This is a genomic window from Falsiroseomonas algicola (assembly GCF_011040385.1).
In the GTDB taxonomy this organism is placed as follows: domain Bacteria; phylum Pseudomonadota; class Alphaproteobacteria; order Acetobacterales; family Acetobacteraceae; genus Falsiroseomonas; species Falsiroseomonas algicola.
In genome coordinates, this window is record NZ_JAAIKB010000014.1 from 56,116 (window position 1) to 145,628 (window position 89,513).

Below are 89,513 nucleotides of genomic sequence, written 5' to 3' on the forward strand. Positions count from 1 at the left end.
CGCGGTGGACAGGCCCTTCACCGTCTCATCGGTGGCGCGGGCGCGGGCCACCGCGTCCTCGGCGGCCGAGGCCGCTTCCGAGATACGGCGCGCGATCTCGCTGGCGGTCGCGGTCAGTTCCTCCGTTGCGGCGGCGACGGCGTTGAGGTTGGTGGAACTGCGCGTGGCCTGGGTCACGGTCTCCGCCGCGCCGTCGCGGGTGCGCGTCGCGGCATCCGCCACCTGGCCCGCGACCGCCTGCATGTCGCTGGCGGCGGAGGAGAGGGAGTGCAGCACGGCGGAGATGGTGCCGCCGAAATCCTGCGTATGGCGTTCGATCGCCTGCGCGCGACGATCCCGCGCCTGCTGTTCCGCAAGCGCGGCCTTCTGCAGGTTGCGGTTCTCCAGCCCCTGGGCCCGGAAGGCGTCGAGCGCCCGGGCGAGGTCGCCGACCTCGTCCCGCCGCTCCGCACCCGGCGCGGCGACGGCCAGGTTGCCATCCGCCATGGCGATGGTCGCCTCCGTCACGGCGCGCAGCGGGCGCACGATGCCGCGCGCCACCAGCGTGGCGAGCAGCATGAGGATGATGGCGGCGGTGCCTTCCTCCATCGCCATCTGCAGCATGGCGGCCCGCGTCTCCGCTGCCAGGTCATCGACATAGACGCCGGAGCCGATCACCCAGCCCCAGGGCGCGAAGCCCGCGACGAAGGAGAATTTCTCGACCGCCGGATCACCATCCGCGGCCCCCGGCCGGGGCCAGTGGTAGCGCACCATGCCCGATCCCTGGCGCCGCACCGTATCGACGAAGGCGGTGAAGAGCGCGAGGCCCGTCGGGTCGCGGAAGCCAGAGAGGTCCTGCCCCTCCAGCGCCGGGCGGAAGGGGTGCATGACCATGCGGGGGGTCATGTCGTTGATCCAGACATACTCCTCGCCGCGGTAGCGGATGGCGCGCATCGCCTCCATGGCGCGGCCCTGGGCCGTGGCGCGGTCCATGCGCCCGGCCCGTTCCTCCGCCTCGAACCGCCGGGCGATGGAAAGCGCGCTGTCCACCACGGATTGCAGCAGCGCGATGCGGTCGCGTTCCAGCACATCGGCAACGAGGCGCGTGCCGGAGATGCCGACCAGCAGCAGCGCCACCAGGGCCAGGGCGGTGATGATGTGGATGCGCAGGGCGATGCGAAGGCGTGTCATGGAACCCCTGGGGAGCGGTTTCGAGCACTGGAAAACAAAGTATCGAACGTGCTGTTAACCACCGTCGCGATGCGTCGTGGATCTGACCCGCGCGCGGCAGGAGGCTCCCGATAAGAATTCGGCAATTCCGCTGAGGCAGAGTTTGCCGGGTCTGCTGCCCTACCGGCTCCGCCCACGCCTGCCGCGCCCTACGGAGTCCCGATGCCGCCCGCACCCTTGCCGCCCGATGAGGCGAAGCGCCTCCTGGCGCTCCGATCCTACGAGATCCTGGACACGGAGGCCGAGGAGGCCTTCGACCGGATCGTCACGCTGGCTGCCGACCTGACGGGCAATCCCATCGCGCTGGTCTCGCTGGTGGATGAGGCGCGGCAGTGGTTCAAGGCCGGTGTGGGCCTGCCGGTGCGGGAGACGCATCGCGACCACGCCTTCTGCGCCCATGCCATCCTGTCGCCGCGCGAGGCGATGGTCGTCACGGATGCCGTGCAGGACCCTCGTCTGTGCGACAATCCGCTCGTCACGGGCGAACCCGGGCTGCGGTCCTATCTCGGCGTGCCGCTGGTGGATTCGGATGGCTTCGCGCTGGGCACGCTCTGCGTCCTCGACACGGTGGCGAAGGCGCCGGGTGACGGGGCGGTGGCGTTGCTGCGCACCCTGGCGCAGGCGGTGGTCGCCAACCTCGAACTGCACCGCGCGCTGCGCCGGTCCGAAGCCATGGCCCTGACCGATGAGGTGACGGGCCTGCCCAACCGGCGCGGCATCGCCGCCACGCTCGGCCGCGCGATGCAGGAACGGCAGGCCGTGACCGTGATCGTCATCGACCTCGACCACTTCAAGGAGGCGAATGACTCCGCCGGCCACGCCGCCGGCGATGCCGTGCTGCGGGAAGTGGCGCAGCGGCTGCGGCAGGGCGTGCGGGGCGGCGATGTGGTGGGCCGCATCGGCGGCGACGAATTCGCCGTGCTGCTGATGGGCCTTGCGGATCGTGCCGCGGCGACGGAGGCCGTGCGGCGGCTGAGCGCCGTGCTGCACAAGCCCGTGGCGCATGCCGGCATGAGCCTGCGGCTCGGCGCCACCATCGGCGCGGCGATGGCCCCCGCCGATGCGGATGGCGCGGAGGCTGCGCTGCGCCTGGCCGATGAGGCGATGGTCCAGGCCAAGCGGCTGGGCCGCGGCGGCATCGGCTGGGCATGCCGCGCGGATGCGGAACGGGTCCATCGGGTCACCGCCATCATCCGCGCCTTCGATGCCGATCTCGGCGGCGCCACGGTGCTGTCCGGCGCCACCGTGCACCTGCAACCGATCCTGCGGCTGGATGGCACGCAGGCCACGGTGGCGGTGGAAGCGCTGGCCCGCTGGGCCGATCCGGAACTCGGCGCCGTGCCGCCGGCGCAACTCTTCCCCGCCATCGGCCCGGCCCGCGCCGCGCGGCTGGGGGAGGTGGTGCGCGACCAGGCGCTGGCGGCGATGGCGGTGCTGCGCGGCAGCGGCCTCACCGGCGCACGCCTCGCCATCAACCTTTCCGCGGCCGAGGTCGCGCGCGCCGACATCGTCGAGCACATCGTGGCGCAGGTGGAGCGCGGAGGCCTCGGCCTCGATGCGATCGAGGTCGAGATCACGGAGGAAGTGCTGCTGGATCGCGTCAGCAACCGCACGCTGGACCAGCTGGCGGCGCTGCGCGGCCGGGGGGCGAAGCTGGCGCTGGATGATTTCGGCACCGGCCATTCGGGCCTGGCGCAGCTGCTGCGCCTGCCGCTGGATGCGGTGAAGCTGGACAAGCGCTTCGTGCAGAAGCTCGGCACCGATCGCCGGGCGGAGGAGATCATCCGCGCCACCGTCTCCCTCGCCCATGGCCTCGGCATGGTGGTGGTGGCGGAGGGGGTGGAGACGGCGCAGCAGGCCGCCATGGCGACCGCCCTGGGCTGCGACCGCGCGCAGGGATACTTCTTCGCGGCTCCGATGGACCGCCAGGCGCTGTCCGCCTGGCTGATGGACCGCCAGCCCGATGCGCCCGGGGCGCCCGTGCCGCTGCGGCCGCGGGGACAGCGGGCGGCGGGGTGATCGCCCGCCGCCCCTGACGGATCAGCCCTTCGCGGCCAGCTTGTCCTGCGTCCTGGTGTCGAAGTCGCTGGCGTCGTGGCGTTCATGCAGCTGGCTGGAGGGTTCGCCCTGCACCCGGTTCACCATGCGGCCGCGCCGCACCGCCGGGCGTTCCAGCAGCTGGTCCGCCCAGCGCTGCACATGCTTGTAGCTGGCCACGTCCAGGAACTCCGCCGCGCCATAGAGCCACCCCTTCGCCAGCCCGCCATACCAGGGGAAGATGGCCATGTCGGCGATGGTGTAGTCAGGGCCTGCGATGTACTCGGATTCCGCCAGGCGGCGGTCCAGCACATCCAGCTGCCGCTTCGTCTCCATGGAGAAGCGGTCGATCGGATACTGCATCTTGCTCGGCGCATAGGCGTAGAAATGGCCGAAGCCGCCGCCGAGATAGGGCGCGCTGCCCATCTGCCAGAACAGCCAGGACAGGGTCTCGGCGCGCGCCGCACCGCCCGGTGGCAGGAAGGCGCCGAACTTCTCCGCGAGGTAGGTCAGGATCGCGCCTGATTCGAAGACGCGCACCGGCGTCGGACCGCTGCGGTCCATCAGCGCGGGAATCTTGGAGTTCGGGTTCACGGCCACGAAGCCGCTGCCGAACTGGTCACCCTCCCCGATCTTGATCAGCCAGGCATCGTATTCGGCGCCGCCATGGCCCGCGGCCAGCAGCTCCTCCAGCATGATCGTCACCTTCACGCCGTTCGGCGTGCCGAGCGAATAGAGCTGCAGCGGGTGCTTTCCGACCGGCAGTTCCTTGTCATGCGTCGGTCCGGCGATCGGCCGGTTGATGTTGGCGAAGCGGCCGCCATTGGCCTTGTCCCAGGTCCAGACCTTGGGGGGCGTGTACTCGTCGCTCATGCAGGAAACTCCCTATCCTTGCCCCCCATGTGAGGCCTTGCCGCGCCCAGCGGAAGGGGCATGTCAGCCATCGCTTCGCGTGGTCGCGCCGTGCCGTTATGCAGCATCATCGCCTCCCGCCCTCGCCTCAAGGATCACGCGTCATGCGATCCGTCCTCCCCTTCTTCTCCAGCGGCACGCGCCGCTTCGACAGCCTCTCGCCGCGGGAGATCCTCTCCCTCGCCATCGGGGCGGAGGAGGAGGACAGCGCCATCTACGCGCTCTATGCCAGCCGGCTGCGGGACGAATATCCGGCCTCGGCCGCGGTGTTCGAGGCGATGGCGGCGGAGGAGAACGAGCATCGCCGCCTTCTGATCGACCTCTACCGCGCGCGTTTCGGCGACCTGATCCTGCCCATCCGGCGGGAACACATCGCCGATTTCTACGTCCGCAAGCCGGTCTGGCTGGTCGAGAATCTCGGCCTGGACCGGATCCGGGAGGAGGTGCGCGCGATGGAGCAGCAGGCGCTCGCCTTCTATCGCGCCGCCGCCGCCCGCACGACGGATGCCGAGGTCCGCAAGCTGCTGGGCGACCTGGCGGCGGCGGAGGCGGTGCATGACGAGGACGCGGCCAGGCTCTCCGCCGATCTGCTGGGCGGCGACGCGGCGGAGAAGGAAGACGCGACTGCCAAGCGGCAATTCGTGCTGACCTGGGTGCAGCCGGGCCTGGCGGGGCTGATGGATGGCTCCGTCTCCACCCTGGCGCCGATCTTCGCCACCGCCTTCGCCACGCAGAACCCCTGGACCACCTTCCTGGTCGGCCTCTCCGCCTCGCTCGGCGCCGGCATCTCCATGGGCTTCACCGAAGCGGCGCATGACGATGGCAAGCTGTCCGGCCGCGGCGCGCCCTGGAAGCGGGGCATCGCCTCCGGCGTCATGACGGCGATCGGCGGGCTCGGCCATGCGTTGCCCTACCTGATCCCGCATTTCTGGACCGCGACGGCCATCGCGCTCGCCGTGGTGTTCCTCGAACTCTGGGCCATCGTCTGGATCCAGCACCGCTACATGGAGACGCCGATCGGACGCGCCATGTTCCAGATCCTGCTGGGCGGCGGCCTGGTGCTGGCGGCGGGTATCCTGATCGGGGGCGCGTGACCGTCATGCTTGGCGCCAACCGGGGCCTCTGCTAACTCGAAGTCCTGCCGTCACCGGCCTTGCGGGCGTGGCGAAATGGTAGACGCGACGGACTCAAAATCCGTTTCTGGCGACAGAGTGTCGGTTCGAGCCCGACCGCCCGCACCACCCCCTTTGTTCCTGCAGCCTGGACGCCGGCGCCGATCAAGGCGCCATGCGCTCGCGGTTTCGTGTGGACGGGGTCAAGTTTTCGTGTATTGTAGGCAAAGAGCGGTGCAGCTGAGGGCGCCGCCCCCCCTGAAACCGGCTTCGAGATCGGGCCTCCGTCCCATGAAGAACGCCTTTGCCACCCGCATCCGCCCCGCGAGCGCGGCCCTCGCCATTGCCATCATCTGGCTGTTGATCGTTCAGTTCGTCGCTGTTCTGGCCTGGGATGCGGAGTTGCTGACGCGCAAGGCCGCACTGCTGCACTGGCTGTTCGTGGGCGTGCTGCCGCCGGCGCTCGCCCTGTGGCAGACAAAGCTTCCCGAAGCCGCCTGAGGCGCTGCCGCCACCTCCTCACAACGCCGTGGGGGGTAGCAAACCGGATAGGTTCTGCGGGGTTGCCCCACCGCAATGGACCTTCCCCCGACCGCGCCCGAACCCATGGCGCTCTTCCTCGATTTCGATGGCACGCTGGTGGATATCGCCGAGCGACCCGAAGCCATCGATGTGCCGCCGGGTCTGCCGGCGCTTCTCATGCGGCTTTCAGCGCGGCTGGATGGCGCGCTGGCCGTCGTCTCCGGCCGGCCGATCCCACAGCTGGATGAGCATCTGCCGGTGCCGATCGCCAAGGTAGGCGACCATGGCGGGTCGCTCCGCGTCGATCCCGCAGGGCCGGTGGAGGGCCCACCGCTGGCCAGCCCCCCGGCCTCCTGGCTCGCCCGTGCCCGGCTGCTGGCGGATACCTTTCCCGGTGCCTTCATCGAGGTGAAGGACCACGGCTTCGTCCTCCACTACCGCCAGGCGCCGGAGGCAGCGGGCATGGCCCAGGGCCTTCTGGAAGCGATGGTCGCGGAGGCGCCCGACCATTTCACCCTGATGCCCGCCCGCATGGCATGGGAGGTGACGCCGCGCGCCGTATCGAAGGGCACGGCCGTGGCCGCGCTGCTGGCGCGCGCGCCCTTCGCGGGCCGGGTGCCGGTGTTCATCGGCGACGACGTGACGGATGAGGCCGGGATGGCCGCGGCGCGCGCCGCGGGCGGGCTCGGGCTGCGGTTGCAGGACAGTTTCGGCACGCCATCGGCCCTTCGCGCCTGGCTCGCCGCCTTGGCGGAGCCGAGTGACACCCCATGAGTCGTCTCGTCATCGTTGCCAACCGGGTGCCCGACCCGAAGGAGCAGGGCGCCGTCGCGGGCGGCCTCGCCGTGGCGCTGAAGGATGCGCTGGCGAAGCGGGACGCCATGTGGTTCGGCTGGTCCGGCAAGACGGCGCCGGAGACGGCCACCACGCCGGTGGAAGCGCGCGTCGGCCAGACCGCCTATGCGCGGCTCGATCTCGGCCAGGACGACTACCGCCACTACTACCAGGGTTTCTCGAATGCCGCCTTGTGGCCGGTGCTGCATTACCGGCTGGGCGTGGCGCGGTTCGACCGGCTCGACTGGATCGGCTACCAGCGCGTCAATGCCGCCTTCGCCGCGGCGCTGGCGCCGCTGCTGCGGCCGGACGACACCATCTGGATCCACGACTTCCACCTGTTCCTGATGGCGAAGGAGTTGCGCGCGCTGGGCTGCAAGCAGCGCATCGGCTTCTTCCTGCACGTGCCCTTCCCGCCGCGTGCCGTCTTCACCGGCCTGCCGCATGCGCATGACGTGCTGGCGGCGATGGATGCGATCGATGCGATCGGCATGCAGACGGAAGACGATGCCGAGAACCTGCGCGGCGCGCTGATCTCCCACGGCCATGCGGGGGCCGCGATGCGCGTCGGCGCCTTCCCCATCGGCATCGATGCCACGGGCTTCGCCAACCTCGCCTCGCGCCAGGCGACGCAGAAGGAGGTGACGCGCCTGCGTGATTCGCTGGCGGGACGGTCGCTCGCCATCGGCGTCGATCGCCTGGACTACACCAAGGGCCTGCCACAGCGCATCGCGGGCTTCGGCGCGCTGCTCAGCCGCTTCCCGAAGCACCGCGGCAAGATCACCTTCCTCCAGGTGGCGCCGGTCAGCCGCGGCGACGTGGCGCAATACCGCGCGCTGCGACGCGAACTCGATGAGAGCGTGGGCCGCATCAACGGCCAGATGGCGGAGCCCGACTGGGCGCCGATCCGCTACATCACCCGCGCGGTGGCGCGGCCGACGCTGGCGGGCTTCATGCGCATGGCGCGGATCGGCATCGTGACGCCGCTGCGCGACGGCATGAACCTGGTCGCCAAGGAATTCGTGGCGGCGCAGGATGCGGATGATCCCGGTGTCCTCGTCCTCTCCCGCTTCGCCGGCGCGGCGCAGGAGATGGAAGGCGCGCTGCTGGTCAACCCGCTCGATCCCGATGACATCGCGGAGGCGCTGGACGTCGCGATGGACATGCCGGCGGATGAGCGGCTGGATCGCTGGGCGCGCATGGCCGCGATCGTGCGCGCCAATACCGCCGCTGTCTGGTGCCGCCGCTTCCTCGCGGCGCTGGAAGGTGTCGAAGACGTGGCGGAAGCGGGGCGCGCCGGTGGCGCGCGCGTGAAGCGTCCGCGCAAGGCCAAGGCGGGGTGAGGGGCGGCGGGGGCGAAAGCCCCGCCGCCGCCCTGTCAGAACACGAAGCGCGCGCCGACCAGCAGGCTGCGGCCCGGTGTGGCAAAGCCGTTCGCCGGCTCGTAGCGGCTGTTGGTGAGGTTGCGGCCCTCCGCGAAGGCCGTGATCCCCTCCATCACCCGGTAGCTGCCGGTCAGGTTCGCGACCGTGCCAGCCTTGTTGTAGGTCAGCCCGCCGATGAAGGCGCCGCTGTTGCTGTAGGCCGCCGTCTCGGGCGAGGGGCCGGTGAACAGCACCTCCGGCGCGATGGTCAGGCGATCCGTCGGCGAGACACGGGCGCTGACGGCGACGACGTTCTTCGGCCGACGCGCGAGCGGCGCGCCCGTCACCTCGTCCCGCGTCTCCGTCGCCGTCCAGGCCACGCGGCCATCCAGCCAGGGCGCCGGGCGCATCGTCACGCCCACTTCCACGCCGCGCGACATGGCGCGCTCCACATTCGCCAGGCTGGTGAAGGTGGCGTTGAAGTTGATGAGGTTGCGGTACTGCGTGTCGAAATAGGTGACGTTGACCGTCGCCCCATCCTCCCGCCCGAAGAGGCCGAGATCCGTCTCCACCCCCGCTTCCCAGGAGAAGGAGGTTTCGGGCCGCAGGTCCGGATTGCCCTGGAAGGTCGTGCCGATGCGCCCGAAGCGCTGGTAGAGGGAGGGGGCCTTGAAGGCCGTGCCCGCCGCCAGGATCAGGCGCGAATTCGCCTCCGGCACCTGCAGCACCGCGCCGGTGCGCCAGGACAGGAAGCCGTCATAGTCATCCGCCAGGTCCTGCCGCAGCCCGGCGGAGAGGTCGAGCCTGCCGCCCACCTGGCCCTGGACGCCCGCATGCAGCGCGGTGGAGCGTGCGGTCGCGTTGGTGGTGGTGCGGAAACTCGGCGATCCCGATTGCTGGTCCACCGCCTCCCGCTCATGCGTCACGCCGAAGGCCAGCGCCGATTGCGCGAAGGGCCCGACATCGCCGAGGCGGACGCGGTTGCCCCAGTCGAAGACCTGGCGTTCGCCGCGATAGAGGTCGTCCGTGCTGGCGCTGCTGCGGGCATCGGGCAGGTTGAGGTAGCGGCGGCGATCCTCCGTCAGCGCCAGGCGGAGCCCGGTGGTCCAGGCGCCGTCGAGCAGCGCCGTCTCGCCGCGCAGCTGCCCGTACCAGCGGCGGTCATTGCCGGTGTAGTTCGGGTCGTCATTCGGGATGTTGTCGAGTTCGCTGCGGTTCTCGCGCCAGCGCACCAGGCCTTCCAGGCGGGTGCCTGCGGCGGGGTTCCAGCCGAAGCGCGCGGTGCCGGCAGCACCGCGGAAATCCTCGGTCTCCCGCGTGTCGCGATTGAACCGGCGGGCGGTGGCGTCGCTGCCCTGGGTGGTCAGGCCCTGGCCGGCCACCATGTAGTCCCAGGCCGGCATGCTGCCCATGACGCCGAGCGTGCCGCGCGCCGTGCCCTGGCTGCCGCCGGCGATCTCCCCGAAGGCCTGCATCGGCGTATTGGCCGGCGCCCGGCGGCTGATGAGGTTGATGACGCCGCTGATGGCGCCGGATCCGTAGAGGGAGGAGCCGGGGCCGCGCACCACCTCGATCCGCTCGATGTCACCCAGCAGCTCGTTGCCGAAGTTGAAGGCACCGTTGGGCTCCGACGGGTCGTTCACCGGCACGCCGTCCAGCAGCACCAGCACGTGGCGGGAGGCGCCGCCGCGGATGAAGGCGCTGGCCTGCTGGCCGATGCCGCCGATCTGCACCAGGCGCAGGCCCGGCACCGTCGCCAGCGCCTCCGCCAGGGTCTGGTAGCCGCGTTCCTCGATATCCGCCCGCGTGATGACGGTGACGGCGGCGGGCACGCGTTCCGCGGGCGTCGGGATGCGGGTCGCCGTGACGATCGTCTCCGGCAGCACGGTGGTGGCGGGGGATGGTGTCTGCGCGAGCGCAGGCAGGGTGAGGCCGAGCACCAGCGGTGCGGCCAGGTGGTTCAGATAGCTTCGCATCGGGTCCCTCCGAGCGACTGGACGACATGCCCGCACGCCCCTGCCGGGGCGCGCTGGCGGTTGGCGTCGTCGCCGCAGGCGGAAACGAGCGGCGGCGGGCCGAAGCGGGCCCGTTGCCTGTCGTTCCGTTGCGCCGGTGCACCCCGCCCGGCACGCGCGTGACGTCTCTGCGCCGGCCGGTCTCCTGGCTCACGGAGTGCCGGGGGAATGAAATCCCCGGTGCCCCCGCCGCCTTCTCAGGCCCGATGGACCCAATGGCGTCTGGCAGGGGCGCTCCGCCTACAGTTGCGGGGGCAGCCGCGGACTGGGCCGGCACCCCGCTTGCGCCGGGGCCGGCCTTCGCGCGTTCCCGTTTCAGCCCTTGCGGGCCACCGGCGCATGGGCGGAGGCTAGCACCGCCCGCGAAGCCGGGACAATCGGGCGGGCTTCAGAAGATCCAGCCTGCTGCCTTGATGGCGAACCACACCATGGCGCCGAGCACCACGGTCGCAAAGACGCAGCCCGCGATGGTCAGCACCATGCCCCAGCCCGTGACCTTGCTGTCATGCTCGATCAGGCCGAGCGCCATGACGATGTTGCCGAAGGCCGGCGGTCCGTTGGTGCCGGGCCCCGGCAGGATCAGCATGATGGCGACATAGGCCGTCAGCCAGCCGATGATGCGTTCGCCGAGCGGGCTGGTGAAGAAGCCGGGGCGTGGCCTGACATAGCGCTCGATCCGCCCGAGCCCCTTGGAGGAGGCGGAAGCCAGGCGGAGCAGGTCCGACCGCTTGATGGTCTGCCGCGCCAGGATGCCCGGCAGCTTAGGCACCCGCAGCCCGAGCCCCATCTGCACGCCCAGGATCAGCAGCGGCGTGCCGAAGACGCTGGCCATGCCGGGCAGCAGCCCCGGCAGCAGCAGCAGCAGCAGCAGCATGCCAAAGGCGCGGTCGCCGAAGGCGGTCGCCATCTCGCCGAGGCTGATCCGCTCCCCCGGGAAGGCCGCCGCGACCTCCGCCACGATGCGGGAGATCGGCGCGCTGTCGGCCGTGGAAGGGGCCTCCTCGGTCGTCATGGGGCGGGCATCCGGGCAGGGACGGCGGCGTGGTGGGGACCGCCGGTCGCGATGGGGGTCATGGCGATCCGATCAGGTGGTTGAAGGTAGCCAGCAGGGCCAAGCCGATGCTGGCGAGGATGGTGAGGCTGAGCGCCGCGGCCAGCAGGCCGAGCACCGCGCCGAGCGCAATGGTGACGCTGTCGTTCTCCACCACGCCGATGGCCATGATGAGGCAGGCGAGGGCCGGCGGGGCGTTGGTGAAGGGCGTCGGCAGGATGACGACGAGACCGAGCAGCAGCACCCAGAGCCCCACCACCCGTTCCCCGGTCGCGCTGGTCAGGGCGGAGGGCCGGGGATGCGCCATGCGTTCCACCCTCAGCAGCCAGGGCATGGCGCGCGTCGTCGCCCGGCGCAGCGTGTCCCGCCGCAGGCGTCGTCCCGCGATGAACCGCGGCAATGTGGGCCCCGGCCGGCCCGCGGCCAGTTGCGCCGCCACCAGCATCATCGGCAGCCCCGCCACGGTGCTGAGGCCCGGCAGGTAGAAGGGCAGCAGGTTCGGCAGGGCGAAGAGGACGATCAGCACGCCGAAGCCGCGCTGCCCCAGCGCGGTGGCGAGGTCGCCCAGCGTCAGCGTCGCCGTCGGCCAGTCCCGGGCAAGCCGATCGAGCAGGACGGAAACCGGCGCGCCGGGCGGGGCCCCCGGCGCTGCGCCCTGGTGGTGGTCGATGACGTGGCAACTCCTCTCCGGACCCGAAACCTCAGGCTCTTGCGGCCTTCCCTGTCGAGGCTCCGGTTAGCATGCCGGGCGGGGCGCTGACAGCGCCGGAAAGGCCCCCGCTAGGTGCCCGTGAAGCGCGGCCGGCGTTTCTCCATGAAGGCGCGCCGGCCCTCCCGGTAGTCGGCGCTGTCGAAGCAGGCGGCGAAGGCGGCCTGCACCGCCGCCATGTCCCGCGCGGCCGGGTCCTGCACCGCGGCCGCGACGGAGAGCTTGGCGGAGCGGATGGTGAGCGGCGCGTTGCCGGCGATGGTCGCCGCCAGCTTCGCCACCGTGCTGTCCAGCAATTCCACCGGCACCACGTCATTCACCAGGCCGATCCGCTCCGCCTCCCAGGCATCGATCCGCTCACCGGTGAAGAGCAGCATGCGCGCATGCGCCGGGCCGACCAGGCTGGTCAGCGTCTGCACCGTGGGGAAGCCATAGGCCAGGCCGAGCTTCGCCGCGGGAATCCCGAAGCTCGCATCCTCCGCCGCGATGCGGAGATCGGCGCTCATCGCCAGGCCCAGCCCGCCGCCCAGGCAGAAGCCCCTGATCTTGGCGATGACGGGTTTCGGGAAGCTGGCCAGCGCCGCCCGCCCGGCGGCGGTCAGGCGTTCATAGGCCTGCTGCGCCTCCGCATCGCTGCGCTGGGCCTCGAACTGGCTGATATCGGCGCCGGAGACGAAGGCCTTGTCGCCCGCGCCCTCCAGCACGACGACGCGCACCTCCGGATCGGCCGCGAAGCCCTCCAGCGCCTGGGCCAGCCCCTCCCACATCGGGATGGACATGGCGTTGCGCTTCTCGGGCTGGTTGAACACCACGCGGCCGACACCGCCATGGGTGTCGGCCAGGATCTTCGACCCCGCGAATTCGCGGCGCGTCGGCGCTTCGGCCATCGATGACTCTCCCGGTTCTATGCCGATCACATGACATCGGATCGGCATTCTGTCCCGGGATGTGCAACAAAAGTTTATTCCGGTTGAAAATTCGCGATCCGGAGCAATTCCGCGTTGCGGGCCACATCCGCCGCGATGAAGCGCTCGGCCTCCGCCACCGTTTCCGCCAGCGGTTCGAAGCCGAGGCCGGTCAGGCGTTCCACCACCGCGGGCTCCCGCATCCCCTCGACCAGCGCGGCGTTCATGCGTGCCACCAGCTCCGCCGGCACGGCGCGGGCGGCCCAGACACCGTACCAGGAGAAGAACTCGAAGCCCGGCAGGCCGGCTTCCGACATGGTGGGCAGTTCCGGCGCCAGCGGCGTGCGGCTGGCGGTGGCGATGCCGAGGCCGCGCAACTGCCCGCCGCGGATCATCGGCAGGGTGGCCAGCACCGGGTCGAACATCAGGTGGGCATTGCCCGCCGCCACGTCGGTCAGCGCCGGCGCGGTGCCGCGATAGCCCACGATCTCGATATTCGCGCCGGTGACGCGGTTGAACTCGATGGTGCCGAGATGGCCTGCGGAGCCGAGCGAGGAGGTGGCGAAGGACCATTGCGCAGGGTTGCGCTTCGCGGCCTCCACGATCTCCGGGATCGTCCGCTGCGGACGGGACGGGGACATGACCAGCACCAGCGGCCCACGGGCGGTGCGCGCCACGGGGACGAAATCCGCCACGGGATCGTAGGGCACGTTGCGCATGACATGGCGCGCCATGACGTGGATCGAGGCCGAGCCGAGGATCGTGTAGCCATCCGCCGGGGATTGCAGCATGGCCGTGCTGCCGACCTGGCCGTTGGCGCCGGAGCGGTTCTCCACCACCACGGAAACGCCCAGCTTCTCTCCGATCTTCTGCGCGGCGAGGCGGGACATGGCGTCCGTTGCGCCGCCGGGGGGATAGGGGACGATCATGCGGATGTTGCGGTTGGGCCAGGCGCCCTGGGCGTGGACCGCCGGTGCGGCCATGGGAGCGGCCAAGAGGCCGCTGGTTGCCATCAGGATGCCACGCCTGCCGATCATTGCCCTGTTCCCTGTTCCCGGTGCGGGCGCAGTCTGGCACCCGTGAAGCGGGCGCGCAAACCGGTCGTGGATCAGGCAGGAAGCACCCATGGATAGCGTGGATATCGCCCTCTGCCTGGCCATGGACGTCTCCGCCAGCGTCAGCTTCGAGGAGTTCGCGCTGATGGCCGGCGGCACCGCGGCAGCCTTCCGCGACGCCTCCGTGCTGGCCGCCGCCACCGGCGGGCCCCGCCGCGCGGCGGCCGTGGCGCTGCTGCTGTGGTCCGGCACCGGCCAGCAGGATCTCGCCATCGGCTGGACCCGCATCGCCGATCCCGCGGGGGCGGAGGCGCTGGCCGAGGCGATCGAGAATGCCCCCCGCCTGCCGCGCCCCGGCGCCACCGCGCTGGGGGAAGGGATGGCCGCGGGCCTCGCGACCCTGGCGCGCTGCCCGGCGGAGGCCACGCGCACCGTCATGGACGTGTCCGGCGATGGCCGCCACAACCAGGGGCGGGACCCGGCGCCGGTGCGGGATCTGGCCGTGGCGGCCGGCATCACCATCAACGGCCTGGCGATCCTGAACGAGGAGCCGGATCTGCTGGACCATTACGAGGCCGAGGTCATCGGCGGCCCCGGCGCCTTCGCCATGGAATGCGCCGACTACATCGACTTCGCCGACGCCATCCTGCGGAAGCTGCGCCGGGAACTCGGCGGGGGAAGCCTTGTGGTCTGACCCCCGCCGGGCCTAAGCCCGCGGCACGAAGAACGCCCCACGGACCCGCATCATGCTCCTGCTCATTCCCGGCCCCGTCCAGACCCGCCCCGAGGTCCGCGCCTGCATGGCGGAGGACATCGCCCCCTGGGACGAGGATTTCCGCGATGAATACGCCGCCATGCGGCCGCGCATCGTGGCGATCGCCGGGGGCGATTGGGGCGAGCATGTCTCCCTGCCCCTGCCGGGCTGCGGGCACATGATCATCGAATCCGCGATCCGGACCTTCGTCCCGCCGGGTGGCACGCTGATGGTGGTGCAGAATGGCGGATACGCCGACCGCCTGGTTCGGCTGGCCGGGGAAGCCGGGCGCAAGGTCGTCTCCCTGCACGGCCCCGACAACCGTCCCATGGAGCCCGAGCGCCTGGCCGAGGCTCTGGCCGAGCATCCGGAATGCAGCCATGTCGCGCTGGTGGTGAGCGAAACGGGCACGGGCATCGTGAACGATCCCAACGTGCTCGGCCCCGTCATCGCGGCCGCTGGCCGGCGCATGATCTGCGACGCCGTTTCCGGCTTCGGTGCGCTGCCCTTCCGCATCGCCGACCATCCCGAATGCGACGTGGTCGTCTTCACCTCCAACAAGTGCCTCGAAGGCATGCCGGGCTTCGGCTTCGCCGTGGCGCCGGTGGCGCGGCTGGAGGAATGCCGTGGCAATGCCGGCTCCTGGGTCATGGACCTGGTCGATGTGCATGACCATGCGCTGCGCAACGGCTGGGGCAGCTTCCGCTTCACCCCCGCCGTGCAGGCGCTGCGCGCCTTCGGCAAGGCGATGGAGATCTACGAGGCCGAGGGCGGGCAGGCAGGCCGGCTGGCGCGCTACAGCCGCAACAGCAAGGTGATGCGCGAAGGCCTGCAGGCGCTGGGCTTCACCCCCTATGTCGCGCCGGAACACCAGGGGCCGATCATCGTCAACGTCTTCCAGCCCGTGGACCCGAACTGGAATTTCGCCACCTTCCGGACCGCGATGAAGACCAAGGGCGTCATCCTGTCCGACTTCTACACGACGAAGGTGCCGACCATGCGCTTCGGCTGCATCGGCGCGATCGACGAATCGGATATCCGCGCCGCGCTGGCCAAGGTGGCGGAGGTGCTGGAGGAGATGGGGGTGGGGAAGCGCGCCGCGGCGTAGCCCGCCCGGGGTTGCAGCCCCGTCTTTTGCTGCCGCATAGTCCCGGGGCTTCGATCCAAGGATGGCTCCCATGCGGCGACGTTCGGTACTCGGTGCGGGTCTTGGCGCGGCGGCGCTGCCGCTGGCAGGCGCCAGGGCCCAGCAGCGCTTCGCGGGGCGGGAAGTCGTGGCGACGGCCTTTGGCGGGCCGAGCCAGGACATGCTCCAGCGCATGGTCTTCGACCGCGTGCAGCGGGAGACCGGCGCGCGCGGCACGCAGACGCCACTGCTCTCCGCCAATGCCTTCGCCCGCATGCGGGCGGAGGCGCAGGCGCCGCAGATCGACCTCTTCATGTTCAGCGGCGGCCAGCATGTGCAGGCCAAGGCGGATGGGCTGACGCAGGCCCTGCCGGCGCAGCCCCACTTCGCCAATGTGCCCGCCAACCTGAAGGACCCCGAGGGCCACTGGATCGCCTGGGGCCTGGTGACGGAAGGCATCCTCTACCGCCCCGACAAGGTGCCGAACCCGCCGAAGAGCTACCGCGACTTCTTCCGCCCGGAATTCGCCGGCCACATCGCCTTCCCGCATATCACCAACGGCTACGGCACCGATTTCCTGGTGATGCTGGCCCGCGCGCATGGCGGCGATGAGCGCAACATCAACCCGGGCTTCGATGCGCTGAAGCGCATCGCGCCGCGCGCCAACATCTTCCGCTCGGCGGCGGAGGTGCAGACGCTCTTCGCCTCCGGCGACATCTGGATCATGCCCTATGACGGGGCGTCCGCCATGCGCAGCACCAATATGGGCATCCCCGTCGCCTATGCGGTGCCGGAGGAGGGCGCGCCCTATGTCCTGCTGGTGGGCTGCGTCGCGCGGCGCAGCCGCAACGCCGACATCGCCGCCGCGATCCTGAACGGGCACCTGGAGCCCGAGGTGCAGGCCGCCATCGCCAAGGATGTCGGCTGGGCGCCGGTCAACACCGCGACGCAACTGCCGGCCGATGTCGCGCCCTTCATGGCGCCGACGGACAAGCTGGCGCATCTCGACCGCGACGTGATCAACGCCAGCCGCCCCGCCTGGACCGACCGCTTCAACCGGGAGATCAGCCGGTAGCATCGATGCACGCTTCCGCCCGGCGGGGGCTCGTCGCCGCCGGGCTGCTGGCCCCGGCGGCGCTGGTCTTCGCGCTGCTCTTCATCTGGCCGCAGCTCGGCCTCTTCCTGCAATCCATGCCGCCGGGCGCGCCGCTGGCGCAGTACGAACGCTTCCTCGGCGACAGCTATTATCTCGGCGTGCTGGGCAACAGCCTGCTGCTGGGCCTCTGCGTCACGCTGGTGACGCTGGTGCTGGGCTTTCCGCTCGCCTTCCTGCTGGCGCGGGCGGAGACGCGCTGGGCGGGGCTGCTGCTGCTGCTGACCAGCTTTCCGCTCTGGGTCAGCGCCGTCGTGCGCAGCTTCGCCTGGATGGTGCTGTTCTTCCGCAACGGCGTGGCCAGCCGCCTGCTGCAATCGACGGGGCTGGTCGAATCCAACTTCCAGCTCATCGGCACCTTCGCCGGCGTCGTCATAGCGCTGGCGCAGGTGCTGCTGCCCATCATGATCGTGACGCTCTACGCCGTGATCCGCGGCATCGACCGGGATCTGGAACATGCGGCGATGAGCCTCGGCGCCTCGCCCGTGGTCGCGCTGTGGCTGGTGACGATCAGGCTGGCGCGGGGCGGCATCCTGGCGGGGTCGCTGCTGGTCTTCTCGCTCTCCGTCAGTGCCTTCGCGACGCCGTCGCTGGTGGGCGGCGCGCGGGCGCATTTCATGGCGGTGACGATCTACGAACAGACGCTGGAACTGCTGGACTGGCCCTTCTCTGCCGCCATCGCGGCTATCCTGCTGGCCATCTCCATCAGCGTGGCACTGACCTATGGCAGGCTGCTGGGCGATGCGAAGGAGCAGGCGCGATGATCTCGCTCCGCAGCCCCTTCGGCTGGGTGCTCCGCCTGATGGCGGTGCTGACCTTCATCTATCTGCTCGGGCCGCTCTTCGTCATCGTCGCGGCGTCCTTCAGCGATACGGGCTACCTCGCCTTCCCGCCGCAGGGCTTGTCGCTGCGCTGGTATCGCCAGGCGCTGGGCGATGTGCGCTACCTCAACGGCTTCTTCGTCAGCCTGCGCCTGGCGGGCACGGTCGCCGTGCTGTCGCTGCTGATCGGCACGGCGGCGGCGGTGGCCCTCACTCGCTTCCGCTTCCCCGGCCGCGCGCTGCTGGAGGCGATCTTCCTCTCGCCGCTCGTGCTGCCCGGCCTGGTGCTGGCGGTGGCGCTGACGCTGTTCTACGCGGCACATCCCGTGGCGCCGCCCGGCCTGCCGAGGCTCGTCATCTCCCATCTGCTGGTCGGCGTGCCGCTGGTGCTGCGCGTCATGCTGCCGGTGCTGAAGCGCGTCGACCCCGCGCTGGAGGAGGCGGCGCAGAATCTCGGCGCCTCCCCGCTGCATGCCTTCTTCCTGGTGACGCTGCCGGCGCTGAAGCCGGGGTTGTTCGCCGCCGCGGCGCTCGCCTTCATCTTCTCCTTCGACGAGGTGGAGATGGCGCTCTTCCTCGGCTCCGCCCGCGATGCGCCGCTGACCGTCGTGCTCTACGGCGCCGCGCAGATGCAGATGGACCCGACCGTCGCCGCCGTCTCCGCCATGCTCATCCTGCTCGCCCTGATCCTGATGGTGGCACAACAGGCCTATGCAAACCGATGAGTGAGAGAGTCTTGCCAAGTGCCGTGCTCGCGCACGGCACCCCTCAGACGCCGGGCGACCGCATCCGCGGCCTTGGCTTCGCGGCATGCGCCGCGGGCCGCCTTCGCGGCCTCGGCCGGCTACGCCGGCCGCAGGGTGCATCAGCGTGACAACAGCCTCGCCCGAACTGGTCCTGGAGGGCCTGGCCCGCCGCTACGGCAATACGACCGCCGTGGAGCGCATGGACCTCGCCGTGAAGCCGGGCGAGCTGGTCGCACTGCTCGGGCCCTCTGGCTGCGGGAAGACGACCACGCTGCGCATGGTGGCGGGCTTCGTGGAGCCGAGCGAAGGCCGCATCCTGCTGCGGGGCCGCGACATCACGACGATGCCGCCCCACAGGCGCGACACCGGCATGGTGTTCCAGTCCTACGCGCTGTTCCCGCATCTGACGGTCGCCGAGAACATCGCCTTCGGCCTGCAGCGCCGCGGCGTGCCCAAGCCCGAGGCCGCGGAGCGCGTGGCGCGCATGGTGGCCCTGCTGCAACTCCAGGGGCTGGAGAAGCGCCTGCCGAAGCAACTCTCGGGCGGGCAGCAGCAGCGCGTCGCGGTCGGCCGGGCGCTGGTCATCAACCCCGCCGTCGTCCTGCTGGACGAGCCCTTCAGCAATCTCGACGCCCTGCTGCGGGAGGGCACGCGAATCGAGCTGCGGCGGCTCCAGACCGAGCTCGGCCTGACGACCCTCTTCGTCACGCATGACCAGGCGGAGGCGATGGCGATCTCCGACCGCATCGCGGTCATGAACAAGGGCCGCCTCGAACAGCTCGGCACGCCGCGGGAGGTCTATGACCGCCCCGCCACCCGCTTCGTCGCCAGCTTCATCGGCCGCGCCAATCTTTTCGTCAGTGCCGATGGCCGCACCAGCGAGGACGGCATCGCGCTCGACATCCCCACCCCCGGCACCTGGCTGCTGCGGCCGGAGAAGGTGACGCTGGACCAGGCCCCCGCCACGGGCCCCAACAGCGTGGCCGGGACCGTCGAGGTCGTGAGCTTCCTCGGCACCGGCGCGCAGGCCGTGCTGCGCCTGCCCGGCGGCCGCGCCCTGCTCATCGAAGGCCCCGCATCGCTCGCCGATCTCCGCCCCGGCGCCTCCGCCACGGCGCGCTGGACCCCCCAAGACCTGACCCTGATCCCGGGAGAACATTGATGCGCTTCGGCACCGCGGAGGCCGCGCCCGGCGAACTCGCCACGGGCGTGATCGAGCTCGGCCACGACAATATCCTGCCGCTGGTCTCCCCCGTCATGCTGGCGCGCGGCGCGCTGCCGGGGCCGCGGCTGTTCATCCAATGCCTGATCCATGGCGGCGAGAATGTGGGCCCCATCGCGGCGGCGCGCTTCATCCGCTCGCTTGACCTGAAAACGTTCAAGGGCAGCATCGCCGCTCTGCTGGTGGCGAATCCGCTCGGCCAGCGCGCGCATAGCCGGCTGACGCCGCAGGACGGCACCAACCTCAACCGCATCTTCCCCGGCAGCCCCACGGGCAGCGTCGGCGAACAGATGGTGGACCGGCTGCTGGCCATCGCGGGCGAGCATGGCGGGGATACGATCCTCGACCTGCATAGCGGCGGCGAACTGACCATCACCGCCTTCTACGTCATCTATGACGACAAGTTCGACGGACCGCAGCAGCGCGCCTCCAAGGCGCTCGCGGCGCAGGTGGGCAGCCGCTACCAGTGGGGCGCGTCGGAGGGCTGGATGGATGGCACCTACCTCGCCCATGTCAGCCGCACGCATCGCAAGACCGCGCTGATCATCGAAAGCGGCGGCGGCGCGCGGGTGCGGGAGGAGGACCTCGCGAATTTCTCCACCGCGCTGAACGGCGCCGCCCGCGCGATGGGCATGATCCCGGGCGATCCGCCCGTCGCCACCGATATCCGCCGCGGCGGCAACGCCGTGCATGTGAAGTGCACCAGGGGCGGCTACTGGGAGTGCCTGGTGGAGCCTGGCCAGGACATGGTGGCGGGCCAGGTGATGGGGCGGATGGTGGACCTCTACGGCCAGGTGGTGGAGGAGATAAGCTGCCCCACCGGCCAGGCCTGGGTCGGCTCCATCCGCCGCCCCTGGATGCCCCTCTACAGCGGCGACCAGGTGGTGGAGGTGGTGGAGCGCCTCTGACTCGAAAAGCCCTCTCCCCCAGCGGGGGAGAGGGTTGGGTGAGGGGGGTTACTCCTCCCGCCTGATCTCCAGCATCTTCGCGCCGCGCAGCCGGATGTCGGCGCATTCCTTCGCGAAGGCGGGAAGATCCTCCGCCACCATGCGGCCGAACATCGTCACCGGCGTCCAGCCCAGCGGGCCGAAGACGCGGCCGCCATCGCCGTAGAACATGCCGATCTCCCAGAACTCGTCGGCCAGGCCCTTCATCATGTTCGGCGCCTGGTAGAACCACAGCACGTCGCCCGGCGTCGGGATCACGGTCTGGTTCTCCGGCGGCAGGCTCCTCGGGTCGAAAGTCTGGTTCTCCGGCGGCAGGCCGATCATGATCTCCGGCCCCGCGAACATCGCGTGGAAGCTCAGCTGCCGGACCGGCGTGGCGAGTGCGCCCCAGATGGCATCGACGGTGCGGGCGGCGAGCGTCTCATGCAACTCGACCCGGCCGGAGACCCCGGCATCGACGAAGGTGAAGCGCAGCTGGCGGGGCATCATTCTCTCCTGATTCCGAAGGCGCTCAGGATCGGCCCTGACCTGCCCGCCGGTCAATCGCGGGCTGCGCGAAACCATCCGCGCCGGCTCAGCGAAGCGTGGTCCAGGCCCCACCCCGAGGCAGGACCATGGACCTCCGCGAGATGCGGTATTTCGTCGCCGTCTGCGAGACGCTGAACTTCACCCGCGCCGCGGAGCAATGCGGCGTGACGCAACCCACGCTGACCCGCGGCATCCAGAAGCTGGAGGCGGAGCTCGGCGCGCCGCTCTTCGCGCGCGAACGTGGCCATACGCATCTCACCTCGCTCGGCCGGCTGGTGCAGCCGCGGATCGAGGACATCGTCGCGCGCAGCGCCCATGTGCGGAAGCAGGCCAGCCTGCATCTCCGCCTGCAGGGGGCGGAGCTGCGCCTTGGCGTCATGTGCTCGATCGGCCCCGCGCGCTTCAGCCGCTTCCTGCAGGGCTTCCGCGCCTGCCGTCCTGGCATCGACCTCTCGCTGGTGGATGCGACGCCGCCGCGCCTGTCGGAGATGCTGCTGGATGGCGACCTCGACGCCGCGCTGATGCCGGAGCCCGAGGAGTATGCGGAGCGGCTGAAGGTCGAGCCGCTCTATGCCGAGCGCTACGTCGTCGCCTGCGCGCCGGGCCATCCCTTCGCGGCGCGGGAGACCATCCGCATGCGCGACATGGACGGCCAGCCCTACCTGTCGCGCCTCAATTGCGAGCATCGGGAGGTGCTGGCGGAGCGACTGGTGGAAGCGGGTGCGACGCTGGTGCGCGCCGCGTGCAGCGAGCGGGAGGATTGGATCCAGAGCCTGGTCGCCGCCGGCATGGGCGTCTGCTTCCTGCCGGAATACAGCGCGGTGCAGCCGGGCCTCGTGTTGCGGCTGGTGGAGGATGCGCCCATCGCGCGTCACGTCTCGCTGGCGACGGTCGCCGGCCGGCGCTGGTCGCCCTCGCTCGTGCCCTTCATGGAGGCGCTTCGCCGCAGCGACCTGGTCGCGTGAGGGCGATACGCGCGCTGCATGGAATCGATCCGTGCAACGCATTGGCGGTGCCACGCGGCACTGCCGGATAGTCCACTCGCCGGCGCATCGCAACGTGGTGTGTCGCCATCAACGGAGAAGAATGATGAAGGCTGTTCTGCCAACCCTGCTCGCGGCCGCGGCGATGACCCTGACGGTCTCCGCGGCGTCCGCGCAGAGCTATCCGCGCGTGACCGGCACCGGAGAGAATGTGATGGTCGATTACGGCCCGATGCCGGGCAACATCCTGGGCGGCGGTCGCGTCATCGCAACGCGGATGGGCGCGATGGGCGATGTGGACCTGCTCCACCTCGACGGCATGTTCGCGCTCGCCCCGCGCGAAGGCTTCGTCCCGCTGACGATCGGCAGTGGCGAGGGGGCGGAGACCGTCTGGGTGCCCGCCGCGATGGTCGCGATGATGCGCCAGGCCCGCCAGAGCATGCCAGCGCGTTGACGCGGATGCGCCCGGGGCCTTGCTGCCCCGGGCGCCACGCGATCAGAAGCGGTAGCGGACGCTGGCGCCGACGATCCAGGGATCGAGGTCGGCCTGCCCGCGCACGGCGCCACCATTCACGCGCACATCCGGGCTGAGCCAGAGGCGCTTCACGTCCACATTCGCCATCCAGTTCGGCGCCACCTCGTAGTCCACGCCGACATTCACGGCGTAGCCCCAGGCATTCTCGACATCGACGCGGTTGATGCCGGCGGACCGGCTGCCGCCTTCGCCGTAGAACACCGTGTAGTTCAGGCCGACGCCGAGATAGGGGCTGACGCGGCTCGTCGGCAGCGGATGGTATTGCAGCGTCACCGTCGGCGGCAGCGCCCAGACTCGGCCGAGTTCGATCGTGCCGGCGCCCGGCACGTTGCGCACGCTGACATCATGGCGTGAGGTCGCGGCGATGACGTTCACCGCGAAGTTCGGCGTCAGGAAGTAGGTCAGGTCCAGCTGCGGGGTCGCGGTATCGCTGGCGCGCGGCGTGCCGCCGATGGAGGTGCTGCCGCCATTGCTCGGCAGCACGCCGATCAGCCCCGCACCCAGCACGATGTCGCCCGCCTGCTTGCCGCGCACATCCTGCGCCATCGCAGGGGCCGCGGCGATCGCGCATGCCATCGCGGCCGCGATCATCTTCATGGTCATAGCCTTGCCTCATCATCCGCGGCGCGCCCCAAGCGCGGCCGCCGCGGCTGTTATCGGCGCGGCATGACCTGCCATCCTTGATTCAGATCATGCGGATGTGTCGTTCACTCCGCGCGGATATTCGCGGTGCGCACCACCTGGCGCCAGCGCTCGATCTCCGCCTGTTGGAAGCTTCTGTATTCAGCAGGGGAGTTTCCAATCACGTCGAAGCCGATGGCGTTCAGCCGCTGCACGTTCTCGGGATGCTTCAGCGCCTCCACCGTCGCGGCATGGACCTTGGCCAGCAGCGCCTCCGGCATCGCCGCCGGCGCCATCACCGCCTGCCAGGAAGTGACGACGAAATCGGCGAGCCCGGCCTCCGCCGCCGTCGGCACATCCGGCAGGATCCGGTTGCGCGTCTCGCTCGTCACGCAGATCGCGCGCAGCCGCCCGCCCTGGATATGCGCGGCCACGGTGCCGAGATTCTGGAAGGAGAGCTGGACATTGCCCGCGATCAGGTCGGTCGCCGCCGCGGCGCCGCCCTGGTAGGGGACGTGGACGGGATCGGTGCCCGTGCGCTGCTTGAACAATTCCATCGTCAGATGGTCGGAGGAGCCGACGCCGGAGGTGGAGTAGCTGGTCCGCCCGACATTGGCCTTCAGCCAGGCCACCAGCTCCGGCAGCGTGCGGACCGGCACCTTCTCCGCATTCACCACCAGCACGTTCGGCGTGGTGACGGCCAGCGTCACCGGCGCCAGTTCCCGGATCGGGTCGTAGCCGAGGTTGGGGCGCAGCGCCGTGTTGATGGCGAAGACGCCGATCGAGCCCACGAACAGCGTGTGCCCGTCCGGCGCCGCGCGAACCACCTGGCGCGCCGCGACCTCCCCGTTCGCGCCCGGTCGGTTCTCCGCCACCACGGGCTGGCCGACCAGCTGCCCCATGCGGTTGGCGATGGCGCGGGCGACGATGTCGGAAGGTCCGCCGGCCACGAAGGGCACGATGACGGTCACGGGCCGGGTCGGCCATTCCGGCGCGCCCTGGGCGCGGGCGAGGCCGGGCAGCAAGGGCGTGGCGGCCAGCGAGGCCAGCAGCGAACGACGGCGCATGGATGTCTCTCCCGGTTGGTCTTGGCCGCAGCTTGGCGCGCCGCGGACGCCGCGCAAAGGCCGCCGTGACATGTCGGGGTCGGCTTGCGGAGATGTTCGCATCATGATGCAGTGTTCACGATACGGAAACGCCCCGACCGCGCGGCAGCACCGCCACAGCCAGGGATCTGCCATGACCGACACCCACCGCACCCTTCTCCCCCGCCGCGCCCTGCTTGGCGCTGGCGCCGCCCTGCTGGCGGCGCCCGCGCTGGCCCAGGCGCCGTGGCCGAACCGGCCGATCCGCCTGATCGTGCCCTTCGGCCCGGGCGGCTCCACGGACGTGCTGGCGCGGCTGCTGACGGAGCAGATGGCGCCCCGTCTTGGCCAGCCCTTCGTGCTGGAGAACAGGCCCGGCGCCGGCGCCACGCTCGGCACCGGCGTCGTCGCGGATGCGGCGCCGGATGGCTATACGGTGCTGCTCTCTGCCATCAGCGCCTTCTCCGTCGGCAGCACGCTCTATCGCGGCCGGATCACCTGGGACCCCGTCCGCAGCTTCGCGCATGTCGGCATGATCCAGTCCGGCTACTACGCGCTGATGGCGAACAACAACGCGCCCTACGCCAACCCTGCGGACCTCGCCGCCGCCGCCCGCGCGCGGCCGGGCATCGCCTATGCGACCTCCGGCGTCGGCTCCCTGCCGCATCTCTTCATGCTGCGCTTCTGCCAGGTCGCGAACATCGAGATGCAGCACATCCCCTATCGCGGCGGCGCCCAGGCGGTGAATGACGTGGTGGCCGGCGTGGTGCCGGTGACGCTGGACGGCATCGCCAGCTCCGTCGGCCTGATGCGCAACGGCCAGATCAAGGGCATCGGCATCACCGGCCCGACGCGCCAGCCCCTGTTCCCGGACATGCCGACCTTCGTGGAGCACGGCTTCCCGGGCCTGGTGGCGGAAGGCTGGGCCGGCATGGCCATGCCCGCCGCGACGCCGAAGCCCATCCAGGAACGCTTCGCCGCCGTGCTGAAGGAGGTGCTGGAACTCCCGCAGATCATCGAGCGCTACCGCCAGCTGGCGATCGACCCCGGCAACCGCTTCGGCGATGCCGCCCAGGCCTTCGTGGCGCAGGAAGTCGAGACCTGGCGGCCCCTCGTCATCGCCTCGGGCGCCACGGTGGATTGAGCGCATGCCTGTCGCCGCTGACCGCGTGCCGGCCTTCCAGGAGTTGCTGGGGGGCCGCGCGGACCTCGCCTTCATCCCGCTGAGCACCGACCTCCACTACCTCTTCGGCATCGCCCGCGACATTCCGAAGTATGGCGTGACGCTGCATCCCGGCGACTGGCTGGAAGGCGCCTGGGTCGCCCCGGGCCATCCGCCGGTGCTCGCCCTGCCGCGCATGACGGCGGAGTTCGGCGGCCGCGGCGCGCCGCCCGGCACGGAACTCCGCGTGCTGGGCGACTGGGACGACCCGGCCGCCCTGGTGCGGGAACTGATCGCCCGGTTTAAGCTGCCCGCGCGCCCGCGCATCGCGGTCAGCGACCGCGCCCATGCCGACAGCGTCGTGCATATCCAGCAGCTGCTGCCCGATGCCGTCTTCTGCTCCGCCACCGCCCTCCTCCGCGAACTCCGCCTCATCAAGTCGGATGAGGAGATCGCGCTGATGCGGGAGGCCGGGCGCCGCACGGAAGCGGCCTTCGCCGAGATGCTGCCGAAACTCCGCTTCGGCATGACCGAGCTCGATGTGGTCGCCGAGATCGACTACCAGATGAAGCGGCAGGACAGCCTCGGCCCCACCTTCACGACGACGCTCTACAACAGCGGTCCGAACCACCCGCTGATGCTGGGGCGACGGCTCGATTCCTGGAAGCGGAAGATCGAGAGCCCGGTCTCCGTGCTGTTCGACTTCGGCGCCTCCCATGGCGGGCTCTGCTACGATTACGGCCGCACCGTGCATTTCGGCGAACCCTCCGCCGAGCAGATCAAGGTCCATTCGCTGGTGATCGAGGCGCAGCGCGCCGGCATTGCCGCCCTGAAGGTGGGGGAGGCGACCTGCGAGCAGGTGGATGCCATCGCCCGCAAGGTGATCGAGGATGCGGGCTATGGCCCCAATTTCCGCCATCGCCTGGGCCATGGCATCGGCTGGGACGTGCATGAACCTCCCTTCCTGACCAAGGGCGACACGACGGTGCTGCGGGAGGGCATGATGTTCACGGTGGAGCCCAGCATCCTGCAGCCCACCAGCTTCAGCGCGCGGACGGAGGATGTGGTGGTCGCCCGCCCCGGCGGCGGCGAACGCCTGACAGCCGGCTTCCAGGACCTGCTGGTGGTGGACCGCTAGCCTATTTCCGCTTCTTCCGCGCCGCCTCGCCCACGGGGTTGCCCGCGGCCGCCAGCAGGGAGAGGCGGCCGGGCAGGGCGGCACGGATCTCCGGCCGCCTTTCCTTCTCCCGCTTCCAGTGCTTGCGGTCCTTGCGGGTCATCCCGCAGCCCAGGCAGAAGCCGGTTTCCTCGTCATGGCGGCAGACATCGATGCAGGGGCTGGACATGGCGTCCCAGATGGCCCCGTCCCGTCTTGCCGCCAATCCACACTCGCGTCATGAGGCGCGTGCCGCCAACACCCAGGGGGAATCGCCAGGCCATGGCCACCGACCTCGAGATCGCCCGCAAGGCGACGCTCCGCCCGATCCAGGAGATCGCGGCCCGCGCCGGCATCCCGGATGACGCGCTGGAACCCTATGGCAAGTACAAGGCGAAGATCGGCACGGCCTTCGTCGCCGAAGCCTCGGCCCGCCCGCCCGGCGCCCTCGTCCTCGTCACCGGCATCAGCCCGACGCCGGCCGGGGAGGGCAAGACGACGACGACGGTCGGCCTCGGCGACGCGCTGAACAGTCTCGGCACCCGCACCATGATCTGCCTGCGGGAGCCCTCGCTCGGCCCCTGCTTCGGGGTGAAGGGCGGCGCGACGGGCGGCGGCTATGCGCAGGTGCTGCCGATGGAGGACATCAATCTCCATTTCACCGGCGACTTCCACGCCATCACCAGCGCCAACAACCTGCTTTCCGCCATGGTGGACAACCACCTCTATTGGGGGAACGAGCTCGGCCTCGACCCGCGCCGTGTCACCTGGCGCCGCGCGATGGACATGAACGACCGCAACCTGCGCGATTGCGTCGTCGGCATGGGCGGCGCGAGCCAGGGCGTGGTGCGGGAGGATGGCTTCGACATCACCGTGGCGTCCGAGGTGATGGCCGTCTTCTGCCTGGCGCGGGACCTGCAGGATCTGCAGGAACGCCTGGGCCGCATGATCGTGGGCCGCCGCCGCGACGGGACGGCGGTGACGGCGCGGGACGTGAAGGCGGACGGCGCCATGGCCGCGCTGCTGCGCGATGCGTTGTCACCGAACCTGGTGCAGACGATCGAGGGCTCCCCCGCCCTGGTGCATGGTGGGCCCTTCGCCAACATCGCGCATGGCTGCAACAGCCTGGTCGCGACGCGGCTCGGCCTTGGCCTCTCCGACGTCGTCGTCACGGAAGCCGGCTTCGGCGCCGACCTCGGCGCCGAGAAGTTCTTCGACATCAAGGCGCGCATGGCCGGCCTCAACCCCGCCTGCTGCGTCATCGTCGCCACCGTGCGCGCACTCAAGATGCATGGCGGCGTGGCGAAGTCCGATCTGGGGCGGGAGGATGTCGTGGCGGTGGAGCGCGGGGTCGTGAACCTCGCGCGTCACGTGGAGAACGTCCACAAGTTCGGCGTGCCTGTCGTCGTCGCACTCAACCGTTTCACCAGCGATACGCCGGCGGAGGTGGAGGCGATCCGCGCGGCGATGGCGCGGCTCGACACCCAGGCCATCCTCTGCACGCATTGGGGTGATGGCGCGGCGGGCGCGCAGGATCTGGCGCGGGCGGTGCAGGCGCGCATCGCCTCCGGCGCCGCGCGCTTCCAGCCGCTCTACCCCGACGCGATGCCGCTGGCGGACAAGCTTCGCACCATTGCGAAGGAGGTCTATCGCGCTGCCGACGTCTCCTTCCCGGCCCCCGTAATACAGAAACTTTCTCGGTGGGAGCAGGAAGGCTTCGGTCACCTCCCGGTCTGCGTGGCGAAGACGCAGTATTCCTTCAGCGCCGATCCCACAGCGCTCGGCGCGCCGACGGGCCATGTGCTGCCTGTGCGCGACGTCCGTCTTTCCGCTGGCGCCGGCTTCGTCGTTGCCGTCTGCGGGGAGATCATGACCATGCCCGGCCTGCCGCGCCGCCCGGCCGCGGAGACGATCGGCCTCGACTCCGACGGCAGAATAGACGGTCTCTTCTGACGTTACGCGTTGATTCGATTTGCGGTGACAAAACGTTGTTCAAGCGCACGCATCCGTTGGTCGTCTCCGGGCCGTCATTCGGCGTTCATGCCGCGGACCAACCAGACTGGAACGCCGCGTGGCTGGACAACAGGAGTATCGGAGGGAAGTTGACGCCTTCGCTGCCGCCGTAGCGGCGGAGATCCCGCGGCTGCGCCGTTTTGCCCGCGTCCTCATCCGGCCGGCCGAGGCGGCGGACGATCTGGTGCAGGAAACCGTGCTGCGCGCCATCGGCGCGCGGCAGCAATTCACGCCAGGCACCAACCTGCGCGCCTGGCTCTTCGTCATCCTTCGCAACGCCCGCAATGCGGAGCTGCGCCGCCTTCGCCGCTTCTCGCCGCTGGATGATGAGGCCGGGCAGTCCATTCCGGTTTCGGGGGGGCAGGAGGAGCGGCATGCGATGAACGACGTGGCGGCAGCCTTCCACCGCCTGCCACCGGTGCAGCGAGAGGCGCTGTGGCTCGTGGTGGTGGAGGGCATGGACTACGCCGCGGCAGCGGCCGTTCTGCGCATTCCCGTCGGCACCGTGCGTTCTCGCCTCTCCCGCGCGCGGGACGCGCTGCGGGAGGCTCTCGAATAGGCGGGGCTATTGTTCGCCCTTGTCCTCGAGCAGACGAAGCAACTCCGGCGGGACCGGCTCCGACAGGGCCGAATCATAGAGGCGCGACAATTCCTGCCGCAGCCAGCGGTCGAAAGCCGCATCGGTATCCGCCATGGCGGTCGCCGGCGGCGGAGACGCAACGGAGGAATGGAGATGGGCGCTCATGGTGCTGGAAGCGCCTGGGCCAGCAGCGGGTTCCCCTTCGCGCTTCGGAACGCCCTTAGCCCGCCCAGCCATGACGTCCCCTCGGTGCCGGCCCCTGGGCCAGCCCTGCCGCATCGATCAGATCGTGCACCGTCGCTGGCCGATCCCCGACGCTGCTCGCGGACAGCCCCTCCGCCATCGCAGCGTCATCCGGCGCCCGGCTGCGTGTGGCAGCCCCGGCGTAGCGGCGTAGCGCAGGCGGGTGCAGGGCAGTCGCCATTGACGCGATAGCATATCGTATCGGGTTGATCGCCGCCATGGTCTTTCGACCTAGGGGCGCTCGCCGCCCGCCCTGTCCCGTGCCCCGCGGAGCGTCCCCTGCAGGATGAACTGCGTCAGGGCCCGCGCCAGGCAGTCATGCAACTGGTCCGCCACGGCGGTGCGGCTGGCGCGCGGCGCGCGTTCCAGGTCCAGCCGCTCCGTCTCCGCCCAATGCCTCATGATGGTCCAGCGGCTGAAAAGCTGCGCGCCGGACGCCGCGGCGGCCAGGCGCAGCCGGTCCCGATAGGTCTCCACATCCGCATTGGCGCGGAAGAAGCGGCTGAACTGGGGATCCACCAGCACCACGTCGGTGCGCTCCCCCCGGCTGGCGCGCAGCCTGGCCACGCTGTCCTGCACCGCCTCCACCATCTCATCCGGCGACAGGCCGCGCGCGGCTTCCACGGTGCCGAGCTGCCAGATGATCAGGTGCGGGCGCAGCCGCGGCGCTTCCTCCGCGATGATGCGCGCATGGTCGGCGGCGGTGGTGCCTCGCCCGCCGAAGACGGAGACCTGGACCGTGGCCGGCGCCACATGCGCGCCCAACACCTTGTCGAGCCGTTCGGGCCAGGTGGCGGCGGGGCCGGAGGTGCCGCCCCCATGGGTGGAGGCGCTGCCCACCACCATCACCCGCAGCGCGCCGCGGGACAGGGCGGCCACGGAACCGGGGAGGGGGGCTGCCTCCATCGCTTCGGGCGGCGCCGAACAGCCGGCCGGCTCCGCCCGGGCGAGGCCCGGTGGCAGGAGCAACGCGGCCAGGACGAGTGCCGGCCGCAGCGTGTCTCGCAGGCGGGCCATGGGGCTCAAGGCGTAGCCGCCTGGGGCGTGGCGGGCAAGGCGGGCGCCCTGCGCCGCTTGCCCTCTCCGCCATACCAGGCGGAGACGACCGCGACGGCCACCAGCGCCGCCAGCCCCGCCAGGTTCACCGCGGCCTGCACCCAGCCGCCGGAAGCCAGTTCCAGCGCGATCCGGCCGAGGAAGGACAGGAAGATGCCGGCGCAGAACACGGCCAGCCCCTGCTGCCCCATCAGAACGAAGGGCGCCGCCGGCGGCCCGTTCAGCCAGCGCGCGCCCGCCGGCAGCCAATGCGCCACCAGCCACGCCATGACCAGCACGGAGGCGACGCGCACGGGGTGCAGCCCGGTCTTGTCCACGCCCGCCAGCCAGGAAGCCAGCCATTCCGGCGGCTCCCACCCCCGCGCCGGGCCATGCCAGGTCAGGTTCAGCGTCACCGCGGCGGCCAGCAGCAGCAGCACCGCGAGGGCGGCCAGCCAGCGGCTCCAGGGAAAGCGCCGCGCCAGGGCCTGCGGATCCGTCCGGCCCATGACGACGCCGATGGCGAACAGCAGCTGCCAGGCGAGCGGGTTGAAGAACCAGGCCGACCCTGTCCAGGACGGCGGTTCCCAATCCAGCAGCCGCGCCGCGGCGTAGAGCGCGATGGAACCGCCGAGCAGCCAGCCCGGCCGGTTGATCAGCGGCAGCGCCACCGCGAACATCGCCAGCACGACGATGTAGAGCGGCAGGATGTCGAGGAAGGCCGGCTGGTAGCGCAGCAGCAGCGCCTCCAGCATGGCCCGGTAGGGTTCCTGCCCGAAGGGGTCCAGCTGCAGCTCATCGAGGTAGGCCGCCTGGTCCAGCGCGGCGGCGGAATAGCCGACCTGGGCGGTGAAGACGACGAAGAGGAAGATGTGCGCGACATAGAGCGTGCCGACGCGGCCCGCGACCCGCGCCGCGGCATGCGCCCAGCCCTCCCGCTCCATCAGCCGGCCATAGGCGATGCCGGCGGCATATCCCGCCAGCAGGACGAACCCCTCGGTCGCGTCGCAGAAGGCCACGTTGCGCAATGTCATCTGGCCAAGCAGATTGCCCGGCGTGTGGTCAATGAAGATGAACCAGAGCGCCAGGCCGCGGATGAAATCCACCCGAAGGTCCCGGCCAGGCCGCACGAGCGCGTGGATGGAGTTGAGCATGCCGGCACAGCATCGCGGGGGACGGGGCCTTGGCGCAAGCGTCGGCCGATGACCTGCTGCGCGAGGGCGCCGCGCGCCACGCCCGCGGCGAGATCGCGATGGCGGAGCGGCTGTATCGCCGTGTCCTCAAGCTGCGGCCGCAGGATGCCAACGCCCTGAACCTGCTCGGCGTCGCGGCGCGCCAGCGCGGCGACATCGCCACGGCCCTATCCCTCTCCGCGGAGGCCGTCGCCCGCAACCCGGGCAGCCCCGTCTTCCTGGCCAATCGTGGCGGCACGCTGGCGGAGGCCGGGCGGCTGGAGGAGGCGGCGCAGGCGTTGCGCGCCGCACTCGCCATCCGGCCCGCCGATCCGATGGCGCTGCGCAACCTCGGCCAGGTGCTCTGCGCGCTGGGCGATGCGGCCGCCGCGATCGAGCCGCTGCGCCGTGCCACCACCCTGGCCCCCGCGACGCCGGAACCCTGGATCGCGCTCGCCCATGCGCTGCGCGAGGTCGGGCAGGATGGCGCGGCGGAGGCCGCCCGTCGCGCCCTCGCCATTCCCGGCCTCGATCCTTCGCTGGCCGACCAGGCCCGCTTCCTGCTGGCGGCGCTGGGGGCGGAAGCGGCGCCGGACCGTGCGCCGGCCGCCTATGTGCGGGACCTCTTCGACCTCTATGCGCCGCGCTTCGACGAGGATCTGCAAGGGCGGCTCGGCTACCGCACGCCGGCGCTGCTGGCCGCGCTGGTGGCACGCGCGGGCTTCGCCACGGGCCGGGTGCTCGACCTCGGCTGCGGCACGGGCCTGTCGGGCCTGCCGCTCAAGCCCATGGCGACGCGGCTGGAGGGGCTGGACCTCTCGCCCCGCATGCTGGCGGAAGCCGCGAAGCGCGGCATCTACGATGCGCTGCATGAGGCCGACCTGCTCGCCTGGCTGCCGACGCGCCGCGGCGGGTTCGACCTGGTGGCGGCGGCGGATGTGCTGAACTACCTCGGGGACCTGGCCCCCGCGCTCACCGCGATCGCCGCCGCGCTGCGCCCGGGCGGCCTGGCCGCCTTCAGCATCGAGAAGGGGGCGGACGCGCCCTACGCGCTCGGCAACGGCCTTCGCTACCGCCACGACCCCGCGCATGTCGAGGCCCTGGCCCGCGCCGGGGGGCTGACGCTCCTGGCGCGGGAGGAGACGGCGCTGCGGGAGGAGAAGGGCGTGCCGGTGGCGGGCGTGCTCTTCGTGCTGCGCCGGGTCTAGCAACTTGTTTTCACGCATTTTCCGAGTCGTCGGGCGTTTCCGCCCGACTTGAAAATGCTCTAACCCAGCCCCCGCGCCAGCGCCGCCACGTCCTTCGCCGCCGCGCTGCCGGGATGGCGCGTCAGCAGCGGTGTCTGGTGGCGGATCGAATCCGGCACCTTCGCATCCCGCCGGATGATGCCCGCCAGCGGCAGCGGCCGCCCGAGGAAGCGCCGCGCGGCGGCGTCGAGCGTCGCATGGGTGGCCTGGCCGGAGGCCGCGCTGCCGGCCAGGTTCACCACCAGCCGCGCATCGCCCCCCGGCGCATCCTGCGCATGCAGCTTCAGCACGGCATAGGCATCGGTCAGGCTCGTCGGTTCCTCGGTCGCCACCACCAGCAGCAGGTCGGCCGTGGCGGCCAGGCGGCGCTGCGGCGCCTCCACCCCCGCGCCGATATCCACCACCACCTCCTGCCAGCCTGCCGCCAGGCGGCGCGGCAGGGCGATGGCGGCATCCAGCGCGGCGCCCGCCAGCCCGGCCAGCGCGCCGGTGCCCGACCGGCCGGGCAGCAGGTGCAAGCCGGCGGGCAGCGGGATCGCCGCCTGTTCCGGCGCCGCGCCCGCGACGACGTGACCGAGGTCAGACCCCGCCTTCAGGCCGAGTTGCACGTCCACATTCGCCAGGCCCAGATCGGCATCCATCAGCACCACCCGGCGCCCCGCCTGGGCCAGGGCCTGGGCGAGCGTGATCGCGAGCCAGGTCTTGCCGACGCCACCCTTGCCCGAGGCGATGGCGATGACGCGACCGGGCCCGGCCGCCAGCGCCGCACTCATGGCGCATTCTCCCTGTTGGCCGGCGCCGCCAGGCGCCCGGCAAGTCCTTCTGGCGTCAGCCTCTCCAGCCCGCCCAACGCATCCTGGCCGATGCCGGCTTCCGTCAGCGCCAGCCCCGCCGCCGCCGCGGCCAGCACGCCGCCCAGCCGCCGCGCGGCATCGAGCCGCGTGGGCAGCAGGTAGCGGCAGCCCAACAGCCGGAAGGCATGGGCGGTTTCCGCCGCTTCCTCCGCATCCATCCCGGCGGGCAGCACCAGCACGGGCGTGCCCTGCGCGGCTGCCAGCAGCGCCGCCAGGGCACGGGCGGAGGCCGGGCTGAAGGGATCGCAGCCCGGCATGTCCACCAGCGCCGCCTGGCCCTGCGCCCGCCGCCCCAGCGCCTTGCCCAGCGCCGCCGGGCCACTCGCCACCGCCAGCGGCAGGCCCAGCACCCGCGCATAGGCGGCGATCTGTTCGGTGGCGCCGGCCCGCCTGCCATCCGCCGTCACCAGCAGCGGCGCCGTGCCCGCCATGACCAGCCGCGTCGCCAGCTTGGCCACGCTGAGCGTCTTGCCCGCGCCCGGCGGCCCCACCAGCAGCAGCGGCGTGCCGTCCTGCGGCAGCGGCAGGAAGGACAGCACCTGCCCCAGCGCAGCCGGGAGCCGCCCTTCAGACAGCCGCGCCGCGAGCTCCGCCGGCACGTTGTGGCGCGCCAGCTCCGCCGGAATGGCGCGGGATGGCGCCGCCGCTTCCGGCGGGATCACCAGCGGCTCGTCATCCTGTTCCTGCGCCGCGGTGATCTCCACCCCGCCATTCACCCGCCGGGTGGAGAGCAGGACCGCATCCTCCCCCATCTCCGCGCGCAGCTGCGCCATGGCATCCGACATCCGCGCGGCGCGGATCACGCGCAGCCTCATGCCGCCACCGTGGCCTGCACCGTGCCGACGGTGCGGATGCGCGCGCGGGCATGGATCTCGGTATGCGCCAGCACGCTGGTGGCGGGGCGGAAGCGTTCCACCACCGCGCGGACATGGGCGCGGATGGTGCCGGAGCAGACCAGCACCGCGGGTTCGCCCGCATTGCTCGCCGCATCGAAGGCGCTGCGCAGCGCGCCCATGAAGGCGGAAAGCTTCGACGGCGCCATGGCGAGCTGCTTTTCCTCACCGGGGCCGATCAGCGCCTCCTGGAAAGCCAGCTCCCATTCATTCGCCAGCGCGATGATCGGGATGTAGCCGTTGGGCCCGCGCGCCGCGTCGCTGATCTGGCGCGCGAGCCGCGTGCGCACCATGGCGAGCATGGGGCCGAGGCTGCGCGCCCCGCTTGCCACCGCTTCCTGCATCCCCTCCAGGATCGTCGGCAGGTCGCGGATGGAGACACGCTCCGCCAGCAGCGCCTGCAGCACCCGCTGCACAGTGCCAAGGCTCGCCTGGCCGGGGATCAGGTCGGAGACCAGGCGCTTGTGCTCCACCGCCAGCTCGTCGATCAGCTTCTGCGTCTCGGAGAAGGAGAGCAGCTCCGGCATGTTCTCCCGCGTCACCTCGGTCAGATGCGTGGCCAGCACGCCGGCGGCATCCACCACCGTGCAGCCCATGGCCAGCGCCTCCTCCCGCCGCACTTCCTCGATCCAGGCGGCGGGCAGGCCGAAGGTCGGCTCCTGCACGCGTTCGCCGGGCAGGGCGGGCGGGTTGCCGGAGGGATCGATCGCGAGATGCAGCGGCGGCTTCAGCGCGCCGCGCCCGGCCTCGATCTCCTTCACCCGGATCACATAGGTATCGGGCGGCAGCTGGAGATTGTCCTGGATGCGGACGCTGGGCAGCACGAAGCCGAGTTCCTGCGCCGTGGTCTTGCGGAGCGTGCGGATCTGCTCCGACAGCCGCGGTGCATCCCCGGCCGCCAGCGACAGCAGCCCATAGCCCAGTTCGAGGCGCAGCAAATCCATCTTCAGCGCGTCGCTCGCGGGCGGCTCCCCGGGCGGGGGCGGCGGCGCATTGGCCCGCGCGGCGGCGGCACGCTCGGCCTCCCACTGCGCCCTCGCCCCCCAGGCCGCGGCGCCGGCCAGAGCGAGGAAGGGGATCGCCGGCATGCCCGGCATCAGCGCCATCAGCACCGCCGCGCCAGCCGCCATCGCCATCGGCTTGGCGCCGCCGAGCTGCAGCGCCAGCGCCTGGTCGGCGCGCCCCTGCACGCCACCCTTGGTGACGACGATGCCCGCCGCGATCGAGACGAGCAGCGACGGGATCTGCCCGACCAGCCCATCGCCGACGGTCAGGATGGAGAAGGTGGACACCGCCTCCCCGAAGGCCATGCCCTGGCGCAGCGTGCCGATGGCGATGCCGGCCAGCAGGTTGATCGCCGTCGTGATGAGGCCCGCGATGGCGTCGCCGCGGACGAATTTCGCGGCACCATCCATGGCGCCGTAGAAGCCGCTTTCCTCCTCCAGCTCCCGCCGCCGGAGCCTCGCCTGTTCCTCCGTGATCACGCCGGCGGAGAGGTCGGCATCGATCGCCATCTGCTTGCCCGGCATCGCATCCAGGCTGAAGCGCGCCGCCACTTCCGCGATGCGGCCGGAACCCTTGGTGACGACGACGAAGTTCACCACCAGCAGGATGGCGAAGACGATCAGGCCGACGATGACGTCGCCGCCCATGAGGAAGCCGCCGAAGGCGGAGACGACATGCCCCGCGGCCTGCGGACCCTCATGCCCCTGGGTCAGGATGGCGCGCGTGGTCGCGACGTTCAGCGACAGGCGCAGCAGCGTCGTCAGCAGCAGCACGGTCGGGAAGCTGGTGAAGTCCAGCGGCCGCTGCATGAACAGCGACACCATCAGCACCAGGACGGAGGCGGTGATGGAGATGGCGAGCCCGGAATCCAGCAGCCAGGTCGGCAGCGGCACCACCAGCACCGCCACCAGCATGACGACGCCGAGGCCCAGCGCGACGTCGCCCGAAGGTCGCGCCCGTGCCAGCCAGGATGGCAGTGTGATGCTGGCCAAGGGTCAGACCGCGACCGGCAGCGTGGGCGTCATCTGCCCCGGCGCCGGTGGCGCCATCTGGCCCGGTGCCGGTGGTGCCATCTGCCCCGGTGCCGGCGGCACCGGAAGCCCGGCCGCCCGATAGTCCTGCAGCTTGTTGCGCAGCGTGCGGATGGAGATGCCGAGGATCTCCGCCGCCCGCGTGCGGTTGCCGAGGCAGTGGGACAGCGTCTCCAGGATCAGGTCGCGCTCCACCTCCTCCATCTTCCGCCCGACCAGCGCGGCGACGCGGTTCGCCGGCGCCGTGGCTGGGCCCGACGCAACGGCCGGCGCGGCCTGCAGCGTGGCCACCGCCTCCGTCTCCGTCAGCACGGCGCGCGGCGTCAGCTCCACCGCCTCGGGTCCGATCTCATGCCCCTCCGCCAGCAGCACGGCGCGGTGGATGGTGTTCTCCAGCTCCCGCACATTGCCGGGCCAGGCATGGGAGAGCAGCGCCTGGCGCGCCACCAGCGACAACCCCCGTTCCGGCAGGCCGTTGGCGCGGGCGTAGTGCAGGGCGAAATGCTCGGCGAGCGGCAGGATGTCGGCCGGGCGTTCACGCAGCGGCGGGATGCGCAGCGCGATGACGTTGAGGCGGAAATAGAGGTCCTCCCTGAACCGCCCGCGCGCCACTTCCTGCGCCAGGTCACGATGGGTGGCCGCCAGCAACCGCACGTCGACTTTGATCGGCGCACCGCCGCCCAGGCGATCCACCTCCCTTTCCTGGATGACTCGTAGAATCTTGGCCTGGAGCCGCGGGTCCATCTCCCCGATCTCGTCAAGCAGCAGCGTGCCGCCATCGGCCTGTTCGAACTTGCCCTTGCGCGTCGCGACGGCGCCGCTGAAGGCGCCCTTCTCATGGCCGAACAGCTCGCTCTCCAGCAGCGTCTCCGGCAACGCGGCGCAGTTCAGTGCGACGAAGGGGCCGCGCGCGCGCTTCGAGGTCGCGTGCAGGTGCCGCGCCAGCACCTCCTTCCCCGTGCCGGATTCGCCCGTCAGCAGCACGGAAGCCTCCGCCCGCGCCACCTGCGCCGCACGGGCCAGCAGCATGGTCATGGCGGGGTCGCGCGCGATCGGCCCTTCCCGTGACGGCGCCGCGCCGGCGGCCTGCAGCATGGCGATGATGAGGTCCGCATCCGGCGGCAGCGGCAGGAAGTCCCGCGCGCCGGCCTCGATCGCGCGCACCGCCGCATCGCCATCCTCGGCGCGGCCGCAGGCGACGACGGGGCAGGCGATGCGCTCCGCCGCCATGGCCTGGACAAGCCACGCCACGTCATGCCGCAGATCGACGAGCGCGAGGTCGGCACCCTCGGCCCGCAGCCGCTCCAGCCCGGCCGCGACGCCCTCGGCGTGGCCAAGCTTGGCGCCGCGCGCGATCGCGACGCGGGCGGCGGAACCGAGCTCCCCTTCAAGGGAGCCCACGATCAGCAGGCGCGCCATGGCCTCAGCCGCCCCGGTCGGATTTGACGATTTCGGTCATCGTCACGCCCAGGCGGTTATCCTCCACCATCACCACCTCGCCACGCGCGACCAGGCGGTTGTTGACGTAGATGTCGACGGCCTCGCCCAGCTTGCGGTCCAGCTCCACCACCGCGCCGCGGCCGAGCTTGAGAAGCTGGGAGACCTGCATCGTGGCCCGACCCAGCACGGCGCTGACCTGCACCGGGATGTCGTAGACCGCGTCCAGGTCACGCGGCCCGGTGGGCGCGGAAGCGGTCTGCTGCGCCTCGGTCGCCGGCACGGCCTCGAACCCATCATCGGCGCTCATGCGCTCTCTCCCTCTTCATCGCTCCAGATTCCCGCGGCACGCAGCGCATCCACCACCGCGGCACGACGCTTCGCGAGGTCCAGCTGCAGCGCGCCATCCCGCCAGGCCAGCCGCGCATCGCCCGGCGGCACCGCCGGGTCGCCCACCACCGCCGGACCGCCCTGCGGCATCCGCGCGGCGATCGCCTCCACCAGCGCAGGCGCCACATGCAGCACCGCCTCCGGCCGGTCCGCGATGGCGGGCAGCAGCGGCACCAGCACATGGGCCACGATGTCCGGCCCCGCCCGTTCCACGGCGCCGGGCAGCAGCTGGTCGAGGATGTGCGTCAGCGTGCGGGCCAGCGCCGTCGCCGACTCCTCCGCGACCTGCCGGCCGGCCTCCGCGGCGCCATCCATCGCCCGGGCCATCGCTTCCAGCGCGCGCTGGATCGCGGCTTCCTGCGCCGCGGCCTGCAGGGCGCGGCCTTCCGCCAGCCCCTCCGCATGGCCGATGGCGCGGCCGGCCTCCTCCGCCTCCGCCCGGATTGCCTCCAGCAGCGCGGGATCGGGCGGTGGTGGCGGGGGCGGGGCCGGCGGCGGAGGCGGCGGCTTCGAGAGGTCCGGCAGGCGAAGGGCGAGCATCAGGCCACCATCTCGTCATCGCGCCCATCGGCGATCTGGATCTGGCCCTGCGCCGCCAGGTCCTTCGCCATGGCGACGATCGTCGCCTGCGCCTCGTCCACGTCGCGCAGCTTGACGGGGCCGAGCGCGGCCAGGTCGTCCTTCAGCAGCTTGGAGGCGCGTTCGGACAGGTTGCGGAAGAACAGGTCGCGCAGCGTCTCCGACGCGCCCTTCAGCGCCAGCGTCAGCTTGTCCTTCGGCACGGCGCGCAGCAGCGCCTGCACGCCCTGCGTATCCAGGCGCTGCAGGTCGTCGAAGGTGAACATCAGCGCGCGGATCTTCTCCGCACTCTCGCGCGACCGCTCCTCCAGCGCCGCCAGGATGCGGCCTTCCGCCGCGCGGTCGAGGTTGTTGAAGATCTCGGCCATGACCTCATGCGCATCCCGCCGCGACCCGCGGGCGAGGTTCGACATGAACTCCATGCGCAGCGTGCGCTCGACGCCTTCCAGCGCCTCCTTCTGCACCGTTTCCATGCGCAGCATGCGCATCACCACTTCCATGGCGAAGCCTTCCGGCAGCAGCGCCAGCACGCGCGCCGCATGGTCGGGCCGGACCTTGGACAGCACGACGGAGACGGTCTGCGGGTATTCGTTCTTCAGGTAGTTCGCGAGCACCGCCTCGTTCACGTTGCCCAGCTTGTCCCACATGGTGCGGCCGGCGGGGCCGCGGATCTCCTCCATGATCTGCATGACGCGCTCCTTCGGCAGCGTCTTCAGCAGCAGGCGTTCGGTGCTTTCGTAGGAACCGACGAGGTGCCCGGCCTGGCCGAGCTGGGTGCGGAACTGCCGCACCACCTCCTCCACCATCTCGGCCTCCACATTGCCGAGCGCGGCCATGGCGAGAGAGAGGTCGCGGATCTCATCCTCATGCAGCCGGCCGAAGATCTTGGCGGCCTGCTCCTCCCCCAGCGCCAGCATCAGCGTCGCGGCCTTCTGCGGCCCGGTCATGCCCCCGCTCATGTCGCATCCTCCGGCGCCAGCCAGCGGCGGATCACCTGCACGCTGGCATCAGGGTTCTGTTCGATCAGCTGCGCCAGCGCGGCGAGGGCGGAGGCCTTCATCTGCCCCTCCACGCGCGCGAGGTCGACCATGCCATCCGCATCGGGCTCGCCCGGCGCGGCCGCCTGGCCGGGCAGCAGCGGCGTGCCATCCGGGGCGGTGGCCGCGGCGCCGGCGGGCAGCGCCACGGGGTTGCCATCGGGGCCGATCACCGTCGCCCCCGCCTCTCCCGCCCCGGCGCCCGCCAGCGCGGTCTGCGGCATCAACGCCACCGTCAGCCGCGTCGCCATCGGGCGCCCGACCAGCAGGATCGCGGCCAGCGCCACCAGCGCCAGGATGGCGGTTTCCGTCAGCCTTCCCAGCAGCGCCGGCGGGATGGTCTGGCCGAGGATGGTGAAGCCGTCCGGCCCTGCATCCAGCGGCGGCGGTTCCGCGAAGCGCAGGTTCACCACATCCACGCGGTCGCCGCGCTGTTCGTTGAAGCCGACGGCGGATCGCACCAGGGAGGCGATGCGCTGCAACTCCTCCGCCGAGCGCTCCCGGAACTGCGGCGGGCCATTCGCCTGCGGCTCCCACACCCCATCCACCAGCACGGCGACGGAGAGGCGGCGCAGCGCGGGCTGTTCGCGCAGCGTGTTGCGCGTGGTGCGCCCGATCTCGAAATTCGTCGTCTCCTCGGAGCGCGAGGATTGCGTCTGGCTGCCGCCGGCCTGGGCTTCCGCGCCCGGCAGCTGGTTGGCGACGGAGACGTTGCCCTGTTCGCCGCTGCGGCTGCTCTCGCTGGTGGATTGCGTGCTGCGGGGCACCTGGTTCTCGGGGTCGAAGCGTTCCTCGGTGGTCTGCACGCGGTCGAAATCCATCTCGACCGAGGCTTCCGCCCGCACGCGGCCGGGGCCGAGGGTGCGTTCCAGCAGGTCCTCCACCCCGCGGGCCAGGCGCTGTTCCGCGGCGCGGCGCAACTCCTCCCCAGTCTGCGCGGCGGCGGGGCCGGACAGCGCCTGCCCGCCGCGGGCCATCAATTCGCCCCGGCTGTCCACGATGGAGACGTTCTGCGGCCGCAGGCCCGGCACGGCGGCGGCGACGAGGTGGAGCACCGCCTGGACGCCCTCGCGGTCCAGCCGCTGCGCGCCCTGCATGGCGATGACGACGCTGGCCTGCGCCTCCGGCCTTTCGCGCGAGAAGGGCTCCCGCCGCGGCAGCACCAGGTGCACGCGCGCGGTGCGCACGCCGGACAGGCCGCGGATGGTGCGGGACAATTCGCCTTCCAGGGCGCGGACGCGGTTGATGTCCTGCTGGAAGGGCGTGGTGGTCAGGCTCTCGCCGCGGTCGAAGATCTCGTAGCCGACGGACCCGCCGGCCGGCAGGCCATCGCGCGCCAGCATCAGCCGCACGCGCGGCACATCGGCTTCCGGCACCAGCACCTGCGCGCCGCCGGCTGCCAGGCGATAGGGGATGCGCGCGCGGTCCAGCGCCTGCACCACCTGCCCGGCGTCACGCGGGTCGAGGTCCCCGTAGAGCAGGGACATCGGCGGTTCCGCCGCGCGCAGCGCCAGCCAAGCGACCAGGCCGAGCACCGCGATGCCGACGCCCGCCATGGCGGCCAGGCGCATGGCGCCCAGGCCGCGGAGCTGCTCGATCAGCCCCCCCATGCGCCACGCTCGTCATGCCGGGCCGTGAAGCCTGGCCCGGCGCATCCTGCACCCGAACCCCTGCGAGACATCCTGCCATTCCCCATGCCGACCCAGTCGGCCGGCCCATGCCGACCCAGTCGGCCGGCTCGATCCGACGACATCGGCTGGGCAGGTTCTGCCGGGTAGCGGGTAACGGCGCGGTTAATGCGGCGGGGGTGATCGGCAGAAAGGCGGAAAATCGCGGCGGCGCAAGCGCTTAGGATTTGCGCCCGGAACGGTCAGTCCCCGCTTTCCAGCCGGTCGATATCGTCGTCGGAGAAGCCGAAATGATGCGCGATCTCATGGATCAGCACATTGCGGACCAGGCGGAACAGATCCTCCCCGGTCTCCACCCATTCCAGCAGGATCGGCTCCCGGTAGAGGGTGATGGTGTCGGGCTCCGTCGGCGCGTCGAAGACGCTCTTCTGCGTCATCGGCGTGCCGCGGTAGAGGCCGGTCAGCGCCCAGGGGCTCTCGAAGCCGAGCTCCTGCGCCGTCTCCTCATCCGCCACTTCCTCCACCACGATGGCGGCGCCGCGGACGAGGTCGCGCAGCTCCTTGGGGATGGCGGAAAACGCCTGCTCCGCCATCTCCACGATGTCGTCCAGGGTCGGCGGATGGCTGAATCGGGTCATGCCGCCTTGCAGCCCGCCCGTCGCCCCGCGTCAAGCACCGAACCGGAGAAGCCCCGCCATGGTCCAGCCCCTTGCCCCCGAAGCCCGCGCGACCCTTGCCGCCGACCTCCCCGCCTGGGCCATGGCGGAGGGGCGGGACGCCATCACGCGGCGCTTCCGCTTCCGCGACTTCAGCGAGGCCTGGGGCTTCATGGCCCGGGTCGCCCTGCTGGCGGAGCAGCAGGACCACCACCCCGAATGGAGCAATGTGTGGAACCGCGTGGAGATCCTGCTGACGACGCATGACGCCGGCGGGCTGTCGGACCGGGACGTGCGGCTGGCGCGGGCTATCGATGCGCTGGTGGCGCCTCCGGCCGCTGCGGGATGATGGTGATCATCCCATCCGCCTCCAGCACCGCCCAGCGGATTTCCGCGAGCGTCGTGATGCCCTGGCGCTCACGCGCGGCCTGCAGGATGTCGCCCAGATCCACGCGTGCCCGGGCCAGCCGGTCCTCGATCGGCTTGCCCTCCGCCACCAGGATGGTCGGCACGCCATCCAGCAGCCGTTCCGCCGCCGCGCTGCGCTGCTTCAGCAGGGAGAAGCCGACATCGATGGCGAGCAGCGTCGCGATCACGACCAGCGCATTCACCATGGAGAAATCCTCGCCCAGCAGCGCCTGCTGCGTAGCCTCCCCCACCACCAGCAGCAGGACGAGGTCGAAGGGCGTCGTCTCCCGCAGGCTGCGCCGGCCGGTCACGCGGAACATCAGCAGCAGCACCAGGTAGAGCGCGGCGGCGCGCAGCACGCTTTCCATCAGGGCCAGACCAGCACGGGCAGGTCGAAATCCTGCCCCGCGGCGCGCAGCCGCAGGCGGCGGGGGCCCGGCCAGCCGGTCGCCTCCGCCTCCAGCACCATGATGCTGCCCTGATCCGTGCCGGCGGGCAGCAGGCGGTAGCCGTCGGGCCCGGCCTGCACGCCGAGCGGCGGCGGCGTCATCTCCCGCAGCCGCCATGATTCGAGAAAATCCGGCGAGAGGCGCAGGGCACCATCGCCGGGTGGCAGGGTGACGCGGATCGGCGCCACGGCGCCGAGACGCTGGATGCGCGCCCATTCGACGGTCGCGCCGCCTTCCTGCTGCCGTCCCTGCGCGAGCGGCCCGCCGCCGCCGAAGGCGCCGGCCAGCGCGGCGGCGACCACCACGATCATCCCTGCCCAGGCGAGGCGCTGGACACGCCAGACCCGCCGCTGGAAGGGCATGTCGCCTTCCATGCGCCGCAGGTCGGGCGGCCAGCCCTCGGCATCGCGCATCCCACGCCCCTTCGCCGATACGCGCCCGCAACGCCCCTGCGCCGCCCGGGTTGCCCCCGCTCGCGAAGGATGCTGGCCTTCATCGGCGTGGCTCGCCTAGGTTGTATCATCGCGCCAGGAAAGCCGGCGCCGTGAGGGAGAGATTCGGATGCTGAAGCGCAGGACGATGCTGGGTGGCGCGCTGGCCGCGCCGTCGCTTTTCGCCGGGGCCGGCGGCGCCCTCGCCCAGTCGGGCCCGATCCGCATCGCGACGGCGGGGCCGATGACCGGGCAATACGCGGCCTTCGGCGGCCAGATGCGCGCCGGTGCCGAGCAGGCGGTGGCGGACCTCAATGCCGCCGGCGGCGTGCTCGGCCGGCAGCTGGCGCTGGAAGTCGGCGACGATGCCTGCGACCCGCGCCAGGCCGTCTCCGTCGCCAACCAGCTGGCATCGCGCCGCGTGGCGCTGGTGGCGGGGCATTTCTGCTCCGGCAGTTCCATCCCCGCCAGCAAGGTCTATGCGGAGGAAGGCGTGCTGCAGATCAGCCCCGCCTCCACCAACCCGCGCTACACGGATGAGGGCGGCTGGAACACCTTCCGCGTCTGCGGCCGCGACGACCAGCAGGGCCAGGTGGCGGGCCGCTACATCGCGCAGAACATGCGCAGCCAGCGCATCGCCATCCTGCACGACAACTCCGCCTATGGCCGCGGCCTGGCGGAGGAGACGAAGAAGGCGCTGAACGGCGCCGGCGTCACCGAAGCCCTCTTCAGCGCCTATACGCCCGGGGAGCGCGACTATTCCGCCATCGTCTCCCGCCTGCAGCAGGCGAACGTCCAGGTGGTCTATGTCGGTGGCTACCACACCGAATCCGGCCTGATCCTGCGCCAGGCGAAGGAGCGGGGGCTGAACATCACGCTGATCGGCGGCGATGCGCTGGTGACCAACGAGTTCTGGCAGATCACCGGCGCGGCGGGCGAAGGCACGCTGATGACCTTCAGCAGCGACCCGCGCAAGCGCCCGACGGCGGCCTCCGTCGTCCAGGCCTTCCGGGCCAAGAACATCGATCCGGAGGGCTATGTCCTCTACACCTATGCCGCGCTGCAGATCTGGGCGGCGGCGGCGGCGCGCAGCAACGGCACGGATCCGCGCCGCATCGCCGCGCTCCTGAAGTCGGGCGGCCCGTGGCAGACGGTGCTGGGCGACATCTCCTTCGACGGCAAGGGCGATGTCACGGTGCCGGACTACGTCTTCTACGTCTGGCGCAACGGCAGCTACGCCGAGATGTGAGGCGGCCAGGCGCGGCGCCGCAGGGCGCCGCGCCTATTCCAGCCGCATGCCCGCATCCCGCACCACCCGGCCCCAGCGGGCATGGGTGGCGGCGAGCAGGCCGGGCAGGTCGCCGCCCGGCCAGGGATCGATCCCCCAGCCCGGCAGGCGGGCCCGCGCGGCGTCGCTCGCCATCGCGCCCTGGGCCGCCGCGGCCCATTCCGCCAGCACCGTCTCCGGCGTGCCGCGCGGCGCCAGCAGCAAATTCGCCACGCGCACCTCGAAGCCCGGGAAGCCGCTTTCCGCCACCGTCGGCACCTCCGGCAGCACCGCCGCGCGTTCGGCGCCGGAGACGGCCAGCGCGCGGAGCCGGCCGCTCCGCACCAGGTCGGGCCCGCCGCCGATGGCCAGGAACCCCGCCGGCACGGTGCCGGAGACGATCGCCGTCAGCGCCTCCGGATTGCCGCGCTGGGGCACATGTTCCAGCGCCGCCGCCGGCAGCCCCGCGGATTGGCGCAGATGCTCCATGGCCAGGTGCCCGGGCGATCCGACGCTGCCGGAGGCGTAGAAGGCCGGGCTTCGCCGCGCACCCTCCAGGAAGGATCGCAGGTCGGTCGCGGGGTGCCCGGGATGGACCAGCAGCACCAGCTGGAAGCTGCCGAGATGCGCGACCGGCACCAGGTCCCGCAGCGGGTCGAATCCCATGTCGCGGAAGAGATGCGGGTTGACCGTCAGCGCGGTGTCGAGCGCGGCGAGCAGCGTCCTGCCATCCGGCCTGGCACGCGCCACCGCGGCCGCGCCGATATTGCCGCCGGCGCCGGGGCGGTTCTCCACCACGACGGTCCCGCGCCCCTCCCGCATCGCATGGTCGGCCAGGATGCGCGCGGTGCCATCGAGCGACCCGCCGGGCGTGAAGTTGACGATGATGCGCGTGGGATCCGTTTGCGCCGCCGCATGGCGCGCTGCGAGCAGACCGGCGGCGGTGGCGAGCAGGTCGCGGCGTCCTGGCATGGTGGTGATCCTCCCTCTTGCCCTGCATCAGGCCGTGGCCGGGCCCTCCCGCGCAAGCGGGGAAGGGGGCAGGATGCGCGGCGACGACCGGAGGAAACGCGCCGCATGACCGCCATCCGCAACGTGCTCTTCATCATGGTGGACCAGCTGCGCTGGGACCATCTCGGCTGCGCGGGGCATCCCTTCCTCCGCACGCCGAACCTCGATGCGCTGGCGGCGCGGGGCGTGCGGTTCTCCCAGGCCTATGTGCAGTCCGGTATCTGCGGACCCTCCCGCATGTCCTACTACACCGGCCGCTACGTCTCCTCCCATGGCGCCACGCATAACCGCGTGCCGCTTTCCATCGGAGAGGTGACGCTGGGCTGGCATCTGCGGGAGGCCGGGCGGACCCTGGCGCTGGCGGGCAAGACGCATGTGCTGCCGGATGCGCATGGCATGAAGCGCCTGCAGCTGGATGGCCAGCACGATCTGGCGGCGCTGCTGAAGGAGGGATGGTTCACGCTGGTCGATCGCCATGACGGCCACCATGCCGAGCCCGACAGCGCCTATGCCCATTGGTTGCGATCGAAGGGCTATGACAGCGCCGATCCCTGGACGGACTACGTGATCGCCGTCGAGGATGAGGAAGGAAAGGTCCGCAGCGGCTGGAAGATGCGCAACGCCCGGCTGCCCGCCCGGGTGCGGGAGGAGCATAGCGAGACCGCCTACACCACCGACCAGGCCATCGGCTTCATGGACCGCCAGGGCGATGATCCCTGGGTGCTGCACCTGTCCTATGTGAAGCCGCACTGGCCCTACATCGCGCCCGCGCCCTACCACGCCATGTATTCGCCGAACCAATGCCTCCCCGTCTCCCGCCATCCCGCCGAGCGCGGGGAGGGTGCGCATCCGATGCTGCGGGAATGGCAGAAGGAGGAGGTGAGCGAAAGCTTCCAGATCGATGACTGCATCGCGACGGTGCGGCCCGCCTATCAGGGCCTCATCACGCAGCTCGACGACCATCTCGGGCGGGTGTGGGAGGCGATGGAGCGGCTCGGGCGCTGGCGCGACACGATGGTCGTCTTCTGCTCCGACCATGGTGACTATCTCGGCGACCACTGGCTCGGCGAGAAGGAGCTGTTCCATGACTGCGTGCAGCGCATTCCCTTCCTACTCTACGACCCTTCGCCCGAGGCGAACGCCACGCGCGGCACCGTCGATGACCGCTTCGTGGAGGCGATCGACGTGGTGCCGACCATCCTCGACGCGCTCGGCCTGCCGGCATCCGAACACGTCGTGGAGGGCCGGTCCCTGCTGCCGCTGACGCGCGGCGCTACGCCGCCGTGGCGGGATGCGGTGGTGAGCGAACTGGACTGGACCTTCAGGGGCGCGCGCCGGCGCCTCGGCCACCCGACCGGGCAGCACCATGCCTGGATGCTGCGGGATGCGCGCTGGAAGTATGTGCACTGGACCAGCGGGCACCGGCCACAGCTCTTCGACCTTCAGGCGGATCCGGAGGAGTTCCACGACCTCGGCGCCGATCCGGCGCTTGAGGGGGTGCGGGAGGCGGCGCGGGAGAAGCTGCTCGCCTGGTTCACGCGGCTGAAGCGCCGCACGACGCTGAGCTGGGCGGAGGCCGAGTTGCGCACGGATCGGCACAAGGCGGCAGGCGTGTTCTACGGGGAGTGGTGAACCGGGGAAGGCGCTGCCTTCCCCGGACCCCTACCGCCAGGGGCGAGACGCCCCTGGACCGTCTCAGGCGGCCTTGGCGGCCTGGATCGCCTTCCACACCGTCTCGGGCGTGGCGGGCATGTCCATGTGGGTGATGCCGACCGGCGTGAGCGCATCGACCAGCGCATTCATCGCCGCCGGCGGGGAGCCCACGGCACCGGCCTCGCCCGCGCCCTTCACGCCGAGCGGATTGGTCTCGCAGGTCACCTCGATCAGGTCCACGTCGATGTCCGGCAGATCGTCGGCCCGCGGCAGCGCATAGTCCATGAAGGAGGCCGAGAGCAGCTGGCCGCTGCCATTGTCATAGGCCGTGCGCTCATGCAGCGCCTGGCCCAGGCCCTGCGCCACGCCGCCATGCACCTGGCCGCGCACGATCAGCGGATTCAGCGCATGGCCCACATCGTCCACCACGATGTAGCGGGGGACGGAGACGATGCCCGTCTCGGGGTCCACCTCGACCTCCGCCACGTGGCAGCCATTCGGGAAGGTGTGGGCCTCGATCTTGGCCGTCTCCATGGCGTCGAGCAGCAGGGTGGACTGCCCCGCCGCGACCCGCTTCCGCTGGATGGCGGCGAGTTCCAGGATGCCGACGCCCTTGTCCGTGCCTGCCACGTCGAAGCGGCCGGCGGCCGGCGTGAATTCGATGTCGGCGACGGAGGTTTCCAGATGCTCCGCCGCGGCCTGCTTGCCCTTCTCGATCACGCTCGCGGTGGTGACGAGGATGGCCTGGCCTTCGGAGTAGAGGCTGCGGGCGCCGCCGGTGCCGCCGCCCTCGGGCAGCGTCTCGCTGTCGCCCTGCTTCACCCGGATTTTCTCGAGTGGCACGCCAAGTTCGTGCTGGGTGAGCATGGCATAGGCGGTCTCATGGCCCTGGCCGGTGGATTGCGTGCCGACATAGACATCGACGTAGCCATCCTCCGCGAAGACGACCTTGGCGTTCTCCGTGGGGCCACCGCCGGTGGCTTCCAGGTAATAGGCGAGGCCGATGCCGCGGCGCTTGCCCTGCTTCTCCGCCTCCGCCCGCCGCGCCGGGAAGCCCGCCCAGTCGATCTTGGCGAGCGCGCTGTCCATCAACTGGAGGAAATCGCCGCTGTCGTAGCGCTGGCCCATGGCGGAGACGAAGGGCATCGCGGCCTGCGTCACCATGTTGCGGCGGCGAAGCTCGATGCGGTCGATCTTCAACTCGCGCGCCGCGGCGTCGATCAGGCGCTCGACCAGGTAGTTGCTCTCCGGCCGGCCCGCGCCGCGATAGGCATCGACGGGGACGGTGTTGGTCAGCACGCCGATGACGTTGGCGTAGATCGCCTCGAACCCATAGACGCTGGCCAGCACCTTGGTGCCGGCGCCGGTCGGGATGAAGGGCGCGAAGGTGGAGAGGTAGGCGCCCATATTGGCGTAGTTGCGCGTGCGCAGCGCCAGGAACTTGCCGTCGGCGTCGGTCGCCAGCTCACCCAGCGTGATGTTGTCGCGGCCATGGGTGTCGGACTGGAAGGCCTCCGACCGTTCGCTGGTCCACTTCACGGGGCGGCCGACCTGCTTCGCCGCGAAGGCGACGAGGACGTGCTCGGCATAGAGGTAGAGCTTCATGCCGAAGCCGCCGCCGACATCGGGGGTGATGACGCGGACATTCTCCGGCGGGATCTTGAAGACATTGCCCGCGAGCAGGTTCTTCACCAGCCAGGAGCCCTGGGTGTTGGTGTGCAGCGTCAGCTTGTCGCCTTCCCAGGCAGCGACCGCGGCGCGGGTTTCCATGCTGGCGACGACGACGCGGTTGTTCACGACGGTCAGGCGCGTGACATGCGCCGCCCGGGCGAAGGCCGCTTCCGTCTTGGCCTTGTCGCCGGCTTCCCAGTCGAAGGCGACGTTGCTGGCCGCCCCTTCCCAGACCTGCGGCTGGCCGGCTTCCCAGGCGGTGGCGAGGTCCGTCGCGGCGGGCAGCACCTCGTAATCCACCATCACCGCTTCCGCGCCGTCCCGCGCGGCCTGGGCGGATTCCGCCACGATGAAGGCGACGGGGTCGCCGACATGGCGGACGGTGTCGGTGGCCAGCGCCAGGCGCGGCGTGTTGGCGCGCGGCGTGCCGTCCTTGTTCTTCAGCGGGATCACGCAGGGCACCTCGCCGAGGCCCGCCGCCTGCAGGTCCGCGCCCGTGATCACCGCCAGCACGCCCGGCACGGCCTTGGCCGCGCTGGTGTCGAGGCTGGTGATCTTCGCATGGGCATGGGGGCTGCGGAGCACGACGCCCACGGCTTCCCCTTCCATGGCGATGTCGTCGGTGTAGCGGCCCCGTCCCGTCAGCAGGCGGGGATCCTCCACGCGCCGCACCGATTGGCTCAACCCGAACTTCGCCATGGCTCTCGTTCCCCAGACTCTTATGCCCGCCATCATCTGCGATCTTTGGGGGGATCGAAAAGGGGGGCCGGCAACCCGCCAAGGGGGCGCGGCGTTCGCGACCCGGAAGGAGTGCACCCCATGCACCGATCGATTGCGCTTGCCCTGGCCGTCGCGCTGGGCGCGGCACCCGCTCTGGCCCAAACCCCGGCGCCGCCGGCCAATGGCAATGCTTCCGCCGCCCAGGTCGAGGCCATGCGCACGCTGCGCGAGGCGGAGGAAGGGCTGCGGGACGTGCTGAAGCGGCTGGAGGAGGGGACCATCCCCGCCAGCGGCGCGACATCGCGCCTCCGCCAGGCGTTGAACGAGGTGGAGCGCGCCATGCTGCGCCTGCCCGCCGATTCCCGCCGCGGCGCGCCCTGGCAGACCGCGGTGAAGGAGGTGTCGGAGGCCATGGCGATGGTGCGGGAGGAAGGCGGCGACGTGGCCGCCGCCCGCACCGCGGCCGGGGAGGCGCTGGCGACGCTCCCGGCGCTGGCGGGGGCGGAGACGGGGACGGGCGGATAGTAACCAACTCTTCATCCCTGCTGGCGCAGGCTTCAGGGATGACCGAGACCGACCTTGCACGCGAGGCCCGGCAGAACATCGCCCGGCACCTTGCCGACCTCCACCGCCTGCACATCCAGCTCGCCACCGACAGCCGCGCGCTGAAGGCGCTGACGCTCAGCGGGCGCGCCCAGGCCGAGATCGAGATCGCCGCGGAGATGCTGGAGCAGTACATGGCGGCGACCGGCGCCTTCCTCGAGAACATGCGCGGCCGCTACGAGGCGCGGCTCGGCCTGTTGCGGCGGGGAGAGCCGACGGGGGTGGAAGCGGTGCCGGGGCAGGGGGCGCTGGGGCATGGCGCCTTCTGGTACGCCTTCTCCCGCCTCTGCTCGGTGCTGCGGATGGCGGAGCGGCGATCCGGCTAAGGCGGTTTTAGGGATACTGCGCCTTTAGCCGTTTAGCCGATTTATGCACCTTTAGTCGCGTTTTCGCGTGTTCCAGGGCCGCTGGCCGCTCGGCGGGAACGTCGCGATATCAGCGGCTTGCAACGTCCGCCCGCCGCGTGCCCGGCGCGGTGGGACAGCCTCGGCGCCTGTCTCAAATAAGAAGCGGAGCCCTGGCCGGGTGGCCATGGCTCCGCCCTTGGTGGCAGGAACATAACGCGAATTGCTGGCCGGCGCCAGCGCAAACGGTCAGGAGTAGCCCTTGCCCTCCGGGGTGGCGGCCTGCTCCCGCGCTTCCTCCTGCGCGCCCTGGTCGACCTTCTTCATGCGCCCTTCCGGCAGCTTGCCGTCCTCCATCTCGCCGGTCGGGGTCGCCTCGGTCGCCTCGGCGGCGGGTTCGAAATCGAAATCGCCGTCGGAGGATTGCCAGGACTGCACGGTCAGCACCTTCGCGCCGCCGCGGCTTTCATGCGGGCCATGCACCACGCCGGCGGCCTGGGTGGTGAAGCCGCCGATGGGCAGCGCCTCCCCGCCATCGGTCAGGTCTCCTTCCAGCAGGTAGTGCATTTCCGCCCCGGCGCGGTGGCAATGGGCGGGGATGACGCCGCCGGCGGGGATATGGACGATGCTGGTCACCACGCCGCGGCCGGCATCCTCGTTGAGGATCTGGATGCGGAAGGTGCCGCCGGTCGCGCCCGGTATCATGAAGGGCGCGGGCTCCACGCTCTCCGCCGCCAGCCTCAGGCTGCGCTGGTCCATCGTCATTCTCCCGTTCCTTGGTGGGCGAACGCGGCGTGATGGCGCGGGGTTGCGGGGGGCGGTATGCAGGGGGGATGCCGGATTATGCGCTGGAATCGGAAGAAGGGGGCCTGGTCGCGGGCCTCGACGAGGTCGGGCGCGGGCCGCTGGCCGGGCCGGTCCTGGCCGCGGCCGCCGTCTTCCTGGCCGCGCCTTCCCCCGCGCTCGCGGCGATCCTGGATGACAGCAAGAAATTGACCGCCGCCCGGCGGGACCGCGCCTTCGCCGCGCTGCATGAAGCGCGACGGCGTGGGGAGATCGTCTTCGCCATCGCCGGTGCCTCCGCCGTGGAGATCGGGCGGCTCAACATCCTCCGCGCCAGCCACCTGGCCATGGCGCGCGCCCTGGCGCGGCTGCCGGTGGTGCCGGACCTCGCGCTGGTGGATGGCCACCTGGCGCCGAGGCTGCCCTGCCGGGTCCGCTGCGTGGTGGGGGGCGATGGGGTGAGCCTGTCCATCGCCGCGGCCTCCATCCTGGCCAAGGTCACGCGGGACCGGGCGATGGCGCGGCTCGATGCCCGCCATCCCGGCTGGGGCTTCGCCACCAACCAGGGCTACCCGACGGCGTCGCACCGCGCGCGCCTGGCGGAGGTGGGGCCGACGCGCCACCATCGGCGGGGATTTTCGCCCGTGGACCAGGCATCGCTGCGGCTTGTGGCGCCGATCGGTTGACGGCGCGACTCGGCGCCGCGCATGGTGGGGGCTCGATTCGCAGTGGGGTTGCTGGCGTCACGATGGGTACCGGTCTCGACCTGCCGCTGGACGAGGTGATGGTCGGCGACTGCATCGCGATGCTGCGGCGCCTGCCGCCGGCTTCCGTGCACGCCGTCTTCGCCGACCCGCCCTACAACCTCCAGCTGAAGGGCGAGCTGCGCCGGCCCGATGACAGCATCGTCGATGGCGTGGACGATGCCTGGGACCAGTTCAGCGATTTCGCGGCCTATGACGCCTTCACCCGGGAATGGCTGACGGAATGCCGCCGGGTGCTGCGCAAGGACGGCACGCTGTGGGTGGTGGGCAGCTACCACAACGTCTTCCGGCTCGGCACGGCGATGCAGGACCTCGGCTTCTGGATCCTGAACGACGTGATCTGGCGCAAGGCGAACCCGATGCCGAATTTCCGGGGCCGGCGCTTCACCAATGCGCATGAGACGCTGATCTGGGCCGCCCGCGGCGCCGAAAGCCGCTACCGCTTCAACTACGCCGCCATGAAGTCCCTGAACGACGACGTGCAGATGCGGAGCGACTGGTATTTCCCGCTCTGCACCGGCGCGGAGCGGCTGCGGGGGGAGGACGGCAAGAAGCTGCACCCGACCCAGAAGCCGGAGGCGCTGCTGCACCGCGTGCTGGTGTCCTGCACCCAACCCGGGGAGGTGGTGCTGGACCCTTTCCTCGGCACCGGGACCACGGCCGCCGTCGCCAAGCGGCTGGGGCGCCGCTTCATCGGGATCGAGCGGGACGAGGGCTATGCCGCCGCCGCCAAGGCACGGATCGAGGCGGTGGAGGCGATGCCGGAGAGTGCCGCGCTGGCGCTGCCGAACAAGCGCGAGCAGCCGCGGGTCGCCTTCGGGCTGCTGGTGGAACGCGGGCTGGTGCCGGCGGGGACCACGCTGACGGACCGGCACAAGCGCTGGCGGGCGGTCGTCGGCGCCGATGGCACGCTGCGCTGCGGCCAGGCGACGGGGTCCATCCACAAGGTGGGCGCGGAGCTGCAGCAGGCGCCATCCTGCAATGGCTGGACCTTCTGGCACATCGAGGGGCGAGACGGGCGGCTGCGGCTGATCGACGAGATCCGGACGGAGATCGCCTCGCAGGGGCTGTAGCGAGCCGCGCAGGAAAGTCTCTCACCGTCGCGGAGGCCACGTCCTGAAGGGGGCGGTTAACCCGTGTCCCGCATCCTGGGCGCCGATCCCAGGAGAAGCGACATGTCCGAGAATTGCCTGTCCGTCCCGCGCCGGCTGACCGAGGCGGAGCTGGATGCCGCGGTGGGCGGCTATGGCTGGCTCTCCGACCCCCTGCAGGAGGCGCGCGACAGGATCGCGCGTGAGAATCCGGATGGCGCCTTCCAAGCCGGTGCTTCCGTGTCGGAACAGGCCGCGGATTTCGCGCGGCAGCAGACGGAGGATCGGCTTCGCGCGGCAATGGGAGATGCGCGGGGTTCCGCGTTGATCATGGATATCTGAGACCGCCGAGCACATGGCGTGACCTGCGGCCGACACCGTCGGCCGAGGCCGCGACGGGTGCCCATGCGCGTTGCTGCGCAACGTGCATGGGGTCCCGGAACGCGGCCCGCCGCTTGTGCGTCACGCCGAAGGCGTGCCTGCGGCACGGTCACGGCACTGCCGTGACGCCAAGCGCGCGGAGCGCGCGCCCGGCGCCTGAGGGCAAAAAAAAGATACCAACGAGTCGCTGAAAGCGGCCGGTGGTATCACTCCCCGATGAAGCCGCCCGATTGCCGTTTCCACAGCTTCGCGTAGACCCCGTCGCGGGCCAGCAGTTCCGCATGGGTGCCGGCCTCCGCCACGCGGCCCTGCGACAGCACCACCAGGCGGTCCATGCGCGCCAGGGTGGAGAGGCGGTGCGCCACGGCGATCACCGTCTTGCCGGCCATCAGCCGTTCCAGGCTTTCCTGGATCGCGGCCTCCACCTCCGAATCGAGGGCACTGGTCGCCTCGTCCAGCACCAGGATCGGCGCGTCCTTCAGCAGCACGCGGGCGATGGCGATGCGCTGGCGCTGGCCGCCGGAGAGCTTCACGCCGCGCTCCCCCACATGCGCGTCATAGCCCGTGCGGCCGCGCCAATCCGCGAGGTCCATGATGAAGTCATGCGCTTCCGCGCGGCGGGCGGCTTCCTCGACCTCGGCGAGCGTCGCGTCGGGGCGGCCGTAGCGGATGTTCTCCAGGATCGATCGGTGCAGCAGCGCGGTGTCCTGGGTGACGACGCCGATCGCGCCGCGGAGGCTCTCCTGGGTGACGGCCCCGATGTCCTGGCCGTCCACCAGGATGCGGCCGGCTTCCGGCGTGAAGAAGCGCAGCAGCAGGTTGATGGCGGTGGTCTTGCCCGCGCCGGAATGGCCGACCAGGCCGACGCGCTCGCCGGGCTTCACCTCCAGGTCGAAGCCATCCAGCACGCCCGCTTCCCGCCCATAGCCGAAGCGCACGCCCTCGAAGCGGATCGCGCCCTGCGGCACCGCGAGGGGCCTGGCGCCGGGCGGGTCGGGCGCGGTGGGGGGCACGGCGATGCTGCCCATCGCTTCCTGCACCGTGCCGATATTCTCGAAGATGCCGGCGACGTTGAAGGCGACCCAGCCGGAGATGTTGGCGATCTGCCAGGCCATGGGCAGCGCCGCCGCCACCATCGCGAGCGGAATGTCGCCGCGTGACCAGAGCCAGATGGCGAGGCCCGCCGTCGCCGTGAGCATGGAGGCGTTGAGCGTGGAGAGCAGCAGCCCGTTCAGTGTCACGAGCCGCGTCTGCGCGGCGAAGCGCTCATTCAGCCCCTGCACGGCTTCCCGCACCCAGGCATCCTCCTGCGCCGCGCGGGCGAAGAGCTTCACGGTGACGATGTTGGTGTAGCTGTCCACCACGCGGCCCGTCAGCAGGGACCGTGCCTCGCTGGCCTTGCGGGCGCGGTCGCGCATGCGGGGCACGATGAGGCGCAGCAGCGTGGCATAGAGCACGAACCACACCAGGATGGGGATGGCGAGCCGCCAGTCGGTGGAGGCCAGGACCAGCACGGCGCCGGTGCCATAGACCAGGATGTACCAGACCGCGTTGACGGACTGGACGACGCTCTCCCGCAGCGCCGGTCCCGCCTGCATCACGCGGTTGGCGATGCGGCCGGCGAAATCCTCCTGGAAGAAGGACCAGCCCTGGCGGATGACCTGCCAGTGGGACTGCCAGCGGATCATGCCCGTCACGGCGGGGATGATGGCCTGCTGCGTCACCAGGTTCTGCGACAGGATGGCCAGCGGCCGGCAGACCAGCAGCACCGCCGCCATGCCGGCCAGCGTCCAGCCGGCATCGGCCCAGATCCGGTCCGGCCCGTGCTGTTCCAGCAGGCCCACGACGCGGCCGACGAAGACCGGGATCAGCAGGTCCAGCAGCGCGACGGTGAGGCCCGCGCCGAAGAGCAGCAGGAAGAGGGCCCGGGCCTGGCGGGCGAAGTACCAGTAGAAGCCGAGGAGCGACCGGGGCGGCGGCTCCTCCGGCACCTTGACGCCGAGCCAGCGCGCGGCGCGGCTGCCAGGCGGCGTGACGGGGTCGATCGCGGTCTCGAACAGCCGGAAGGGGAGCATGAAGGCAGAACGCGCCGATGCGGCGCGGGCGTCAACTCACGGGCCTCGTCCAGTCGCGCATCCGCGGGTCGTCGCGCATGTCATGCGTCAGCCAGACCATGCGGTCCAGGAACCACATCTTGGCGCCGAGGGCGGTGGCGAGGCCCGACAGGGCCAGCACCCCGTCCAGCCGGATGAGCCCCCAGGCCAGCGCCACCCCGCCCAGCGCCGCCAGCGCGTTGAGCAGGTGGGGCAGGAGGCGGTGGTGCGGCGGCACCGGATGGTCCGGCCGCGAGAGCCACAGCCTTTCGCCGATCACGGCGCGCGATGCCCAGTTGTCGGTGCTGGCGGGCGGGGCGAAGGCGCGGGGATTCGCCCAGGTCCAGCCCAGCAGCATCGCCGCGGGCAGCAGGGCCCAGGCACCGATCCACTCCCGGCTCCAGGCCGTGAGCGCCAGGGCGGGCAGGATGGGAATCCGGGTCCAGACGCTCCAGGGATTCGCATGGCGCGCCCAGGCGCGTTCATCCATGCGGTGGGCGCGGGCGATGAGCGCTTCCAGGGTCATGGCCTGGATGTATGGCGCGGAAGGGATGATGCCGGGGGGCGGCGGGGACGGGTCTGGCGTGCAGAAGGCGCCGATGCACCCCTGGCGTCGATGATCCCCTCAGCGACATTGCTGGCGCCGAGTTGAGGGGCGTCTAACTTATTGTTTTTCAATGACAAGAATCGTTATCGGCATCGCGCGGGGCCGATTGCGGTGGTCATGGATGAAAAAATTGTCATAACGCCGCAAACACTGCCGGAGGCTTTCCATGAACGCGCCACAGCCGCTCCGCCCGGAGCGTCCGACGTCCCTTTTCCGCCGCTTCCTCGATAGCGAAGCCTCGGGCGGCCTCGTGCTGATGGCGGCGGCGGCGCTGGCGTTGATCGTGGCCAATTCGGGGCTCGGGCCGGTCTATGTCTCTGCCCTCTCGGCCTATCTCGGCCCGCTCTCCGTCCTGCACTGGATCAATGACGGGCTGATGGCGGTGTTCTTCCTGTTCGTCGGGCTCGAGATCAAGCGGGAGATGCTGGATGGGCAGCTGGCGACCTGGTCCCGCCGCGCGCTGCCGGGCCTGGCCGCGGTGGGTGGCATGCTGGTGCCCGCGCTGATCTACCTGGCCTTCACCTGGCCGGACCCGGTGCTGCGGCAGGGATGGGCCATCCCGGCGGCGACCGACATCGCCTTCGCGCTCGGCGTGCTGTCGCTGCTCGGGCCGCGCGTGCCGGCCTCGCTGAAGGTGTTCCTGGCGGCGCTTGCCATCCTGGACGACCTCGGCGCCGTGACGATCATCGCGCTGTTCTACACCGCCTCGCTGTCGCTGATGGATCTCGGCCTGGCGGCGGTGGTGCTGGCGGGGCTGGTGGTGCTGAACCGGATGGGGGTGATGCGGCTGCTGCCCTACATCATCCTGGGCGCGGTGCTGTGGTTCTTCGTCCTGCGGTCCGGCGTGCATGCGACGATCGCGGGCGTGCTGCTGGCGCTGACCATCCCGCTGCGCATGAAGCCGGGCGGCACGGACGACCTGGTGCAATCGCCACTGCACCGGATGGAGCATGGGCTGCACCATGCCGTCGCCTTCGTCATCGTGCCGATCTTCGGCTTCGCCAATGCGGGCGTGGCGCTGACGGGGCTGGGCTGGGGCGTGCTGACGGACCCGCTGACGCTCGGCGTCTCGCTCGGCCTCGTCGTCGGCAAGCTGGTCGGCGTGATGGTGGCGTCCTTCATCGCCGTGCGGCTGGGCCTGGCGGCGCTGCCGATGGGCGCCAACTGGGCCCAGATGGCGGGCATCTCGCTGCTCTGCGGCATCGGCTTCACGATGAGCCTGTTCATCGGGATGCTGGCCTTCCCGGGCAACGCCCTGCTGCAGGATGGCGTGAAGATCGGCATCCTGGCGGGATCGCTGGTGGCGGGGCTGCTCGGCTGGCTGGTGCTGCGGTTCGCGCCCAGCCGCGCGCGGGGGGCCTAAGCGCCCAGCCGGGCGCGGAGAGCCTAAGCGCCCCGCCGGGCGCGGGGGGCCTGACGCTCACGCCGCCTGGCGGATTTCCGCCAGGAAGCCGTCGACCTTCGCGCGCAGCACGTCGGCCTGGCGCGACAGGCCGGCGGAGGCGTCGCGGAGGCCGGCGCTGGCGGCCAGCGTCGTCTCCGCGCCCTCCCGCGCCTGCGCCGTCTGCGCCGTCAGTTCCTGGGTGCTGGCGGCGGTCTCGGCGATGGCGCGGCCGATCTCCTGCGTCGCGGCGGATTGCTCCTCCGCCGCCGCGGCGACCTGCGTCGCGATGGCGGAGAGTTCCTCGATCGTCTGGCCGATGCCGCGGATGGCGGTGACGGCGCGGCCGGTTTCCGCCTGCATGGCGGCGATCTGGCTGGTGATCTGCTCGGTCGCCGTCGCGGTCTGCGCGGCCAGCGCCTTCACCTCCCCGGCGACGACGGCGAAGCCCTTGCCGGCATCGCCGGCGCGCGCGGCCTCGATCGTGGCATTGAGCGCCAGCAGGTTGGTCTGGCCGGCGATGGAGTTGATCAGGCCGATGACGTCGCCGATGCGATTGGCGACATCGGCGAGGCCGGCGACGGCCTGGTTGCTGACCTGCGCATCGCGGGAGGCCTGCTGCGCGAGCTTCGCGGATTGCGTCACCTGATGGGCGACCTCCGCGATGCTGGCGGCGAGCTGCTCCGCCGACATGGCGACGGTCTCGGTGTGGTTGGCGGTGGTGTCCACCGCGCGGGTCATGGCATCGGCCTGGGCGCGGGCGCCTGCGGCGGCATCGCCCATGCGGCCTGCGGTTTCATCGAGCGGCGCGGCGGCGCCGGCGACGGCGCCGAGCACATCGGCCACCTCCGCCTCGAACCGCCGGACCAGGGCCTGGGTGGCGTCGGCGCGGGCGGCCTTGGCCTGCTGCTCGGCGGCTGCCTCGGCGGCGACGCGGACGGCCTCCAGCGCGTTGCGGCGCAGCACCTCCACCGCCTGGGCCATGCCGCCGATCTCATCCGCCCGGGCCTGGTCGGGGACGGCGATGTCGTTCTCCCCCTGCGCCAGACGCTGCACCACGCCGGTCAGGCGCTCCACCGGCGCCACGACGCGGCGGACCAGCAGCCAGCCGAGGCCGGCCAGCACCAGGCCGACGGCGAGCGCGGCGGAGAGCACGATGGCCAGCATCGCATCGGCGCGGGCTTCCGCGGCGGCGGCCTGCGCGGCGGCTTCCGCCAGCGCGGCGTCGCGCACCTGCAGCAGCACCTGCAGCCCCGGCGTCGCGAAGGCGGTGAAGGCGGCGCTGGTCATGGGGTAGGTGGCGCCGGCGCGCCCGGCCTCGATCAGCGCCAGGGTCTGGCGCGTGATGTCGCCGAAATAGCGGGCCTCGACCTCCTGGATCGCGGCGGAAAGGCGGGGCGTGCCGTCGATCAGCCCGGCCACCATCTTCACCCGCGCCCAGGTCGCCTCCACCAGGCGGGAGGCGCCATTGGCGGTGTCGAGCTCCGCCGGCGTCATGGCACGGTTGCTGTTCAGCGCGGTGGCGAGGGCGACGATGCGGCGGCTGGCCTGGTCGCGCAGGTCCCAGGTGAGGCGCGCGACGAGCATGAGGTCGCCGAGCGAGCCATCCGTGCGGGTCAGCAGGCGGTGGCTGTCGTTCAGCGCGGCGGTGACCTGGCCGAGGATCTGGTCATAGACCGCCTGCGGCCGGGCGCGGATGGCGGGATCGCGCTGGGCGAGCGGCAGCACTGCCGCGGGGTCCATGGCGCGGCGCAGCTCCGCCAGCACGGGGATGGCGGCCTGAAGCCGCTCGGCATGGGCGGCGCCGGTGGCGGAGGCGCGGAGGCTGGCGATGGCGGGTGCCAGGGCCGCATCGGTATCGGCCTTGATGGCGGTCAGGCGCCCGACCGTATCGGCCTCCGCGGCGCCGGAGGCGTTCATGCGGATCACGTAGTTGCCGCGCTCGATCACCAGCCTCTCGGTCAGCTTCATCAGCGTGGTGGCGGCGTCCGTGGTCCGGGCGGCATCGGCCGCGGCGCGGCTGGCCTGCCACTGCTCCACCCCCGCGATCGTCGCCACGGCGCCGCCGATGCCGGCGATGCCGAGCATCACGAGGGAGAAGAGCATCTTGATGCGCATGGGAAATCCGCCGGTCGTCTCACGGAGACGTTATCCCGTCGGCGTTGCCAGATTGATAACCCGGGGACCGGGCAGGGATCAGGCGGGGGCGGCGCCGTCCACCAGCTCCACCGCCCGCTGCAGATCCACGCTGAGCAGCCGCGACACGCCGCGTTCCTGCATGGTGACGCCGTAGAGGCGGTGCATCCGCGCCATCGTGAGCGGATGGTGCGTCACGATCAGGAAGCGCGTGCCGCCGCCGCCTTCCTCCGCGGGCTTCGCCATGATCTCCAGGAGGTCGCAGAGGCGTTCCACATTGGCGTCGTCCAGCGGGGCATCGACCTCGTCCAGCACGCAGACCGGCGCCGGGTTGCAGCGGAAGACCGCGAAGACGAGGGAGAGCGCGGTCAGCGCCTGTTCGCCGCCCGAGAGCAGCGCGAGGGAGGAGAGCTTCTTGCCCGGCGGCTCCGCATAGATCTCGAGCCCCGCTTCCAGCGGATCGTCGGAGCCGACGAGGGCGAGGTGGGCGCGGCCGCCGCCGAACAGCCGGGTGAAGAGGCCGCGGAACTCCGCATCCACCTTGTCGAAGACCACGCGCAGGCGTTCCCGGCCTTCCCGGTTCAGATGGCCGATGGAGCCGCGCAGCTTGGCGATGGCGGTCGCGACCTCCTGCCGGTCCTGCTCGACCTTGGCGCGGGCGGCGTCGAGCTCGTTCAGCTCCACCTCGGCCCGCAGGTTCACGGGGCCCATCTCCTCCCGTTCCTTGGTCAGGCGATCGACCTTGCGGCGGGCCTTGTCCTCCGCCTGGTCGGTCAGCTCGCCCACCTCCTCCGGCAGGTCCGGATGGCCCTCGCCCAGGCGCTCGACGATCCGTTCCTCGACGGCGAGGGAGGCGGCCTCGGCCTGGGCGGCCGCGCCTTCGGTGCGGAGCTGGGCCTCCCGCGCCTGGGCGAAGGCGGCGTCGGCGGTGCGGCGGGCAAGGGCGGCCTCCCGGTCCTCCTTCTCCGCGGCGGTGAGCGCGGCGGCGGCGGCGGCGTGGGTGGCCTCGGCCTCCGCCAGCAATCGGCCGGCGGCGGCGCGGCGGGCGGCGGCGGCTTCGGGGGCGTCGGAGAGGGCTTCGCGCTCGGCCGCGGCCTCGCCCGCACGGGTGGCGAGTTCGGCGCGGCGCGCGGCGGCCTCCGCGCGGCGGCGGGCCCATTCCTCCCGCTCGGGCCCGATCGCGGCCTGGCGGGTGGTGATGCGGGTCGCCTCCGCGGCCAGCATGGCGCGGGTGTCGCGGCAGCCGGCCTCATTGGCGCGGGCATCGGCGAGCGCGGCGCGGGCCTGGTCCACGGCGGCGCGCAGCGCGGCGAGGTCGGGGGCAGCGGCGCGGGCCTGCCGCGCCTCGGCGAGCGCCTGGTCGGCGGCCTCCCGCTCCGCCGTCACGCGGGCGACTTCGGGCTCCAGCGCCGCCAGGCGGGCGGCGGCCTCCGCGGCGCGGGCCTCCAGGCGGCGTGCGGCGTCGCGGGCGGCGGCGAGGCGCCCTTCGGCGGCGCGGCGGGCGTCGCGGGCGGCCGATTCGGCGCGGATGCGGGCCTGTTCCTCATTGGCGGCCAGCGTCCGGGCCTGGCGGGCGGCGGCGGCATCGGGGGCGGCGGCGCGCGCCTCCCGCGCGGCGGCCAGCGCGGCGTTGGCGGCCTCCCGCTCCCGGTCCAGGCGCTCGATCTCCGGCGCCAGGGCGGCCAGGCGCTGCTCCGCCTGCTGGGCGCGGGCGGCGATGCGGTCCAGCGCCGTGGCGGCGGCGGCCTGGGCGCGTTCGGCCTGAGCACGGGTCTCCCGCCGCGCGGCTTCCTCGGCGCGGGCATGCCCTTCATCCGTCGCGGCCTGCTTCCGGGCCTCCGTGGCGGCGGCGGCGGCGGCCTCCGCGCGGTCCTGCCGGATGCCGGCGGCGCGCAGCGCGTTGCGCTGGGCGAGGCGGACGGCGCCCGGCGTCGGCGCCCCGGCGCGGAGGCAATGGCCATCCCAGCGCCAGACCGCGCCTTCCTCCGTCACCAGCGCCTGGCCCGGCTTCAGCAGCGCCATCAGCGCGGCGCCATCGAGGCCCTTGGGCAGCAGCCCGACCTGGGACAGGGCGCGGCCGAGGGCGGGCGGCGCCTCCACGAGGCGGGAGAGCGGCGTGGCGCCGGCCGGCAGGGCGGGCAGCGGATCGAGGGGCGGCAGCGCGCGCCAATGCTTCGGCGCCTCCGCCTCCAGCGCCGAATCCAGCGTCTCCCCCATCGCGGCGCCGAGCGCGGCTTCCAGCCCGGGGGGGACGGTGATGCTGTCCAGCACGGGCGGCAGGGAGCTGCCGGCCTCCCGCGCGCGCAGCACTTCGGTCAGCGCGGCGGTCTCGGCGGCGGCGCGGGCGCGGGCGCCCTCGGCCTCGCTGGCCGCGGCGCGGGCCTGTTCGTGGCGGGACTGGGCGGAAGCGCGGGCGGCCTCCGCGCCTTCCAGCGCGCGGCGGGCTTCCGTGAGCGCGGCGGCGGTGCGGGCGGCCTCGGCGCGGGCGGCATCGAGCTCGGCGGGCGGCACGGCGCTGGCGCGGGCCTGGTCGCGCTCCGCGGAGAGGCGGGCGTGCTGGTCAGCGGTGCGGCGGGCGGTCTGTTCGGCCGCCTGGAGCGCGTTGGTGGCGCGGGATTCCGCCGTCTCGGCCTCGCCGGCCGCACGACGGGCGGCCTCATGCGCGGCCTGGGCGGAAGCGCGGGCGGCCTCGGCGGCGGAGAGCGCCTGCTCGGCCTCCGCCAGGGCCGATTCGGCCGTGCTGACGGCGGTGGCGGCGGCGGCGCGCTCCGCATCCGGCACCATGGCGGCACGGGCCGCGCGGAGGTCCTGGTCCAGCTTCGCCTGGGCCTGGGCGAGTCGGCTGGCCCGCGTCGCGGCTTCCTGCTCCGCGGTGGCCAGCGCGCCGGCGGCGGCGGCGGCCTCCGCGGCGGCCTCGGTGGCGCGGTCGGCGGCTTCCGCGGCGGCGGCGACGGCGGCGGTCGCCTGGGCCTCCAGGCTTTCGGCCTCCGCCGCCCGGGCGGGCAGGGCGGCCAGCATGGCGGCCAGTTCCTCCGCCTCCGCCACCAGCCGCTGCTCGGCCGTGCCGGCATCGGCGTCGACGCGGGCGGCGTGGTCGAGGTCCCGGGCGAGCGCGGCGTGGCGGGCCTCGGCGGCGGCCAGCGCCTCCCGCGCGCGGGCTTCCTCGGCGCCGAGCGTCTCGGCCTCGACGCGGCGGCGCTCCAGGGCGGTGCGGGCGGCGCCCTCGGCCTCCCGCGGGCCGGGCAGCCCCTGTTCGGCGGCGAAGGCGCGGCGGGCGGCGGCCTCGGCGGCGGCCTCGGCCTCGCCCGTCGCGCGCTTCGCGTTGAGGAAGGCGTCGCGGGCATGGGTCAGGGCGGCCTGGGCGCGGGCGCGCAGGATGGCCAGCCACTCCACCTCCGCCTGCCGCACCAGGCCGGAGATGTTGCGGTAGCGCGCGGCCTGGCGGGCCTGGCGCTGGAGGTTCTGGCGGTTCGACTCCATCTGGCCGATCAGGTCTTCCGCCCGGCCGAGATTGTTCTCGGCCTGGCGGAGCTTCAGCTCGGCCTCATGCTTGCGGGCGCGCAGCCCGGCGATGCCGGCCGCCTCCTCCAGCACTGCGCGGCGATCCTCCGGCTTGGCCTGGATCAGGGCGGCGACGCGGCCCTGGCTGACCATGGCGGAGGAGCGGGCGCCGGAGCCGATGTCGGCGAACATGGTCTGCACGTCGCGGGCGCGGAGTTCGCGGCCATTCACGCGGAAGGAGGAACCTTCGCCCCGCGCGATCTTGCGGACGATCTCGAGCTCCGCCGCTTCGGCATTGGGCGGGGGCGCGAGGCCGGCGGCTTCCTCAAGGGAAAGCGTCACTTCCGCCAGGTTGCGGCCCGGGCGGGTGGCGGTGCCGGCGAAGATGACGTCATCCATCTCGCCGCCGCGCATGGACCGCGCATTGGTCTCGCCCATCGCCCAGCGGAGCGCTTCCACCACGTTGGACTTGCCGCAGCCATTGGGGCCGACGATGCCGGTCAGGCCCGGCATCACCTCCACGATCGTGGGCTCGGCGAAGGATTTGAAGCCGGCGATGCGAAGCCTGGTCAGCTTCGCATGGCGCGCGGCCTCGGCCTGCGCCTCGGTGCGCGCGGGCTCCTCGGCGGGCGTGCCTTCGGGGGTGACGGCCTCCATGCGACGCGCCCGCGCGGTGCCTTACCGGATCTCGGCGACCAGGGCGGCGAAGCGGTCGAAGGGCATGTTGCCGGGGACCGAGCGGCTGCCGAAGACGAAGGTGGGGGTGGAGTTCACATTGTGCTCCTGCTGCCCCTTCACGCGCAGTTCCAGGATGCCGCGGGCCAGGGCCTGGTCGCCGATCGCGGCATCGAACTGGGCGCGGGACATGCCGGCCAGGGCCGCGATCTTGAACAGCTCCTCCTGCGGGTTGGCGCCGCGGGCGAAGGCCCAGCGGTCCTGGCTCTGGAACAGGGTGGCGACGAAGGGCTCGTAGCGGTCGGCCGGCAGGCTGCGGGCGACCTGGGCGGCGGCCAGCGCCACGGCATCCAGCGGGAAGTCGCGGAAGACGATGCGGACGCGCCCGGCCTCCACCAGGTCCCGCTTCACCCGCGGCATGGTGTCGCGGTGGAAGCTGGCGCAGTGGCCGCAGGTCAGGGAGAAGTACTCGATGACGGTCGGCGCGCCGGCGCGGCCGATGCTGCGTTCCGTCATGCGGGGGTCGTCGGCGGCGAGCGGTGCCGGGGCGGGGGCCTGGGCCAGGGCAGCGCGGGCGCCCAGCAGGGGCACGCCGGCGGCGAGGGCGAGCAGCGAACGGCGGTCGGTCATCCGGGCAGACTCCGAAATCAGCCCCCTTCCGGGGGCATGGGGCCGGGAAGCCCCCGGCCGTCAGCGCTTCCGATAGACGCCAAGCGCCAGCTTTGCCAGAGCATCCCGCAGCTCCCCCTCCGGCATGGCGGCGATCCGGGCCTCCAGCTCCGGCGGCAGGGTGACGGGCCTGGGCTTCGGGCGCGCGGGGGGCGCGCCGGCCGGGGCCTGCTGGACGAAGCGCAGGCGTTCGACGGCGGCGCGGCCGAGATGGGCGTTGATCCGGCCGACCAGCTCCGGCGCCAGATGCTGCAATTCCATGGCGACGGGGCCGGAGCAGGCGAGGGTCAGCGTGCCGGCGGAAAGGCGGAGCGGCTGCGTCACGGCCGAGAGGGCGGGGCCGACGACATCCGGCCAATCCGCCATGAGCTGCGCGCCGGCCGGGCTCTTCTTGCGGAAGGCCGGGCGGGCGAGGCGTGCGATCATGGCGCCGACGGGCAGGGGGCCTGTCGGGAATCGGCGGTCGCCCCCATCCTTCGCCATGCATGACCCCCCCACCCGATGCCACCCTATTGCTGGCCTGGTACGACCGGCACAAGCGGACCCTGCCCTGGCGGATGCCGTCAGGTGCCGCCGATCCTTACCGCGTCTGGCTGTCGGAGGTCATGCTCCAGCAGACCACGGTGGCCACGGTCGGGCCACGCTATGCCCGGTTCCTCGCCCGCTTCCCGGATGTGGGGGCGCTCGCCGCCGCGTCCTGGGAGGAGGTGGCGGAGGAATGGGCGGGGCTCGGCTACTACGCAAGGGCGCGCAACCTGCATGCGGGGGCGAAGGCGCTGGCGGCGGGGGGGTTCCCGACCACGGTGGAGGGGCTGCGCGCCATTCCGGGCATCGGCGCCTATACGGCGGCGGCGGTGGCGGCGATCGCCTTCGACCGGCCGGTGGTGCCCCTGGATGGGAATGTGGAGCGGGTGACAGCCCGCCTCCATGCGGTGGAGCAGGCGCTGCCCGCCGCCAGGCCGCGCCTGGCGGCGCTGGCGCAGGGCTGGATGGGGCAGGAGGCTGCCCGCGCCCGGCCCGGGGATTTCGCGCAGGCGCTGTTCGACCTCGGCGCCACGGTCTGCACGCCGCGCAACCCCGCCTGCGCCATCTGTCCCTGGCGGGAGGATTGCGCGGGGAGGCGCGCGGGCATCCAGGCCGGATTGCCACGCAAGGCCGCGAAGAAGGCACGGCCCACCCGCTTCGGCGTGCATTTCCTGGCGACGGACCCGTCCGGGCGCCTGCTGCTGCGGCGGCGGCCCGACTCCGGCCTGCTCGGCGGCATGCTGGAAGTGCCGGGGACGCCCTGGCGGGAGGAGGGGTGGGAGGGTGCCGGGGCCGCGGTCCACGCGCCGCTGCCCGGCCTTTCCTGGACCGCGCTGAACGGGGAGGCCCTGCACGGCTTCACCCATTTCGAGCTGCGGATGGCGCTGTGGCGGGCCGCGGTGCCGGCCATGGCGGCGCCGGAGGGCTTCGCCTGGTGGGAGGCGGCGGCGGCGCGGGCGGCGATGCCGACGGTGATGCGCAAGCTGCTGGACCTGGCCGGGCTTTGAAACCCGGACCGTGACGGCAGCGTTTCATCGGCGCCGGCTTGTTGGCTCGCGCGTCATGATTCCTTCATGCCGGCCATGCTGCACCGCAGCCATCGCCTTGACACTGCTAACCCCGCATCGTAGGGAGCGCGCGCCTTCCGGGCGGGGCACCGCGGGGGAGAGCAAGCGTGACGGAATCAGGCGGTTTCGAGGATCGGCTCCGGCAGGCCCGGTCGCGGCGAGGGATGGATCCCGCGCCCGGCTCAACGGGATCCCTGCCTGGCGGCGGCACCTGGGGGGTCGGGTTCCGGGCGGGGGTCGAGGTCGTCTCGGCACTCGTCGTCGGTGTGGCGGTCGGCTGGTTCCTGGACCGCTGGCTTGGCACCTGGCCGTGGCTCTTCCTGCTGTTCTTCGTCTTCGGCAGCGTTGCCGGCGTGCTGAACGTCTATCGACTGTTCAAGCCGCGCAGCGTCGGAAAATAGGCCCCAGGCGACTGGGTGGTTGATCGAGGCTGCCGCGCTGCGGCGACCGGGGGAAATCGAGAGTGGCCGCCGAAGGTAAGACGATCGACGCGCTGAGCCAGTTCGAGCTCGCGACCGTGCTGGGCCCGATCGGCTCCTCGGTCGGTTTCTCGCAGTCCAACGCGCATATGCTGCTGGCTGCGGGGCTGATCACGGCGCTGATCATGTTCGGCATGTCCGCCCGCGCGGTGGTGCCGGGCCGGCTGCAGAGCCTGGCGGAATCCTCTTACGAATTCGTGCATGACCTGGTGCTTGGCCAGGTGGGGGATGAGGGCAAGCGCTTCTTCCCCTTCGTCTTCACGCTGTTCATGTTCGTGCTGTTCGGCAACCTGCTCGGCCTGCTGCCCTACGCCTTCACCTTCACGAGCCACATCGCGGTGACCTTCGCGCTGGCCGCGGTGGTGTTCGTGCTGATCACGGTCGTGGCGCTGATGCTGCACGGCCGGAAGTTCTTCGGATACTTCTTCCCGGAAGGCGCGCCGATCTGGCTGGCGCCGATCATCATCCCGGTGGAGATCGTGTCCTACCTCTCGCGGCCGGTCAGCCTGTCCATCCGACTGTTCGCGAACATGGTGGCCGGCCACGTCATGCTGAAGGTCTTCGCCACCTTCATCGTGCTGCTCGGCGGCCTGGGTGCGATCGGGCCCTTCGTGGCGGTGCTGCCGCTCGGGGTGAACATCGCGCTCGTCGGTTTCGAAGTGCTGGTGGCGTTCCTGCAGGCCTATGTCTTCGCCATCCTCACCAGCATCTACCTGCACGATGCCGTGCATCTGCACTGATCCGCAGTCCGGCGTCCGTTCAGACCCATCCCCACCCCAGTTCACACAAGACGGAAGGATACTCAGATGGAAGTGGCTGCCGCGAAGGCCCTCGGGGCTGGCATCGCCGTGATCGCGCTGTTCGGCGTGGGCCTCGGCATCGGCAACATCTTCTCCGCGATGATCAACAGCGTGGCGCGCAACCCGGCCGCCCGCGACGCGGTGTTCCCGATCGGCATCCTGGGCTTCGCGCTCACGGAAGCCGTCGCGCTCTTCGCGCTGCTGATCGCGTTCCTCATCCTGTTCACCTGATCCCGCCTGCCGCGGCGCGGGTGGCGAGAGCCATGCCGCGCGCGGCCTGAGGGATCACGCGCGCCGCCGCCTGTTCGGGCGGCGCGCCGGCGGACAGACCGAGGGGACCCGACATACCATGCCGCAGCTCGAGTTCGGCAATCCGCTGATCATCGCCCAGATCGTCTGGCTGCTGATCATCTTTGGCGTGCTGTACTTCGTCCTCTCCACCTACGCGCTGCCGCGCGTGGCGGAGGTGCTGGAGGATCGCCGCCGGCGGATCGAGGGTGACCTCGAAGCCGCGCAGGCCGCCAAGGCGGAAGCCGATGCGGCCATCGCCGCCTATCGCGAAGCCTCGGCCAAGGCCCGGGCGGAAGCGCAGGCCGCGATCGCGGAAGCGATGCAGTCGGCCCAGGCGGAGACCACCGCCCGCGCCGATGCGCTGGCCGCGAGGCTGGCGAAGCAGATCGATGAGGCGGAAGCCCGCATCGGCCGTGCCCGCGACGCCGCCATGGGCGCGCTGCGCCAGGTCTCGACCGAGACGGCGGATGCGCTGCTGGTGCGCCTGACCGGCCGCAGCGACCAGGCGGTGCTGGGTGCCGCCGTGGACCGTGCGCTCGCCGCGCGCGGCCAGGGTTAAGGGGTAGGCGCCATGGAACACCACTACGCGCATTTCTGGCTCGACCCGAAGTTCTGGGTCGCCGTTTCCTTCGTCCTCTTCGTCCTGCTGGTCGCCAAGACCGCCTGGACGCAGCTGACCGGGCGCCTCGATGCGCGCGGGGAGCGGATCCGGAACGAGCTGGCCGAAGCCGCGCAGCTGCGCGCGGAAGCCGAGGCGATGCGCCAGCAGGCGATCGCCGACCGCGCCGCCGCGCTGGCCGAGGCCGAGGACCTGATCGCCCGCGCCCGGGCCGAGGCCGAGCGCCTGGCCCAGGCCGCGGCGGTGGAAGCCGAGACCGCCGCCAAGCGCCGCGAGCGCATGGCGATGGACCGCATCGCGGCCGCCGAGGCGGGTGCCGTGGCCGAGGTCCGCAACGCTGCCGCCGAGATCGCGGTGGTGGCGGCGCGGGAGGTGCTGGCGCAGACGGTGGATGCCGAGGCCGATGCCGCGCTGATCGACGCCGCCGTGGCCGACCTGCCGCGGGCGCTGAAGGCGGCCTGACCCCCCTTGCCTTGACGGGGTCATGAGAAAGGGGGCCGCGAGGCCCCCTTTTTTCGTGCGCTGCGCCGGGTGGCAAGGGGAGGGGGGCCGGCGGCCCCCCAACCCTCAGATCAGCTGCCAGTCCGGGCTGACATCCAGCACCACGCCGCCGCCCAGCACGCGGCTGCCGTCCATGTACCAGTTCACCACGGTGCCGCCGCCGCTCCGCCAGATCAGGTCGGCGCGGCCGTCGCCATTGACGTCACCTAGCGCCTTGATGTCCCAGGACGTCTCCACCTGGCCGAGGCTGCCGCCGCCGATGATGGACAGGCCGTTCATCAGCCACACCACGACATCGCCCGTGGTGCCGTTGCGCCAGACCATGTCGGCACGCCCATCGGCGTTGAGGTCCGCAAGGCCGCGCACCTGCCAGTCGAGCCCGATCTGCGCCACCTGGCCTCCACCGGCCACGGTGTTGCCGTCCATCGCCCAGACCACGACCTCGCCGCTCGCGCCACGCCACAGGATGTCGGCGCGCCCATCGGCGTTGAAGTCGCCGAGGCCCGAGATGCTCCAGCTGGTCGCGACGGTGCCGATGCTGCGTTCGCCGCTGATGCCATAGACGCCGTCCAGGCGCTGCATGCTGACGGCGCCGGTCGAGGGGTTGCGCCACACCAGGTCCGCATTGCCGTCGCCGGTCAGGTCCGCCATGCCCTGGAAGGTCACGTTCCCGGGGCGGGAGCCCGGGACATTGGCGAGGCCGACGCTGGTGCCGTTCATGCTCCAGACCTGGATCGCGCCGCCGGTGGACAGCCAGACGAGGTCGGCGCGGCCGTTGCCATCCGTCTCCGCCAGGCCGAGCAGTTGCCATTCGGTGCCGACGCGGGCCACCTGCCCGCCGCCGGTGATGGAGAGGTTGCTCATGGTCCAGAGCGCGACCGTGCCATCGGTGCCGCGCCAGGCGAGGTCCGCGAGGCCGTCGCCGTTCAGGTCCCTCGGCCGCGCCGTGTTGCCCAGCGTGACGGAGGTGCCGATGAAGTCGATCCGCTCGATCCCGCCGATGACGTCGCTGCCGTCGGTGGTGGTGGTCACGCGCCAGGATCCGTCGGCGAGGCGCGCCCATTCCGCATTGGCGCGGCTGACGAGGAAGCGGGCCACGTCGAAGCCGGCCTCGCCCAGCAGCAGGTCGTTGCCGGTGCCGCCGGTCAGGACGTCGTCGCCATCCCCGCCCCAGACGCTGTCATTGCCCGTGCCGCCCTCGAGCGTGTCGTTGCCGCCATAGCCGAACATGATGTCGTTGCCGTCACGGCCGCCCTGCGTCTCGCCCAGGTTGGACATGCGCACTTCCGAATCGCCGGCCATGATCGCGGCATCGAAGGCCTCGCCATCCCCGAAGTTCAGCCAGCGATACAGGTTGTTGCCGGTGAGGAAGGCGCCGCTGACGTCCATCAGGCGCTCGCCATTCACGACGAAGCGGACATCGGTGACGATGGCGCCGCCGTTGAAGGCGATGAGGTTCAGGGAGTTCGCGCCGAAGCCGACGCCATAGACCTCGATGCTCGCGCTGCGGCCGCCGATGGAGCCATCGACGATGAAGGCGTTGCTGCTGCGCGTCCGGACGCTGGTGTTCACCAGGTCGTCGAGGGAACTCAGCAGGTCGAAGGGTGGGTTCAGCGCGAAGGTAACGCGGGCCACGGGAAGTTCCTTGATAAAGGGTAACGATAGATAAAGGAGTGCGTGATTTTCGATCAATCCCCTCCGCTTCCCGGATGCCACGCCAGGGGGTAGGCTCGACGCAACATCATGTCGGAGTGACAACGTGAAGCGCAGTTTCCTGGCCGCGACCCTGCTTGCCGCGACCGTTTTCGGTGCCCCGTCCGCCCAGGCGAATCTGTTCCGGTGGGCCAATGACGGGGATGTGAACTCGATGGACCCCTATGCCCGGCAGGAAACCTTCCTGCTGAGCTTCAACCAGAACATCTACGAGCCGTTGGTGCGGCGCAGCCGGCAGCTGCAGGTCGAGGCATCCCTGGCCGAGCGGTGGGAACAGCCCTCGCCCTCCGTCTGGCGCTTCCACCTGCGGCGCGGCGTGACCTTCACGGATGGCACGCCCTTCACCGCCGATGACGTCGTCTTCTCCATCGGGCGGGCGAAGGCGCAGGGGTCCAATGTCGGCGGCTCGCTCGCCAGCGTGAAGGAAGCGCGGCGCGTCGATGACCACACGGTGGATGTCGAGACCCATGCGCCGAACCCGATCTTCCTGGAGGAGATCACCGGCATCGGCATGATGTCCCGCCGTTGGGCGGAGGCGAACAACGCCACGCGCAGCGCGGACCTGACCACGGGCGCCGAGAATTTCGCGACGCGCAACGCCATGGGCACGGGGCCCTTCCGCCTGGTGTCGCGGGAGCCCGACCGGCGCACGGTGCTGGCGCCGAATCCGGGCTGGTGGGACCGGCCGGAACACAACCTGACCCGCGTCGAGTTCAACGTCATCGCCAATGACGCGACGCGCATCGCGGCGCTGCTGAGCGGCGAGATCGACATGGTCTATACCGTGCCGCCGCAGGACACGGACCGCCTGTCCCGCACCCCCAACATCCGCGTGCACCAGCAGGCGGAGCTGCGGACGATCTATCTCGGCTTCGACCAGATGCGGCCGGAGCTGCTGAAATCCGATGTGCGTGGGCGCAACCCGTTCCAGGATCTCCGCGTGCGCCAGGCCTTCAACCACGCGATCGACCGCGCGGCGATCGTGCGCACGGTGATGCGCGGCCAGGCGCGGCCGACGGGGCTGATGATCGGGCCGGGCGTCAACGGCCATACCACGGCCGGCGACCAGGTGGCGGCCTACAACCCGGACCTGGCGCGCCGCCTGCTGGCGGAGGCGGGCTATCCGCAGGGCTTCGGCGTGACGCTCGACTGCCCGAACGACCGCTACGTGAATGACGAGGCGATCTGCACGGCCGTCGTCTCCATGCTGGCGCGGGTCGGCGTGCGCGTCACGCTGAACGCGCAGACGCGGGCGCGCTACTTCGCGGAGATCCTGGGCCCCCGCTACAACACCAGCTTCTACATGCTGGGCTGGACGCCCAACACCTATGACGCCCACAACGCCTTCTTCAACCTGATGGCGAGCCGGGAGCGCGACCGCGGGCTGTTCAATGTGGGCGGCTTCAGCAATGCCCGCTTCGACGAGCTGGTGACGAGCATGGCGGTGGAGACCAACCCGCAGGCGCGCCAGGCGATGATCGAGGAAGCGCTGAAGATCCACACCGATGCGGTCGGCCACCTGCCGCTGCACCAGCAGACCGTGATCTGGGCCGCGCGGTCCAACATCCAGCTGCAGCAGCTGGCCGACAACTACTTCCCGCTGCGCTTCGTGCGCGTGGGGAACTGAGGGGAGCGCATACCCCCACCCCAAACCAGCCTTCGGCGTTGGCGGCAGTGCCGCCAACCCCCCGAAAGCGCGGGGGAGGGAGTTTTCATCAGAGCTTCTTGTCGTAGGTGATCCACATGGTGCGGGTCGCCAGGCGGTCATAGACGCCGCGGCCGCGGTAGTTGTCGTCGGCCGTGATCCAGCGGATCACCGACCAGCCGCGCGCGCGGCCCTCGGCCGCCACCGCCTCGATCAGCGCATCGGCCACGCGCTGCCCGCGCGCGGCGGGATCGACGAAGAGGTCGTCGAGGAAGCCGCCGGTGCTGGCGGAGAGCGGCCGCGCGAAGGGGCGGTAATGGGCGAGGCCGAGCGGCTTGCCACCCCCGTCCACGGCGATGAAGGCCTTCACCTCATGCGCGGGGTCCATGATCCAGCCCCAGACGCGCGCGCGCATCTCCGGCGTCTGCGTCACGCGGTAGAATGCCGCGTAGCCGGCATAGAGGCGCTCCCACGCCTCCCGATGCTCGGTGGCCAGGGGGATGACGGTCACGCCACTCATCACGCGATCTCCTGCCGGATGCGCCCGGCGGCGGCGAGGGCGACGAGGATGCCGCCCACATGCATGGATTGCCCGATGCGGCCCTCGGCGATGGCCTGCATCACCTCCTCCACCGTCATCAGCACGACGGCGATCTCCTCCGTCGGCTCCGGCGTCGCCGCGGCCACGGGGACGGCGCCAAGGCCCAGCACGATGTGGAGCCGGTTGGTCTGGATGGCGGGGTTGGCGTGGGACGCATAGAGGAAGCGCCATTCGGGGGCGTCATAGCCCGTCTCCTCCCGCAATTCGCGCCGCGCCGCGGCGATGGCATCGGCATCGCCGGGATCCATCACGCCACCCGGCAGTTCCAGCGACCAGGCCTGCGCGCCGTGCCGCCATTGCCGCACCATCACCACGCGGCCCTCGGGCGTGATGGCGACGGCGCAGCACCAGTCCGCGTAGTCCAGCACGTACCAGGGCGCGATCTCCGTGCCTGCACGGGTGCGCAGCCGGTCGGCGCGCAGCCTGATCCAGCGATCCTCCACCAGGATGGTCGATTCCTTGGTGGTCCAGGGCGGCGTTTCGTCCATGCGGCAGCGTGGCGCCGCGCTGTTCCCGCATCAAGGGGGCGTAACCATCCCGCTTGGGGTGGCGAAGCGCCCGGCATCCCCGTCATCGGAAGATCCCCGCCATGCTGCGCCGCAGCCTTTTTACCCTCGCCGCCATTCCCTTCATCACGCCGGCGCTTGCCATGCCGCGCGTGCGCGCCGTGAACAACGCCGCCGGCATCGCGCTGCGCGGCTACGACACGGTCGCCTGGTTCACGGAGGGAGCGCCGCGCCGCGGCAGCGCGGCCTTCGCGGTGGAGCATGCGGGGGCCACCTGGCATTTCGCCCATGCCCGCCACCAGGCGCTGTTCGCCGCCAATCCCACCGCCTTCGCGCCCGCCTTCGGCGGCTTCTGCGCCTTCGGCGTGGCGCGCGGCTACAAGGTCGATATCGACCCGGAGGCGTGGCACATCGAAGCCGGCACGCTCTACCTCAACTACGACCTCGGCGTGCAGCGGCAATGGCGGCGCGACATCCCCGGCCACATCGCGCGCGCGACAGCGAACTGGCCCCGCCTGGCCGAGGCGTGACATGCTCGCCGCCAGCCTTGCGGCCGGCCTCTCCCCCATGACGGACACCACGACGACCCGCGCGACGCAGGAAGCCCGCTGGGGCGGGCTGCTGGCGGCCGCGCAGGGGGGCGATGCCCGCGCCTACGACACCCTGCTGCGGGAGATCACGCCGCGGCTTCGCAGCCTGTGCCGCGCGCGCATCCGCGACGCGGCGGAGGCCGAGGACGCCGTGCAGGATGCGTTGATGACCATCCATGCGCTGCGCCACACCTACGATCCCGAACGCCCCTTCGGCCCTTGGCTGACCACCATCGCCACGCGCCGCGCCGTGGACCGGCTGCGGCGCCGCGGACGGGGGGCAGGTCGGGAGTCCAACATCGATGATCTGCCGGAAGGCGCGGCCTCCGTCGCGCCGGTCGCGGAGGAGCGTATCGCCGCGCGCGACCTGCGCGACGCGGTGGCCGAACTGCCGGAAAGCCAGCGCACGGCGTTGCGCCTGGCGAAGCTCGAGGACCTGTCCCTGGCCGAGGCTTCCGCGCGGTCGGGCCTCAGCGTCGGTGCCTTGAAGGTGGCAACCCACCGCGCCATGCATTCGCTGCGTCGCCGATTCGGCGTGAAGGGGGATGAGTGATGCGCACCGATGACCTGATCAGCCGGCTCTCGGCCGGGCTGACGCCGGTGCGCCGCGTGCCGCCGCCGCTGCTGGCGGCGTTGGGCTGGCTGGCCATGGCGACCGCCGTCGTGGCGCTGGGCGTCGCCGTCTCCGGCTTCCGGCACGATATCGAACAGCGGCTGATGCTGATGCATGAACAGGTGAACCTGGTGGCGGCGCTGCTGACCGGCACGGCGGCGGCGATCGCGGCCTTCCACCTGGCGCTGCCGGACCGCAGCGACCGCTGGGCGCTGCTGCCGCTGCCCTTCGCGGCCTTCTGGATCTCCGGCCTCGGCTGGGGTTGCATCCAGGAATTCGTCCAGCAGGGCTTCCCGGCGCTGTCCACCAGCTTCGGCTGCATGCGCTTCATCATCGGTTTCGGCATCCCGCTGACGCTCGGCATGCTGTGGATGACGCGGCACGCGGCGCCGCTGCGGCCGGGGCCGGTGGCGGCGCTGTCCGGCCTGGCGGCGGCGGCCATCGCCTCCGTCGGGCTGAGCCTGGTGCATCACCTGGATGCGGCGGCGATGGTGCTGATCTGGCATGGCGGGTCGGTGGCGCTGGTGACCTTCCTGGCGAAGCGCTGGGGCGCGCAGGCGATGCGGGCGATGGGGCCGTGAGGCGGCCTCAGCCGCGCCCTGCCAGGTGCAGCAGGCGGTCGAGCCCGCCGGCATCGGCCAGCAGCGCCGCCTTCTCCGCGCGGTCGAACTGACGCAGCGCGTCCTCGAGGCTCGGCGCCTCCTCCGCCTTCACCCGCGCCACCAGCAGCGTGGCGTCGATGGGGTCGAGCCGCGGGCGGCGGGGCGGCGGCAGCATCCGCCGATGCGCCGCCAGCAGGGGCGGGGAGGCGGCGAGGCGCCGCACCGCCTCCGGCTCCGCGCTCTCCGCGGCCAGGACGTCCCGCAGCGCTTCCGCGCGGCGGAGGATGGCGGGCGGGTCGCGTTCCTCCGGGATGGCGAGGATGCCGGCGCGGCGTAGCCGGGGCGAGGCGCGGGCCGTCAGGGCCGCGAGCGGCACCGAGAGCGCCAGGCCGAGCGTGACCGGCAGCATCCAGAGCGCGAGGTAGGGCGAGACGAGCCAGGAGGTGATGCCGAACAGCACGCCGAAGACCGTGTGCCGCCAATAGAGCCGCCACACCGTGCCCCAGGGCAGCACGCCGTCATCCCGCTGCTGCGGCTGCCAGCCGGAATCGCGGCCGAGCAGGATGGAGACGACGTCGATGCTCTGCGTCAGCATCGTCACCGGCGCCAGCAGGCCCGCCACCAGCGTCTCCAGCAGCATGGAGAGAAAGGAGCGGATGGCACCGCCGATGCCGCGGCGTTCCGCCTGCTGGGTCAGCATCAGGCCCCAGGCCAGCAGCTTCGGCACCAGCAGCAGCGCCATGGTGCCGATGAACAGCCATTTCGCGCGCACGGGGTCCACCACCGGCCAGTCCGGGAACAGGGTGGGGCTGCTGCCGAAATAGGCGGGACGGATGAAGCGCGCCTCCAGCGCCGTGAACACGCCGACGATCAGGAACAGCAGCCAGAGCGGCGCGGTGATGTAGGATCCGATGCCGCTCAGCAGATGCAGGCGGCTGATCGGATGCAGGCCGCGCGCCGGCAGCACCGCCGCATGCTGGAGGTTGCCCTGGCACCAGCGACGGTCGCGGATCGCGAGTTCCGTCAGCGCGGGCGGGCTTTCCTCGTAGCTGCCGCGCAAGGCCGGGACCATGTGGATGGCCCAGCCGGCCCGGCGCATCAGCGCGGCCTCCACGAAATCGTGGCTCATGATGTCGCCGCCGAAGGGTTTCGGGCCGGCCAGCCGCGGCAGGCCCGCCTGATCGGCGAAGGCGCGGGTGCGGATAATGGCGTTGTGGCCCCAATAGTTGCCCTCCGCCCCATGCCACCAGGCGATGCCGGCGGCGATGACGGGGCCATAGACCCGGCCAGCGAATTGCTGCATCCGCGCGAAGAAGGACCGGCCATTGACGATGACGGGCAGGGTCTGGATCAGGCCGACATCAGGGTGGCGTTCCATGGCGGCGGCCAGGCGCACCAGCGCGTCACCTTCCATGACGCTGTCGGCATCCAGCACCAGCATCTGCGGATAGGCGCCCCCGAAGCGGCGCACCCATTCCGCGATGTTGCCCGCCTTGCGGCCGATGTTGCGCGGACGGCGGCGGTAGAAGATGCGCCGGTGGTCGCCGGTGCGCTCCCGCAGCGCCAGGAAGGCCGCTTCCTCCGCCACCCAGGCATCGGGATCGGTGGTGTCGCTGAGGATGAAGATGTCGAACTGCTCGCCGGCGCCGGTGGCCGCCAGGCTTTCATGCATGGCCTGGAGGCCCGCCATCACCCGCGCCGGCGGTTCGTTGTAGACCGGCATCAGCAGCGCGGTGCGTGCGGTGAGCGTCGGCAGCGGCGCCGCGGGGTCGATGCCGAGCCGCCTGCCGCCGCCCCCCATCAGGCTGGCGACGCCACAGACGGCGGAGACGAAGGACAGCGCGATCCAGGCGAAGAGCACGACGAAGAGCACCAGGATGGTGATCTGCAGCGCGGTCGGGCGGGCGATGTCGAGCACGAGGCCCATCTCCCGCGCCGCGAAGGCCGTCAGCAGCACCGCGCCGCCCAGCACCAGCAGGCGGCGCCAGGCCATGCCCCGCGGCGATGAAGGACGCTTGGCGGGGCCTGGTGTGCCAGGCATGGCGCGCATCGACTGCGCGGGCATGTCGAGCGGCGCTTCCTCCGGCAGGGCGCGCCAGGGCGTCTCCGTCAGGCCGTCCATCGGTAGAGCCAGGTCTCGGTGATCGGCCGGTCGCCGAGGCGCAGCACGGCGCGGAGTTCCGCGAGCGGCGCGGTGCCGGGGCGCAATTCGAAATGCACGCGCCAGCCGCCACCCTGCGGGTTCCGCTGCACCACGGCGTTCCGCAACTCACCTGCGTTGGTGGAAAGATCGAGCGTGGGCTGCGCATCCTCCGGCACCGCCCCCTCTCGCCCGCCGGCGATGTCGAGGACGAAGAGCCGGCCACGCGCGCCGGCCGAACCCACGCGCGTCGAGACGAACTGCGCCAGCGCCGTATTGCCCGCAACCGTCGGCAGCCAATGCAGGCGGTAGACGAAGTTGTATTCCTCCCCGGTGCGCATCGGCTGCTCGGGGCGCCAGAAGGCCACGATGTTGTCGTGCATCTCGCCATCGGTCGGGATCTCGATCAGCTGGATGCTGCCGGGGCCCCAATCCGCGATGGGCTCCACCCAGAGGCTGGGGCGCAGTTCGTAATGCGCCTCCAGGTCGTTGTACTGGCCGAAGTCGCGGCCGCGCTGCATCAGGCCGAAGCCGCGCGGGTTGATTTCCGTGAAGTGGCTGATCTGCAGGTTGCGCGGGTTCTGCAGCGGTCGCCACAGCTGTTCGCCACGCGAGGTCGCGACCATCAGCCCGTCCGAATCATGCACGGCGTTGCGATAATCATCGATGCCGGCGCGATCGTTCGGCGCGAAGTAGAACATGCTGGTCAGCGGCGCGATGCCGGCCAGCGCGACATCGGCGCGCGGGAAGACGGTGGACTGGACGTCGAAGACGGTGCTCGCCCCCGGCCGGATGGTGAAGCGGAAGCTGGCCGTGGCACTCGGGCTGTCGAGCAGCGCATGCACGACAATGGAGCTGGTGCCGGCCTGCGGACGCTCCAGCCAGAAGGCGCGGAAGAGCGGAAACTCCTCGCCCGAGGGATCGGCCGTCTTGATCGCGAGACCGCGGGCCGAGAGGCCGTAGCGCAAATCCTTCGCCACGGCGCGGAAATAGCTGGCGCCGAGGAAGGCGCAGATCTCGTCGAAGACGCCGGGGCGGTTCAGCGGATGGGTGATGCGGAAGCCCGCGAAGCCGGTATCGGCATCGGGCGCCGGGCGGCCTTCCAGGTTGAAGGCGGTGGGATCATAGGCGATGGGGCGCGCCTGGCGATCCGCGACCTCATACAGCTCGACCTTGTGGGTGTAGAGGAAGCCGCGGTGGAAGAACTGCGCCTCGAACCCCAGATCCTGGCCGCGCCAGAGCGCGCGCGTGCGGTCGAAGGTCACCTTGCGGTAGTCGTCATAGCTGAGGTCCGTGAAGCCGCGCGGCAGCCTGGCATCCGGCATCCGGTGCGGGCGCTTCGCCAGATCCCGCGCCAAGTCGCGCACCGTGCCCTCGGTGAAGGGACGCGCGGCGGCCGCATTGCCCTGGGCCCGCACGCCTGCCACGGGCGACACCAACGCCCCGGCCAGCAAGGCGGCGAAAGCTTGTCTGCGATGCACGGCTGATCCCTTCGTCCCCACCAACGCCCCCGCAACGAGTGGGAAGCGCGGTGGTTGCATCGGGTGGCGTGCGGGTGGCCGCAGGGAGGGCTTTGCCCTCCCCGCACCCCACCCACCAAGGGCCAGCGGGCCCTTGGAACCCATGAGATACAACGACGAAGGGGGAGGGGGCACTTCGGCCCCCTCCCCCTTCGTCGTTATGCCCGCGGTCCAGGGTCCCGCTGGACCCTGGCGAGGGGGTGCAGGGGGAGCAGCGCTCCCCCTGCGGCAGCCAGCGCTACGCCCCGAACGCTACTCCGCCGCCTGCGCGTAGGCCTCGAGGGGCGCGCAGGTGCAGACCAGGTTGCGGTCGCCGTGGACGTTGTCCACGCGCTTGACGGGCGGCCAGTATTTCTGGCGGGCGACGTAGGGCAGGGGGAAGGCGGCCTGCTGCCGGCTGTAGGGGTGCGACCACGCTTCCGCCGTGACTTCGGCGGCGGTGTGGGGCGCGTTCTTCAGCGGGTTGTCCTTCGCGTCCATCCGGCCCTGCTCGATGGCACGGATTTCGGAACGGATCGCGACCATGGCGTCGATGAAGCGGTCGAGTTCGCCCTGGGTCTCGGATTCCGTCGGTTCCACCATGAGCGTGCCGGTGACGGGCCAGGACATGGTGGGGGCGTGGAAGCCGTAGTCCTGCAGGCGCTTGGCGATGTCCTCGACCGAGGCGCCGCCATTCTGCTGGAAGCCGCGGCAGTCCAGGATGCATTCATGCGCCACCATGCCCTGCCGGCCGCGGTAGAGCACGGGGTAGTGGTCCGCGAGTTTCACCGCGACGTAGTTGGCGTTGAGGATCGCCACCTGCGTCGCGCGCTTGAGGCCTTCCGGCCCCATCATGCGGATATAGGCGTAGGAGATCGGCAGGATGGAGGCGCTGCCGAAGGGCGCGGCGCTGACCGGCCCGTGCGACGTTGCCTGCGGCCCCGCTTCCGCGAGCAGCGGATGGGAGGGCAGGTAGGGGGCGAGGTGGGCCGCGACGCCGATCGGGCCGACGCCGGGGCCGCCGCCGCCATGGGGGATGCAGAAGGTCTTGTGCAGGTTGAGGTGGCAGACATCGGCGCCGATCGCGGCGGGCGAGGTCAGGCCCACCTGCGCGTTCATGTTGGCGCCGTCCATGTAGACCTGGCCGCCCTTCTCATGGATCAGGGCGCAGATTTCCCGAATTGCTTCCTCGAAGACGCCGTGGGTGGACGGATACGTCACCATGAGGGCCGCAAGCTTGTCCGCGTGCTGGTCGGCCTTGGCGCGGAGGTCGTCGAGATCGACATTGCCGTCGCGGTCGCAGCCGACGACGACGACCTTCATGCCGGCCATCACCGCGGAGGCCGGGTTGGTGCCGTGCGCCGAGGACGGGATGAGGCAGACATCCCGCTGCGTATCGCCGCGGGCGCGGTGATAGGCGCGGATGGCGAGCAGCCCCGCATATTCACCCGCGCTGCCGGCGTTCGGCTGCAGGGAGACGGCCGCGAAGCCGGTGACGGCGCAGAGCCATCCTTCCAGCCGCTTGATCATCTCGATGTAGCCCGTCGCCTGGTCCACGGGGGCGAAGGGGTGGATGGCGCCGAAGCCGGGGAAGGTGACCGGGATCATCTCCGCGGTCGCGTTCAGCTTCATCGTGCAGGACCCCAGCGGGATCATGCTGCGGTTCAGCGCGACGTCCTTGTCCTCCAGCTTCTTGAGGTAGCGGAGCATCGCGTGTTCGGCGTGGTGGCTGCGGAAGACCTCCGCCGTCAGGAAGGCGCTGGCGCGGGTCAGCGAGCCGGGGATGCCGCCTTCGGCGTCGATGGCGTCGAGCCTGGGGGCGGCGGCGCCGGCGGCTTCCGCGATGGCGGCGACCAGTGCGAGGAGGTCGTCGCGCGTGACGGTTTCGTCGAGCGCGATGCCGATGCCCTGGTCCACGTGGCGGGCCAGGTTGAAGCCGCGCTTGAGGGCGGCGGCCATCAGCGCCTCGGCCTTGGCGCCGGCCTCGATGGTGATGGTGTCGAAGAAGTCGCCATGGCGGAGCTTGAAGCCGCAGCGCTTCGCGGCGCCGGCCAGGATGCGCGCCTGCAGCGCGACGCGCTTCGCGATGCGGGCCAGGCCTTCGGGGCCGTGCCAGACGGCGTACATGGAGGCCATGACGGCCAGCAGCACCTGCGCCGTGCAGATGTTGGAGGTCGCCTTCTCACGCCGGATGTGCTGTTCGCGCGTCTGGAGGGCCAGGCGCATGGCGGGCTGGCCGGCGGCATCGACGGAGACGCCGACCAGGCGGCCCGGCATCAGGCGCTTATGGGCGTCCTTGACGGCCATGTAGGCGGCGTGCGGGCCGCCATAGCCCATCGGCACGCCGAAGCGCTGGGTGGAGCCGATGACGACATCGGCGCCCATCTCCCCCGGCGGCTTCAGCAGGACCAGCGACAGCGGATCGGCGGCGACGATGGCGAGGCCGCCGGCGCCATGCACCGCCGCGATCTCCCGCGTCAGGTCGCGGACCTCGCCGGTGGTGCCGGGGTATTGCAGCAGCAGGGCAAACGGCTTCTTCGCCGCGGCGGTGGCGACGATGTCGGCGGGGGCGGCGATGACGATCTCGAAGCCCAGCGGCTCCGCGCGCGCTTCCACCACCGCGCGGGTCTGCGGGTGGACGTCGGAGGCGATCAGCAGCGTGTCGGACTTGCCCTTGGTCGCGGCATGGGCGAGCGCCATGGCTTCCGCGGCCGCCGTCGCCTCATCGAGCAGCGAGGCATTGGCGACCGGCAGGCCGGCGAGGTCCGTCACCATGGTCTGGAAGTTCAGCAGCGCTTCCAGGCGGCCCTGGGCGAGTTCGGCCTGGTAGGGCGTATAGGCGGTGTACCAGCCCGGATTCTCCAGCACGTTGCGGAGGATGACGGGCGGCGTCAGCGTGCCGTGGTAGCCCAGGCCGATCAGGGACTTGATGTCGGCGCGGTTCTTCCCGGCCAGGCCGCGGAGTTCCGCGATCACCTCGGCCTCCGTCGCCGGCGGCGGCAGCGGCAGGGCGGTGGTGCTGCGGATGGCGGCGGGGACGGTGCGGGCGGCCAGCGCCTCCAGGCTCTCCGCGCCGACCACGCTCAGCATGGCGGCGATCTCGGACTCCGAGGGGCCGATGTGGCGCCGGGCGAATTCGCCCTTGTCCTCCAGCGCCGTGAGGTCGGTGAGGAGGCTCATGCCAGCGTCTCCAGGAAGGCGGCATAGGCCGCTTCGTCCATCAGGGCGGCAATCGCGGCTTCGTCCACCGCGGTCAGCTTGAAGAACCAGCCATCGCCGGTCGGGTCGCTGTTGATGAGCGCGGGGTTCTCGGCGACGGCGGCATTCGCCTCCACGACGCGGCCCGCGACCGGGGCATAGACGTCGGAGGCGGCCTTCACGCTTTCCACCACGGCGCAGGCCTCGCCTTCCGTGACCTCGCGGCCCGCTTCCGGCAGGTCCACGAAGACGACGTCGCCCAGCGCGTTCTGCGCGTGGTCGGTGATGCCGATGGTGGCGACATCGCCCTCCAGCCGCACCCATTCATGGTCCTTGGTGAAGCGCAGTTCGGCCATTGTCGGGGTCCCTTTCAGCGTTGAAAAAATCGAGCGTGAGCATCAATGCCCGCCGTCAGCGCCAGCCTTTTCCTGCCGGCGGCGCGCTGTCGGGCATTGATCCACACGCTCTCAGCGGGCGTAGCGGTGGGGGGTGAAGGGCAGGGCGGCGACGCGGCCGGGCAGGGCCTTGCCGCGCACCATCAGGTCGAGCGGCGCGTTGTCCGCGGCCGCGTGGCGAGCCAGGTAGCCCATGGCGACCGGGCCGTTGACGGAGGGGCCGAAGCCGCCGGAGGTGATCTCTCCGACCGCCTCGCCACCCCGCGCATGCACGGGCGTGTGGCCGCGGGCGGGCTGGCGGCCCTCCGGCAGGATGCCGACGCGCAGCCGCTTCGGGCCGTTGTCGAGTTCGTCCCGCACGCGGTCCGCGCCGAGGAAGTCGAAGGCCATCCGGCGGCGCTTGCCGATGGTCCAGACCAGGTTGGCCTCGACCGGGCTCGTCGTCTCATCGAGGTCGTTGCCGTAGAGGCAGAGGCCGGCTTCCAGCCGGAGCGAATCCCGCGCGCCGAGGCCGGCGGGCTGCACGCCGGGCAGGGCGAGCAGGGCGCGGGCGAAGGTCTCCGCCTGCTCGGCAGGCACGGAAACCTCGACGCCATCCTCGCCGGTATAGCCGCTGCGGCTGACGATGGCGGGGACGCCGGCGATGTCGAAGCGCCCGACGCCCATGAAGGAGAGCTGCGCGATGCCCGGCGCCAGCGTCGCGATGGCGGCGACGGCGGCGGGGCCCTGCAACGCGATCAGCGCGCGGTCGGGCAGGGGGGTGAGCTTCACGCCCGCGGGCAGCACGGCCTCGATCGCCGGGATGTCGAGATGCTTCCGCGACGCGTTCAGCACCAGGAAGAGCCGGTCGCCGAGGTTGGTGACCATGAAGTCGTCCAGGATGCCGCCCGCTTCCGTCATCAGCAGGCCGTAGCGCTGGCGGCCCGGCTTCAGCGCCTGGACATCGGCCGGCGTCAGCTTCTCGAGTGCCGCGGCCGCGCCTTCCCCGACCAGTTCGGCCTGGCCCATATGCGACACGTCGAAGAGCCCCGCGGCTGCGCGGGTGTGCAGATGCTCCCCCATGATGCCGAGGGGATACTGCACCGGCATGGCATAGCCGGCGAAGGGGACCATGCGGCCGCCCAGTTCCCGGTGCAATGATGCCAACGGAGTCTCGAGCAGCGTTTCGCTGCCAGTCTGATCGGCCACGGTGCCCCCACAGGCGTTGCCCCCGCCGGAGTGGCGAAGGTTGATCCGTGGCCCCCCTCTGTCCCGTGACCTGAGAGATTCGGCCCTGCCCGTTGAGGGGGGTGCCTTACTCCGTCGGTGCCACACCCCGTTCGGGCTGCGGGCTTTCCAGAGATCCCTTCTCCGCGCGGTTCCTTCTGCCTGAGCGTTTCCGGGGGCCGGTTGCGCCTTCGGCGGCGGGGATCATCGCATCCGGGCAAGGGCCCGGGACGACTCGTCCGCTCTCTCCCGCGCGGTATCGACGGGATGGGCTGCGTATGCCTGAGCGGGGGGCGGGGCGCAACCGGCGGATCAGGCCGGAACGGTCTCCGCCTCCAGGGCCGTGAGCAGGCGGCGGGACAGCGCCTCCATGGCGCGGCGTTCCTCGGGCGAAAGCGCGGAGAGCGCGGCCTGGGCGGCGGCGAAGTGGACAGGCACGGCGCGTTCCGCCAGCGCCAGGCCTTCGGGCGTGAGGCGCACCAGCAGGGCGCGGCGATCGGCGGGGTCCGTCGCGCGGGTGACGAAGCCCGCACGCTCCAGCCGGTCCAGCCGCTTGGTCATGGCGCCGGTGGAGAGCAGGCACCAGCGGGAGAGTTCGCCCGGCCGCATCGTGTGGTCCGGCGCGCGCAGCAGCGTCGCCATCAGGTCGAACATGTCCCAGCTGAGGCCGAGCGGCGCCAGCCAGGCCTCCGCCCGGCGGCGCAGCTGCGCCTCGATGCGGGGAATCCGGCCGAAGAGATGGAGGTGGCTGGGGTCGATGCCCGGCCGCGCTTCGCGCCAGGCCTCGACCAGCTCATCGACGCTGTCGGTCACCAGGGGGGCGGTCATGGGGTATCTCGCTGCGAAATATCTTGACGGAAAGATATTGTCTCTCCACGCTCACCCCAAGCACGAGGAACGCCGGCCGACAACGGCTGATGGAGACAGAGACGAATGTCCGCACCGCCGCCTTTCCGCACCTCGCCCACCAATCCGCGCCTGGGCGAGATCCAGACCAACCCCGCCCGCCAGGCGGACATGCCCTATGCGCCGGCCATGCGCGTGCGGGGCGGGGGGGACACGCTCTACATCTCCGGCGCTACGCCATCGCCGCTCTATCACCACCACCCCCACCGGCCGGAGGAGCATGAGCATCCCGTCCGGATCGAGGACCAGTGCACTCGCGTCTTCGACACGCTGGGCGCCATCCTGGCGCATGAGGGGCTGACCTGGACCGACGTCATCAAGGTGACACGCTACCTGACGGACATGCGCGACCAGGACGGGCTGAACCAGGTGCAGGGGCGCTATTTCGGCGATTGGCGGCCGGTCAGCACGACGGTCTGCGTGAACCAGCTGTCCACCCCCGGCGCGCGGGTGGAGGTGGACATCGTCGCGGCCTACCGCCCGGCATGACCGCCGCGGCCATCCTGCCGCTGGTGCTGGCGGCCGCCATGGCGATCGGCGCGGGGCTGAACCTGGCCGCGCCCGGCTTCATCCGCGCGGAGTTCGACCGCTGGGGCTACCCGCCCCTGCTGCGCATCGCGGTCGGGCTGGCGGAGGCGCTGGCCGCGATCCTGCTGCTGGTGCCGGCCACGCGCGGTGCCGGCGCTGCGCTGGCGCTGGCCGTGCTGGCGGGCGTCGTCGGCACCCTGGCGCGCGACCGCGCCTGGCTGCGGCTGGAATACCCGATCGTCCTCGTGATCCTCGCCCTCCTCATCCTCAGGGGCGCGTGACACTGCCGAAGGAGGCCTGCTGATGCTGCGTCGAACCCTGATGGCCGCGCTTGCGGCCTTGCCCCTGGCGGGCCCCGTGGCGGCACAGCCGGCCTGGCCGACCCAGCCGATCGTCATGATCATCCCCTTCGCGCCCGGCCCGATCGATGGCGTGGCGCGCATCATCGGCGATGCGATGGGCCGCGACCTGGGCCAGCCCGTGGTGATCGAGAACGTCCCCGGCGCCGGCGGCACCATCGGCGTGGGGCGCGCGGCGCAGGCGCGGCCGGATGGCTACCGCATCCTGATGCACAATATCGGCATGTCCACGGCGCCGACGCTCTATCGCCGGCTCGCCTGGGACCCGGTGCGGGATTTCGAGCCGATCGGCATCATGAACCGCAACCCCATGGTCTGGATCGGCCGGCCGAGCTTCCCCGGCACGACGCTCCAGGAAATGACGGCCTATCTCCAGCGCCAGGGCACGGCCGCCAACCTGGCGCATGCCGGGCTCGGCTCCTCCTCCCAGCTCTGCGCCATGCTGATGCAGGCGGCGCTGCGCAGCCAGGCGACGACGGTGCCGTTCCGCAGCTCGGGCGAGGTCTTCCCGGAGCTGAATTCGGGGCGCATCGACCTCTATTGCGACCAGACGACCAGCGCGCTGGGGCAGGTGCAGGGTGGCACGGTGAAGGCCTTCGCCCTTGCCGCGCCCCAACGCCTGCCGATGATGCCGGCGGTGCCGACCACGGCGGAGGCGGGCATGCCCGATTTCCAGCTCTCCATCTGGCAGGCCCTGTTTGCCCCGGCCGGGACGCCGCGTGCCGTGGTGGATCGGCTGAACCGCGCGCTCCGCGTGGCGCTGGCCGATCCGCGCGTGGTCACGCGCCTCAACGAATTGGGCACGGCGCCGGAGCCGGAGGCGACGGGATCGCCGGAAGCGCTGCGCGCCCTGCTGGTCAGCGAGGTCGCGCGCTGGAAGCCGATCATCGAGGCCGCGGGCGAATTCGCGGATTGACTGGGCTCAATGCACCCGGCTGGTCGGCTGGTGCGGGCTGTCCAGGCTGAAGGGGGGGATGGCCACGTCGAAGGCCTCCCCCGTTGCCGTCACCACCATGTGGTAGGCGCCGCGCATGAAGCCCGACGGCGTGGAGAGCGGCGTGCCGGAGGTGTATTCGAAGTTCTGCCCGGGCTCGAGCACCGGCTGTTCGCCGACCACGCCTTCGCCATGCACCTGCTGGGTTCGGCCCAGCGCATCGGTGATGCGCCAGCTGCGCTTCAGCAGCTGCACGGTGCGGTTGCCGCGATTCTCGATATTGACGCGATAGGCCCAGACGAAGTGGCTGCGCTCCGGCTCCGACTGGTCCGCCAGGTAGAAGCTGCGGACGGAGACGCGGATGCCTTGCGTGGTCTCGGTGTAGTCCTCAGCCATGGTGACGTTCCCCCACGCGGGATGCTGGACGCGGCGCCGCACCCTGTCCAGCCTCAGGCCCGGCGCAGCGCCACCGCCAGCCCCGCCGCCACCAGCACCGACCCGCCCGCGCGGTTCAGCGCCTGCCGCGCGGAAGGCCGCCGCACGGCGCCGGAAAGCTTGCCCGCCAGCAGCGCGTAGGACGCCGCGTTGATGGCGGCGATGGTGACGAAGGTGGCGACCAGGATCGCCGCCTGCGTCACGAAGCTGCCGTTCGGGTCGATGAACTGCGGCACGAAGGCCACGAAGAAGACGATGCCCTTCGGGTTCAGCGCGGTCACGATGAAGGCCTGGCGCATGGCGCGGGCGGGCGGCAGGGGCGGTGCTGCCTCCGCCGTCACCGGCGCGCGCCACATCTTCACGCCGAGCCAGATGAGGTAGGCCGCGCCCACCCATTTCACCGCGGTGAACAGCGTGGCGGAGGCCGCGAGCACCGCGCCGAGCCCCGCCAGCGACAGCACCATGGCGACCAGATCGCCGAGCGCCACGCCGGCCGCCAGCGGCAGCGCGTTGCGGAGCCCGCCACCCAGGCTCTGGCCAATGACCAGCAGGATGGTGGGGCCGGGGATCAGCACCATCACCGCCGCCGCGGCGCAGAAGGCGAGCCAGGTGGAGAGCTCCATGGCGTCAGCCGCCCTTGCGCTTCGGCGCTTCCGGCAGCGGCGCCGTCAGTTCGAATAGCGAGGCCTCGGCCACGGGTTCGGCCTTCGGCGCGGGCTTGGGCTTGGCGGCCTTCTTCGGCTTGGGCGCGGGCTCCGGCGCTGCCTCCGGCACCGGCTCGACCTCCACGATCGGGACGCGGCGCGTGGGCGCCGGCGCAGGGGCGATCGTGTCCAGCGCTTCCGAGACATCGGCGATCAGATCGGCCACATCCTCGAGCCCCACCGAGAAGCGGATGGTGCCGTCGGTGATGCCGAGCTTGGCGCGTTCCTCGGCGCCCACCCGCATATGCGTGGTCGTGGCGGGATGCGTCACCAGCGACTTGGCGTCGCCGAGGTTGTTGGAGACGTCGACGAGCTTGAGCGCGTCGAGGAACTTGAACGCCGCCTCCTTGCCGCCCTTCACGTCGAAGGTGACCAGGCTGCCGCCCGCCGCCATCTGCGCCTTGGCCAGCGCATGCTGCGGATGGTCCACCCGGAAGGGGTAGAGGACGCGGGCGATCTCGCTGCGCTCCGCCAGGAAGTCGGCGATGGCGGCGGCGCTGCGGCACATCGCGGGCAGCCTCAGATGCAGCGTCTCCAGCCCCTTGAGGATCACCCAGGCGTTGAAGGGGCTGATGGAGGGGCCGGTGTTGCGAATGAAGGGCTGCAGCACCTCATCCACCCACTTCTTGCGGCCGAGCACGGCGCCGCCGAGCACGCGGCCCTGGCCATCCATGTGCTTGGTGCAGGAATAGACGACGACATCGGCGCCGAACTGCATGGGCTTCTGCAGCAGCGGTGTCGCGAAGACGTTGTCGGCCACGACGATGGCGCCGGCGGCATGGGCCATGTCGCAGACCGCGGCCAGGTCCACCATCTCCAGCATCGGGTTGGACGGCGTCTCCAGCAGCACGAGCTGCGCGGGGCGGGACAGCGCCGCCTTCCACTGGTCGAGGTCGCCGCAATCGACGAAGTCGCAGCTGATGCCGTAGCGCGGCAGCAGGGTGGAGCAGATCCAGTGGCAGGACCCGAACAGCGCGCGGGAGGCGACGACGCGGTCGCCGGCCTTCAGGTGCGAGAGCATCGCGGCATGCACGGCGGCCATGCCGGTGGCCGTCAGGCGGCAGGCTTCCGCCCCCTCCAGCGCCGCCAGCCGGTCTTCCAGCATGGTGGTGGTGGGGTTGCCGAAGCGGGAATACTGGTAGTGCTGGACGGTGCCGAGGAAGGTCTCCTCCGCCTGGCCGGCGCTTTCATAGACGAAGCCGGAGGTGAGGTAGAGCGCCTCCGAGGTCTCGTCATGGTTGGACCGCATCTGCCCGCCGCGGACCAGCAGGGTGGCGGGGCGGAGGGGGCGGTCGGGCAGGGACTTGGCCATTCGGAGCACCTCTCGGCAGACAGGCTGCCAACACGCGGCGTCCGGCCCCCCTTTCGGGGCACGTCGGGCGGCACTCGGCCAACCCGGCGGCCCTTTAGCGCGCATGTTTTCAGCGGGGTCGCCGCCGCCCGTCACCGGGACCTCGCCGCAATCAGGCCGGACAAATCGCGAGGGGCGCCGCAGCGCCGATGTGACGGATAGGCGTGGGCGCGGTGGGGGTCAAGGCACGGCTTGCGGGGTGGGCGGGGGTCGCGGTATGGAGGGGGGCACCTCGTGCTGCGGGCGTAGTTCAGAGGTAGAACGTCAGCTTCCCAAGCGGGAACGACGAGCGCTCCAAAGCCCG

Annotated in this window: 86 protein-coding genes, 1 tRNA gene, 1 pseudogene and 3 riboswitches (1 of these 91 running past the window's edge); of the genes and pseudogenes, 42 read left to right on the forward strand and 46 right to left on the reverse strand. The window is 71.4% G+C overall.

The features are described 5' to 3' along the window. Positions 1–1,170, reverse strand: the 5' portion of a protein-coding gene (locus G3576_RS25070) for a cache domain-containing protein (protein ID WP_164697226.1). The gene continues 861 nt to the left of window position 1, outside the view; only the first 1,170 of its 2,031 coding nucleotides appear in the window; its start codon is at positions 1,168–1,170; the stop codon falls past the left edge of the window. Between the two features lie 201 nt (positions 1,171–1,371). On the opposite strand from G3576_RS25070, the gene G3576_RS25075 reads away from it, so the two are divergent. After that, entirely contained in the window at positions 1,372–3,228 is a 1,857-nt protein-coding gene (locus G3576_RS25075; protein WP_164697227.1) for a putative bifunctional diguanylate cyclase/phosphodiesterase, read from the forward strand. Between the two features lie 21 nt (positions 3,229–3,249). Here G3576_RS25075 and yghU read toward each other — a convergent pair whose 3' ends face one another. After that, a complete protein-coding gene (gene yghU, locus G3576_RS25080) occupies positions 3,250–4,119 on the reverse strand; it encodes a glutathione-dependent disulfide-bond oxidoreductase (protein ID WP_164697228.1) in 870 nt (289 codons plus the stop codon). Between the two features lie 143 nt (positions 4,120–4,262). On the opposite strand from yghU, the gene mbfA reads away from it, so the two are divergent. The 5 genes from mbfA (at position 4,263) to G3576_RS25105 (ending at position 7,969) form a co-directional block, all read left to right on the forward strand. Further along, positions 4,263–5,252: an iron exporter MbfA gene (gene mbfA / locus G3576_RS25085; protein WP_164697229.1), complete on the forward strand. Its 990-nt coding sequence runs from the start codon at positions 4,263–4,265 to the stop codon at positions 5,250–5,252. 61 nt (positions 5,253–5,313) lie between these two features. Then, positions 5,314–5,399 (forward strand) — tRNA-Leu (locus tag G3576_RS25090). A 162-nt stretch (positions 5,400–5,561) separates the two neighbouring features. Then, positions 5,562–5,771 carry a hypothetical protein gene (locus G3576_RS25095; RefSeq protein WP_164697230.1) on the forward strand — a complete coding sequence of 70 codons (210 nt, stop codon included), beginning with the start codon at positions 5,562–5,564 and terminating at the stop codon, positions 5,769–5,771. A gap of 75 nt (positions 5,772–5,846) precedes the next feature. After that, positions 5,847–6,566: a trehalose-phosphatase gene (gene otsB / locus G3576_RS25100; protein ID WP_164697231.1), complete on the forward strand. Its 720-nt coding sequence runs from the start codon at positions 5,847–5,849 to the stop codon at positions 6,564–6,566. Further along, the gene (locus G3576_RS25105; RefSeq protein WP_164697232.1) at positions 6,563–7,969 is read left to right on the forward strand and encodes an alpha,alpha-trehalose-phosphate synthase (UDP-forming); all 1,407 of its coding nucleotides are present in this window, start codon (positions 6,563–6,565) and stop codon (positions 7,967–7,969) included. The genes otsB and G3576_RS25105 overlap by 4 nt, the downstream gene beginning before the upstream one ends. 35 nt (positions 7,970–8,004) lie before the next feature. Here G3576_RS25105 and G3576_RS25110 read toward each other — a convergent pair whose 3' ends face one another. The 5 genes from G3576_RS25110 to G3576_RS25130 all read right to left on the reverse strand — a co-directional run bounded on the left by G3576_RS25110 (position 8,005) and on the right by G3576_RS25130 (position 13,707). Continuing rightward, positions 8,005–9,966 (reverse strand): TonB-dependent receptor plug domain-containing protein, encoded by a 1,962-nt coding sequence (locus G3576_RS25110; RefSeq protein ID WP_164697233.1) that lies wholly within the window; start codon positions 9,964–9,966, stop codon positions 8,005–8,007. A gap of 157 nt (positions 9,967–10,123) precedes the next feature. Then, positions 10,124–10,357: riboswitch (cobalamin riboswitch) on the reverse strand. A gap of 36 nt (positions 10,358–10,393) precedes the next feature. Then, positions 10,394–11,017 carry an exopolysaccharide biosynthesis protein gene (locus tag G3576_RS25115; RefSeq protein WP_164697234.1) on the reverse strand — a complete coding sequence of 208 codons (624 nt, stop codon included), beginning with the start codon at positions 11,015–11,017 and terminating at the stop codon, positions 10,394–10,396. A 58-nt stretch (positions 11,018–11,075) separates the two neighbouring features. Continuing rightward, complete coding sequence (locus G3576_RS25120; RefSeq protein WP_164697306.1) at positions 11,076–11,726, reverse strand: exopolysaccharide biosynthesis protein; 651 nt, start codon at positions 11,724–11,726, stop codon at positions 11,076–11,078. Positions 11,727–11,836: 110 nt separating this feature from the next. After that, the gene (locus G3576_RS25125) at positions 11,837–12,652 is read right to left on the reverse strand and encodes an enoyl-CoA hydratase (RefSeq protein WP_164697235.1); all 816 of its coding nucleotides are present in this window, start codon (positions 12,650–12,652) and stop codon (positions 11,837–11,839) included. 74 nt (positions 12,653–12,726) lie between these two features. Next, positions 12,727–13,707 carry a Bug family tripartite tricarboxylate transporter substrate binding protein gene (locus tag G3576_RS25130; RefSeq protein WP_207623034.1) on the reverse strand — a complete coding sequence of 327 codons (981 nt, stop codon included), beginning with the start codon at positions 13,705–13,707 and terminating at the stop codon, positions 12,727–12,729. Between the two features lie 88 nt (positions 13,708–13,795). Here G3576_RS25130 and G3576_RS25135 point away from each other — a divergent pair, with 88 nt between their 5' ends. From G3576_RS25135 to G3576_RS25165, 7 genes are all read left to right on the forward strand, one after another. Further along, on the forward strand, positions 13,796–14,419 hold the full coding sequence (locus tag G3576_RS25135) for a DUF1194 domain-containing protein (protein ID WP_164697236.1): 624 nt from the start codon (positions 13,796–13,798) through the stop codon (positions 14,417–14,419). 52 nt (positions 14,420–14,471) lie between these two features. Next, complete coding sequence (locus tag G3576_RS25140) at positions 14,472–15,587, forward strand: 2-aminoethylphosphonate--pyruvate transaminase (protein WP_164697237.1); 1,116 nt, start codon at positions 14,472–14,474, stop codon at positions 15,585–15,587. A 70-nt stretch (positions 15,588–15,657) separates the two neighbouring features. Beyond that, positions 15,658–16,680: an extracellular solute-binding protein gene (locus G3576_RS25145; protein ID WP_164697238.1), complete on the forward strand. Its 1,023-nt coding sequence runs from the start codon at positions 15,658–15,660 to the stop codon at positions 16,678–16,680. 5 nt (positions 16,681–16,685) lie between these two features. After that, positions 16,686–17,522, forward strand: coding sequence for an ABC transporter permease (locus G3576_RS25150; RefSeq protein WP_164697239.1), 837 nt, complete (start codon positions 16,686–16,688; stop codon positions 17,520–17,522). Then, the gene (locus G3576_RS25155; protein ID WP_164697240.1) at positions 17,519–18,304 is read left to right on the forward strand and encodes an ABC transporter permease; all 786 of its coding nucleotides are present in this window, start codon (positions 17,519–17,521) and stop codon (positions 18,302–18,304) included. Before G3576_RS25150 ends, G3576_RS25155 begins: the two co-directional genes overlap by 4 nt. Before the next feature lie 145 nt (positions 18,305–18,449). Beyond that, a complete protein-coding gene (locus G3576_RS25160) occupies positions 18,450–19,487 on the forward strand; it encodes an ABC transporter ATP-binding protein (RefSeq protein WP_328729781.1) in 1,038 nt (345 codons plus the stop codon). Next, positions 19,487–20,455, forward strand: coding sequence for a succinylglutamate desuccinylase/aspartoacylase family protein (locus tag G3576_RS25165; protein ID WP_164697242.1), 969 nt, complete (start codon positions 19,487–19,489; stop codon positions 20,453–20,455). Before G3576_RS25160 ends, G3576_RS25165 begins: the two co-directional genes overlap by 1 nt. Before the next feature lie 48 nt (positions 20,456–20,503). On the opposite strand, the gene G3576_RS25170 is transcribed toward G3576_RS25165, so the two are convergent. Then, on the reverse strand, positions 20,504–20,980 hold the full coding sequence (locus tag G3576_RS25170) for a DUF3830 family protein (RefSeq protein ID WP_207623035.1): 477 nt from the start codon (positions 20,978–20,980) through the stop codon (positions 20,504–20,506). A 128-nt stretch (positions 20,981–21,108) separates the two neighbouring features. Between G3576_RS25170 and G3576_RS25175 the strand changes: the two genes are divergently transcribed. Both G3576_RS25175 and G3576_RS25180 read left to right on the forward strand, forming a co-directional pair. Continuing rightward, a complete protein-coding gene (locus G3576_RS25175; protein WP_164697244.1) occupies positions 21,109–21,987 on the forward strand; it encodes a LysR family transcriptional regulator in 879 nt (292 codons plus the stop codon). Between the two features lie 121 nt (positions 21,988–22,108). Continuing rightward, positions 22,109–22,459, forward strand: coding sequence for a hypothetical protein (locus tag G3576_RS25180; RefSeq protein WP_164697245.1), 351 nt, complete (start codon positions 22,109–22,111; stop codon positions 22,457–22,459). Between the two features lie 42 nt (positions 22,460–22,501). Here G3576_RS25180 and G3576_RS25185 read toward each other — a convergent pair whose 3' ends face one another. Continuing rightward, on the reverse strand, positions 22,502–23,143 hold the full coding sequence (locus G3576_RS25185) for an OmpW/AlkL family protein (RefSeq protein ID WP_164697246.1): 642 nt from the start codon (positions 23,141–23,143) through the stop codon (positions 22,502–22,504). 104 nt (positions 23,144–23,247) lie between these two features. Further along, a complete protein-coding gene (locus G3576_RS25190) occupies positions 23,248–24,228 on the reverse strand; it encodes a Bug family tripartite tricarboxylate transporter substrate binding protein (RefSeq protein WP_164697247.1) in 981 nt (326 codons plus the stop codon). Between the two features lie 172 nt (positions 24,229–24,400). Between G3576_RS25190 and G3576_RS25195 the strand changes: the two genes are divergently transcribed. Together G3576_RS25195 and G3576_RS25200 are read left to right on the forward strand one after the other, a co-directional pair. Continuing rightward, complete coding sequence (locus G3576_RS25195; RefSeq protein WP_164697248.1) at positions 24,401–25,390, forward strand: Bug family tripartite tricarboxylate transporter substrate binding protein; 990 nt, start codon at positions 24,401–24,403, stop codon at positions 25,388–25,390. A 4-nt stretch (positions 25,391–25,394) separates the two neighbouring features. Then, a complete protein-coding gene (locus G3576_RS25200; protein WP_164697249.1) occupies positions 25,395–26,546 on the forward strand; it encodes a M24 family metallopeptidase in 1,152 nt (383 codons plus the stop codon). 1 nt (position 26,547) lies between these two features. Here the strand turns inward: G3576_RS25200 and G3576_RS25205 are convergent, their stop codons facing one another. Next, positions 26,548–26,754 carry a DUF1289 domain-containing protein gene (locus tag G3576_RS25205; RefSeq protein ID WP_164697250.1) on the reverse strand — a complete coding sequence of 69 codons (207 nt, stop codon included), beginning with the start codon at positions 26,752–26,754 and terminating at the stop codon, positions 26,548–26,550. A 92-nt stretch (positions 26,755–26,846) separates the two neighbouring features. On the opposite strand from G3576_RS25205, the gene G3576_RS25210 reads away from it, so the two are divergent. Then, positions 26,847–28,517, forward strand: a complete 1,671-nt coding sequence (locus tag G3576_RS25210) for a formate--tetrahydrofolate ligase (protein WP_164697251.1) — start codon at positions 26,847–26,849, stop codon at positions 28,515–28,517. Positions 28,518–28,635: 118 nt separating this feature from the next. Beyond that, positions 28,636–29,136, forward strand: a complete 501-nt coding sequence (locus tag G3576_RS25215; protein WP_164697252.1) for a sigma-70 family RNA polymerase sigma factor — start codon at positions 28,636–28,638, stop codon at positions 29,134–29,136. A gap of 6 nt (positions 29,137–29,142) precedes the next feature. Here G3576_RS25215 and G3576_RS25220 read toward each other — a convergent pair whose 3' ends face one another. The 3 genes from G3576_RS25220 to G3576_RS25230 form a co-directional block, all read right to left on the reverse strand. Further along, positions 29,143–29,322: a hypothetical protein gene (locus tag G3576_RS25220; RefSeq protein WP_164697180.1), complete on the reverse strand. Its 180-nt coding sequence runs from the start codon at positions 29,320–29,322 to the stop codon at positions 29,143–29,145. A gap of 309 nt (positions 29,323–29,631) precedes the next feature. Then, positions 29,632–30,417: an SGNH/GDSL hydrolase family protein gene (locus G3576_RS25225; RefSeq protein WP_164697253.1), complete on the reverse strand. Its 786-nt coding sequence runs from the start codon at positions 30,415–30,417 to the stop codon at positions 29,632–29,634. 5 nt (positions 30,418–30,422) lie between these two features. Beyond that, positions 30,423–31,589: an OpgC family protein gene (locus G3576_RS25230; RefSeq protein WP_164697254.1), complete on the reverse strand. Its 1,167-nt coding sequence runs from the start codon at positions 31,587–31,589 to the stop codon at positions 30,423–30,425. A gap of 29 nt (positions 31,590–31,618) precedes the next feature. Between G3576_RS25230 and G3576_RS25235 the strand changes: the two genes are divergently transcribed. Further along, entirely contained in the window at positions 31,619–32,815 is a 1,197-nt protein-coding gene (locus tag G3576_RS25235; protein ID WP_235952433.1) for a tetratricopeptide repeat protein, read from the forward strand. A gap of 59 nt (positions 32,816–32,874) precedes the next feature. On the opposite strand, the gene G3576_RS25240 is transcribed toward G3576_RS25235, so the two are convergent. The 9 genes from G3576_RS25240 to G3576_RS25280 form a co-directional block, all read right to left on the reverse strand. Next, positions 32,875–33,627: a nucleotide-binding protein gene (locus tag G3576_RS25240; protein WP_164697255.1), complete on the reverse strand. Its 753-nt coding sequence runs from the start codon at positions 33,625–33,627 to the stop codon at positions 32,875–32,877. Beyond that, positions 33,624–34,523 carry a flagellar biosynthesis protein FlhF gene (locus G3576_RS25245; RefSeq protein ID WP_164697256.1) on the reverse strand — a complete coding sequence of 300 codons (900 nt, stop codon included), beginning with the start codon at positions 34,521–34,523 and terminating at the stop codon, positions 33,624–33,626. The genes G3576_RS25240 and G3576_RS25245 overlap by 4 nt, the downstream gene beginning before the upstream one ends. After that, positions 34,520–36,598 carry a flagellar biosynthesis protein FlhA gene (gene flhA / locus G3576_RS25250; RefSeq protein WP_235952434.1) on the reverse strand — a complete coding sequence of 693 codons (2,079 nt, stop codon included), beginning with the start codon at positions 36,596–36,598 and terminating at the stop codon, positions 34,520–34,522. Before flhA ends, G3576_RS25245 begins: the two co-directional genes overlap by 4 nt. A 3-nt stretch (positions 36,599–36,601) precedes the next feature. Beyond that, the gene (locus G3576_RS25255; RefSeq protein ID WP_164697257.1) at positions 36,602–38,056 is read right to left on the reverse strand and encodes a sigma-54-dependent transcriptional regulator; all 1,455 of its coding nucleotides are present in this window, start codon (positions 38,054–38,056) and stop codon (positions 36,602–36,604) included. Positions 38,057–38,060: 4 nt separating this feature from the next. Further along, positions 38,061–38,384 (reverse strand): flagellar motor switch protein FliN, encoded by a 324-nt coding sequence (fliN, locus tag G3576_RS25260; RefSeq protein WP_235952435.1) that lies wholly within the window; start codon positions 38,382–38,384, stop codon positions 38,061–38,063. Continuing rightward, positions 38,381–39,004 (reverse strand): FliH/SctL family protein, encoded by a 624-nt coding sequence (locus G3576_RS25265; RefSeq protein ID WP_164697258.1) that lies wholly within the window; start codon positions 39,002–39,004, stop codon positions 38,381–38,383. The genes fliN and G3576_RS25265 overlap by 4 nt, the downstream gene beginning before the upstream one ends. Continuing rightward, positions 39,004–40,002: a flagellar motor switch protein FliG gene (gene fliG / locus G3576_RS25270; protein ID WP_235952436.1), complete on the reverse strand. Its 999-nt coding sequence runs from the start codon at positions 40,000–40,002 to the stop codon at positions 39,004–39,006. The genes G3576_RS25265 and fliG overlap by 1 nt, the downstream gene beginning before the upstream one ends. Beyond that, positions 39,999–41,690, reverse strand: a complete 1,692-nt coding sequence (fliF, locus tag G3576_RS25275) for a flagellar basal-body MS-ring/collar protein FliF (protein ID WP_164697259.1) — start codon at positions 41,688–41,690, stop codon at positions 39,999–40,001. Before fliF ends, fliG begins: the two co-directional genes overlap by 4 nt. Before the next feature lie 260 nt (positions 41,691–41,950). Beyond that, complete coding sequence (locus G3576_RS25280; protein ID WP_164697260.1) at positions 41,951–42,346, reverse strand: metallopeptidase family protein; 396 nt, start codon at positions 42,344–42,346, stop codon at positions 41,951–41,953. A gap of 58 nt (positions 42,347–42,404) precedes the next feature. On the opposite strand from G3576_RS25280, the gene G3576_RS25285 reads away from it, so the two are divergent. Beyond that, complete coding sequence (locus tag G3576_RS25285) at positions 42,405–42,713, forward strand: 4a-hydroxytetrahydrobiopterin dehydratase (protein ID WP_164697261.1); 309 nt, start codon at positions 42,405–42,407, stop codon at positions 42,711–42,713. Here G3576_RS25285 and G3576_RS25290 read toward each other — a convergent pair. Together G3576_RS25290 and G3576_RS25295 are read right to left on the reverse strand one after the other, a co-directional pair. Next, complete coding sequence (locus tag G3576_RS25290) at positions 42,673–43,140, reverse strand: DUF421 domain-containing protein (protein ID WP_164697262.1); 468 nt, start codon at positions 43,138–43,140, stop codon at positions 42,673–42,675. The two genes, G3576_RS25285 and G3576_RS25290, sit on opposite strands and share 41 nt — an antisense overlap. Beyond that, complete coding sequence (locus G3576_RS25295; RefSeq protein WP_164697263.1) at positions 43,140–43,634, reverse strand: hypothetical protein; 495 nt, start codon at positions 43,632–43,634, stop codon at positions 43,140–43,142. Before G3576_RS25295 ends, G3576_RS25290 begins: the two co-directional genes overlap by 1 nt. Positions 43,635–43,782: 148 nt before the next feature. Between G3576_RS25295 and G3576_RS25300 the strand changes: the two genes are divergently transcribed. Next, a complete protein-coding gene (locus G3576_RS25300; protein WP_164697264.1) occupies positions 43,783–44,901 on the forward strand; it encodes a branched-chain amino acid ABC transporter substrate-binding protein in 1,119 nt (372 codons plus the stop codon). A 33-nt stretch (positions 44,902–44,934) separates the two neighbouring features. On the opposite strand, the gene G3576_RS25305 is transcribed toward G3576_RS25300, so the two are convergent. Then, positions 44,935–45,891, reverse strand: coding sequence for a Bug family tripartite tricarboxylate transporter substrate binding protein (locus G3576_RS25305; protein ID WP_164697265.1), 957 nt, complete (start codon positions 45,889–45,891; stop codon positions 44,935–44,937). 105 nt (positions 45,892–45,996) lie between these two features. Here G3576_RS25305 and G3576_RS25310 point away from each other — a divergent pair, with 105 nt between their 5' ends. After that, positions 45,997–47,562 (forward strand): sulfatase-like hydrolase/transferase, encoded by a 1,566-nt coding sequence (locus G3576_RS25310; protein WP_164697266.1) that lies wholly within the window; start codon positions 45,997–45,999, stop codon positions 47,560–47,562. 63 nt (positions 47,563–47,625) lie between these two features. Here G3576_RS25310 and G3576_RS25315 read toward each other — a convergent pair whose 3' ends face one another. After that, on the reverse strand, positions 47,626–49,953 hold the full coding sequence (locus tag G3576_RS25315) for a xanthine dehydrogenase family protein molybdopterin-binding subunit (protein ID WP_164697267.1): 2,328 nt from the start codon (positions 49,951–49,953) through the stop codon (positions 47,626–47,628). Positions 49,954–50,073: 120 nt separating this feature from the next. Here G3576_RS25315 and G3576_RS25320 point away from each other — a divergent pair, with 120 nt between their 5' ends. Beyond that, positions 50,074–50,499, forward strand: coding sequence for a hypothetical protein (locus G3576_RS25320; protein WP_164697268.1), 426 nt, complete (start codon positions 50,074–50,076; stop codon positions 50,497–50,499). Positions 50,500–50,537: 38 nt separating this feature from the next. Then, on the forward strand, positions 50,538–50,903 hold the full coding sequence (locus tag G3576_RS25325; protein ID WP_164697269.1) for a hypothetical protein: 366 nt from the start codon (positions 50,538–50,540) through the stop codon (positions 50,901–50,903). 267 nt (positions 50,904–51,170) lie between these two features. On the opposite strand, the gene G3576_RS25330 is transcribed toward G3576_RS25325, so the two are convergent. Continuing rightward, the gene (locus G3576_RS25330) at positions 51,171–51,686 is read right to left on the reverse strand and encodes a cupin domain-containing protein (protein ID WP_164697270.1); all 516 of its coding nucleotides are present in this window, start codon (positions 51,684–51,686) and stop codon (positions 51,171–51,173) included. A 68-nt stretch (positions 51,687–51,754) separates the two neighbouring features. Here G3576_RS25330 and G3576_RS25335 point away from each other — a divergent pair, with 68 nt between their 5' ends. The 3 genes from G3576_RS25335 to G3576_RS25345 all read left to right on the forward strand — a co-directional run bounded on the left by G3576_RS25335 (position 51,755) and on the right by G3576_RS25345 (position 53,901). Beyond that, entirely contained in the window at positions 51,755–52,390 is a 636-nt protein-coding gene (locus G3576_RS25335) for a ribonuclease HII (protein WP_164697271.1), read from the forward strand. Positions 52,391–52,452: 62 nt separating this feature from the next. Beyond that, complete coding sequence (locus G3576_RS25340; RefSeq protein WP_164697272.1) at positions 52,453–53,541, forward strand: site-specific DNA-methyltransferase; 1,089 nt, start codon at positions 52,453–52,455, stop codon at positions 53,539–53,541. A gap of 102 nt (positions 53,542–53,643) precedes the next feature. After that, a complete protein-coding gene (locus tag G3576_RS25345) occupies positions 53,644–53,901 on the forward strand; it encodes a hypothetical protein (RefSeq protein WP_164697273.1) in 258 nt (85 codons plus the stop codon). 245 nt (positions 53,902–54,146) lie between these two features. On the opposite strand, the gene G3576_RS25350 is transcribed toward G3576_RS25345, so the two are convergent. Together G3576_RS25350 and G3576_RS25355 are read right to left on the reverse strand one after the other, a co-directional pair. Next, complete coding sequence (locus tag G3576_RS25350; protein ID WP_164697274.1) at positions 54,147–56,015, reverse strand: ABC transporter ATP-binding protein; 1,869 nt, start codon at positions 56,013–56,015, stop codon at positions 54,147–54,149. Positions 56,016–56,046: 31 nt separating this feature from the next. Then, a complete protein-coding gene (locus G3576_RS25355) occupies positions 56,047–56,559 on the reverse strand; it encodes a DUF6653 family protein (RefSeq protein WP_164697275.1) in 513 nt (170 codons plus the stop codon). A 247-nt stretch (positions 56,560–56,806) separates the two neighbouring features. On the opposite strand from G3576_RS25355, the gene nhaA reads away from it, so the two are divergent. After that, complete coding sequence (nhaA, locus tag G3576_RS25360; RefSeq protein WP_164697276.1) at positions 56,807–58,003, forward strand: Na+/H+ antiporter NhaA; 1,197 nt, start codon at positions 56,807–56,809, stop codon at positions 58,001–58,003. Between the two features lie 57 nt (positions 58,004–58,060). Here nhaA and G3576_RS25365 read toward each other — a convergent pair whose 3' ends face one another. From G3576_RS25365 to G3576_RS25380, 4 genes are all read right to left on the reverse strand, one after another. Then, entirely contained in the window at positions 58,061–60,139 is a 2,079-nt protein-coding gene (locus tag G3576_RS25365; protein ID WP_164697277.1) for a methyl-accepting chemotaxis protein, read from the reverse strand. A 78-nt stretch (positions 60,140–60,217) separates the two neighbouring features. Continuing rightward, a complete protein-coding gene (locus G3576_RS25370) occupies positions 60,218–64,315 on the reverse strand; it encodes a chromosome segregation SMC family protein (RefSeq protein WP_164697278.1) in 4,098 nt (1,365 codons plus the stop codon). 21 nt (positions 64,316–64,336) lie between these two features. Then, entirely contained in the window at positions 64,337–64,963 is a 627-nt protein-coding gene (locus G3576_RS25375; protein WP_164697279.1) for a DsbA family protein, read from the reverse strand. Between the two features lie 60 nt (positions 64,964–65,023). Beyond that, on the reverse strand, positions 65,024–65,485 hold the full coding sequence (locus G3576_RS25380) for a DUF721 domain-containing protein (protein ID WP_164697280.1): 462 nt from the start codon (positions 65,483–65,485) through the stop codon (positions 65,024–65,026). 2 nt (positions 65,486–65,487) lie between these two features. On the opposite strand from G3576_RS25380, the gene G3576_RS25385 reads away from it, so the two are divergent. The 6 genes from G3576_RS25385 to G3576_RS25410 all read left to right on the forward strand — a co-directional run bounded on the left by G3576_RS25385 (position 65,488) and on the right by G3576_RS25410 (position 69,245). After that, positions 65,488–66,534 carry an A/G-specific adenine glycosylase gene (locus tag G3576_RS25385; protein WP_164697281.1) on the forward strand — a complete coding sequence of 349 codons (1,047 nt, stop codon included), beginning with the start codon at positions 65,488–65,490 and terminating at the stop codon, positions 66,532–66,534. A gap of 167 nt (positions 66,535–66,701) precedes the next feature. Next, positions 66,702–66,995: an AtpZ/AtpI family protein gene (locus tag G3576_RS25390; RefSeq protein WP_328729793.1), complete on the forward strand. Its 294-nt coding sequence runs from the start codon at positions 66,702–66,704 to the stop codon at positions 66,993–66,995. Between the two features lie 62 nt (positions 66,996–67,057). Continuing rightward, positions 67,058–67,813, forward strand: a complete 756-nt coding sequence (locus tag G3576_RS25395) for a F0F1 ATP synthase subunit A (protein ID WP_164697282.1) — start codon at positions 67,058–67,060, stop codon at positions 67,811–67,813. A gap of 66 nt (positions 67,814–67,879) precedes the next feature. Beyond that, positions 67,880–68,104 carry an ATP synthase subunit C family protein gene (locus tag G3576_RS25400; RefSeq protein ID WP_164697283.1) on the forward strand — a complete coding sequence of 75 codons (225 nt, stop codon included), beginning with the start codon at positions 67,880–67,882 and terminating at the stop codon, positions 68,102–68,104. Between the two features lie 118 nt (positions 68,105–68,222). Further along, complete coding sequence (locus tag G3576_RS25405; RefSeq protein ID WP_164697284.1) at positions 68,223–68,723, forward strand: F0F1 ATP synthase subunit B family protein; 501 nt, start codon at positions 68,223–68,225, stop codon at positions 68,721–68,723. Between the two features lie 12 nt (positions 68,724–68,735). Then, positions 68,736–69,245 (forward strand): F0F1 ATP synthase subunit B family protein, encoded by a 510-nt coding sequence (locus G3576_RS25410; protein ID WP_164697285.1) that lies wholly within the window; start codon positions 68,736–68,738, stop codon positions 69,243–69,245. A 105-nt stretch (positions 69,246–69,350) separates the two neighbouring features. Here G3576_RS25410 and G3576_RS32410 read toward each other — a convergent pair whose 3' ends face one another. Continuing rightward, positions 69,351–70,919 (reverse strand): FG-GAP-like repeat-containing protein, encoded by a 1,569-nt coding sequence (locus tag G3576_RS32410; protein ID WP_164697286.1) that lies wholly within the window; start codon positions 70,917–70,919, stop codon positions 69,351–69,353. 124 nt (positions 70,920–71,043) lie between these two features. On the opposite strand from G3576_RS32410, the gene G3576_RS25420 reads away from it, so the two are divergent. Next, on the forward strand, positions 71,044–72,624 hold the full coding sequence (locus G3576_RS25420) for an ABC transporter substrate-binding protein (RefSeq protein WP_328729795.1): 1,581 nt from the start codon (positions 71,044–71,046) through the stop codon (positions 72,622–72,624). Between the two features lie 88 nt (positions 72,625–72,712). Here G3576_RS25420 and G3576_RS25425 read toward each other — a convergent pair whose 3' ends face one another. Together G3576_RS25425 and G3576_RS25430 are read right to left on the reverse strand one after the other, a co-directional pair. Next, positions 72,713–73,162 carry a GNAT family N-acetyltransferase gene (locus G3576_RS25425; RefSeq protein ID WP_164697287.1) on the reverse strand — a complete coding sequence of 150 codons (450 nt, stop codon included), beginning with the start codon at positions 73,160–73,162 and terminating at the stop codon, positions 72,713–72,715. After that, the gene (locus G3576_RS25430) at positions 73,162–73,731 is read right to left on the reverse strand and encodes an NUDIX hydrolase (RefSeq protein WP_164697288.1); all 570 of its coding nucleotides are present in this window, start codon (positions 73,729–73,731) and stop codon (positions 73,162–73,164) included. Before G3576_RS25430 ends, G3576_RS25425 begins: the two co-directional genes overlap by 1 nt. A 101-nt stretch (positions 73,732–73,832) precedes the next feature. Here G3576_RS25430 and G3576_RS25435 point away from each other — a divergent pair, with 101 nt between their 5' ends. Genes G3576_RS25435 through G3576_RS25445 form a run of 3 tightly spaced genes read left to right on the forward strand, consistent with a single transcriptional unit; the run spans position 73,833 to position 75,533 of the window. Continuing rightward, the gene (locus G3576_RS25435) at positions 73,833–74,279 is read left to right on the forward strand and encodes a YHS domain-containing (seleno)protein (RefSeq protein ID WP_164697289.1); all 447 of its coding nucleotides are present in this window, start codon (positions 73,833–73,835) and stop codon (positions 74,277–74,279) included. 1 nt (position 74,280) lies between these two features. Further along, a complete protein-coding gene (locus G3576_RS25440) occupies positions 74,281–74,892 on the forward strand; it encodes an RNA polymerase sigma factor (RefSeq protein ID WP_235952437.1) in 612 nt (203 codons plus the stop codon). Then, a complete protein-coding gene (locus G3576_RS25445) occupies positions 74,892–75,533 on the forward strand; it encodes an NrsF family protein (protein ID WP_164697290.1) in 642 nt (213 codons plus the stop codon). Before G3576_RS25440 ends, G3576_RS25445 begins: the two co-directional genes overlap by 1 nt. Before the next feature lie 7 nt (positions 75,534–75,540). On the opposite strand, the gene mdoH is transcribed toward G3576_RS25445, so the two are convergent. From mdoH to G3576_RS25475, 6 genes are all read right to left on the reverse strand, one after another. After that, positions 75,541–77,676, reverse strand: coding sequence for a glucans biosynthesis glucosyltransferase MdoH (gene mdoH, locus G3576_RS25450; RefSeq protein WP_164697291.1), 2,136 nt, complete (start codon positions 77,674–77,676; stop codon positions 75,541–75,543). Next, positions 77,664–79,235, reverse strand: a complete 1,572-nt coding sequence (locus G3576_RS25455; RefSeq protein ID WP_164697292.1) for a glucan biosynthesis protein — start codon at positions 79,233–79,235, stop codon at positions 77,664–77,666. The genes mdoH and G3576_RS25455 overlap by 13 nt, the downstream gene beginning before the upstream one ends. A 231-nt stretch (positions 79,236–79,466) precedes the next feature. Continuing rightward, the gene (gene gcvP, locus G3576_RS25460) at positions 79,467–82,373 is read right to left on the reverse strand and encodes an aminomethyl-transferring glycine dehydrogenase (protein WP_164697293.1); all 2,907 of its coding nucleotides are present in this window, start codon (positions 82,371–82,373) and stop codon (positions 79,467–79,469) included. Continuing rightward, the gene (gene gcvH / locus G3576_RS25465; RefSeq protein ID WP_164697294.1) at positions 82,370–82,747 is read right to left on the reverse strand and encodes a glycine cleavage system protein GcvH; all 378 of its coding nucleotides are present in this window, start codon (positions 82,745–82,747) and stop codon (positions 82,370–82,372) included. The genes gcvP and gcvH overlap by 4 nt, the downstream gene beginning before the upstream one ends. Positions 82,748–82,858: 111 nt before the next feature. Continuing rightward, positions 82,859–83,947: a glycine cleavage system aminomethyltransferase GcvT gene (gene gcvT / locus G3576_RS25470; RefSeq protein WP_164697314.1), complete on the reverse strand. Its 1,089-nt coding sequence runs from the start codon at positions 83,945–83,947 to the stop codon at positions 82,859–82,861. A 75-nt stretch (positions 83,948–84,022) separates the two neighbouring features. After that, positions 84,023–84,131: riboswitch (glycine riboswitch) on the reverse strand. Next, positions 84,132–84,254, reverse strand: a riboswitch (glycine riboswitch). A 50-nt stretch (positions 84,255–84,304) separates the two neighbouring features. Then, complete coding sequence (locus G3576_RS25475) at positions 84,305–84,820, reverse strand: MarR family winged helix-turn-helix transcriptional regulator (RefSeq protein WP_164697295.1); 516 nt, start codon at positions 84,818–84,820, stop codon at positions 84,305–84,307. A gap of 105 nt (positions 84,821–84,925) precedes the next feature. Between G3576_RS25475 and G3576_RS25480 the strand changes: the two genes are divergently transcribed. The 3 genes from G3576_RS25480 to G3576_RS25490 are packed head-to-tail and all read left to right on the forward strand — an operon-like array spanning position 84,926 to position 86,701. Continuing rightward, the gene (locus tag G3576_RS25480) at positions 84,926–85,387 is read left to right on the forward strand and encodes a RidA family protein (protein WP_164697296.1); all 462 of its coding nucleotides are present in this window, start codon (positions 84,926–84,928) and stop codon (positions 85,385–85,387) included. Continuing rightward, positions 85,384–85,707 carry a DoxX family protein gene (locus tag G3576_RS25485; protein WP_164697297.1) on the forward strand — a complete coding sequence of 108 codons (324 nt, stop codon included), beginning with the start codon at positions 85,384–85,386 and terminating at the stop codon, positions 85,705–85,707. The genes G3576_RS25480 and G3576_RS25485 overlap by 4 nt, the downstream gene beginning before the upstream one ends. Positions 85,708–85,729: 22 nt before the next feature. Beyond that, positions 85,730–86,701 (forward strand): tripartite tricarboxylate transporter substrate-binding protein, encoded by a 972-nt coding sequence (locus G3576_RS25490; protein ID WP_164697298.1) that lies wholly within the window; start codon positions 85,730–85,732, stop codon positions 86,699–86,701. Between the two features lie 6 nt (positions 86,702–86,707). Here G3576_RS25490 and apaG read toward each other — a convergent pair whose 3' ends face one another. The 3 genes and pseudogenes from apaG to metZ form a co-directional block, all read right to left on the reverse strand. Further along, positions 86,708–87,115: a Co2+/Mg2+ efflux protein ApaG gene (apaG, locus tag G3576_RS25495; RefSeq protein ID WP_164697299.1), complete on the reverse strand. Its 408-nt coding sequence runs from the start codon at positions 87,113–87,115 to the stop codon at positions 86,708–86,710. Between the two features lie 53 nt (positions 87,116–87,168). Then, positions 87,169–87,777: a LysE family translocator gene (locus tag G3576_RS25500; protein ID WP_164697300.1), complete on the reverse strand. Its 609-nt coding sequence runs from the start codon at positions 87,775–87,777 to the stop codon at positions 87,169–87,171. Positions 87,778–87,988: 211 nt separating this feature from the next. Continuing rightward, positions 87,989–89,170 (reverse strand): annotated as a pseudogene (gene metZ, locus G3576_RS25505) (O-succinylhomoserine sulfhydrylase); the annotation flags it as partial. Positions 89,171–89,513: the final 343 nt, after the last annotated feature.

Excerpts from the sequence above, each read along its gene's own strand:
- G3576_RS25075 (WP_164697227.1), top strand. The coding sequence starts at position 1,372 with ATGCCGCCCGCACCCTTGCCGCCCGATGAGGCGAAGCGCCTCCTGGCG.
- yghU (WP_164697228.1), bottom strand. The coding sequence starts at position 4,119 with ATGAGCGACGAGTACACGCCCCCCAAGGTCTGGACCTGGGACAAGGCC.
- mbfA (WP_164697229.1), top strand. The coding sequence starts at position 4,263 with ATGCGATCCGTCCTCCCCTTCTTCTCCAGCGGCACGCGCCGCTTCGAC.
- G3576_RS25095 (WP_164697230.1), top strand. The coding sequence starts at position 5,562 with ATGAAGAACGCCTTTGCCACCCGCATCCGCCCCGCGAGCGCGGCCCTC.
- otsB (WP_164697231.1), top strand. The coding sequence starts at position 5,847 with ATGGACCTTCCCCCGACCGCGCCCGAACCCATGGCGCTCTTCCTCGAT.
- G3576_RS25105 (WP_164697232.1), top strand. The coding sequence starts at position 6,563 with ATGAGTCGTCTCGTCATCGTTGCCAACCGGGTGCCCGACCCGAAGGAG.
- G3576_RS25110 (WP_164697233.1), bottom strand. The coding sequence starts at position 9,966 with ATGCGAAGCTATCTGAACCACCTGGCCGCACCGCTGGTGCTCGGCCTC.
- G3576_RS25115 (WP_164697234.1), bottom strand. The coding sequence starts at position 11,017 with ATGACGACCGAGGAGGCCCCTTCCACGGCCGACAGCGCGCCGATCTCC.
- G3576_RS25125 (WP_164697235.1), bottom strand. The coding sequence starts at position 12,652 with ATGGCCGAAGCGCCGACGCGCCGCGAATTCGCGGGGTCGAAGATCCTG.
- G3576_RS25130 (WP_207623034.1), bottom strand. The coding sequence starts at position 13,707 with ATGATCGGCAGGCGTGGCATCCTGATGGCAACCAGCGGCCTCTTGGCC.
- G3576_RS25135 (WP_164697236.1), top strand. The coding sequence starts at position 13,796 with ATGGATAGCGTGGATATCGCCCTCTGCCTGGCCATGGACGTCTCCGCC.
- G3576_RS25140 (WP_164697237.1), top strand. The coding sequence starts at position 14,472 with ATGCTCCTGCTCATTCCCGGCCCCGTCCAGACCCGCCCCGAGGTCCGC.
- G3576_RS25145 (WP_164697238.1), top strand. The coding sequence starts at position 15,658 with ATGCGGCGACGTTCGGTACTCGGTGCGGGTCTTGGCGCGGCGGCGCTG.
- G3576_RS25150 (WP_164697239.1), top strand. The coding sequence starts at position 16,686 with ATGCACGCTTCCGCCCGGCGGGGGCTCGTCGCCGCCGGGCTGCTGGCC.
- G3576_RS25155 (WP_164697240.1), top strand. The coding sequence starts at position 17,519 with ATGATCTCGCTCCGCAGCCCCTTCGGCTGGGTGCTCCGCCTGATGGCG.
- G3576_RS25165 (WP_164697242.1), top strand. The coding sequence starts at position 19,487 with ATGCGCTTCGGCACCGCGGAGGCCGCGCCCGGCGAACTCGCCACGGGC.
- G3576_RS25170 (WP_207623035.1), bottom strand. The coding sequence starts at position 20,980 with ATGCCCCGCCAGCTGCGCTTCACCTTCGTCGATGCCGGGGTCTCCGGC.
- G3576_RS25175 (WP_164697244.1), top strand. The coding sequence starts at position 21,109 with ATGGACCTCCGCGAGATGCGGTATTTCGTCGCCGTCTGCGAGACGCTG.
- G3576_RS25180 (WP_164697245.1), top strand. The coding sequence starts at position 22,109 with ATGATGAAGGCTGTTCTGCCAACCCTGCTCGCGGCCGCGGCGATGACC.
- G3576_RS25185 (WP_164697246.1), bottom strand. The coding sequence starts at position 23,143 with ATGACCATGAAGATGATCGCGGCCGCGATGGCATGCGCGATCGCCGCG.
- G3576_RS25190 (WP_164697247.1), bottom strand. The coding sequence starts at position 24,228 with ATGCGCCGTCGTTCGCTGCTGGCCTCGCTGGCCGCCACGCCCTTGCTG.
- G3576_RS25195 (WP_164697248.1), top strand. The coding sequence starts at position 24,401 with ATGACCGACACCCACCGCACCCTTCTCCCCCGCCGCGCCCTGCTTGGC.
- G3576_RS25200 (WP_164697249.1), top strand. The coding sequence starts at position 25,395 with ATGCCTGTCGCCGCTGACCGCGTGCCGGCCTTCCAGGAGTTGCTGGGG.
- G3576_RS25205 (WP_164697250.1), bottom strand. The coding sequence starts at position 26,754 with ATGTCCAGCCCCTGCATCGATGTCTGCCGCCATGACGAGGAAACCGGC.
- G3576_RS25210 (WP_164697251.1), top strand. The coding sequence starts at position 26,847 with ATGGCCACCGACCTCGAGATCGCCCGCAAGGCGACGCTCCGCCCGATC.
- G3576_RS25220 (WP_164697180.1), bottom strand. The coding sequence starts at position 29,322 with ATGAGCGCCCATCTCCATTCCTCCGTTGCGTCTCCGCCGCCGGCGACC.
- G3576_RS25225 (WP_164697253.1), bottom strand. The coding sequence starts at position 30,417 with ATGGCCCGCCTGCGAGACACGCTGCGGCCGGCACTCGTCCTGGCCGCG.
- G3576_RS25230 (WP_164697254.1), bottom strand. The coding sequence starts at position 31,589 with ATGCTCAACTCCATCCACGCGCTCGTGCGGCCTGGCCGGGACCTTCGG.
- G3576_RS25240 (WP_164697255.1), bottom strand. The coding sequence starts at position 33,627 with ATGAGTGCGGCGCTGGCGGCCGGGCCCGGTCGCGTCATCGCCATCGCC.
- G3576_RS25245 (WP_164697256.1), bottom strand. The coding sequence starts at position 34,523 with ATGAGGCTGCGCGTGATCCGCGCCGCGCGGATGTCGGATGCCATGGCG.
- G3576_RS25255 (WP_164697257.1), bottom strand. The coding sequence starts at position 38,056 with ATGGCGCGCCTGCTGATCGTGGGCTCCCTTGAAGGGGAGCTCGGTTCC.
- fliN (WP_235952435.1), bottom strand. The coding sequence starts at position 38,384 with ATGAGCGCCGATGATGGGTTCGAGGCCGTGCCGGCGACCGAGGCGCAG.
- G3576_RS25265 (WP_164697258.1), bottom strand. The coding sequence starts at position 39,004 with ATGCTCGCCCTTCGCCTGCCGGACCTCTCGAAGCCGCCGCCTCCGCCG.
- fliG (WP_235952436.1), bottom strand. The coding sequence starts at position 40,002 with ATGAGCGGGGGCATGACCGGGCCGCAGAAGGCCGCGACGCTGATGCTG.
- fliF (WP_164697259.1), bottom strand. The coding sequence starts at position 41,690 with ATGGGGGGGCTGATCGAGCAGCTCCGCGGCCTGGGCGCCATGCGCCTG.
- G3576_RS25280 (WP_164697260.1), bottom strand. The coding sequence starts at position 42,346 with ATGACCCGATTCAGCCATCCGCCGACCCTGGACGACATCGTGGAGATG.
- G3576_RS25285 (WP_164697261.1), top strand. The coding sequence starts at position 42,405 with ATGGTCCAGCCCCTTGCCCCCGAAGCCCGCGCGACCCTTGCCGCCGAC.
- G3576_RS25290 (WP_164697262.1), bottom strand. The coding sequence starts at position 43,140 with ATGGAAAGCGTGCTGCGCGCCGCCGCGCTCTACCTGGTGCTGCTGCTG.
- G3576_RS25295 (WP_164697263.1), bottom strand. The coding sequence starts at position 43,634 with ATGCGCGATGCCGAGGGCTGGCCGCCCGACCTGCGGCGCATGGAAGGC.
- G3576_RS25300 (WP_164697264.1), top strand. The coding sequence starts at position 43,783 with ATGCTGAAGCGCAGGACGATGCTGGGTGGCGCGCTGGCCGCGCCGTCG.
- G3576_RS25305 (WP_164697265.1), bottom strand. The coding sequence starts at position 45,891 with ATGCCAGGACGCCGCGACCTGCTCGCCACCGCCGCCGGTCTGCTCGCA.
- G3576_RS25310 (WP_164697266.1), top strand. The coding sequence starts at position 45,997 with ATGACCGCCATCCGCAACGTGCTCTTCATCATGGTGGACCAGCTGCGC.
- G3576_RS25315 (WP_164697267.1), bottom strand. The coding sequence starts at position 49,953 with ATGGCGAAGTTCGGGTTGAGCCAATCGGTGCGGCGCGTGGAGGATCCC.
- G3576_RS25320 (WP_164697268.1), top strand. The coding sequence starts at position 50,074 with ATGCACCGATCGATTGCGCTTGCCCTGGCCGTCGCGCTGGGCGCGGCA.
- G3576_RS25325 (WP_164697269.1), top strand. The coding sequence starts at position 50,538 with ATGACCGAGACCGACCTTGCACGCGAGGCCCGGCAGAACATCGCCCGG.
- G3576_RS25330 (WP_164697270.1), bottom strand. The coding sequence starts at position 51,686 with ATGACGATGGACCAGCGCAGCCTGAGGCTGGCGGCGGAGAGCGTGGAG.
- G3576_RS25335 (WP_164697271.1), top strand. The coding sequence starts at position 51,755 with ATGCCGGATTATGCGCTGGAATCGGAAGAAGGGGGCCTGGTCGCGGGC.
- G3576_RS25340 (WP_164697272.1), top strand. The coding sequence starts at position 52,453 with ATGGGTACCGGTCTCGACCTGCCGCTGGACGAGGTGATGGTCGGCGAC.
- G3576_RS25345 (WP_164697273.1), top strand. The coding sequence starts at position 53,644 with ATGTCCGAGAATTGCCTGTCCGTCCCGCGCCGGCTGACCGAGGCGGAG.
- G3576_RS25350 (WP_164697274.1), bottom strand. The coding sequence starts at position 56,015 with ATGCTCCCCTTCCGGCTGTTCGAGACCGCGATCGACCCCGTCACGCCG.
- G3576_RS25355 (WP_164697275.1), bottom strand. The coding sequence starts at position 56,559 with ATGACCCTGGAAGCGCTCATCGCCCGCGCCCACCGCATGGATGAACGC.
- nhaA (WP_164697276.1), top strand. The coding sequence starts at position 56,807 with ATGAACGCGCCACAGCCGCTCCGCCCGGAGCGTCCGACGTCCCTTTTC.
- G3576_RS25365 (WP_164697277.1), bottom strand. The coding sequence starts at position 60,139 with ATGCGCATCAAGATGCTCTTCTCCCTCGTGATGCTCGGCATCGCCGGC.
- G3576_RS25370 (WP_164697278.1), bottom strand. The coding sequence starts at position 64,315 with ATGGAGGCCGTCACCCCCGAAGGCACGCCCGCCGAGGAGCCCGCGCGC.
- G3576_RS25375 (WP_164697279.1), bottom strand. The coding sequence starts at position 64,963 with ATGACCGACCGCCGTTCGCTGCTCGCCCTCGCCGCCGGCGTGCCCCTG.
- G3576_RS25380 (WP_164697280.1), bottom strand. The coding sequence starts at position 65,485 with ATGGCGAAGGATGGGGGCGACCGCCGATTCCCGACAGGCCCCCTGCCC.
- G3576_RS25385 (WP_164697281.1), top strand. The coding sequence starts at position 65,488 with ATGACCCCCCCACCCGATGCCACCCTATTGCTGGCCTGGTACGACCGG.
- G3576_RS25400 (WP_164697283.1), top strand. The coding sequence starts at position 67,880 with ATGGAAGTGGCTGCCGCGAAGGCCCTCGGGGCTGGCATCGCCGTGATC.
- G3576_RS25405 (WP_164697284.1), top strand. The coding sequence starts at position 68,223 with ATGCCGCAGCTCGAGTTCGGCAATCCGCTGATCATCGCCCAGATCGTC.
- G3576_RS25410 (WP_164697285.1), top strand. The coding sequence starts at position 68,736 with ATGGAACACCACTACGCGCATTTCTGGCTCGACCCGAAGTTCTGGGTC.
- G3576_RS25425 (WP_164697287.1), bottom strand. The coding sequence starts at position 73,162 with ATGAGTGGCGTGACCGTCATCCCCCTGGCCACCGAGCATCGGGAGGCG.
- G3576_RS25430 (WP_164697288.1), bottom strand. The coding sequence starts at position 73,731 with ATGGACGAAACGCCGCCCTGGACCACCAAGGAATCGACCATCCTGGTG.
- G3576_RS25435 (WP_164697289.1), top strand. The coding sequence starts at position 73,833 with ATGCTGCGCCGCAGCCTTTTTACCCTCGCCGCCATTCCCTTCATCACG.
- G3576_RS25440 (WP_235952437.1), top strand. The coding sequence starts at position 74,281 with ATGCTCGCCGCCAGCCTTGCGGCCGGCCTCTCCCCCATGACGGACACC.
- G3576_RS25445 (WP_164697290.1), top strand. The coding sequence starts at position 74,892 with ATGCGCACCGATGACCTGATCAGCCGGCTCTCGGCCGGGCTGACGCCG.
- mdoH (WP_164697291.1), bottom strand. The coding sequence starts at position 77,676 with ATGGACGGCCTGACGGAGACGCCCTGGCGCGCCCTGCCGGAGGAAGCG.
- G3576_RS25455 (WP_164697292.1), bottom strand. The coding sequence starts at position 79,235 with ATGCAACCACCGCGCTTCCCACTCGTTGCGGGGGCGTTGGTGGGGACG.
- gcvP (WP_164697293.1), bottom strand. The coding sequence starts at position 82,373 with ATGAGCCTCCTCACCGACCTCACGGCGCTGGAGGACAAGGGCGAATTC.
- gcvH (WP_164697294.1), bottom strand. The coding sequence starts at position 82,747 with ATGGCCGAACTGCGCTTCACCAAGGACCATGAATGGGTGCGGCTGGAG.
- G3576_RS25475 (WP_164697295.1), bottom strand. The coding sequence starts at position 84,820 with ATGACCGCCCCCCTGGTGACCGACAGCGTCGATGAGCTGGTCGAGGCC.
- G3576_RS25480 (WP_164697296.1), top strand. The coding sequence starts at position 84,926 with ATGTCCGCACCGCCGCCTTTCCGCACCTCGCCCACCAATCCGCGCCTG.
- G3576_RS25485 (WP_164697297.1), top strand. The coding sequence starts at position 85,384 with ATGACCGCCGCGGCCATCCTGCCGCTGGTGCTGGCGGCCGCCATGGCG.
- G3576_RS25490 (WP_164697298.1), top strand. The coding sequence starts at position 85,730 with ATGCTGCGTCGAACCCTGATGGCCGCGCTTGCGGCCTTGCCCCTGGCG.
- apaG (WP_164697299.1), bottom strand. The coding sequence starts at position 87,115 with ATGGCTGAGGACTACACCGAGACCACGCAAGGCATCCGCGTCTCCGTC.
- G3576_RS25500 (WP_164697300.1), bottom strand. The coding sequence starts at position 87,777 with ATGGAGCTCTCCACCTGGCTCGCCTTCTGCGCCGCGGCGGCGGTGATG.